The sequence below is a fragment of the Alicyclobacillus sp. ALC3 genome (genome assembly GCF_028751195.1).
Taxonomy (GTDB): Bacteria; Bacillota; Bacilli; order Alicyclobacillales; family Alicyclobacillaceae; genus Alicyclobacillus_L.
On the sequence record NZ_CP066784.1, the window covers coordinates 978,986 to 1,094,328 of the forward strand.

Here is a 115,343-nt window from a genome sequence, read left to right on the forward strand (position 1 = left end):
CACGGCGCTGAACACGCCATTGAGCCCGTAAAAGCGGTCTCGCGCCGCTTTGTCCGTGAACAGCAGGCTTAACCAATTAAACGACAGCCAGTAAAACCCGGCCGCGATGCCCATGACGATGCCAGGAATCAGCGGCAGGCGGGCCAAAGCATTTCCACCCACGAGCACGAGGGCGTAAAACACACCGTGCAGTGCGACACCAAGTCGCAAAGTAAGTACCGGTTGCCTGTGCTTTGCCAGCGCACCCGCGACTATAAACGCAATGGGGATGAGCGTGTACACCGCGACATTGTACCAACCGATGGACGTGTAACTCTTGTCCACTTTCCACAAGTAGATATTCACGAATGTGTTCGAAAGGCCAATCGAAAGCGCGAAACAGCCACTGATGGCGAGCAGCCACCACGCTTCACGAGCGAGCGCTGCCTTCGGTTTACGCACGAAGTCACCTCCAAAACCAGGAATGAGTCTGTCCTACTCGGTTTTTTCAGGACTTGTCAATTTGCTCGAGGTAAGTCTGCAAGATGGGGGCGGCCTGGAAGTGCAGCCTAGTCGTTGCGTCCATCAGAACGCCGTCGGGGTTTGCGTAAAATGTCCGGTCCAGTTGACCTGTTGCACGATAAAACACGAGTTCATAGGGGTACAGCGCTGAAGCCCGAGTCAATCCGGCCTGATTGACACTGTTCGCGATTGCGTTAAAAGGAAGCGCGCCAACGTGATCGTACGGCGAGACCACGGCAATGGGCGGTTGCCACGCTCCGTCCCCGCGCAACACCACGACACTTCCGTCGGTCGTCAGGTCATCGTCCGACACGTCGCGAAATGTCGGGGCATTGGGCGCTGGCGTTCGGTGGTTCGCGTGAACAATGAGCGCCAGCGGTGTCGTCAAACAAAACACCATGCCGACAAGCGCCATACCGATGTGCAGTCGGTCGTTCAGCCGCAACGCTACCCCTCCCCAGTGAAAGCGAGCCGGCTCCTACGGGAGGAGCCGGACATAGTTTTCCGACATGGGGTAGTTTGCCATAGGAAGGCCCATTCCATGCGCTACATGTTGCGCCGATACTGACCCCCGACTTCGTACAGTGCGTGCGTGATTTGCCCAAGGCTTGCCACGCGAACCGTCTCCATCAGTTCCGCAAACAGGTTGCCGCCGCTGCGAGCCACTTCTTTAAGCCGCGCGAGCGCAACCTCAGACTCATCCGCGTGCGCGTTTTGGAAAGCCCGCAGGTTCGCAATCTGCTCCTCTTTCTCTTCCTTCGTCGCACGAGCGAGTTCGAGTTTCGGGGGCTGGTAGTCATCAGCGAGCGTCGCCGGGTTCAGGTACGTGTTCACCCCGATGATGGGGAGGTCACCCGAGTGCTTGAGGTGCTCGTAATACAGCGACTCCTCCTGAATCTTGCTGCGCTGATACTGCGTCTCCATCGCGCCAAGGACGCCGCCGCGATCGTTGATGCGCAGGAACTCTTCGAGCACGGCTTGCTCCACTAGGTCCGTGAGTTCCTCGACAATGAACGCGCCTTGCAGAGGGTTCTCGTTCTTCATCAGACCAAACTCGCGGTTGATAATCATCTGAATGGCCATTGCGCGCCGTACGGAGCCCTCGGTCGGTGTCGTGATTGCCTCATCGAAGGCGTTGGTGTGCAGGGAGTTGCAGTTGTCATAAATGGCAAGCAACGCCTGCAGCGTTGTCCGGATATCGTTGAAGTCGACTTCCTGGGCGTGCAGTGAACGGCCGGAGGTCTGGATGTGGTATTTGAGCTTCTGACTGCGCTCGTTGGCGCCGTACTTGGCCTTCATCGCTGTCGACCAAATACGCCGTGCAACACGGCCGATGACGGTGTACTCGGGGTCCATCCCGTTGCTGAAGAAGAACGACAAGTTTGGCGCGAAGTCATTCACGTCCATGCCACGGCTCAAGTAGTACTCGACGTAGGTGAATGCGTTGGCGAGCGTGAACGCGAGCTGCGAAATGGGGTTCGCCCCTGCCTCGGCGATGTGGTAGCCACTGATGCTGACACTGTAGTAGTTACGCACCTTGTAGTCGATGAAGTACTGCTGGATATCGCCCATCATGCGCAGCGCAAATTCCGTCGAGAAGATACATGTGTTCTGGCCCTGGTCTTCTTTGAGAATGTCTGCCTGCACGGTGCCGCGCACTGTCTGCAGCGTGCGAGTGCGGATGGCGGCAAGTTCATCGCTGTTCGGTGTGCGGTTGTGTTCGCGAGTGAACGCGTCTACCTGTTGGTCGATCGCGGTGTTCATGTACATCGCGAGCAGAATTGGCGCAGGTCCGTTAATCGTCATCGACACGCTCGTGCGCGGGTCGCAGAGGTCAAACCCTGCGTACAGCTTCTTCATGTCGTCGAGCGTGCAAATGCTGACGCCGCTCTCGCCCACTTTGCCGTAGATGTCCGGGCGCTCATCAGGGTCTTCACCGTACAAGGTCACGCTGTCAAACGCGGTCGACAGCCGCTTCGCAGGGTCGTCTTGCGACAGGTAGTGGAAGCGATGGTTGGTACGCGTCGGTGTGCCTTCACCGGCGAACTGGCGCTTTGGCTCTTCCTCCGTGCGCTTGAGCGGGAACACGCCAGCCGTGTACGGGAACTCGCCAGGCACATTCTCAAGCAGCGACCAGTGCAAGATTTCGCCCCAATCTTGATAGCGCGGCAGACAGACCTTCGGGATGGACAGGCCAGACAGCGAGACCGTCCGAAGCGGCGTGCGAATCTCGCGGTCGCGCACGCGCGTCACCAGTTCTTCTGCCGCATAGCGAGCGCGCTTCTCATCCCAGCCGTCGAGAATACGCCGTGCGTCGACGTGCAGTTCATCCCACAGGCGGTCGTACATGGCCTGCAGCGACGCAGCCATGTCAGTCCCTGGCATGGACTGTGTCTCATGTGCCGCTAGGCTTGCCGTGTTCTCGTTCGCGTCGCCTGGCACTGCCTTGAGTTGCTCGATCACGCCCTTCAACTGCCAGCACTTACGCGCCTTCGCGACCTGGTCCTCGGTGAATTTGCGGTAGCCGCGAACGGTGTTCACCACCTCAAGCAGGTAGTGAGTCCGCTCGCCCGGAATAATAGCCGACTTGTGATGGCTGCCGTCGTTTGTTGCCAAGTGGCTCGCCCAGCCGAGCTGAAACTTGTCGTTGATGACGTCGACGAGTGCGCGGTAGAGCACATTGGTGCCAGGGTCGTGAAACTGACTCGCAATGGTGCCGTAAACCGGCATTGCGTCGGGCGATTGCGCAAAATCGCCACGGTTGCGCTGCATCTGCTTCTGGACATAGCGCAGCGCATCCTCAGAGCCGCGGCGGTCATACTTATTGACGGCAACGACGTCGGCATAGTCGAGCATCTCGATCTTCTCAAGTTGCGACGGAGCGCCGTACTCGGCAGTCATGACGTACAGAGACACATCGGCGATGTCGACAATCTGCGCGTCTCCTTGGCCAATTCCGCTCGTCTCGACGATGACGAGGTCAAACCCGGCAGCTTTCGCAATGAGGATGGCCTCGTCGATTGCGCCAGACAGTTCCGACCGCGACTGCCGCGTCGCCAAGCTGCGCATATACACGCGCGAACTGTCAATGGCGTTCATGCGGATGCGGTCGCCGAGCAGCGCTCCGCCCGTGCGCTGTTTCGAAGGGTCAACGGAAAAGATCGCGACGGTTTTGTCGGGAAAGTCGTCTAGGAAGCGGCGCACCAGTTCGTCCGCCAGCGACGACTTGCCTGCCCCGCCGGTCCCCGTGATCCCGAGCACTGGCACCGACGTTGCGCGCTCTTGCAACACAGCGTGGATATCCTGCACGGATGCTGGAGCCTCAGGCACGCGCGCGGTGGCCTCGGCCTGCTCGACAAACGTCACGAGCTTCGCCAGCGCACGCCAGTTGTCCGTGCGCAGCTCTGCAAGTTCCGCCTGCACCGACCGCGCCGACGGAAAGTCGCAGACACGCAACATGTAGTTGATCATCCCCTGCAGCCCGAGCCGCTGCCCATCGTCCGGGGAGAAAACCTTCGTGATGCCGTACTGCTCGAGTTCTGCGATCTCCTCTGGAACAATCACACCGCCGCCGCCGCCGAAGATGCGAATATGCCCGGCAGCGCGCTCTTGCAAGAGGTCGTACATGTATTTGAAGTACTCCATGTGGCCGCCTTGGTAAGAACTGATGGCGATGCCCTGGACGTCTTCTTGGATGGCTGCGTTCACGACTTCTTCAACAGACCGATTGTGCCCAAGGTGAATGACCTCTGCGCCAGACGACTGCAGAATACGCCGCATGATGTTGATCGACGCATCGTGACCGTCAAACAAGCTCGATGCGGTCACAAACCGGACAACGTTCGCTGGCTGGTAGGGATCACGCTCCTGCTGACTTAGCACATCCTGCTCCGTCCGATGGTTCCTTTTCGTTGCGCCCCGTTCGGACTCGACGGGCTCAACCTGCTGCTTCTGCTCGATCTCCATCTGACTCATTCCAATCCCCTCCCGCTTGTGGTGCACGCTGCCTTCATCAGCATCTCAACTTGTGCCTTCGCAAACGTCCCAAATGAAACTTCCTTCAGCGCCCATCGCCGGAATGCCCACATCTGCCCGGAGACGACGATAGTGTGCGCCAGGACAGGCAGATCTGTCGGTACAAGGCCAAAACTGCCATCCTTTACACCCTCTTGCAAAAGGTGTTCGAAGACGGCCGTGATCCGCTGTTCATGTGCAAGGACTTCGTGCAAAAATGGTCCCGGCAGCGACTTGCTCTCTTGGTAGATGAGCAGGACGTCGTCTTGCATGTCGTCCATGACGGACAAGAACCCTTCAATTGCGCTCTGCAGCCGCACAGCAGCCGAGGCGTGCTCGGACAAAGTGTGGCGCAAGGCCGACTCTACCTCTTGGTGGATGTGTTGACACACCAAGTAGAGGACATCCTCTTTGGACTGGACATATTCGTACAACGCGCCAATCGAGAGTCCACTGGCGCGAGCGAGTTCGCGTGTCGTCGTCTTGTGGAACCCTTTCTCCGAAAACAGCGTGACGGCGGCATCGACGATTTGGGCGCGTCTGGCCCGGAGAAGTTCGGGATCTTTCACCTGACTCGGGATATCGACGGGCACAAGACATGCCTCCTCACCTGGCGCGTTTGGGTGGAGCGGGTTTCGCGATCCGACTGAGCGCTCGTTCGCGTGGATGCGAACGCCGAAGGGTTCGCTTCGAACGTTGAAGGACACCAGTGCTGAAGGCTCCGAACGTTGAAGGCTCCCAATGCTGAAGGCTACCAGTCCCCAGCGCTGACTGAGCGCTCGCTCAGAATTGTGATTCTAGTGTATTCCGAGTAAGGCATGGAGTCAACGTACACTTACGTTACGCTGCTGGCTACGGCGGGCGGCGTGATCCTTTTGATCACTTAGGCGCCCGGCGGCACCGTCTATGTGATCCTTTCGATCGCTTAGCTGCCCGGCGCGTGATCCTTTCGATCACTTAGCCGCCCGGCGCGGCCGCCTATGTGATCCTTTCGATCACTTAGCCACCCGGCGCGGCCGCCTATGTGATCCTTTCGATCACTTAGCCGCCAAGCAGCACCGCCTATGCGATCCTTTCGATCACTTAGCCACCCGGCGGCACCGCCTATGTGATCTTTTCGATCACTTAGCCACCCGGCGCGGCCGCCTATGCGATCCTTTCGATCACTTAGCCGCCCGGCGCGGCCGCCTATGTGATCCTTTCGATCACTTAGCCGCCCGGCGCGGCCGCCTATGTGATCCTTTCGATCACTTAGGCGCCCGGCGCGGCCGCCTATGTGATCCTTTCGGTCACTTAGCCGCCCAGCGACACCGCCTATGTGATCCTTTCGATCACTTAGCCGCCCGGCAGCCCCACGCCACCGCCCCACGCCGCCTACGACAACAACACGCGGTCCGTCTTCCAGACGTCCGGGATATCCGTATCGGTCCACTCGCTTGGCGCGAAGTACTCGTGGTGCTCCCGAAAGTAGGCGTCAAACAGCTTGCGCGCAATCGGGACCGCAGTCTCGCCGCTCTCGCCGCCGCCAGGAACCATGACCGCGACGCAGACCTGCGGGTGGTCGGCCGGGGCGTAGCCGATGAACAGGGAGATATCGCGATTGCGCTCAATCTGCGCAGTCCCCGTCTTCCCCGCGGCTTCGTAGGGAGCGCCGCGGAAGGCGCGGTAGGCAGTGCCGCCCGGACGGTTCGTCGTCGCCCACATGCCCTTGCGGACAAGGTTGACGTAGTCCGCACGAAACGGGACTCGCCCGAGTTCCACCCGTTCTACGGTGCGCTTGACGTGGCCGTCAGTCGCGATTACCCGGTGCAACACGTGCGGGCGCAACCGCACACCGCGGTTGGCCAAGGTCAGCGCGTAGTCTGCGAGTTGCATGGGCGTGAACTGCTGATTTTGGCCAATCGCGGCCGCTGCCACGTCGTACAGGGTCCCTTTGTCGTAGTAGTAGCCTTCGCGCTTCAACTCTTCCTTCGCGTGCGCCACGCTGTACTGACGGAGGTTGTCGTACAAGCGGCCACTCACTTCATAAGGCAGGTCGATCCCGGTCAGCGGTCCGAGGCCAAACGCCGCTTCCGCGTCGAACAGCCAGTTGAGGGCGCGGATGCGGTCGTAGACGATCCAGCGCCCCACCGACTCGCCTTTAGGCGGTCCGTCGTGCCAGTGCGCGAGCCACATGCCCATGTCATACATAAACGTGTCGCACGACTGTGCGATCGCGCCGACCGGCCCCACGATGCCGTGCCCGCGCGGCTGCCAGTCCAGCATCTTCGACTCGCCGACCACTTCGTACCCGTGGTCGTGAATGCGCGTGTCCGGCGTGATGACCCCGTGTTGCAGCCCGACCAGGACGTTGACTGGTTTCACCGTCGACCCTGGAGCGCGCGGACTTTCCAGAGCATGGTTAATCATCGGCGTCAACGGACCGTTGAGGTACGTTGCGTGCGCTTCATAGCTCTTGCCCGAGTTGTACCATGATGGGTTGTAGTACGGATAGCTGACCATCGACAGAACTCCGCCAGTCCGGACATCGAGCAGGACAGCCTCGGCATCACGCGGGTTGTAGTGGTATTTCGCTTTCACGTGCTGCAGCTCATCGACGACGATCTCCTGCGCCGTCGCTTGCAGGTGACCATCCAACGTGAGCTCGACGTTGTCGCCAGCGACCGGCGGCGGGTCAAGACCGAGGTCGGACTTCGGCACCCCGAACCCGTTCAGTGTCAATACGCGTTCGCCGAGATGGCCGTGCAGGACAGACTCGTAGCTGCGCTCGACTCCGTCAAGGCCCACCCACTCGTCGAGCAGATAACCCTTGTCCACGTACGTCCTCGCCTCGTTGGCAGGCACAGGATGGACATAGCCGACGACATGCCCAGCCAGACTCCCATAGCGGTAAGCGCGTTTCGGGTCTTCAATGATGCGCAGTCCCGGCAGCGATGACTGGTGTTCCACGATATAAGTGACTTGTTCCGGCGTGGCGTTCTGAAGGATCCGCACTTGCGTCGAGCCGGGGTCTTTGTGTTCCATCAAGTCTTCCAGGTGAGCAGCGGAAGTATGGAACAAGGGGGCGATTTGTCTCGCCATTGCCGCATAGTTTTGACGCTTCGAGTTGAGGCGGGTCAGAACCAGACTAAACGACGGTTGGTCGTACGCGAGTAAGTGATGCTGCGCATCGTAGATGCGCCCACGGGAAGGCAGCACAGCTAGTTTGGCAAAGGTGGTCGTACTGGCATCAGAGTGAAAACTCTCTCCTTTGACAATCTGCAGATACGCCAACCGTAGCACCAGCACCGAGAGCATGAGAAAGATGACGAGGTATAACACCTGGAGCCGCCCTTGTTTTGGCTGATCGTCCATTGGCAAAGATGTCCCCTCCTCCCTCGGTAGCATGTCTCCAGAGAAAACTGGTATGCTGACTTCGAGGAGGGTGCATCCGAATGGCTGATCAAACAAGACCAGAAATTCTCTTGGGCGCTAACGTTTCCATTGCAAAAACCGGGCTCTTGGCGGCAGTCCAGGAGACGATTGAATACGACGCAAACACGTTTATGATTTACACTCGCAGTAACCGCGGCGGTAAAGCGCGGCCAATCGAACAGTTTAACCGCGACGAAGCGCTCGCCCTCATGGCAGAACACGGGATATTTGATCCCGTTGTCCACCTGTCCTACCTTGTCAATTTGGCGAGTCAGAAGCAGGAGACGTGGGAGTACGGAATGGATGTGCTGACTGAGGAGATCGCACGCGTTGAGTACCTCGGTTTTCGCTACATCGTCATGCACCCGGGGAGTCACGTGGGAGAAGGCGAAGAAGCCGGCGTCGCACGCATCATCGAGGCCCTCAACCACATCCTTACAGGCGATGAAAAGCTGTGGCTGTGTCTCGAGACGATGGCGGGCGACGGCTCGAAAGTTGGCAACTCGCTGCAGCAAATTGCGGAAATCATCAGTGGCGTACAGCATGCGGACAAGCTTGCGGTGTGCATCGACACTTGCCACAACTACAGCTTCGGCTACGACGTCGTGAACGACTTCGACGGGTTTCTTGAACAGTTTGACCGCGTGATTGGCCTCGACCGGTTGAAGGTGGCCCACATCAACGATTCTAAAAATCCGTTTGAGTCGCGCAAGGACCGCCACGCCAATATCGGCGAAGGGTCACTGGGCAAAGACGCGATCTACCAGATTGTTCACCACGAGGCACTGCGCGGCATTCCGCAGATTCTCGAGACACCCGCCGGCAAATACCGAGAGGAAATTGACTTGTTGCTCGACCGCGCGCCGCGAGAAGCAGAGTAGACCGCGCGCGCCTGCAGTGCGTCGCAAAGCGTTGGACGAGCGCCTGTCCATGTGCGCTCGTCCACCCGCGGCTGCGCCAGCGCCACCCGCTGGCTGTGACCAGCTGAGACTATCACCACACTGGCGTCACCAGCCCGGCCCGTCGTAGCGGGACATCTCCGCCAGCGCCTCAGCCATGGCGAGCGCTGACCACGTCGCCCCCGCCAAATCTCCTGTATCGAGTTGTTGCTGCACCCGCCCGCGCCGATTCGACCACGGCGCGGGTATGTCCGTGCCGTGCCGCCGCACGAGTTGGTCGAGGTGCTGTTGCAGCATCTCATCGACACTCTGACGCGACGCGACGAGCGCGTCGACAACACGTCCCTCAGCTTCCACCCTTGCCTCCAGGCTGCGTAGCCGCGCGTCGTCTTGGGTAGCGCCCTGACCGCGCAGTGCCAACACGTCCGACTGCCAGCCAGACCACTTTTGGTACTCTTCGTGTGTCGCCAGGTCGGCAGCCGCCAGTTTCTTTAAGGCGTCTGCGACCGCCCGTTCGAGTGCGTCGAGGCGCGCACCCCACTCCGCAAGCGCCCGTTTCGCAGCGGCGGCGCGCAGGTCGAGGGCGCGCTTTTGTTCCTGTCCTTCTGCCAGCGCCTGAAGCAGTGTGTCGGCCTGCGCAATCTCGTCGTTTGCCGCGGTTGACGCTTGCTCCACCGAAGCAAGCAACTCTGACGAGCGCTTCAACCATTGCTGCATCTGTCCGCGGGTAGAGGTGGCACCCACAGCATCCGACAACACAGCGAGATCGAGCGCGGACTGTGTATCCGGAGCCTGCAACGAGTCCCGCAGTGCCCGCAGACGCGCGGCCATCTGCGTCAATCGCTCTCTGCGCGATGCCGGATCAGCGAGAAAGTTCAACAACTGCGTCGCCCGGTTGATCCGTTCCGTCAGTGAACTGCGCAGTCGTTGAACGAGTGGCTCCAGTGCCGAATCCGCTACCTCTGCAGCGGAAAGCGCACTGATGTGCTGCACGTCCGTGGCCGCATCGAGCAAGTCTCGGTACGTACCGGTTGCGGTGCCGTGTTGGTCCGCCAACCTCTGCACGCAAAGCGAGAGAATCTTTTGTCGCTCCTCGCCGTGTTGCTGCCAGTCCTGCCACGTCTGCAGGCGCAGTGCAGCGCTTTCCCAAGCCACAACCGTCCCGTGCACTTGCGCAAGGTCTCCCGCCCGTTTTACATCGTCCAGCTCTGCCGAAATACGGGTAAACAGAGCGTCCACAGCTTGCCACTGTTTGGGCCACGACGCTGGCATCGCGCCTCCAAGCAAGCGTCCTATAGTTTCCTTCACAGCGCTCCACGACTGCTCTACAGCCGACACCTCCGCACTCGCTCGGACAAGCAGGTCAGACAGTTGGCGCACGCTCTGCTGCACGGGTCCCATGCGTTTCTCAATATCCTCATATGTTTCAATCACTTCAGCGACAGCCACCATGTTTGTCAACGACGGGACGAACCGTGCGCTCCCGCCCATCGCGTCGAGACGGCGGTTGGCAGAAGTGAAGTCGGCAGCGAGTTTCTTGACGGTTGCCGCCGTTTGATTCGCCAAGGACGCAGCTTCTCCAGCCCGGAAAGCCTCCGAAAAGTCTGTCTCCGTCTGCAACTGCAGCACGGTTCCACTGAGAGCGCCACGCAGTTCTCTTGCTTTGTGAACGCGTCGAGACAACTCTCCCGCTCGTTGCAGAAAGCTGACGATGCCGAGCAGGATGAGCAACACAACGCCGATGAGCACCACCCAGACCAATCTTGACCACTCCTCTCTCATCTCAACTCTCTCAAAAAGGTTTAAAAGCTAGTAAAGCCGTCCATGCTGTTGACAACGGGGGTAAGCAAAGTCCAACCAGTGGAGAGGAGAAACACTGTTCATGCACAAGAGTCCGTATGTTTGGCTGTCTGTCGTTGTCGCCTTGGTTGCCACACCAATCGTGGCGTTAGCAGGTGTTTTCCAGCCCATGTCTGCGGCGGGCACACCCGTTGCTGTTTCCCATACACAGACTAGGGAATACACGGTACGCCCCGGCGACACGCTGTGGAATCTATCGAATGTGCTGGGCGTTTCAGTTCAGTCGTTGATGGCCGATGTAGGTCTCAAAGACCCGCGGCAGCTTCGCGCCGGTCAGAAAATCTATTACATCGCGAACGGAGCAGCCGCTTCAGGCCCTGGCACGCAACCTTCCAATCAAGGAAAATCACTCGCCGGGTTAGTCGGTGAAGCGTCCTTGACAAGTCGAAGTCAAAGCTCTGCTGGGTTGTCAAACATTCAAGTCCTGCACTGTGAGTTGACAGCATACACGGCAGGCCCCGAATCGACAGGCAAACGGCCCGGCGACCCCGGTTACGACATCACGTCGACGGGCGTGCCTGCAATTCAGGGGATCACGGTGGCCGTCGACCCAAGTGTCATCCCATACGGCACAAAACTGTACATCCCTGGTGTCGGGTACCGCATTGCACAAGACACTGGCGGCGCCATCATTGGCGATCACATCGACGTCTTTTTCAACAGCCTGCAAGTCGCACGAGACTTCGGTGTCAAGCGCAACATGCCGGTGTATATCCTACCGTCGTGGTACCACATACCGGGGGCAGGCTTGTAACACTTCAGCTTTTAGTGTAGCGGAATAGGGGGGAAAAGCAACGCAGCAAAACTTCTAAAACAGTCGTGTCCGACGACTGATGAATGTGAGCCGGTGGTGTGTCCGAACGGGATTAGTACAATTTGATCCAAACTTCGTGACCGCGGATGTCGAGTGGATATGGCTTCACAGGTTCAACGCACGGAAATGCCGTGGCCCGCCCAGACTTCACGTTGAACTTCCCCCCGTGTGCGGGGCACATCACCGTGTGTTGGTTTAAAGACCCGGCCGAAAGCAGTCGCCCCGAGTGCGAACAAAGATCAGACGTCGCATAAAATCCATCTACTGTGTGGTATAGAGCAATCTTTTTGTGTCCGATCACAAATCCTTTGACCTGTCCAACTTCTACTTCACTCGTCGCTGCCAGTCGAACCCAATTCATAGTCTGGTTTCCTCTCGCAAAAACGGTTGTAAATTCTGTTATTGTACTCAGAGCGTGTCAAGACTTCAATCGCTCACGGTCGTGGGTCACACCCTCGAGCTGTTCAAGCCGCACTCATCAGCGTGGAAACTTGCGCCAATGCGACGTGAGGACAGTCCAAATGACCCAGACCGTCCTCTCTGTTTGTACGTTGTTCAGTTAGTGGACCACCCTAAATTTCATTCCTTGTCACGCAAGAGCGAATGAAGGCGAGTGTACTCCTCCTCTGTGACCTCGCCGTTCGCTAATCGCCGCTTCAAAATCGCTTCCGGGTCGGACTCTGGGTTGTACGAAGAGTACCCGTAGCCAGATCGCATTGGCGCGTCGCACCCGGGTTGACCAAACCCGCGACCGCGCCGAAAGAACAGCAGTCTCACAAGGATTGCGCACAGTGCTAAAAAGAGCAGAAATCCGAAAGGAAAGAAGAAGAAGAAGGGGAAGAACCCCATACCCGGGTGAACACCTGACCACATAGACCATTCCTCCTTGTTCGTGTAGCGCCAAGTTTTGGCTGCGAATACAGTGTAGATCCGGGATGTCTCAAACCCGTGGGGTAAACTGTCACGAACTGATCAACAACCCGTCACAGAGAGAGAACACCTCGGTCCGGTGCCGCGTGATACCCACTTGTGCGTGCTACACTTGCCTCATATCTGTAGCGCGGGTGCGCGCACGCAACAAATTGACATACGGGAAATGAGGAATGGGCGTGAACGGGGCAAAGACGGTCCTAGTCGTAGATGACGACCCGACGATCCGGGAACTCTTGCAAGACTTTCTTGAGAACGACGGCTTTCGCGTCGCGACTGCAGGGACGGCGGACGAGGCAAGACACGTTATAGGACGGGCTCCGGTGGACTGCCTAGTTCTCGACGTGATGATGCCGGGACAGTCGGGCTTCGATTTGTGCAAACAGATTCGCGCAGAGAGTGATGTGCCCATCCTGTTTCTAAGCGCGAGGGACGATGATGTCAATAAAATCCGCGGACTTGGGCTCGGCGGTGACGACTACATCGTCAAGTCGGCATCTCCAGCGGAGGTCGTGGCACGCGTCAAAGCAGTGCTGCGCCGGGTGGGACCCCAAGACAGTCCTCACGTAGCCGTGCTGGACTACGGGCGGCTCGTGTTGAACCTTATATCACACGAGGTCCATGTGGCTGGGGAGACCGTGTCCCTGACGCCCAAGGAATACGACCTGCTCGCTTTGTTCGCGCAGCATCCACGCCAGGTCTTTCCGTACGAAGACCTGCTTGTACAGTTTTGGAGCGGTTTCGGCGACAGACACACCGTCCGCGTTCATGTGGCGCGAATTCGCGAGAAGATTGAGCGGGACGCCAACAATCCAGAACTCATCGTCAACGTGTGGGGCGTCGGGTACCGCTTCGAGGGGATGCCGCGATGAGAATTCGACGGTACATGGTCGTGGGTGTGCTCTCCGTCATCTGCCTCCCCTGGTTGGTCTACATCCTCGTGCACGCGGTAGACACACATCCGTGGAGCACACACGCTCACAGACAGACCAACGTCGCCGCGACGATTCAGTCCATCGCTCGAAGTTCGTCCGACTGGAGTGATTTAGCGTGGCAGCAGCAGCTAAATCACAAACTGTCCAACGAGGGTGTGAGTGTCGAAATCGTATCGGCATCGAACCAGGTTATCTTTCATTCAATGAGGCATGGCCCACCGCCTTGGATGCCAGGCAGCCAGCAGGTGATGGTCGTGCGAAACGGAACGTTGGTCGGGACGCTCCACGTGTCGCAGCCGGGGCCTGCCGACCCGGTCGCTGCTCTTGCTGCTCTGCTGACGGCAGTGTCCGCCATCTTGTTGGTGAGCATTCAGATTGGGCGCAACGTCGTGCGGCCCCTGGAAGCAATGAGCAAGGCCGCTCTGCAAATCGCGGACGGCGACCTCGATTTTCAGTTGCAGTCTTCGAAAACTGCTGAGATGCGTCAGGTTCAACAGGCGTTTCAAGTGATGGGAGATGGGCTGCGCAGCGCATTCGCCAAGCAGCAGAAGTTGGAGGAGGAACGGCGGTTTTTCATCGGCGCCATCGCACACGACCTACGCACACCGCTGTTTTCGCTGCGCGGCTACCTGGACGGGATAGAGCAAGGCATCGCTGCGTCCCCGGAAAAATTGGCTCACTACGTTGCCGTGTGCCAAGACAAGGCGGCGCATCTCGAACGCTTGGTCGCCGATCTGTTCGCCTTCACGCGGCTTGAGTATATGGAGGAGACGCTGCAACGCGAGGCTTTTGACTTGGCAGCGCTCACCCGCCAGGCCGTCTCTGGTGTCTTAACGCGGGCGCACGCGAAGCACCTGTCGCTGGTGTCTAACCTCCCAGACGAGGCGGTCGAAGTCTGGGGAGACCCGCACTTGCTGGAACGTGCTCTGACCAACCTGCTCGACAACGCCCTCCACCACACGCCGGACGGTGGAACCATTACTGTGGCACTGCACGTGGATGCGTCGAAGCTCACAGTGACCGTCCGCGACACAGGACCAGGATTCGCGGCGAACGACATGGCGCGGGTATTCGACCCGATGTACCGAGGAGACGCCTCGCGAAACTTGGCGACGGGCGGGGCCGGGCTCGGGCTCACGATTGCCCGGCGGGTGTTTCGCGCACACGGCGGTGACTTGTCAGCCGAAAACGCTCCAGACACAGGAGCGCTGCTCACGGGGTGGCTACCCGTCGAGAAATAGGCGTGTCAAGGGCGGCGGTCCCGTTGTGGACCGCCGCCCTTGACTAGAGGAAACTGCCGTTTGTCTCACACCAAAGGCTTACGCCAAGTACTTCTCAGCCTCAATCACGCGCGCTGCAATGCGGCGTTTGATAGCTTTGCTGTCGACCGGCGTGTAAGCCGTGATTTTGTCTAGGAGATGCAGCTGTTTTTGCAACTTCTCGCCTTCTTCCATGGACGCAAACACGGCGCGCGCGTTCTGGCGGATACGGTCAAACGCCTCCTCGGCGTACACCGTTGTCATGTCGACCTTGTTGTCTGCGGCACCCTTGCCAAGTGCCTTCTTCGTGCGCAGGAGTGCGCTCTCTAGAGCGTAGACCTCGATAATGATGTTGGCGAGGTTTGCCAGGATTTCCTGCTCGTCTTTGAGCGACTGCATGTACTTCTGTACGGCGTTGCCGCCGGCGAACAGGAAGACCTTCTTCGCGAGCGCAAGCAGGTGCGATTCGTGCGCGAGTGGCTCGTCAGAAGCGGACTCCTCGAAGGACCCAGACAAGTCGAGCGACTGCACCGCTGGCAACAGAGCCAGTTCGCCGCGCATCGCCTTCTTCAGCAGCGTGTCCGGGATAATCAGGCGGTTGATCTCGTTTGTACCCTCGAAAATGCGGTTGATGCGCGAGTCGCGATACGCGCGCTCTGCGCCGTATTCCTGAATGAAGCCGTAGCCGCCGTGAATCTGCACGTTCTCGTCAACGACGAAGTCGAGCGCCTCCGAGGCGAATACCTTTTCCACGGAGCACTCCAAGGCGTACTCCTCGATTGCCTTCGCGACTGTTCGGCCGTCGACAGCCCCGCCGAGCGACTCGAGTTGCTTGTCGATGTCGCCGGTCGAGCGGTAGGCCATGCTCTCCGAGACGTACGCCTTCGTGTTCATGTCCGCGATCTTCTGCTGAATCAGCGGGAAGTTCGAAATGGCCGTCTTGAACTGCTTGCGCTGGTTCGCGTATTTGACGCCCATCTCAATCGCCGATTTCATGCCACCGACGCAGCCGACAGCCAGTTTGTAGCGGCCGATGTTAAGGATGTTGAAGGCGATGACGTGGCCGCGCCCCGACTCACCGAGCAAGTTTTCCACCGGCACCTTGACGTCTTCAAGAATCAGCGGCCGCGTCGAAGACGCCTTGATGCCCATCTTCTTTTCTTCCGGACCAGTCGAAACACCCTCATAGCCGCGCTCGACGATGAACGCCGTGAACTTTTCGCCGTCGATCTTTGCGTAGACAATAAACACGTCCGCAAAACCTGCGTTCGTGATGAACTGCTTCGCCCCGTTCAAAATGTAGTATTTGCCGTCGTCCGACAGCTTTGCAGTGGTCTTCGCGCCAAGCGCGTCTGACCCGGAGCCAGGCTCCGTCAGGCAGTACGCAGCAATCCATTCGCCTGTCGCAAGTTTCGGCAGGTACTTTTTCTTCTGCTCTTCGTTGCCAAAATAGACAATCGGCAGCGTACCGATACCGACGTGTGCACCTTGGCTCAGCGCAAAGGAGCCTCCGCGCGTCAAGTACTCCGTAATCAGGGCCGACGAAACTTTGTCAGCGCCAAGGCCGTCGTACTCTTCCGGCACGTCAGCTGCGAGGAGACCGAGTTCGCCTGCCTTCTCAAGTAGCTTGCGCGTAAGTTGCCAGTCCTGGTGCTCGAGTTGCTCTTGATTCGGGATAATCTCGCCTTCCACAAAGGCACGTGTGGTCTCTGCAATCATTAGGTGCTCACGCGTGAAGTCTTCCGGGGTGAAGACCTGGCTCGGGTCCGTCTCTCCGATCAAGAACGCCGCGCCCTTCGTCAGCTGTTTCTCATCCATGGCCATCTTGCTCATCCTCTCCCTTTACGCAACTTCTCTAGGTGTTCGTAGAGACTCGTTCTACAGCCGTTCGAAAACACCCGCAGCGCCCATGCCGCCGCCGACGCACATCGTGACCAGACCATAGCGGCCCTTGCGGCGCGCCAGTTCATTTAAGATGGAGACAGTCAACCGTGAACCAGTACAGCCCATCGGGTGTCCGACTGCGATAGCGCCTCCGTTTACGTTGACTTTCTCTTCGTTCATGCCGAGGTGACGAATCACGTACAGCGCCTGTGATGCAAACGCCTCGTTCAGTTCAACCAGGTCAATGTCGTCCATCGTCAGACCTGCCAACTTCAGCGCCTTTGGCACGGCAGCGATAGGGCCAACACCCATGATGTCCGGGTCGACGCCGCCAACTGCGAACGAGCGAAACACCCCAAGCGGTTTGAGGCCGAGCTGTTCTGCCCGTTCCGCAGACATCACGAGCACAGCCGCCGCGCCGTCACTCGTCTGTGAGGAGTTTCCTGCGGTCACTGTGCCCTTGGCCGCGAACACCGGGCGCAGCTTCGCGAGTGCCTCAAGCGAAGTGTCCTTGCGAACGCCTTCGTCCGTGTCAAACACATGCTCGCGCGTCACGACCTGGTTGTCGTCGGTAATCGTCGTCTCGCGCACTGTCACTGGCACAATCTCGTCCTTGAACAGTCCAGCGTCAATCGCCGCGGCAGCACGCTTGTGACTGCGCAGCGCAAAGGCGTCCTGGTCCTCGCGGCTGACGTGAAAGCGCTGGGCTACCTGTTCTGCGGTCTGACCCATGCCAAGGTACACAGCCGGGAAACGCTCTGCGAGTTCGGGGTTCGGCGAAATGTTGTAGCCACCCATCGGCAGGGCGCTCATCGACTCCACACCACCAGCGATGAGCACGTCCGCCATACCGGTCATCACCTGCTGGGCTGCCATCGAGATGGTTTGTAGGCCAGAAGAGCAGAACCGGTTGACCGTCACGCCCGGTACAGAAGTCGGCAGACCCGCGCGCATCGCAGCGATGCGGGCGACGTTCATGCCCTGTTCCGCTTCCGGTGTCGCACATCCAAACAGCACGTCTTCAATCTCCGCCGGGTCTACTTGCGGCACCCGCCGCAACACATCCTGGATGACGAGGGCTGCCAGGTCATCTGGCCGCGTGTTCCGCAATGTCCCCTTCGGTGCCTTGCCGACGGCCGTTCTGGCGCCGGCGACGATAACTGCTTCTCTCACGGTATCTCCCCCTTCCTAGTTCCGCAGTGGCTTTCCGGTGGTCAACATATACTGCATACGCTCTTGCGTCTTCGGTTCCCCAATCAGGCTCAAGAACGCCTCGCGTTCGAGGTCAAGCAGATACTGTTCCGTCACCATGGTGCCGCGCGCTACATCTCCGCCAGTCAGGACCCGAATCAGTTGGCGTGCGACCACTTCGTCGTGATCGGAGATATATCCACTCATCTTCATCTGATAGACGCCGACCTTCAGCAGCGCAGCGCCGCTCTCGCCGAGCACTGGGATGCGCTTTGACGTCTGCGGCTGATAGCCCGCTCGAGCCAGGCCGAGTACGACCTGTTTGGCGTCGTGGAGTTGATAGTCTTGGTTGACGCTGATTCCGTCCGCGGCCCGCAGGAAGCCCATCGCGCGCGCTTCCTTCGCGCTTGTCGCCACTTTGGCCGTTCCAACCGTCTCGAACACCTTGCGCACAAACGCGTCGAGCCGCTCGCCGACGTCGCCTGGCACGTTTTCCACGGCACGGATGAGCACCTCTTTGTTGCCCCCGCCGCCCGGGATGAGGCCGATGCCGACTTCAACCAGGCCCATGTACGTCTCTGCCGCTGCCTGGATACGGTCAGCCGGGAAGCAGACTTCCGCGCCGCCGCCAAGCGTCATGTTAAACGGCGCCGCCACAACCGGTTTCGTCGAGTACTTCAGGCGCATCATCGCCTGCTGGAACTCGTTGACCGCGAGGTCGAGGTTCTCCCAGTGCTTCTGCTGCGCTTCCATCAGCATCAGCAGGATGTTAGCGCCGACGCAAAAGTACTCGTCCTGATTCCCGATGACGAGACCCTGCCAGTTCGCTTCAACCTCATCCACCGCTTTGTTGACCATCTCGATCACGCCCGGTGTCACCGCTTGTTTCAGGGAGTGAAACTCGAGGCAGAGCACGCCGTCCCCGATGTCGACAAGGCTCGCTTCAATGTTGCGCGCGACCTCCTTGCCTGCCGCCTTCAGGCGCGCAAGGTTAATCTGTTCCTTCGGCTCGTCAACGCCGCGAAACTCGTTTTTGCCGACGAAAAAGCGCGGTGACTCACCCTTCTCGCGCTCGTAAAAGGACTCGTGGCCAGAAGCAAGGAGGTCTTCGACGAACTGTGGGATCGTTTCTCCTTCGGCGCGCATGCGCTCGACCGAGCGGCGCACCCCGATGGCGTCCCACGTCTCGTACGGACCCAGCTTCCAGTTGAAGCCCCACTTCATCGCGTTGTCGACTGCGACGATGTCTCCGGCAATTTCGTCTTGCTTTTCCGCCGTGTAGAGCAACGCTTTTTTCAGCACGTCCCAGGCGAACTGCGCTGCTACATCGTCGCCGTACACGAGCGTCTCCATCTTCTTGCCGACGTTCGCCGCGTTTTTCGCCGCCTTCAGTGCCTTCGAATCGACCTTTTTGCGCGGGCGGTACGCCAGTGTTTCGAGGTCGAGCGCGAGAATCTCTTTTCCGGCAGTGCTCTTCTCTTTCTTGAAGAAGCCCTGGCCCGTCTTGTCGCCAAGCCAGCGGTTTGCCACCATCTGCTCAATGTAGGCCGGGATGGCAAAAGCGTCCTTCTCCCAACCTTCACTTACGCTCGCCTGTACGTTTTTGGCAACATGGACAAAAGTGTCGAGTCCAACGAGGTCCAGCGTGCGGAACGTCGCACTCTTTGGCCGCCCCATCGCCGGGCCCGTGATGGCATCGACTTCATCAACGCCAAGGTCGTGCTGCTTCATCGCCTTAAGCGTCACGAGCAGCCCGTAGGTGCCAATCCGGTTCGCGATAAAGTTCGGGGTATCTTTCGCCATCACGACGCCTTTTCCGAGTACGCGCGCGCCAAACGTCTGCATGAACGAGATGACCTCTGTGTCTGTATCCGGACCCGGGATGAGCTCAAGTAACTTCATGTAGCGCGGCGGGTTGAAGAAGTGGGTGCCAAGGAAACGGCTGCGAAACTCCGGCGAGCGGTCTTTCGCCATGTCCGCGATGGAGATGCCAGACGTGTTCGAACTGACGATAGCGTCCGCTTTGACCACGGCTTCGACCTTTGCGAACAGTTGCTGCTTAATGGCTAGATTTTCGACGACGGCTTCGATCACCCAGTCACAGTCTGCGAGTTTGCCGAGGTCGTCCTCGATATTTCCGACTTGCACCAGTTCAGCGTCAGCCGCTGAGTAAAACGGAGCTGGTTTCGCCTTCTTCGCGCCCTGGAGGCCTCTTGCCGCAAAGCGGTTGCGCACCGCAGGGGACTGAAGTGTCAAGCCCTTCGCCGCTTCATCCGGCAGAAGTTCGTTGGGAACGATGTCCAGGAGCAGGACTGAGATGCCGACGTTGGCGAGGTGTGCTGCAATCGCAGCCCCCATGACGCCTGCACCCAGGACAGCAGCCTTCCGGATCTGACGAGTCACATGCCATCCTCCTCACGTAGTGGTTCTCAGGTCATTCGACAGACGCAGGCCAAACCTCGTTGAGCGTCCAGAGGACAACCGCATCGGTTCAAACCGACCGGTCGGTAGATTCACTCTCATCATAGCAAACCAGAGGAGCGTTGAACAGCCCCGCAAAGCTGGGAATTCTCGCGAAAGATATAGGTGCCATAGGAGCGGTGTTTGCCTCTGCGCGACAACCGATTGAATCCCTAGACCTCGAGCATGGCAAAGCGCGTGACATAGTCGGCGTACGCTTCGCGCAACTTCGCCGTAACGACCCCAGTGCCCTCTGTTTCCCACAGCGTCACGGGATGTGAAACCTCCTGCAGCAGGGTGTCTGGCGCTGTGTCTGGCAACGCTTGAAGCGCAGGCCCTGTACCCTCGTCCACGAACACCTTGTGAATCGGCTGCACTTCGGAAGTGGTACCTGTGATAAACACTTCGTCCACGTCTTTCAGGTCGTCCAACGGCAGTCGCTGTTCGCGCACCGTCAGTCCCAGTTCCTCAGCCAACTGCAGCACAAGGCGGCGCGTCACGCCAGCGAGAATATAGCGGTCTGCCGGCGCTGTCCAAATCACCCCGTCGCGCACAAACCACGCGTTGCTGCTCGACCCTTCGGTGACTTCTCCGTTTCGCACCAACAGCGCTTCGTCAGCGCCGGCGCGGTGCGCAACTTCCTTCGCAATGACGTTTGGCAGAAGATTGATCGTCTTAACCCAAACGTTTCCCCAGCGCTCATCTGGGAGACAGAGGAGTGTTCCGTGCGCAGACGGGGCTTTTTCCGAAACCTTGCGCACTGTCATACTGACTGACGGGCGCACCTGCGGGAAACCGTGACTGCGCGTCGCAAACCCACGCGTCACCTGCAGGTAGACGAGGGCCTGTGCCTCCCCACTTCTGCGAATGGCTTCGTTCATTAACCGAGCCCACTCAGCCCGCGTGTGCGGATTGTCAATCGCGATGGCGCGAAGGCTGCGTTCGAGGCGTTCAAAGTGCCAATCCGACAGAAACGCCCGACCACCGTAGACGCGCAGTACCTCGTAGACGCCGTCGCCAAAGTTGTGTCCGCGCTCATCGATCGGGACAACAGCTGAATCCGGGCTCTGAAACTCGCCGTTTAAGTAGCCAATCGCAGGCATGACTTTCCCCTCCCACTGGGACGTTGTATGATGGACAGCAGAATGTTCAAACACTGTGAACGGAGTGGTACGGTGGAAGACTGCTTGTTTTGCAAAATCGTTCAAGGCGCAATCCCGTCCAAAAAAGTGTTGGAGACTGAAACGGTCTACGCCTTTCACGATATCGACCCGAAAGCGCCCGTGCATATCCTGCTCATCCCGAAGAAGCACATCCGTTCCGCGCAAACCTTGTCACCGGAGGACGCATTGGTGGTCGGTGACATTCACCTCGCCGCACAGGAAGCTGCGAAGGCTGCGGGCGTCGCAGAAGACGGCTACCGCATTGTCACCAACGTAGGTGACCACGGCCATCAAACGGTTCACCACCTGCACTACCACCTGCTTGGTGGCAGGCAGATGTTGTGGCCGCCAGGCTGAATCCGACAGCCAGCCTCGAGCGGTTAATCCTGGACAGGCGGCTCTTCTTTGCCGTTTAGGACCAGACGCGGTACAATGCCAGCGTTCAAAGACGCCGACGCAGAGCAGTATTTTTCTTCGCTCAGGTGAATGGCGCGCCAAGCCTTGGCTGGCTGCACATGTCCTGTCATCTCGTACGTCAAGCGGATCTCGGTGAACGCCTGCGGTTTCTCTTCCCGACGCACACCGTCCGCGTGAATCGTGAGCGACTCCAGAGGTTCACGCATGCGTTCGAGGATGAGCGTGACGTCGATCCCTGTGCAGCCAGTCAGTCCCATCAACAGCAGTTCCATGGGGCGATTGCCTTTGTCTTCCCCACCGTCTTCGACCTTTGCATCCATGTCAACCGGGTGTCCGGAAGGTCCAGTCGAAGTAAAATGCCGTTTCCCCAACCACTTGCTCTCCACATGCATCTCAGGCATTTTGCAACCCTCCAGCGAGACCAATTTTCGATATTGCACCTTCCGATTGTACCTTTTACACACGCCAAAAAGCGAGATGGCGGCCAGTAAAAGACGCGGCCGCAAGCCTCACTCTACGGATTGACCGTCATGGTGCCGCTGATTCCTGGCTCTGGCTTGCCGCCAGTATCGGAGTAATAAGGAAAACGCCCGGTCTTGTCTGGCCGAAAGGAGGCTTGAACGTCTTCACCAGGGTTCAGGTTTTGCGTGAAGATGTAGAAGGCGGGAATCACCAAGTTGTGGGTCCGAGTGCCTTGGTTGACAACGTCGATCTGTACCAATTCCCCTTGTTTTGCACTGAATGCAAGCGGAGCAATTCCCTCATCACGGATTGTGATTTTCAGTGAAACATTCGCATAAGCGACTTTGGCCGGGACGAAACTCCAGAGCGCACAGGTCACACCAACCAGAGCGGACGCAACACGCAAAGCGAAGCCGCAGCGCAGAGCAGACATCGAGTGTGACTCCTTCGTGTCAGATGCACCTACCATGCACTGTCCGGGATGCGTCTATGCATGCACGCTAAAGACGTGAAAGACGACCTGTCGCACAATCAAGGCAACCAATGCGCCGTGCAGGGCGCCTGCCACGACATCCGTGAGGTAGTGCAATCCCCCGTAGATTCTGGCTAGGCAAACGAGGACAGCTAGAACGTACAGTACCTCCCGATATCCTGGCACCAGTCCCATGCCGACGGCGAGGGCGAACGCTCCTGTCGCATGGTTGCTCGGAAACCCATGGCCCGGTTCATGCCAAACCAGCGCCTCAAACGTCTCCTGTTCAAACGGTCGCGGGCGGGCAAAGAAGCGTGAGACAGGCTCGTTGATGAGGCGCGCGAGGACCGCAGCCACGATTGCGGAAACGCCGCCAAGGAGCGCGGTCTGCGTTGCTTCGTTCGTAGCTGGCAAAGCCACGCCGCTGACAGCGAGTAAAATGAGAAAGAGCATGGCGAGCGGCGTCCACTTAGCAATCACGGCGCCGAAGACGTCGAGCCACACGAAGCGATTCCACAGCGCGTGCACACGCTGTGCGATGTTTTCATCTAGTCGGGTTTGCCAGTTGTCCTGTGTGGATACCGCCACATGCTCCCTCCTCACTGAAGTTCAGAAGTTTTCGCGCTGCGAACCAGACCTCGCAGGCGAATCGGTGCCGCGCGCGACTTCTGCCGCCAGGTTGTGCTCTAGTGCTTTGGCAAACAGCGGCACGTTCGTCAGCCGGACGTCGCCCTCGTGGTTGTAAATGTACGCCTGGTGACTGAAATTCGCACTGCCGATGAAAAACACCTTCCCGTGGTCAATGTCGAGAATTTTCGCGTGCATCAGTTCCCCGTCCGCAGGTTGGTAAAAACGAACCGTTGCACCAGCGGCGCGCAGAGCATCTGCGCTCTTTGGGTTCTGGTACTGCGTTGGGTCAAGCAGAACTTCGACCTTGACACCGCGCTTGCTTGCTGCCTCAAGCGCATCCAGAACGCCCCAGTCCGAGAGGTCGAACGCCTCCATCGAAATTTGCTCCGTTGCCCCTTGAATCGCCTGCTCTGCGTCTTGTTCCATCAGCCGGTCACTGATGAGCGGCAGTTGATACGACGGAGCTGTTGCTGGCGCTCCATCGGCGCGTGCCCAATCCCAGCGAAACAACGCAGTAAACGACGGATTGGCTGTTTGCAGATACACCGAAGCGTCGTTGTTGTTCCAACTTCGCGCACCGAAATTCATCCCGCCAATCAGCACCGAGTTGTCGACCACCAACATCTTGATGTGGCTAATTCCTTGCTTCACTCGCAGCGATTCGACAGGCACACCGTCCCTCTGCAGGGTCGGCACTCCGACGTCCTGTGAATGAGACTCTGTTGCGTCCACGACGACGCGGACGTCGACGCCGCGGTGACGGGCGTCAGCGAGTGCTTGGAGAACGTCGGCATCGGACAGTTCATAGATGTCAAAGTAACACGTCTGTTTGGCCGCTGCGATCATCTGCAAAGCTTGCGTTTTAACATCTTTCCCCCAGTCCAGGGTCATCCCGGTCTCCGTCACAGGTGCAGGCAACGGCGGTGTTGAAGCGTCTGCTTGGGCACAGCCGGTAACGAGGGCTCCGGTTACGGATAACAGCAGCCACAATCGACTGCGTCGACCAACAGTGTGGAAGATTTCCAAAAGGCGCGTGAGGTCTCTGTGCGGCATAGACTCCCCATCCACGGGCTGGCCAAGCCCTTCGATTGCGCGCTCACAATCAGTTCAACACCGCGTCTTCCACTCCTGTCTCCCATGCGATCAATTACAAAGTAAGGTCGTTTGCTCCAATCTACTTTACGCGATGAAACTGCCTGTGCAAAAGGAGGCGTACGTCGCGACCAAGAGTAGACCGCAGACGCTGACGGCAACTGCCGCACTCGCGCGCGAGCGCAGTGTCTGCGCCAGGTAGGCAAAGACGGGGATGAGCACAATGACAAACCGCGGTGTGCTCAGCAGGTAATCCCACGCCTGTCCGTGTGCCGCGGGAGCGGCCGGGGCGCTCGACGTGATCCAGAGGATCACGGTAAGGTACAGCACCTGCCCGCTGTGATGAAGTGACGACCTGGCGAAGCGGAAACCAACTGCGACAGCGGTCAAGATGATGAGCCAACTCGCGAGTTCGAATGCGTGATAGGGCACTTGCGACCACGGTTCTGGCGCGAGCAGTTGTACAACCGCGCGCCACAGCGTCTCCCAAAAAGGCATGAAACTGCGGTGCCAAGTTTTTTCGGCGACCGTAAAGGCCAAGGGGAGACCGGTGTGCTGGCGCAGCCAAAGCAAGTACGAAGCAAGCGTAGCAATCGGCAGCAGCAGCCATAAGACCTGCAAGTTGAGGCGACGCCACCACTCTGTGCGCCAGAACTTCGCGCTCATACCACGAGCGGCCAAGTAGTCGCACAAGAGGATGAGGCCAAGGACAATACCCGTATTGCGCGTCAGAGCCGCGAGCGCAACCGCTACAGCTGCAGCGCCGAACTGCCGACGCCGCGAAGCGAGGATGACGACTGCGGAGAGGAGCAGGAACAGCGATTCACTGTACACAGCACGAAAGAAGAAAGCAGTCGGAAACAGCGCGAGCAGCATCATTGTCAAACTAGCCGTCCGAACACCAAACTCACGTGCTGCCCAGACGCCAACGAGGTACAGACCGAAAACAAAGCAGATGAACGACAGTACCAGCCCCGCGACAGGGTCTGGCAGCCGAAACACCGTGTGCAGAGCGCTGATGAGCCATGGGTAGAGTGGGAAAAACGCAGTCTGTGCAACGTTTTGATAGCCGTGACGAGCAATTTCAAGGAACCACCCGCCATCCCACTGCGTCATATTGGTCACAAGCAGCGTGTGCCAGCGTACAGCCTGGTGTTCAAACAGCAAAACAACGGCGCCAACCGCGACAAGCAAGACCTGTTGCAGGACGACAAGCGCCAGGGTGAGCTTCACGAGCCAACGGCGGGAAGTTTTGTCTTCGTTCTCAAACCAGCGTGTGTTGATTGTCATGAAACCCTGTGTTCAACCCAGACGTTTGCGGAAAAAGTCACAATGTGAAGCGTCACAGAGGCACACCTCTTTGTGGCAAAGTTACTGCCATCGTACCTGACCGCTCGGCGGTCGTACAGGTGTAACACCCGTCGTGGCAGGGCTGCAGGCGCAGACGGGTACCCACGTCCCGCCGACAGCCTGACAAGTTAAGGGTCCCAGAACAGCCGAAGCGTGAACCAGCGCCCGTACTGCTTGACTTGGTACCACTGACCCGGGACAAGCTTACTCACAGTGTGTCCACGCAGGTTGCGCATCTGCAGTCCCACGTCCGCAAACGGTGTCCCGTCTGCCGCGCTAGCCAAGATGAAGTCTCCGTTTCGGTCAGGTGTCGCCGTGAACCAGAGCCCGCTTTGTCCACCGAGGCGGTAGGCAGGCTCGGTATGTCCCCACGCAAGGTCGCGTAGACGACGGTAAGTAAAAACGTCGTTGTGCGCACTGGTTGGAGTTTCTGTTGTAGTCGTCGTCTGCCATACTGGGTCGTACTGGAGCGTCTCCTGACCTCTGACGACCAACTCAAAACTGCCGTATTTGGCGTGCTTGTACACGGACATCGCAAAGACAACCGACGCAAACACTAAGCCCACTGCAACCAAACCGGACAGAAAGTATAGATTGGTTCGTGCGACTCGGTCTTGAGGCATGCGCATCCCCGTCGCCTCCAGCAGCACAATTAGCAAATCATTCAGACTACATTCTGTTGACATTGTAGGAGATTAATGAGAGCAAGCGCAATTCGTTTCGCCATTCGAGCGCACTCACGTTTTACTGGTTCGTCAGCGACCAGACCCGCTCGACCATGAGTTGCAGGCGTCCGCCGCCGCGGTGCTGGACGCGCCCCACCACCCCGACGAGTCGCCCATACGGAGTGAACAGCACTGCGCCTGTTTCATGGTAGACGGCTTCAAACATCGTCGCGTCGACCGATCCCGTTTCGTCCTCGACGCTGAAAAACACCGTCGTCTTGCCGCTTTTCGTCGGCGGTCGGTGCGGACGCACCACCAACCCCGCCACAGCGATGACTTCGTCCTCCTCTGCTAGGTAGGCCTCCTCTGCAGTGATGCAGCCCTCTGCTCGCACCAGCGGGCGAAACAACTCCATCCAGTGCCCCGACGTCCCGACCCCAATGAGTCTGTACTCGTCCGCCAGTTTGTCGGACTGTGTGAACTCTGGCACTGCACTCAACCGCTCCTCTTCCACACATCCGCCAGCAGCGTTGAACAGCGTCTGTGACGGCTCGTCGCGAAGCGCCAGCAGCGTCGGCAGTTCCCACAGGAGGTGGCGACGGCTGTTCGGGTGAAGCGGGTCAAAGCCGCCGGCGCGGATCAGGTGTTCTGCCATCAGCCGGTCAATCGCGGTCACTCGCCGCAGGCAGTCCAGCGCATCCACGAATCGACCACGCGTGCTCCGCTCGGCGCAAAGCGCCTCAGCTGCAGACTTCCGAAACCCTTTCAGCAGGCACAGTCCGAGGCGAATCGCAAACTGAGACTCAGGCTGGGTCTCGAGCTGAGCCGCCTCTGTTGGAGCCTCAGGCTGAGGCGCCGCCGTCTGAGGATTGCTCTGCGGCTTGCCCCCCGCCACCACCGTGCAGCCCCACTCGCTCTCGTTGACGTCGATGCCGAGAATTCGGATGCCTCGCCGCTTCGCCTGTGCGACCACGACGTGCACGGGGTAGTAGCCCATCGGGTACTGGTTGAGAATTGCGGCAAAAAACTCCGCCGGGTAGTGCTCGACGAGGTACGCCGTCTTGTACGCTGTCGCTGCGAAGGCAGCGGCGTGCGCCTCGCAGAAGCCGTAACTCGCGTACCCTTGGATGTAGGAGAAAATGGTCGCGGCAACTTCCGGATCAACCCCTGCAGCAGAAGCCTTTTCGAGAAACTGGCGGCCAATCTGCTCCATCTCCGTCGCCGAGCGCGCGTGGCTCATGACGCGGCGCAACTGGTCGGCCTCGCCTGGCGTGAAGTTGGCGATGGCCGTCGCAATTTCGATCACCTGTTCCTGAAACAGCACCACGCCGTACGTCTTGCCAAGAATCGGCTCGAGTTTCGGGTGCAGGTACGAGACGGGTTCGTTGCCGCGGCGGCGCGCGAGGAAGGGATCGACCATGTTGCCTTTGATTGGGCCTGGGCGGATGAGCGCCACACTCGCCACGATGTCCTCGAGTCCGTCCGGCTTCAGGCGCGCCTGTAAAGCTCGCTGGGCGGGGCTCTCGAGCTGGAAGACGCCGATGGTGTCGCCTGTGCCGAGGCGCTCAAAGGTCGCCTGGTCGTCAAACGGCAGGCTGTCGTAGTCAATCGTCTCGCCCGACCGCGCGCGCAGGCGAATGGCGTCGTCGATCGCCGACATCGTCCGCAGCGACAGGAGGTCGAGTTTCACGAGCCCGACGTCCTCAACGGCATCCTTGTCAAACGGCGTCATCCACTCGCCTTTCGCGGACGGCTGCAGCGAAGTGGTCAGAAGCAACGGCTGGCGGCTGACCACGAGCCCACCGACGTGCATGCCAAAGTGGCGTGGAAAACCAGCGATGCGAGCGGACAACTGCCACAGCCACGGCAACTCGTCGCGGTAGGCGGCAAGCCCGCGAAGCTCCGGGACGCGCTCAAACAACCCTTCGAGGCGGTCTGCGTGTGCTCCCCACGGCACGCGCTTTGCCAGCGTGTCAAGGATGCGCTCTGGAATCGCGAGCGCCTTACCCACTTCGCGGATCGCGGAACGACCGCGGAAAGTCTGATACGTTGCGACGCGCGCGACGTGATGGCGCCCGTAGGTCCGGTAGACGTAGTCCATCACCTCGTCGCGCCGGCGGCTGTCGAAGTCGACGTCGATGTCCGGTTTCTCCGCCCGTTCGAGGCTCATGAACCGCTCGAACAAAAGTCCGCGGCCAGCCGCGTCGACATCGGTGATGTAGAGGCAGTAGGCGACGGCCGAGTCGGCTGCAGAACCGCGGCCAGCGCAGCGGATTTCCCGTCTGCGCGCGAAGTTCACAATGTCCCAAACGACAAGGAAGTAGTCGACGTAGCCAAGCGCCGCGATGATGGCAAGCTCGTGGTCGAGTCGCGCCCGCAGCGGTGCATCGACAACCGGATAACGCCTGGCAGCCCCCTCGTACACGAGTTCGCGCAAATACGCTGCGGCGTCGGACTGGCCTTGTGGCAAGGCGAACGTAGGGAACAACGCGCCGTCAAGGCGCAGTACGACCTGACAGCGCTCGGCCACAAGCGCGGTATTGGCGACAGCCTCTGGCCACGCTGCAAATCGCTCTGCCGCCTCTTGTTCCCCGTACAGCCAGCGGGCCTGATTGAGCGGCCGCTCGGCGTGCGGCGTCTGAATGTCGCAGCCGACGCGCATGCAGGTGAGGACGTCGTGAATCGGAAACTGGTCCGGTGTTGCGTAGTGCACGTTGCCGGTAGCGATGAGTGGAATGTCACACGCCTTGGCCAGTTGTGCGAGCTCGCTGTTTAGCCGGTGTGTATCCGGGTAGTCGTCTGACTGAATCTCGATGAAGTAGGCGTTCGGGAACGCGTCGCGGTACGCACAGGCAAGCCGCCGTGCAGCATCCAAGCGGCGGTGGAGAACAAGCTGCGCGAGTCGCCCACGGCGGCAGCCAGAGAACACAATCAGCCCCTCGGCGTGGCGGAACAGCTCGTTCTCGGTGACCTGTGGATCACGCCGCCTCCCCTCTCCTTCATGCGCATGCGTCAAAATGCGGCAGAGGTTTTCGTAACCTTGCGACGTCTGGGCGAGCAGTGTCAGGTGCGTGCGGTCATCGAGCGTGATCTCCGATCCAGAAATCGGTTTGATGCCGTAGCGAGCTGCCCAGCGGTGAAAAGCAGGCAGACCGGCGATGGTGTTGTGGTCAGTGAGCGCGAGCGCTGGCATCTGCTGCAAAACAGCCTGTGCGACTAGCTCCTCGATGGACGCTGCGCCATCGAGAAAAGAAAACGGCGAGTGGCAGTGCAGATGAACAAACACGGGCGCCACCTCCTTTAGTCCCACACCCGGTACAGCCACCACTCTGTTTTGGCGCACTCGACGTCGAACACACCGCCGTCCTCATCGAGCACCCTCTGCACCTGACGCGTTCCTTCGCCACGCCACCAGGCGCCCATCTCGGACCAGCGGCCAATTACGTTGACCACGCGGTGCGTCACTTCCCCGTCGCGAAACCACTGCAGGCTACCGTCTGCATCAACGGTCGCTTGCACTGGCCGCCGGACGATGCGAGTCATATGCCGAGCACCGCCTGCAGCCGAAGTTCGCGAAAGCCTGGGCGCACGCCGATGCGAAGTCCGTTTGGGTACCTGTGGTTGACCTGGCGGACGAGTTGTTCGACATTCTCTCCTGCCGGGCGCGCTGCTTCGAATGCTCCGTTACGCACCTCGAAGGTCAGTTGCGTGCCGGAAAGTGAACGCAGACCTTCCACATACACACAGACAGCTTCCAGCTGCCCTGCGAGTTTCGCGTCTGCGGCTGTCCTTAGTTTGGCGTCTGCGGTTGGCTTTAAGGCTCGCTCCAGTCCAGACCGCAACTGCGCCAAAACCGCGTCTTCACGCCACAACGGCCGTTTCGCCGCGCGCTCAAAGCCACCCTCGCCTGCATCCGTCCGCCACGTCAGCCCAACTGTGAGTGCACCGAGTTCTGCGCGCTGCAACCGCAGTGAGAGCGACGCTGCGAGCGGCTTGACCACTGCCCACAACTGGTCTCGCGACACAGCTTCGCCGACTTCGGCACGCCACGCCTCTTGCCAACGCGGCGGCGGATAATTGACGCGCACGGACTGCCTGGTCTGTAGCTGTGGCTGCAGCCAACTGAGCCAGACGAAGGCATCTTTGCCGAAGTGTCGGGACAAGCGCTCCGGTCCTGCTCGCTGTAAATCCCGCAACCGTCTCATACCGAGTTGCACAAGCGCCTCCCTGGTGCGCTCCGGAATCAGCCACAGAGCAACAACAGGCATGTCTGCGAGCCACTGCCCTGGCGTCCCCGCGGCAACGCCACTGCTAGGGTTCCTGGCACTCACCCCTTGCGCCACTGACATGACTGTGTCGGGTGAAAGGAGTAACTGCTGCCGACCCGCTTTGCGGTACAGCGCTCCCGGCACTTTTTCCCAAAAACTCCACTCGACGAGTGCCTGCGCCAGAAACGGCGTCGCTGCGAACCCAACGCGCAAACGCTGTTCGTCGGTCAGCAGCGCGTCGACTCTCTGCAGCAGGCTGCGCACCTCCCGAAGCGGTGGCGCTTGCCCAGACACCTGCAGCCAAAACGCGTCCGGAGGGCGTGTTTCGAGCCACGGTGAAAACCGCCAGAGAATCGGCCAAATGCTTTCCATGACAAGGGCCGTTGGCGACTGTAATTGCTCTTCCTCACGCACAAGCGCCACATCTGGCACCAACGCTTGCACAGTCGCACGGTTCATCCCGACTCGAACTCCCCGCTTGCGCGCAGACACTGACGCGTCTGTGACAACTTCTCGTGTTGTGCTCGCCCACAAGGACTGAGCGCAGGACACTCGAACGCCTTCCCCTCGGCCGAACAGCGAAAAACGCATGGCCAATCACCTCGCGAGATAAAAATGGACCGGCCGAAACTTCGACCACCCCACAGTAAGAACATATGTTCTGATGCCGAATATTATACTCGGTTGGACCCAAAATACAAACGTATGTTCTCATTTCGCGGAGTGAAAATTATGGTTTATGCCCCTGCAAATGCCCCTTGCAAGGTGAAACATTTTCTTCTGGGCAGACGTCTATATGTAGTGAGAGCAACGTTCTCTGAGGCACTTTTACAACGGACTGAAAATAATAGGCATTTACGAATTCTCTGTAGAAAATACAGATGGGGAGGTGTGACACATGGGCGTTGGATTTATTTTCATCGTCGTCTTGTTGGCCGTTCTTATCGGTTTATTCGCTAGACAAGCCCTGGCTAACGTAGGCACGGCGAGCGAACTGAAAGTGGAATCTGAGCAGGAACATCATGACACGGACGACCAGCCCCACGCTATGTGACCTCGCCACGGTTTCCTCGCCACCGCGGCGCGATGACGTGGTGAACGTCAGCCGCACCTTCGGCTTGTGTCAACGCAATCTCTTCTTCCGGCCACATTTCAAGTCCACACCTAAGTTCTCGAGTTGATGTTGCGAGTTCGCTCGCTGAAGTTTCGCCCGCTTCATCCTGTTCCTTCTGTCGCGCCTGCACCAAAAGTGCTGTCTGCTCGCTGACCGCATCGAGCAGCTTGTCTGGCGAGACGCCAACATAAGCGAACACCCGCAGCGGGTACAGTTCCACATCGAGTACGACCTGTGCCACTGTGGCAATGACATGCAAGCAGGGCTGCTCAAGGTCAGGACACGTGCACAAACTATGCGCTACCATGTCCGCTGACTGTTCCTGAGTCGGGAACAAGTGGACTTCGTGCTCATCCAAAAAGGCAATAAATTCGCTGTCCCACTGACCCGCCAATAGTGCAGCCAGCCAGTCCGGGCGGCGCGCCAGCCAAAGGGCAATCGACGACAAGTGAGGTGCCCACCAGCCGACAGCCGGGATGGTCACCTTGTACGAATCCCCAGGTCCACCCGCCCGGACAGAAGCCGTGATTTCCCCATCCTGGCAACTCACGCGCTTAACCGCCCCTGACTTTGCGAGGGCGCGGCCGCGACGCAAGCGGCTCTTTTCAGCACGGTCAGTAAATGGCCGCCAGCGCATCTCTACGAAACTCACTGCAGTCGCTTTACTGCTCCCTTTGCGACCTGCCACGACAGCACCTCCCTCATTCATCGGCAAAAGCAGACACACTGTGTTACAAGAGTTCTTCTTCCAGCGCCGCATCCGCGGACAACGCGAACAACTCGCGCAGAGCTTCGTCGTCGAGTTCCGTGATCCACCCCTCTGCATGGTCTCCGACGACCGCTGCAGACAACTGCCGCTTAGATGTGATCAACTGGTCTATCCGCTCTTCGAGCGTTCCAGCGCAAATGAGTTTGTGCACCTGAACGTTTTTTGTCTGACCGATGCGAAACACGCGGTCTGTCGCTTGGTCCTCCACGGCAGGATTCCACCAGCGGTCGTAGTGGAAAACGTAGTTGGCGCGCGTCAGGTTGAGCCCCACACCGCCCGCTTTGAGCGACAGCACCAAGACCGGAGACGGGTCGCGTCCAGATTGGAAGTCCTCGACAAGTTTGCCGCGCGCCGCAGCACTGAGCCCACCGTGCAAGAACTTTGGCCGCCACGGGTACCGTTCAGCCATGCTGTCGCAGAGCAGTTCCCCCATGTCGCGAAACTGTGTAAACACTAACGCTGCAGCCCCTTCGTCCACAACATCCTCCAACAACTCAAGCAACAACCCGAGCTTACCCGAGCGGCGCACATCGCCACGGCCTCCTTCCACAAGACATGGATGGTCGCAGATCTGCTTGAGTCGGACGAGTGCCGCCAAGATGCGTCCCCGGCGCGAGAGGTCTGTGCGGGACAGATCGATGTCTGTGAACAGCCGGTTAACAATCGTCTGGTAGAGCGCCGCCTGCTCCGACGTGAGAGATGCGTACTCCTGCACTTCCCACTTCTCCGGCAGTTCGACCTGAATCGCTGGGTCTGACTTGCTGCGCCGAAGCAGGAGCGGGCGGATGAGCCGCTGCAACTGCCGACTTGGCAGTGAATCTGGCCGCGCATCGACCGGACCCGCAAACTTCTTGCGAAACCACGTGACCCCTCCGAGGTAGCCCGGGTTGGTGAAGTGGAAAATCGACCACAGCTCTTCGAGGCGGTTTTCAACCGGCGTGCCAGTCAGCGCGATGCGGTGTCTAGCACGCAGGCTTTGCACCGCTTGAGCCTGCTTTGTATCCGCATTCTTGATGTTCTGCGCTTCATCGGCGATGACCGTATCCCACGCCACTGCCTGCAAGATGTCTGCATCTCGAACGGCGATGGCGTACGTAGTCATGACAAGGTCAAAGTTGCGCACGGCATCTGCCAGGCGGTCACCACCATCTGGCAACGGGTCATTGCGCACGGCCCCGTGGTGCACGTGCACCGTCAAGTCTGGGCTAAACCGAGCAATTTCAGCTCGCCAGTTCTGCAGCAGCGATGTCGGACAGATGAGCAGATGTGGTCCTTGCTGCTCCCTGTTCTCTTTCAAGTTGAGCAGGTACGCCAGGACTTGAATCGTCTTCCCGAGTCCCATGTCGTCCGCAAGGCAAGCCCCGCAACTGAGTTTGCGCAAGTGCAGCAACCACTCGTACCCGGTCTGCTGGTAGTGGCGCAGTACGCCTTGGAAACCAAGCGGTGGCAGCACAGGCGCCGGCTTCTCAGCATCGAGGAAGAACCGCACAACGCGCGAGACGTCCATGGCGTCCTCAGCAAAGTCGACTTCAAGTTCAACCGACGCGTCCTCTTCGCTCTCCTGACCGATCAGCACCGCCCTAGAGAACTCTGCTGCCGCGGCGCTCTTCGCTGTCAAGCCAATGTCGTTCAACTGCGACAAGATGGCCTCGATGGGCACAAGCTTCCACGACCCGCCAAGTCGGACATACGGCGTGCGCTGGTCAACTAAACGTTCAAACTCCTCACTCGTGATGACCTCGTCGTCAACCGCGAGCGTCCAGTCAAAATCAATCAACTGATCGGCGTCGAACCAGCCCTGACCTCTGTGCGAACCCTGCTTTCTTGTCTGCGCGCGCTCGCGACCGCGGCGCACCTGCACGCGAATGCGCACGTTCGACAAGCGCGTCGCATCGAAGTCTGCCGTGCGAACAATAAACCCTGCTGCGCGCAGCTTTGGTAAACCGTGCATAGCAAAGTCTGCAACATCCTCCGGAGCAATCCTGCACCCGCCAGGTCCCGGTTCCCGGAGGCCCTGCAAAATCGGCTCGTAGTACTCACCCGCTTCAAGTAAAAGTGGCAAGATCCACTCGTCCGGGTGCGTCAATACCTGACGCCCGACACGCAGCCTGCGAGACTGGTTCGACCACAAGCGCGAGAGCGGGACGCGCTCTGGCCAGATGTTGTGCGCAACAATGTACTGCAACTGCCAATCCCCGGTTGGACGGTCCTCAGGCGGCGGCACGACCTCGAACTCGAGGTGACAGTCCGCGCGCCCACTGGTGTCCTCAAGCCACTCTTCGCGCCATCCTGTATCGACAAATCCCCGGCTCAGCAACCTGCGCAGGAGCCAACCATCCGCCGCAAACAGCCGGTCTTTTTCATCCGTCGCCCAGAGCCCGTTCTGCCAGCGCGCCATCAGCTCTGCCTCACCGCGGTACAGAACTCGGTACGGCGAGTGGCCCTCGCCTTCAGATTGCGGACTCGCCACAGGCGACAGGGACGCGCGAACAGCGTGATCGACACACTGCCAGAGCCACTTGTCCAAGATGCGCACGCCGTGTTGACGTCGCCGCCAGCCGAATTCATGCCGCCAACCCTCTCGCCACACCTGCTCTGCCTCATCCGCCAGCATCCGGCGCAACCCGCGTAGTGCAGCATTCGTCCACGCTGGCAGCCAAATTGCCGCGTACGCGCTGTCATGCGACAACCAGCGCGTCCACCCATCCTCTGCTCCCTCTGCCAAACGAAAACACATCTCTATCACTTCGTCTGTCTTCAGGTCAGACGGGGCCGCAAACGCGATCACGTCCTCACACTGCACAAGTCTCTGCGCCAACCTCGCGCCGCGCACGAACAGCGCAAACGCGCCCGTCACTTGCCAGCCGACAGGCAACTCCAAGTGCGCGCAGGCATCACTCGAACCCGCATCGGCGCTCGCAAGGACATTCGCTGCGCGCACAAAGTCATTCATCGTGTAGACGGCAGCGCCGCCTTCGGTTTCGCGGACAGGCTGAATCCCCCCTGCTGTCTCCGCTAACCAGCGCACAACAGCGAGGAGTTCTTCAGAGCACTGCGAGCGACCATCTGCCTGGTCTGACACCCACACCTGTATCTCTCCAGGGTCAGACCATGCTTCCCCGGAAAGCGCCTCTGCAGTCAGCCACAGCGTCGGCTGTTCGCTGCCTGCGAGCGTTCCCCTTGACCCGCGTCGATAACTCGTTTCATTCGATTCTGTCCATGAGCCGCTACGCGTTGTCATCACACCCTGCGTGGGCTTCTCTGACGATGCCTGCTGCCCCATGTTTGTTTTTTCCTCCACCTGAAGCCTATTCACTCATCATATCATATTTGCCGCCCGCGTCCCGTATCTTGAGGTGGGAGGGTATGTCCGATGTCTACAAACTCACTGTTTTTCCACAACATCGTGGTCGACTTTTGTGTCGCGCTGGGCATGGTTGTAGGCGGCGCGGTACTCGGTGGCATCGCCGCCGTATTTACACATGCAGCTCCAATGACCACCATGGTGCGACTCGCCGGGCAACTAAAAATCTGGGCGCTCGTCAGCACCTTAGGAGGCACCATGGATACCCTGCGTGCCATTGAATCTGGGGTCCTTGAACGCCAACTCGTCCCGATGGGGAAACAGTTCGCGTACCTTGTCGCGGCGTTCCTCGGATGCCAGCTTGGCTACATCGTGATCCGCTGGATGGCCGGCAATGACCTGCCATGAACGTACGCCAAGCCGCCGGATTCCTCTCCTTTGGCATTCTCATTGGGGGCGCGGCCATGAACATCATTCACGGTCACCAGTTCGAAAACCTCAACCTGCAGATCTCCAGCCTGAAAATGCACTACGACGAAGTGGAGCGTGAGAACGCCCAACTCTCCGCGCAACTGCATGAGCCAAACCCAGAACCGCTGGTGCAGAGAATCCAGGTTGACGCCAAGGCGCCGGACGGTCCAGCACAGCTTCAGGTGATCCAGTTTGTCCAGCAACAGCTGCAGTTCCTCGAGGGCCGGCACACTCAGATCCTGATCGACAGCCCAGAACTGCCTACTCACCTGCTGGAGGGCCGCACCGTACTCGTCGACAACCAGGAGTTGACGATTCACGTGACGAGTACGATGATTGTCGGGGAAACGCTGTACGTCCACGTCAGCGCCTCCTCTCGTTCCCGGTGAGGCGTACAGAGCCTGCGGATGAACGCGGACAATGCGGACTAACCCGCACCGCGGATGAACCGCACAAGGTGAGGTATGGAATGGAATGGCTGCAGGAGACATGAAATTCAGCGAGATGACGAGCGAACAGTTGCAGCTGGAAATGGACAAGCTGCAGTCAGACGGACAGCGTGCCCACGATGAAGGGCGTTGGAGCGAATACAACGTTCTGATGACGAAGTGGTACCTTGCCAAGTCGTACTTGAACCGCGGAACCATCAAGGTAGAAATTGGCCGGATGTACGACTTGGCCGAGGAGTACGACCGTCTGACTGTGACCAAATTAGTCGGCGTAATGGCCTGGGGCATTCGAGAGTCGACAGCGGCAGAGGACGCGGTTCCGATGGCAATGCTCGTGCGGCGGTAACGCGAGTTGTGGCAACTCGGTGCTGGCGCAACTCGTGCTGGGGCCAAGTCGCTACTGGCGCGATTCGTGCTGGGGGCAAGTCGGTACTGGCGCGATTCGTGCTGGCGCGATTCCTGCTGGGGGCAAGTCGCTATGAGGACACCTCACTCACCATGCGCAACTGCTGCGAGTGTGCGCCTCCCCGCGCGCATTCTCGCCTCCCCGCGCCATGCTGAGTGCCCGTAAGGCGTGGTAGTGCGTTCGCAAATGAATCGGGAACGCACAATAGCAATTTTATGGATAAAGAGGGTATACTAATGTCCCATATCGGAAACGATAGGGTCTACCTGGATGATGTTGCATTAGTCTGTGCTGTTCTGGATGATGAGACTACAAAAATCTAATGCAGTGCAAGAGTGACCAACACATGCCTAAAGGCGGGGCTCCTCAGAACACGCATGACGCAACCGCCTACATTACGTTCTGAAAACTCAGTCGAATAAAAGTTGAAACGCTAGTTGGTGGAACGGATTACGCATTTGAAAAGACCGTTGACAAGTTGGAGTTCGGTGGAGTCCAAATGACACGTAAACAATTAGACTTCGGGCAGATTGATTGGAATATTAGTGAAGTGTCAAAATGACACCTAGAGCGCGGCGTCCTCACAGGTAAATGTCAAAATGACACCTAATGCGCGGCGTCCTTGCAGGTAAGTGTCAAAATGACACCTAATGCGCGGCGTCCTCGCAGGTAAGTGTCAAAATGACACCTAGAGCGCGGCGTTCTCGCGGGTAAGTGTCAAAATGACACCTAGAGCGCGGCGTCCTCGCGGGTAAGTGTCAAAATGACACCTAGAGCGCGGCGTCCTCACAGGTAAGTGTCAAAATGACACCTAGAGCGCGGCGTCCTCGCAGGTAGGTGTCAAATTGACACCTAGAGGGCGGCGTCCTCACAGGTAAGTGTCAAAATGACACCTAAAGCGCGGCGGCCTCACAGGTAAGTGTCAAAATGACACCTAGAGCACGGTGTCCTCACAGGTAAGTGTCAAAATGACACCTAGAGCGCGGCGGCCTCACAGGTAAGTGTCAAAATGACACCTAGAGCGCGGCGTCCTCACAGGTAAGTGTCAAAATGACACCTAGAGCGCGGCGTCCTCACAGGTAAGTGTCAAAATGACACCTAGAGCGCGGCGCCCTCACAGGTAAGTGTCAAAATGACACCTAGAGGGCGGCGTCCTCACAGGTAAGTGTCAAAATGACACCTAGAGCGCAGCGTACTCGCAGGTAAGTGTCAAAATGACACCTAGAGCGCAGCGTACTCGCAGGTAAGTGTCAAAATGACACCTAGAGGGCGGCGTCCTCACAGGTAAGTGTCAAAATGACACCTAGAGCGCAGCGTACTCGCAGGTAAGTGTCAAAATGACACCTAGAGCGCGGCGGCCTCACAGGTAAGTGTCAAATTGACACCTAAAGCGCGGCGTTCTCGCGGGTAAGTGTCAAAATGACACCTAAAGCGCGGCGTTCTCGCGGGTAAGTGTCAAAATGACACCTAGAGCGCGGCGGCCTCACAGGTAAGTGTCAAATTGACACCTAGAGCGCGGCGTCTTCGGTTTGGCGGTCATTAGCGACATTTTCGACACTCAGCGCGACCTGGTGCGCTTGAATTTGGTCGCTTAGCGACGCCTGCGTCGCTAACCTTTCATCTTTCGCCTTGCCGACGCCACGACAACGGTAAAAATGTCGCTATCCGGGGGCTACGGGGCAAATTAGCGACAAAATCGACATGTTCGCGGTCGAGATCACGCTGTCAGGCTGGTGATAGCTACACAGGTGTCGCTGCAGCCTAGCTGGCGGCCGACCTACAGCCGACCCACTGCCGACCCACTGCCGGGGCACGACGTGATCACGCTCGGGACCTCACAGCGTGTTCGTGCCGAGCACCTTCGGCCCCACCGGCTCGGTGGTCTCAGCGTTCGGTTCCAACGTGATCCCAATAGCGTCAAACTGTGCATGCTGGCCGTTCAGAGACACCTGGAGTACACCTGTGCCGCCGGAGCTGGTCGTAATAATACCGGCGCTGTGGCGAGTTCCGTGGTTTAAGAGCCACACGTGATAAACCTCTGAACCCCGAGTCGGTGTCACATGGGAAATGTACACAATCAGTTGAATGCCGCTGCCTGTTTTGATCACGACGGCTTTCCCGCTGGCGTTCTGCAAGATGTGCGTCGGTTGCAGGGCCACGGCCGTCGTCGCGTGGGCAAGTTGCGCTTGCAATCCGTTCACTTGCTGACGGTCGTGGACGACTTGTTGTGTAAGCACAAGGCTAACCAGAAACAGTGCCGCAGAGAGCGACCACGGGAGCATCCGGCGAGCAAAGCTTGTGCGCTTTCGGCGCCCATTGGACGACGCCCCATCGGCGTTCTCCGATGCGTCAGTACTGGCGTAAGCGTTGCTACTGACGTATGTGGTTCCAACTGGAGAGCGCTGCCTGAGCACTTCCTCTGGAGAGCGCTGCCTGAGCACTTCCTGTGGTGAGCGTTGCTTAAACGCCTCCGCCATCACGATCGCCTTCAGGTCCACCGGTGGATCGACTGGGGCCAGTGCGCTCGGCAAGAGAGTCTGTGCCTGCTCCAACTGCGCTACATCTCGCTGGCAAGTCAAGCACGTCGCCACATGACGTGAGACAACTTCACGTTCTACACCCGTGAGTCGCTCCTGCAAATACGCCAAAAGGTCGATATCCTCGCACGTGTACTCGCTCACCCTTCTAGCCCCCCTTTCCACTCCGGCATCGCCTCGCGCAGAACCTTCAACGCTCTATGTAAGCGGGTCTTCACCGTGCCAAGCGGCCGATTCAACTCCTTTGCGATCTCGCTGAGCGTCATCTGCCGGAAATAGGCCAATTCCACAACAGTTCGCTCCTCTATCTGCAGAGACTGCAACGCTGCCTCCACATCTTCGCGAAACCACTGTGCAAAGGAGACGCGCTGTGTCTCGACGTGAGGCAGCAATTGCGGGTCTTCAACGACATTGCCGTGGATCCCGACCACGACCCCCTGCCGTTCCCGCCGACGCAGCTTGTCGTACAGAATCCGCCTAGTGATCGTCAGCAGCCAAGTTCGAAACTGACTGCGCTCTGCCTGATAGCGAGCTTCCGTGGTCCACAGCCGAACGAAGACGTCCTGCGTCACTTCGCTAGCTAAGTCTGAGTCGTTGCACGACCGTAGCGCAAAGCTGTAGACGACCCTGCTGTACCTGTCGTACAGTGCCTCAAAAGCTCCTGCGTCACCCTGCTGAATTTTTTCAAACAAGGTGGCATCGTCGAGCGAGTTCATTGACGAGTCACTCCTTATCCATCCACAAGGCGGACAGGTTGCCTCTACTATACGGCAACCTGTCCGCCTTGTGACTACTGATTTGCTGCGGAGGAAGGAGTGAGGTGACTCGCGACAAGCACAGCCCTGACCACGTAGCGTTGGTTAACCAACTGAAGAGCGTCGAGCGGATAGCAGGTTTCCAGAACCAGTGACGGATACGGAGTGTTCGGTACATTTGTCCCCACCGAAATGACTTGGTGGCTCACTACCTTGTACGTAAACACGCCTTGTGAAGTCTGTACCGTCAAGGTATCCCCTGCCGCCAACTCATCGATGTGGTGAAAGTACGTCACGTCGTGAGCGGCCAGTACTGTAGTCCCCACCTCGCCTGGGAGCACACTCGACGACAGGTGACCGACCGAGACAGCGAGAATCGAAAGAGCCGTGCCCTGTGTCACCGGAGCCGATATACCAAGCTTCGAAATCACCAGGCGGCCCATCAAGGACGCGGTTGCCGGTTGTTGCCCGGTTGCCGCAGCGGGCGGATACAGCGCATTTACCGAGTAGGAGACAACCCTGGCTGGCGGCGGCGCGACAATTTGAACCTTCACCAAGGGCTTGGACACCGTGGTCTGCTCTGCTCTGGCAACCCTGAAGTAGGCGAGCGGGATGCGCCCGATTTCCAGCGCGCCTGCAATCATCAGCGCCCCCCCGCCGACCAACAGCAACGCGCGCAGGAACTGTTTACGAGACCTTCCGGCGAACCGCAAGTAACACGCCTCCACCCAGAATCAGCGCCGCGCCAACAATCAGCCAATCGGCAAACGGAAGACCCGTCACTGGCGATGTGGTCTGTGCAACACTCGTCGCAGGTGAGGTCACCACCCACCCGACGGGTGCTCCGGCAATCGCGTGTTGCAAAGTATCACTCGAAATTGTAGCTTTGACCGGATTGAGCGTATACGTCCCGGTCGGAGCAATGTTGTAGTACATGCTGTTTGTGTTCACGTCAGTGTTCGTCAAACTGAACATGACAGGCTTTTGAAACTTCATGACAATCGCGCCCGTTTTTTGGTCGACCACTTTGAACGCAAAATCAAAGACAGGCGTCTGACCCGAGGGCGCATTGGCAGCGAAGCTCGACAGCGGCCCTTCAAGCAACTCAAATTTCACCGGATCGCTGAACGTCCCTGTCGGAATCGTGACGGTCGCGTCGCCCGCTTTGATGGTCGCTCCCTGACCGGCAGGAATTGCAGCCTGCGCCGCCACTGTCGGGAACCCGTGCGTCTGAAAGTCCACGCTTGTGGTCGTCGTCGCTGCAAACGCGGTCGCGACACCTACACCTGCTGTTACTGCCAGGGCGGCAGTGAGCCCTGATACCGTTCGAAACACCTTGCGCATGAATGGCCCTCCCCATCGATTGGTCTTTGCAGAGACTTATACGATGAAGTGGGCCATTCGGTTTTAGGCGTTTCAGTATTTTATGTCCTCACTGCGATTCCTCGCCTCATAGGCGCATCCAGGCGTAAGCGATGTAGCCCAAACCACGGTACATCTAGGCATCAGGCGCATCCAGGCGAGGACGTGTGACCCCGTCACGAGAGAGTCTAAAAGGTCTAGCCGCGCACGATGACCGCCGCGAGTTCTTTCGGAGCGGCGTTCAGCGAACGCGCGCCGCCCTCTTCAATCACGACCAAGTCCTCAATCCGCACGCCAAACTTGCCTGGCAGGTAAATCCCCGGTTCCACACTCATCACCATCCCAGGCTCTAACACCTGGTCGTTGCCGCCGACGACAAACGGCGCCTCGTGAATCTCCAGCCCGACACCGTGCCCGGTCCGGTGCGTGAAGTACTCGCCGTACCCAGCGTCCTCAATCACCTTGCGCACCGCCGCGTCGACAGCGCCGAGTGCCACGCCTGGCTTCGCCGCCGCGATGCCCGCCTTTTGCGCCGCGAGCACACACTCGTACACTTTTGCCACTTCTTCAGTCGGTTCGCCAATCACAAACGTGCGCGTGATGTCGCTGCAGTAGTGGTTGTAAATTCCGCCAGTGTCCACAATCACGGTACTGCCCGCGACCACCTGGTTCTCGTCCGGTTCGTGGTGCGGCGCTGCACCTGCGGTTCCTGCGGCGACAATCGGCGGAAACGACATCCCCGCTGCGCCGACCTCTTCCCACAGCTGTGACAAGTGTTTCGCCGCGTCCGCCTCCGTGACACCGGGCGTCAGCACCGCGCGAATGCGGTCGACAACTTCATCAGCGAGCGCAGATGCGCGCTCGAGGTCGACCATTTCTGCTCCGTCCTTGCGCTCACGGAGCATACCGAGCACGCCATCCGCCAGCACAGGTGCCGCTGCGTTTGGGCGCTCGGCCATGAACGGCAACAGGTGGCGCGCTTCCCAGTGCCCGTCCACCGCAACGGCAGCGTCACTGCCAACGAGCTCTGCGATCAGCGGATACGGGTTCTCGCCGTCTTTCCAGAACCGTTTTTGCACATCCGCCTCATTTGCCTCGTGGCGGAACATCTCATGGACCACCCAAACTGCGTCCTGGTTCGCAAACACGACGAGTGCGCTGGCGCGCTCACCAGTCTCAAGCCAAACGCCAGTCAAGTAGTAGCCGGCGGCCGGCGACGTCACCACTGCGGCCGCCAGATTTGCATCGCGAAGCGCCTGTTGTAGCCGCGCGCGTCGTGCAGTCGTCATATCAGTCATCATCATCGCTCCTCGTTGCTGAAGGTTAAGTCCGGATACTACCGGCCGGTTGTTCATTGCTTTGCTACTTCAGCCACTCCTCCGGCTTTGAACGCGCCATCTGAAAGCGGTCGGTGACGCGGGCGTAGTCGTTTCCCGCCATACGGGCAATCGGGCGGAGAAGGTCGGGATCGACGTGCCCATTTTGGTACACATCCTCGCGCAGGTGCATACGGACGACTTCGCCGAGCACAATGCTGCCAGCACCGGCCTCTGCGGGGCCAAAGTCGATCACCTGCACAAGCTTGCACTCCATCTGCACCGGACTCTCGGCCACGCGCGACGGTGTCACGAGTGTGCTGGGTTCGGGCGTGAGCCCAGAGACGACCCACTCGTCGACGTCGGGATCAAACTCTGGAGTCGGTGAAGTCGAGTTCATCGGTTTCGCCATCTCTTCGCTGACGACGTTAATCACGAACTCCCCCGTCTCCTCGATGTTGCGCACGGTGTCCTTCTTACCGCCGTCCATGCGCCGCATCGGCGCGAACGAAACGATGAACGGCTTCGGGCAGACCCCGTTGAAAAAGCTGAACGCTGCGAGGTTCCGTACACCCTCTGCGCTCACCGTCGACACGAACGCGATCGGCCGCGGCACAATGGTGCCGACGAGCAGTTTGTAGTTGTCGGTCCAGCTCTGTGTCTGTGTATTGAGATCGATCACGCTTGTGTTCCCTCCTACTTTGACGCCTAAGCTGTTCATCCTTATTAACACCTCACGCGCTCATTTCGTGAGGCCTGACGCGCTCATCGCTGCTACTTGAATGTACAGGTCTCTGCGCGCAAACGCCAGGTGCGAAACCATGAAGCCGCACAACAACTCCGGTCATCCGATTTCTTTGCTCGACGGCAAATCCGGCTGTGCGCCTGCCTCGACATCCGGCAACGGGAACAAGTCACTCATCCGCACCGCGCGGCCGTACTCATTCTTGTAGACGACGTGCTCGCGTGTCAGTTTACGCGGGCTGTCGACTCCGCACGCAGCAGCTAGCGCAAACAGTCCGGAACGTACGGTTACGATGTAGTTCATAACGCGCCACATCTTCTCTTCCGGCACCAAGGCGGCCATGTACTTCGGGTTGGTCGTCGTCACCCCCGTCGGACACTTGCCAGTGTGACACTGCATCGCCATGATGCAGCCGTTGGCCATCATGAAGCCGCGCGCCGAGTTCACGCAATCGGCGCCAAGCGCGAGGGCAATCGCAATTTTGTCAGCGGAGATGAGCTTGCCAGACGCGAAGATCCGGATTTTGTCCCGCACCCCGAAACGCACGGCTGCATCGACGACCGCGATGAGCGCCGAGTAGAGCGGTAACCCCATGCCGTCTGCCATCGAGCGAAATGTCGCGCCGGACCCACCCTCGCCACCGTCCACCGTGATGAAGTCCGGGTAGATGCCGAGCCTCTGCATGGTCCCGAACAGCGCGTCCGCACTGCCCGAGTGACCGACCACAATTTTGATCCCGACCGGCTTCCCGCCCTCTTCCTGCAACTTCCCAACAAACCGCAGCCCGTCCTCTTCGTTATGGAGAAACGGGAACCGGTTCGGTGAGTTGACGGTCTTGCCGACCGGCACCTTGCGGATGCCTGCAACCTTGGCGTTCACCTTTGCGCCCTCAAGGTGGCCACCGCGGATCTTTGCGCCTTGCGCAAACTTCAGCTCAAACGCCTTGATGTTTTCTTCGGCAGCTTTGCTGCGAAACTCATCCCAGGAAAAATCGCCGTGATCGTCCCGATAGCCAAACAGACCGGGCCCAATCTGCGCGACTACGTCCGCCCCGGACTCGAGGTGTTCTGGGGCGACGCCGCCCTCCCCAGTGTTGATCCAGGACCCGCCCGCCATCTTCGCCCCGCGGCCGGTCGACAAGATGTAGTGCTCACCGACGGCGCCGTACGACGTGGCCGACGCTCCGAACATCCCGCGCACCCGCCACGGATGCGTTCGCTCGGGACCAACCACCACCGCATCCTCGTCACGGTACAGCCAGCGCGTCGTCTTGTTGTCAGCAAACTTTTCTTCGCGATCGAACAAGCCCTCATGGACGATCTCGTATTTTTTCGCCGCCACCAGTTCCGCGTTGTCAACTTTCAGTTCCTCGACGAGGAGCGGGAACATCCCGTTTGCCACGTAGTAACCGGGGGCTTCAAAGTCGCGCTTGGAACCAAAGCTGACGAGGTCAGTCTGATACTTGGCAGAAAACACGAGCCCAATGAACTCGTCTCGCGAGAACGGTTTGCCCTGCCGATCGCCGTCAAACCAGTACTGGCGAAACTCAGGGCCCATCTTCTCCAACAAGTAGCGAACCCAGCCAAGGTATGGATGCGCCCGAATGACCGAGTGCTGCGGCTGTTTAGCCAACCAGCGCATGTACAGAAAGAGCCCGACTGGCGGCACGATCACGATGACCAGAATCACGATTAGAATGGCTGTCTGCAATGTACACTCCCCCGTTCGCCAGGGCCGGCCCTACGGCTACGGCTACGCCCTGTATGGCTTAAGCCTATCACTTTTCGGGTGGAATTTGGGTGTGACTAGAGGGCTGAGGTCTGAGGCGGCGGTGGGAGTTGGACGCCGTAGCGCCATTGTGGCCGCAAACCAGCGGGATCACGACGAGGATTGCGCCATTGCGGCGTAATTGACCCCTTAACGCCAAAACCCCTCATGCTCCTGCGGAGCACAATTTATAATGAAAATAGCCGCAAACGGCTATTTTCCCCATCAATGTCCACACGAAGCCGCCAAACCGGCTCATACATCGCATCGCCAACCTGCTAGTGCAATTGTGGTCGTGCCGTAGGTGTCAATTTGACACTTACCCGCGGGGATGTCGTGCCGTAGGTGTCAATTTGACACTTACATGCGAAGACGCCGCGCCATAGGTGTCAATTTGACACTTACATGCGAAGACGCCGCGCCATAGGTGTCAATTTGACACTTACATGTGAAGACGCCGTGCCATAGGTGTCAATTTGACACTTACATGCGAAGACGCCGCGCCATAGGTGTCAATTTGACACTTACATGCGAGATCCCGATAGAACGCCATCATGCCACGTTGAGCTTAGCGTGGTGGTGATTCGCAGACACGCGTACGGCGCACGCCCACTCTGCTCCACGCCCACTCTGCTCCACGCCCACTCTGCTCCACGCCCACTCTGCTCCACGCCCACTCTGCTCCACGCCCACTCTGCTCCACGCCCACTCTGCTCCACGCCCACTCTGCGCCCGCCAAGCCTGCGCGCAGGGACATCACCTCATCATGCCACGCAGCACGAAGCCGACGTTCGCCGGGCGCTCGGCCAGCCGGCGCATGAAATAGCCGTACCAGTCATTTCCATACGGCACGTAGATACGCAGCGGATAGCCCTCTTGGACGAGGCGGTGTTGTAAATCCGTGCGGATCCCGTAGAGCATCTGAAACTCGTACTTGTCTGACGAGAGCTGGTGCTTGCCGATAAACAACTTGCAGTGTTCGATAATCTGCTCGTCGTGCGTGGCCACCGCCACGAAGCCCGACCCGAGCAGGAGCGATTCGACCATCTTCACGTAGTTCGCATCTACTTCCGCCTTGTCCGGGTACGCCACACTCGGCGGCTCTTTGTATGCACCTTTGACGACGCGAATGTGGGCGCCTTCTCTAGAAAGGCGCACCGCGTCGTCAAAGCTCCGGTACAAGTAGGCCTGCAACACTGTGTCGACGTTGTCGTAGTCTTTCCGCAACTGGTCAAACATGTTAAGCGTGACCTGGCAACGCGAGAAGTCTTCCATGTCGATGTTGACGCGCAGGCCGAAATCTTTGGCCGTACTCAGGATGCGGCGCATGTTGTGCGTGCACAGATCGCGGCGGATGTCGAGCCCCATCTGCGTCATCTTGACTGACAGCGTAGCCCGAACGCCCGCTGCTGCAATCGCGTCAAGTGTGCGCACGCAGAAATCCGTCGATTCCGCGGCCTCCCGTTCATCGCTGACAAACTCGCCAAGGTGGTCGAGCGTGGCCGTGATCCCGTCCGAATTCAACTGCCGGACCGTAGCAATTGCACTGTCAATCGTCTCGCCCGCGACAAACCGCTGTGCCCCAAGGTGTAATCCGTACCGTTTTGCCAGACGATTCGCGGACTTGTTTTTGGCGAGCGACAACAACACAGAGCGCATCATCTGCTCCATGACAAGCCTCCGTTCCCGGATCGGACTCAGAACAGGATGTGAGTCACGTGGATGCCACTAATGCCTACGTGGTAGCCAAGGGAAAATCCAAGCAGGATCAGGAACGCGATCCAAAAACCCACCGCAAGTGTTGTAAACAGCCAGCGCACAGCGCGCCGTCTCAAGATGGTGCAGGCCACTGCAACGACCAGCAGGACCAAGAGCATCAACATTTGAGCGCCCGTCAAACTTTCATCTCCTCAACCATGTCGTCCAACAACGCAGCCCCATCGCGGGTTGCGCCTCGAGCAGCCACGCAACTCGCCTGGCCGATGGTGCCTGGCCGGTGCCCCAATCGCAAGCTCCACTCAAAACCAGCCAGAGCCTCTACGCGAGTCAGTGGCGCGCAGTCGGCAGCAAGCGGTCCGGGTCCGCAGTGCGAACCGGCTCCCACGTGCTCTTGTCGTGCTCATCGTACCGTGAGAGGTACTGCACGACTTCATTCGTGATCGCGGTCGGTGTCGACGCGCCAGACGTCACCGCGACGCGGTTGACGCCTTTGAGCCAGGCCCGGTCGATCTCGGTCACGTCCGCAACGCGGTGCGCCGGCGTACCCGCCACTTCCTGTGACACTTGGGCGAGCCGGTTCGAGTTGTTGCTGCGCGGATCGCCGACGACGAGACACAAGTCTGCGTCCTTCGCCTGATCGGCCACTGCCTGTTGCCGTGTCTGCGTCGCCATACAGATTTCGTTGTGGATTTCTGCCTGCGGGTACTTGCGCTTCACCGCCTGCATCAAGTCGGCCGTGTCCCACTGGCTCATCGTCGTCTGGTTCGTAACGGCAATCTTCTCGCTTTGAATGGCGAGTCCGTCGACGTCCTTCATGTTCTCCACCAAATGCACGTGACCCGGCGCCACGCCGCTCGCGCCCTCCGGCTCCGGATGGCCCTTGCGGCCGATGTAGATAATCTCGTAGCCAAGCGCAACGCGATCGCGAATCAAATCGTGCGTCTTCGTCACATCTGGGCACGTGGCGTCGATCACACGCAAGCCACGCTCTGCCGCGCGGCGCTTCACTTCTGGTGACACGCCGTGCGCGGTGAAGACGACTGTACCTTCCGTCACCTGCTCAAGCAGCGCTAGACGGTCTGCGCCGTCAAGCGTGATGACGCCTTCGCGTTCAAAAGCGTCGACTACATGTTGATTGTGCACAATCATGCCAAGTATATAGATCGGGCGTGGCAGCGTCTTGTCCTCTGCTGCCTGTTTCGCCATGACCATTGCATCCACTACGCCGTAGCAGTAGCCTCTCGGTGTAATCTTGACGACGTCCATCGGCATCGCCTCCACCCTGCATTATACTAGAATCGACAGAACAGCGTGTGACGCCGGATATCCGCTAGGCCCTCACACTCTGCTCAGGTCGACGGCACCCCTGCGGGACGCTGTGCGAGCAACAAATCGTGCTTTAAATTCCACAACCGCTGCGACAAGTCAACGTGGTAACCGTGCGGATTGACCGGGCGCAACACTTCGGATGAAAACAGTTTGAGTTGGTCCTCAACGCGGGACTGGATGTCCGTTAAAGTCGGCAACTCATACACGAGCTCGCCGCTCTGATAAACAGGCGTCAACAGCGGTTCGACCGTGAAGTTGCGAATAGTCTTGCGTTTGTAGGTGTGGACCGGATCAAACAGTTCAATCGGCTGGGTAGGATCGATGACCTCGTCGTCGAGCGCGATTAGGTCTGCTGAAGCGTGCCCTTCCACGATGAACCGCAGTACCTGCTTCTTGCCGGGGTTGGTCACTTTGCTCGCGTTTTCCGACACCTTGATGCAAGGCTCGAGCTCGCCTTCCCGCTCTCGCGCCGCGAGCTTATACACGCCCCCGAGGGCTGGGCAGCCCTGACTGGTGATGAGATGTGTGCCGACACCCCAAGACGTAATTTTCGCGCCTTGAATCAGCAAGTCGCGAATGGTGAACTCGTCGAGGTCGGACGACGCGATGATGCCGATGTCTGGATAACCAGCCGCATCAAGCATCTGCCGCGCGCGTTTCGAGAAATACGCGAGGTCGCCGCTGTCGATGCGGATGGAGTGCACCTTTCGCCCCTGCGCCTCCAACTCGCGCGCCAACGCAATCGCGTTCGGGACGCCGCTGCGCAACACGTCGTACGTGTCGACGAGAAGCACCACGTTGTCCGGAAAAGTCTGTGCGTAGGCGCGGAACGCTTCCAATTCAGAGTCGAAGTTCTGAATCCAGCTGTGTGCCTGCGTTCCGAGCACAGCCATGCCAAAACTCTGCCCCGCGAGTACGTTGCTGGTGCCGACGCAACCGCCAATCATCGCGGCGCGCGCCCCGAATACAGACGCATCCATGTTCTGTGCCCGGCGCAGTCCCATTTCGATCACGGGCGCGTTCGGGTGCGCCGTGTTTGCGCGCGCTGCATCCACAATTCGCCGGGCTTTGGTCGCAATTAGACTCTGGTGGTTTACGAAAGAGAGGACGGCAGACTCGACGAGCTGCAATTCAAAAACGCGCCCTTCAAATCGCAGCAACGGCTCGTTCGGGAACACAACAGTGCCTTCAGGCACAGCGTACAGATGTCCGGTGAAGCGGAAGTTGCGCAGCTCTTCGAGGAAGTCGTCCGAGAATGCGCCAAGGGAGCGCAAATAAGCGATGTCCTCGTCGTCAAAGCGCAGGTTGTGAAGATACCACACCACCTGCTCAAGTCCAGCGGCGATGACGTACCCGTTGCCGCAAGGGTTGGTGCGGTAGAACAGGTCAAATACCACGCGCTGGTCCTGTCCGTCAGCCTGATGATAACCGTACATCATCGTCAGCTGGTAAAAGTCAGTCAGCAACGCAGCTTTTCGATCCCGGTAAATTGGCAACGCCGAGACCTCTTCAACTCGTTCAAACGCTCGCGTGCGGATGGTCATGCTGGCGTCTCCCCTGCTTGTGCAATGTGCGACTGAATGGCTGTCGCGAGGGCTTGCTCTCCACTGGCAATGACGTCACGAGTGTTCAAGTCAAACGGCTGTCCGGTGACCGTTTGAATGGTTCCTCCCGCTGCCTGGACGAGGCATGCGCCAGCTGCCAAATCCCATGCGTTCAGGTCGTATTCCCAAAATCCGTCGATACGCCCCGCGGCGACATACGCGAGGTGCAGCGCCGCAGCGCCAAGAGCGCGCAGGTTCTTGACCTTGCGTGCCAACTGAAGACCCGCCGCGGTTAACTGCTCGCGAGCTTCGCTGCGATACGGAAAACCTGTCGCGACGATACTCTCCTGCAGTTCAGTATGTGTGGAACTCCGTAGGGTCTGCCCAGGCAGTGGAGCAGTGGGGTCGTCTGCTGCGACGAACGCTCGCGCCTCTTCACCGCTACAGACGGAAGCGCCGGAGCCGTCTCTGGCCACAAACAGTTCGTCCCGGTACGGGTCGTAGATGACGCCGACTTTCACATTCCCATGCTCTGCGAAGCCGATAGACACCACCGACAACGGGATGCCCGCCACAAAGTTGGTCGTGCCATCGAGCGGGTCAATCACCCACAGCGCAGCCGCGTCTGAGACCTGTGCAGTCGCTGTGGCGGCCGCGTCAGACCCGGGCGCCGTCGTCTCCTCCCCAAGCACCTTGTGGTCTGGAAACCGAGTTGCAATGTGTCCGCGAATCATGCGTTCACAAGCGGGATCAACATCCGTCACCACGTCTGCCAGCGATGTCTTGACTGTCACCTGCTTCGCCTCATGCACGCGTGAGCGAATGTACGCGCCTGCTTCTAAAGCCGCCGTAATCGCGACTGACAGAACCTCGTGCAGACTTCCTCTTGCCATCCACCTTGCTCCCTTCGTTAGTCGTCCGCTTCCGCGGAATCGATACACTTGCTAGCCTGCACGCTGGCAGACACTCTTCAGCCTGTGCTGCGAACAGACGCTTCGTCTTCACCCTTCGAGCCCAAACACTGTATGTATGCGTAGCGGCGAACGCCGCCGGATACGCCAGTTCATGTCGTTGACAGCATACCACAGACCCCGCCATGCTTACGCATAGCCGACTGTGCTCGCGCTGATGCGCACGGCTCGCCACCGCCCACGTTTACGCGTACAGCTCCGTCGCCGCCACCAAGCTGTACCCGGCCTCTTCAACTGCCGCCCGCAACATGCCGAGGGACAGAGCACCCGCCGCCTCAACCACGACGTTTCCCGTCTCGTAATCCGCATCCGCGCTCTGCACGCTTGGGAGGCTGTAAAGGGTTGATTCCACTGCTGCTTTACAGTGAGCACAGGACATGCCTTTGACCTTCAGCTGCCAGGTTGACATCGCAATCACTCCCCTACGCCTTTGTTATGTCTACCATACACAACCAGCTTCTGCCCCCACAATGGGTCAACCGGACTAGAAAGTTTGGTGATTTGTTATACTGACAGCAGGAAACATGTACCAATAGGAGGGACGCGGATGACAGAACCGACGCAGGCAACCCGTACCGCACACGACTCCTTGGGCGACTTGTCCATCCCTGCCGAGGCCTACTATGGTGCGCAGACGGCCCGCGCGATAGAAAACTTCCCAATCAGCGGTTTGCGGTTGCCGCACGCATTTGTGCGAGCACAAGCCATCATTAAATGGGCAGCGGCGAATGCGCACCGCGACCTCGGCGCAATCGATCCCGCCAAAGCCAGCGCCATCTGCGCCGCCGCGGAAGAAGTCATCGCAGGCAAACACAACGAGTGGTTCCTCGTCGACGTCTACCAGGCAGGCGCAGGGACTTCGCAGAACATGAACGTAAACGAAGTCATCGCTTCCCGAGCAGCAGAGTTGCTTGGCGGTGAGCGCGGCGACACAAAACTCGTTCACCCGAACGACGACGTCAACCAGTCGCAGTCCACCAACGATACGATTCACGTGGCGATGCAGATTGCGGGTGTGGAGCAGTTGGCTCATCAGCTTAATCCCGCTCTCGCCAAACTCGAATCTGCCCTCCACGCCAAAGCCGAGGAGTTTGCGCACATTGTCAAGTCCGGCCGCACGCACCTGCAAGACGCGGTGCCGCTTCGCCTCGGCGACGAGTTCGGCGCGTGGGCTGAGAATATCCGCCGACATCGGCGCTGGCTCGAGCAGGCAGCAGCCAACCTGCTCGACATCGGCCTCGGCGGAAACGCGGTCGGCACCGGGATCAACACGCCGCCAGGTTTCGCACAGACTGCCGTGCGCTACGTCGCGGAGTTTACCGGCCTGAGCTTCCGCATCGCCGACAATCCATTCACCTTCAACCAGAACCCAGACGAAGTGGTACTCGTGAGCGGCGTCCTGCGCAACCTCGCGCTCGCACTGCAGCGCATCGCAAACGACCTGCGCCTTCTCTCCTCCGGGCCGCGCACAGGGTTGGCGGAGGTCGAGTTGCCGGCGGTGCAACCCGGCTCATCCATCATGCCAGGCAAAGTCAACCCGGTCATGGCGGAGATGCTGAACATGGTGGCGTATCAGGTCCAAGGCTGCGACACCACCGTCGCGCAGGCAGGCGGCGGCGGACAACTTGAGCTTAACGTCATGATGCCCGTGATGGCGGCAAACTTCCTGCATTCGATCGCGATCCTCGTGAACGCCTGCGACGTCTTCGCCGACAAGTGCGTCCGCGGCATCACGGCCAACGAGGCGCGCTGCCACCAGTACGCGGAGCACACGCTGTCGCTCGCGACAGCGCTGAACGTCGAACTCGGCTACGAGGCTGCGGCGAGCATCGTCAAACACGCCCTCGCGCATGACCTGAGCCTGCGCGAAGCCGGCCGCGCGCTCGGCATCGACGAAGCCGCGATGGCGAGCGCGCTCGACACGGACGTCATCTCGCAGGTGGTTCCGCGCACACAGGCACAGGCCGCGGGGGCGGCGGGAGCTCGGCAGGCGGCTGGGGCCGCTGGGGCCGCTGGAGCCGCTGGGGCCGTGCAGGCAAGCGAGACGGCGCCTGCCGCGAACAACTCGCTTCCATCGCGAGGAGCAGCAACCGCCCGCACATATGGGCAGCGCCCCCAGGGGTCTAGCGACTGACTGGAGCAGCAGCGGATGCGCTCGGTGGGCGCGGCCATTCTGGCTCTATCTAGGACCAGACTGTGCTGATAGCGCCAATTTGGCGTAATCGGACGGCAGCGCGATGGGAATAGCGCCAAACTGGCGCTATCTCCGACCGGACTGTGCTGATAGCGCCAATTTGGCGTAATCGGACGGCAGCGCAATGGGAATAGCGCCATTCTGGCGCTATCTCCGACCAGACTGTGCTCATAGCGCCAATTTGGCGTAGTTGGACGGCAGCGCAATGGGAATAGCGCCATTCTGGCGCTATCTCCGACCTGACTGTGCTGATAGCGCCAATTTGGCGTAATCGGGTGGAATCACAATGGGAATAGCGCCATTCTGGCGCTATCTCCGACCCGACTGCGCTGATAGCGCCAATTTGGCGTAATCGGGTGGAATCACAATGGGAATAGCGCCATTCTGGCGCTATCTCCGACCCGACCGTGCTGATAGCGCCAATTTGGCGTAATCGGACGGCAGCGCAATGGGAATAGCGCCAATTTGGCGCTATCTCCGACCAGACTGTGCTGATAGCGCCAATTTGGCGTAGTTGGACGGCAGCGCAATAGGAATAGCGCCATTCTGGCGCTATCTCCGACCGGACTGTGCTGATAGCGCCAATTTGGCGTAATCGGGTGGAATCACAATGGGAATAGCGCCATTCTGGCGCTATCTCCGACCGGACTGCGCTGATAGCGCCAATTTGGCGTAATCGGACGGCAGCGCGATGGGAATAGCGCCATTCTGGCGCTATCTCCGACCAGACTGTGCTCATAGCGCCAATTTGGCGTAATCGGACGGCAGCGCGATGGGAATAGCGCCATTCTGGCGCTACCGACAGTCGGTCTGCGCTCATAGCGCCATTCTGGCGCTACCGCGACACCAATAGCGCCCTCCCGGCCAGCGGTGTCGGCAGCGCCCTCCAGGCGTCGGCGGTCCGTAGCGGCAGCGGCGCCCTCCCGGCAGCGGCCGTCCCTGTTCTTTCCCAAACGGCCGCGCTACCCTTTCAGCTCGCGGCGAAACAACTCGAGGTTCTGCTCATGCTCGTCCTTCATACCCGTAGCAAACGGGTAGCGCCGAAGGATTCCCGCGAGCGCAGCGGCGGCCCCTTCATCTTCTCGCACATAGGCCCGCGCGGCGGCGATGTACTCGTATGCCGCCGCGACACGCCGACGCATCTCTGCAACGTCAGTCGTGTACTGACCGTGACCCGGCACCAACACGCGCACCGCGAGCTCAGACAGCATGTCAGCCGCTTTGCAGAGCGTCGCCTCGTACGGCTGGCTACCAAAGTAGATGAACGGCATTTCGACATCCGACAGATAGTCGCCAACGAGCAGGACGCCATGCGGTTCGACAAAACTGAGCAGTCCACAGGGGGTGTGCCCAGGCGCTAGGTGGAACGTGATCGCAGCCCCACCGTCAGGGTCGCCGAGAGCGAGGCGTTGCCCATCGTGATCGATCACCACATCCAACTTCGGGTACTCAATTGGGTAGCTGCGGCGCAGGTAGTGCTTGGCGTCGAACTCGCTTATCGTGTCAAGCGCCTCCTGCCAGTCCGGGCGCTCCACGAGCGCAAGACTGCCGATGCGCACCGCGTCCGGAAACGCGGCGCTAGCAATGATATGGTCCCAGTCCGAATGCGTAAACAGCAGGTACAGCTTTCGATCTTGCTGCACCTCCGTCACATAGTTTCGGATTGTCTCGACCTCTTCCGGCAGCCACGTGGGGTCGACCACCAAGACAAACGACTCGCCTTCCAGCACTGTCGACGTCGTCTGATAGAGTGCACTTTGAAAGACGGTCACACCGTTTGCGCAGTATTGGATCACGCTCGTCTCTCCCCCTTGCCTCAACTTCGAGTCAACACACCTTACGCCACCAGCCGCTTCGCCCACTGTCGCCATTTTTGCGCCGCTCTGGTCGCGACGTCACCCGCTTACGGCAACTCCACGCTACTCTGCAGCGCATCGGCGAGCGCAGCAATGGCGTCGCTGACTGAGGCGTCGGTGTTGAGGGGCGGCGCGAAGCTGCGCACGAATTCGAGTGTGCGCCGACTGGCCTCTGACAGGTCGTTCTCGGCCTTGTCCAGATACAGTGCCTGTGACGCGCAAATGAGTTCAATGGCAATCACGCGCAGCGCGTTGTGCACCACCTGCCGCGCTTGCCGCGCCGCAATCGTGCCCATGCTGACGTGGTCCTCCTGGTTGGCGGACGACGGGATGGAATCGACGCTCGCCGGATGGGCTAGCACCTTGTTCTCGGAGACGAGGGCGGCGGCGACGTACTGCGTAATCATGAGCCCCGACTCCAGGCCTGCGTTCGTCGCCAGAAATGGCGGAAGACCGCTCAGTTGCGGGTTGACGAGCCGCTCGATGCGCCGCTCCGAGATATTCGCCCACTCTGCGGCTGCGACCTTAAGTAGGTCCATCGCGATGGCGATGGGTTGCCCGTGGAACTGCCCGCCCGAGAGGATGCGGCCGTCCTCGAGCACAATCGGGTTGTCTGTTGCGGAGTTGACTTCTACTGCCAAGCGGTCGTCTGCGTACTTCCACGCCTGCCACGATGCCCCGTGAACTTGCGGTACGCAGCGCAGCGAGTATGCGTCTTGAACGCGCAGGTCACCTTGGTGTGTCACGCGCTGACTGCCCTGCAGTCGACTCCGGACACGCGCAGCCACTTCTTCTTGCTCCCGGTGGGGACGGGTGGCGAGGAGGGCGGGATCGAATGCACTGATGATGCCGCGTAGCGCCTCCATCGTGAGACACGCCGCTGCATCAGCCCACAGCCCGAGCCGCTCGGCCTCCGTCACAGTGGCGACAGCGACGCCTGACATGGCCTGGGTGCCGTTGATGAGCGCGAGTCCCTCTTTTGCGCGCAGGCGAACGGGCTGCAGCCCTGCGGCTCTGAGCGCCTCGCCGCCTCCGATCACGTGCCCTTGATACTCAGCGCGGCCTTCCCCCATCAGGACCAGCGCCATGTGCGCGAGCGGGGCTAAATCGCCGCTTGCGCCAAGCGAACCCTGCGAAGGAATGACCGGGTGCACACCATGGTTGACCATGTCGACGAGAAGTTGCAGAGTCTCCGGGCGGATGCCGCTGTAGCCTTTAGCCAGCGCATTGGCACGCAGCACCAGCATGGCGCGGACGACGTCGGTCGGGAATGGGTCGCCAGTGCCGACTGCATGCGACCGGATGAGGTTCACTTGCAGCTGCTCGACATCGTCACCGGCGATGTTGACGTCGCTCAGTTTGCCGAACCCGGTCGTCACACCGTACACCACGTCGCCGGCGGTGACATGCACTTCGACTCGGTCGCGGCTCGCGCGCACGCGCTCCCACGACGCGTCGGGGATGTAACAGGCACGCAGGCCCTTCGCAATGGCGAACACGTTCGCCCGAGAGAGCGTTTCGCCGTCGAGCGCAACCGCGTCACCGTCGTCGCGTCCCCCTTGCAGTTCTTGTCCAGCCTGGTCCGCTGCCAGAGAGTGAATTGCGGAATGAGTGCGGTGGTCAGAGAGAGAAGATGACATATAAGTTCCACCTTTCTGGTTTTGAGCGTGGCCTCTTACGCTAATGCTTTACCATAACAAAGGGTGACCGGAATCCGGTCACCCTAACAATCACAGTGAACATGAAGTTGTCTGACTTGGCGGACCGCAGGCCGCCCTCGCCTAGTGGCTGACTGCCCCAACTGCCATATTCGCGCGCGACGCACCCGCTTCACCCCCCGCCTCACGATGTCCTTGCCTGTGTTGCTTCTATTCTACGCATCCCCGGAATTTTCGCAACTCGAGTTGGGAACATTCCCTAGGTTCGACGCCGGAGCGTTCGCACTCCCCTGTTACATGCACTCCGTGAGTTTTACGACACCTCAGTCTTTGAATGTACGCCAGTCCAGTTTGGACTTTTTCAGGAGTTCTTCAAACGACGCATCATCCGGTTCTGCCGGGTCAAACAGTTCTGCGAAAGACGCTTCTCGCTCGGACTCTTCGGTCTGCGTCGCAGCTGCAAACTTGCTGCGGTTTTTCACCACAGAATTTGGGGTTCGGCCGGAGTCCACTTTGTGGGCCACTTTCTCACCCGCAACCTTAGCAGCTTTAGCCGCCTCTTCCTTCGCAGCAACTGCTGCCATCTCAGCCTTGAGCTTAGCCAGTGCCGCGAGCGCAGACTGTCCAAGGTGATCCTGCATGAGCGTCTGCCCGTTCTCCTCTACCTTCTTGTCGGCTGCGGGTTTCTTCGGCTTCTCTTCCCGAAACCAGTCAGCCGCGTATTCAGGCTTGTCCCCTCCGCTGAAGTCTTGACTGAGTGCCCCTGGCCGCTTGCGTTGTTTCCCCATATGAGTCGCTCCTTAAGCGAAGATTCGCTTCCCCGTTACGACTTCGCCAAGTGTTCCTGCAAGTACTCTTTCTCACGATCGACTAAGTCCGGGTGATCTCGCAACTGCCTGCGCAGGATGCGCTCCTCCCACACTTCGCTGCCGGGACCGGCTTCTGCATCGCTAGACTGAATTGCAGGCTCTAGGTCGCCCTGCTCCAAGTCTGCAATTTTGCGGTCGTAGAGGATCTCCCACTGTTCGACGCCTTCCTGTCGGTCACGCTGAGACACTTGCATATAGATGCCGGGCACATCCTCATCCGGCCCAACGACGTACATAAACATTTCGAAATCATCCCACTGGTGCGTCCAGTCCATCTGATCCATCGCGATACCCCTTGTGGCACAGCCGCCTTGAATTCCCGGTACGACTGGCAGACCAGTCAAATCCAGTGTACCCGCGGCCCTCTTGACGTGCAACCGTCACTGTCATTTGCTACAATAATCGTTGACGTCAACTTGGGCATCCGGCGCCCCCATGAGGAGGCCGAGCATGAGACGGTTATTCTTAATCCTGTTTGTCATTTCGCTTGTGATTGTCGGTATCGAGACGTTCCGACCACAAGCCCCGTTTCCGAACGTTTTTGGCGGTTCGGCCGGGACCGTGACAAACACATCGACTGGTGCTGGACAGAACTCGTTCTAAGATTCAAACGTGTTGAATATTTAAAGTGGACATTTCGTTCTCTCGCTGCCACGAAAGCGCAAAACGGCGTTTGCTCCTCGCTTTGAGAGCAACCGCCGTTTGCCTTGTGAGCAACGATATTCTAGGAACGATATTCTGAAGGATGACCCGGCTGCGCAGGTTAGACGGTTGCCAGGACTTTCTTGAATTCCTCCGTCAACATCGGCACGACTTCGAACAGGTCCCCCACAATCCCATAATCCGCCACCTGGAAAATAGGCGCCTCTGGGTCTTTGTTGACGGCGACGATGACTTTTGAGTTTGACATTCCGGCCAAGTGCTGAATGGCGCCCGAGATCCCGCAGGCGATGTACAGGTCCGGCGTCACAACTTTACCGGTCTGGCCAATCTGCATCGAGTAATCGCAGTACCCTGCGTCGCACGCCCCACGCGAAGCACCCACTGCTGCGCCAAGCACGGCCGCGAGTTCCTGCAGCGGCTTGAAGCCGTCTGCGCTTTTCACACCGCGCCCGCCGGAGACGATGATTTTCGCCTCGGTCAAGTCTACGCCCGCCGAAGCCTTCTGAATGACTTCCTTGACAATAGTCGAGAGGTCAGCCTGTTCGAACGAGACGGACAGCGTGTTCACCGTACCCGCCTTGCTGAACCCATCTTCTTGCACCGGCAGGTTGTTCGGGCGAACTGTCGCGAGGGTGACGCCATCTTTCACCTTCACTTTGGTAAACGCCTTACCGGCGTAAATCGGGCGCGTGAACACCAGTGTGTCCCCGTCCTTGTCGTAGCCGACGATGTCAGACACCTGACCGGCGCCGAGGCGCATCGCAACGACCGGCCCCAGGTCCTTGCCGATCGCGGAGTGCGCGAACAGCACAATGTCCGGAGTGCTCGCGCGGTATGCCTCCATGAACGCCTTACGGTACGCCGACGGAGTGTACTTTTCGAGTTCTGGTGCATCCACGACGTACACTGTGTCAGCGCCAGCTGCGCCAAGACCCTCTGCCAGCCCAGCCACACCGCTTCCAAGCAGAACCGCAGCGACGTGACCGCCGTCCGCCATATCGTTCGCAGCGGACAGCATTTCCACTGTCACGTTGCGCAGTTTTCCGTTTCGAACATCCGCCAGTACGAGGATGTTTTTCGCCATACCCTATCCCTCCCGGAATTGTGAGTCCAGAGTCCCATGTGCGGTCGTGACGTACTCAGTCCAGCTCTGCTCAAGTCCAGCTCTGCTCAGTCCAGCTCTGCTCAGCCGAGTTTCGTGTCTACTCAGCCGACGACCTTGTCGACACTGCGCAAGGACGAGACGAGTTCCTTGACCTGGTCTGACAGTTCACCTTGCAGCACTTTGCCTGCCTCTTTCGGCTTTGGCAAGTAGGTCTCAAGGATTTCCGTACGCGGCGCAACGTCCGCCTCCGTCAGACCAAGTTCCGCCAAGCCGAGGTGCTCAAGCGGCTTTTTGCCCGCCTTGCGGATCCCAATCAGTGAGGGATAGCGCGGATCGTTCAACCCCTGCTGTGCCGTCACAAGGACCGGCAGGGTTGCAGTGACAACCTCTTCGTCGCCCTCTGCATCACGGTGGCCTGTTACTTGATTGCCGTCCACAACCAGTTTCGTGACTGTCGAAATATGCGGAATGTCGAGTTCCTCTGCGAGTCTGACTGCTACTTGGCCAGATCCGTCGTCAACCGCCTGATTGCCTCCGATGATGAGGTCATACGACTTACGCGCGGCGACTTTCGCGAGTACCTGTGCAGCTGTGTAGCTGTCGCCAAAGGCGGCGGGATCATCTACGAGGACTGCATCATCCGCTCCCATTGCAAGCGCCGTGCGCAGCGCCTCTTCGGCCCGCTCAGGACCAATTGTCGCCACAGTGACTTCGCCACCCAGTTCCTCTTTGAGGCGGATAGCCTCCTCCACTGCGTACTCGTCGTACGGGTTGATCACGAACTTAACCCCGTCCTCTTTCACCACACCGTTCTCGACGGAAATGCGCTCCTCTGTATCAAACGTCTGCTTCAGGCAAACCAAGATATTCACGCTTCCACGCTCCTCTCCACATGTTCCACTCTGGTCTTCGTGCGGTTTGCTTGGGTTGCTTGGCCGGCCTCGGTGGGTCCGATGACCGCGGTTGCTTCGACGACCTCGGTTGCATGGCCGGCCTCGGTCGCTTGGCAGGACTCGGTGGGTTCGACGACCTCGGTTGCCGCCGAGCGCATCAGACCGTGCAACAGGACGTCGACTACGTCGTCGGTTAAGTCCACCAAGCGATACTTGCCGCCGGTCAGCACCCACGCGGTGACCGTCTCATCAATCGTACCAAAGATCATCCGCCTGGCAATTCGGCGGTTAACCGTGGGACGCATCACGCCTTGCTCGATGCCCGTCGTGACGATGTCATCCAGAGCATTGTAGAACGGTTTCATGATGTCGCCAATTTCTCGCCGGATATTTGCGTCTACCTGCCTGAGGTGAACCTGAGTCACCATAGCGAGTTGCGGGTTCGCCCCCAGTTGGCCAAAGTAGAGAGCGACGACTTCGCGCAGTTTCTCCTCGGCGCCCGTTGCATTCTCCAGGCGTGCATGCCCGAGTGCAACAATTTCACCGATCGTGCGGCGCAACAGCGAGATCAGGATGTCCTCCTTGTTTTTGAAATACAAGTAGACTGTCCCATCTGCGACACCAGCTGCGCGCGCAATGCGCGATATCTGCGCATGGTGGTAGCCAGATTCGGCCATAACTTCAATGGCCGCCTGCAAAATCGCCTCGTACTTTGCTTCGTCCCGTTTGGTTGCGATGTCCCTCCCCTCCCTTTGAATGAACACTCATTCATTCCTATCCAAGACGTATTTTACGAGCGTTGCGACCGTGTGTCAATCGAGTGTGGGCCATATGCGCGAGAGTTGTCATAGCGTTGGGGCTACTCCGCTACTCCGCTACTCCGCTACTCCGCGGCCAAAATGGCGCTATGCCACCAATTGCGCCAGTTTGGCCGCACCCGACCAGTCACTGTGCTCTATTTGCGCCAGTTTGGCGCTATTCCCACCAATTGCGCCAGTTTGGCGCTGTCCCCTGCCTCCTCACCACCGCATACCGCCATTTTGGCGCTATTCCTACCAATTGCGCCATTTTGGCGCTATCCCCTGCCTCCTCACCATCATTTACCGCCACTTTGGCGCTATTCCCACGAATTGCGCCAAACTGGCGCTATCCCCTGCCTCCTCACCATCATTTACCGCCACTTTGGCGCTATTCCCACCAATTGTGCCATTTTGGCGCTATCCCCTGGCTCCTCACCACCACTTACCGCCAATTTGGCGCTATTCCCACCAATTGCGCCATTTTGGCGCTATCCCCTGTCTCCTCACCACCACTTACCGCCACTTTGGCGCTATTCCCACCAATTGCGCCATTTTGGCGCTATCCCCTGTCTCCTCACCACCACTTACCGCCACTTTGGCGCTATCCCCAACATTTGCGCCAAACTGGCGCTATCCCCTGCCTCCTCACCACCACTTACCGCCACTTTGGCGCTATTCCCACCAATTGCGCCATTTTGGCGCTATCCCCTGCCTCCTCACCACCACTTACCGCCACTTTGGCGCTATCCCCACCATTTGCGCCATTTTGGCGCTATCCCCTGCCTCCTCAACACCGCATACCGCCAATTTGGCGCTATTCCTACCAATTGCGCCATTTTGGCGCTATCCCCTGCCTCCTCAACACCGCATACCGCCACTTTGGCGCTATTCCTACCAATTGCGCCATTTTGGCGCTATCCCCTGGCTCCTCACCACCACTTACCGCCACTTTGGCGCTATTCCCACCAATTGCGCCATTTTGGCGCTATCCCCTGTCTCCTCACCACCACTTACCGCCACTTTGGCGCTATCCCCTGGCTCCTCACCACCACTTACCGCCACTTTGGTTTGGCCGCACCGGACCTGCCTCCTCACCACCACTTGCCGCCAATTTGGCGCTATCATCGACGAGATCCCGCTCCCCCCCGCCACCTTGCCGCTCTGCCCGCCCGATCCCGCGCCACACCGCCACACCGCCACACCGCCACACCGCCACCCCGCCGCTCCAACCCGCCACCCCGCCGCTCTGCCCGCCGGATCCCGCGCCACACCGGTCACTGTGCGCCGTTGTACTGGCACAGAGTGGTCCCCATAACGCGCGTCAGCGGCGTGACTTCACTCGGTACACCCGGCCCCGCTCCGTGCCCGAAACCCGTTCCACCCAGCCCAGCTCCTCCAAGTGTTTGAGGTGCCGACTCAACGTTCGCGCGGGCACATTCATCTGTGCTCGCAGAGCCTCCGCCGTAACCGTTCCGCCCTGTATGCGCGCGTTCCGGAGCACCACGCGGTCAATGAGGGGTAGACCAACCATCCCATCCTCCACTTCACTTGAGAGGTGGGCGATGAGTTGAGTCAGGGTCTTTTGGCAAGATCGCGGTTGTTGACGCACCTGTTCGTACGCGAACCGGATCACCCGCCAGTCGTCAATCACGAGGTCGTTTTGCCGCTGTAAGTGGTCAATAAACTCCTGTTGAGTCACATCTCGCACGTGCGTTTCCATACCGTCGATCTCGACCGCAACTCGAAACGTCGGACGGATGTACGCAAAATCGATAAAGCGGTGCGTGTCTTTAAAGTCGTACACTTCGTACTCGGCGTGCAGGTCGCGGAAGTGACCAAACACCGGCCACCACACGTGTTCCACGAACATCATCTCAGCGTGACCGAGTCCATCCATCAACCGCCCCGCGCCTAATCCTGTTCGATCCCGTTGCTCGTCCCGCAGCCACACCAAATACTCCTCTCGAAACCCCACAGTCGAACTCACTCCTTTCACGTCCGCACAGCGTCCCGCCTTAGCATCTCTTCCACTCTAATGCTGATCCCGCCACCCATCCATGACGCACAGGAGATTCACGCAGTGATCACAATCAGTGGTGACAATCAGTGGTGACAATCAGTGGTCACAATCCACGCCCGGTGCGAGAGATTTTCGAAAATTCGAAACAAACCGCCGCCTCCAGCGGAGCTTTCTCTGCCTTCTCTGACGGCCCACCCATCCCGCTGGTGGCGGTTCTCGGCCGAGTCGGTTATAATTTTGATAGAACGGTGCCCTTGGACTCCGGTGAGAAGGGATGGCCAATCGATGACAATCATTCGCTCAGACGAGTGGAGTGACGCACACTTCGCAGTTCACAACCTGCTAAACCAGTTGATGAACTTGTTGCGTGACAAAGGATATAATCCCAGTTACCACATTTCGTACGATCGCGCTGAACAACACCTCCTGCTTGAGCAAGACATCCTCGATAAACACCCAGACATCGCACAGACGTATGAACAGTATCTGGCGGCTTGCTCTGTGCGAGACGAGGCGTTGGAGCACATCCAGGAGCAGCCGAAGCTGGACATCGGTTTCTAAAGCACAGCGTGTTCTCAAACCGCCTCAGACGCCGCAATGCAGCAATGGGACAACAAAAAGGAAATGACAAAAAATGCGCTATGACGTAGGAAGTCGGGCTGTTTCCGCCCCCCCTTACGACATGGCGCATTTCCTTGGCAAGCTTGTTTCTGTGTTATGCTTTCGAGATGCCGACTGCCTTCCGAACTTCCAGCGCGTCGACAGCCTCAGGAACCCCGACCCCGACCTCAACCTCGACCTCGTCGCGCATCACGTCGGCGAGTGAAATTGCGTCGAGCGTCTGCGTGATGGCGTCCATGACCCGCAGCCAAACCGGTCGCGTGTGGCACGCCCCTGCCTTGCCGCAAAACTCCGTTGGCGAATTGTTGACTTCGCTGACGCAGCCAAAAGGCGACAAAGAACCTTCCAATGCGCGCACAAGCGCGCCAATGGAGATGTCTTCCGGCGCCCGAGTCAGCATGTAGCCCCCGTTCACCCCGCGCACACTCTTGACGAATCCAGCGCGGCGCAGCTTTGCGACGATTTGATCAAGGAACTGTTCTGGGATGCCTTCAGACCGCGCCACTGACGACAAGGGTACCGGTTGGTCCAATTCCGACAGCGCCAACGCCACCATCGCCCGCACACCGTACTCCGTCTTCTGTGATACCTTCAAGGCCTATCCCTCCTCGCACAGGGGCCACCATGACACGGCCACTCCAAACCGAGTCGACCCCTCACTCAAATTCGATGTAAATGTCGGCGCCGCGGATGTCAATCGGGTACGTCTCTACCGCCATCACGCACGGCATCGCAACGGCTTCGCCACTTCGTACATCAAACTTTCCGCCGTGCTTGGGGCACGCTACAATACAATCCGTCAGCTTCCCTAACGTCAGCGACTGGCTCGCGTGTGTGCAGATGTCTGATGTAGCATAGAACCCTTCAGGCGTATGGTACACGGCGATTGGCTCATCTTCGACCATCACCTGTACCATCTGCCCCTCCGGGATGTCGTTTGTACTCGCTACTTTGTACCAACTCATATCAGCCGACTGAGCCCTCCATCTCGAACTTGATGAGACGGTTCATCTCGACAGCGTACTCCATCGGCAACTCGCGTGTGAATGGCTCGATGAAGCCCATGACGATCATCCGTGTCGCTTCCTCTTCCGAGAGTCCGCGGCTCATCAGGTAGAATAACTGCTCCTCGCTCACTTTGGAGACAGACGCTTCGTGTTCGAGCGTGACGTCGTCGTTCATGATCTCGTTGTACGGCAGCGTATCCGACGTCGAGTCCTCGTCGATAATCAGCGTGTCGCACTTGACGTTGGACTTCGAGTTGACCGCGTTCGGCGCAAAGCTGGTCAGTCCACGATAGGTCGTCTTACCACTGTGTTTGCTGATCGACTTCGAGACAATCGTCGACGTTGTGTTCGGGGCCAAATGGACCATTTTCGCGCCAGTATCCTGGTGTTGGCCGCGACCGCCAACCGCGATCGACAGGACTTCGCCCTTCGCGCCTTCACCCTTCAGGTACACGCTTGGGTACTTCATGGTCAGCTTCGAGCCAATGTTGCCGTCAACCCACTCCATCGTCGCGTTCTTGTAGGCGACAGCCCGCTTGGTGACGAGGTTGTAGATGTTCGGCGCCCAGTTCTGAATCGTGCTGTAGCGGCAGCGCGCGCCGTCTTTCACGATGATCTCGACAACGGCGCTGTGCAGCGAGTTGGTGCTGTAAATCGGCGCCGTACAGCCTTCCACGTAGTGCACGAAGCTGTCGTCGTCGCAGATGATGAGCGTGCGCTCGAACTGCCCCATGTTCTCCGAGTTGATCCGGAAGTACGCCTGCAGCGGCACTTCGCAGCGCGCGCCTTTCGGCACGTAGATAAAGCTGCCGCCGCTCCAGACTGCGCTGTTCAGGGCGGCAAATTTGTTGTCTTCAGGGGGAATCACGCTGCCGAAGTACTCTTTGAAAATCTCCGGGTGGTCGCGCAGCGCCGTGTCGGTGTCGCAGAAGATAATTCCCTGTTCCTCGAGGTCCTTGCGCATCGAGTGGTACACGACCTCGGACTCATACTGCGCTGAGACACCGGCGAGGAACTTCTGTTCCGCCTCCGGAATACCTAGGCGGTCAAAGGTGTTCTTGATTTCCTCCGGCACTTCTTCCCATGTCTTACCCTGTTGCTCCGTCGGCTTGACATAGTAGGTGATCTCGTCAAAGTTGAGGTCGGACAAATCACCGCCCCAGTTTGGCATGCCCTTTTCGTAGAACAGTTCAAGTGAGCGCAACCGGAAATCGGTCATCCAACCGGGCTCGTTCTTCATCATGGAGATCTGTTCAACAACTTTGCGCGACAAGCCTTTGTCAAACTTGACGACCGAAATATCCTTGTCGTGAAAACCGAATTGATACTCTTCGAGATCGGGCGCTGTCTTGGCCAATGGAAAGACCTCCTTTACTCTTCTTCGTGACGGACCGCTTTTTCGAGCGCTTGCCACGCGAGCGTCGCACACTTGATTCGAGCCGGAAACTTGGATACGCCGTGCAGCGCCTCAAGTTCCCCAATATCAACGTCTTCAGGCGACTCCCCACGAACCATGCCGCGAAACTCCTTGGCAATTTCGAGCGCCTTGTCGACGGGTTGACCTTTAATCGCTTCCGTCATCATCGATGCGGAGGCCATCGAGATGGAGCAACCGGAACCTTGGAAGACAACGTCTTCGACGATTCCGTCTTCGCTCACGCGAAGTTGCAGCGTAATTTCGTCACCACAACTCGGGTTGCGCAGATCGACAGACACCGCATCTCCGTCCAGTTTGCCCTGATTGCGCGGGTGCTGGTAGTGGTCCATGATGACTTCACGGTACAAATCATCCAATTGCATGTTGGAAAAACTCCTTTGCGGACGAGAGTCCATGCACAAGCGCGTCGACGTCCGCTTCCGTATTGTACAGGTAGAAGCTCGCGCGGACTGTTGAGATCACGCCGAGCATCCGCATCAAAGGCTGTGCGCAGTGGTGACCTGCTCTGACAGCGATGCCCTCTGCATCAAGAACGGTCGACACGTCATGCGCGTGCACCTGGCCTAAGTTAAACGTGACCAGACCAGCGCGCGTCTTGCCGGGCTTTGGACCATACACCGTCAGGTCTGACGACAACTCGCCCAACCGCTCCATTGCGTATGCGGCAAGATGCACGTCATGATTATGAATGTTCTCCATACCGACCTTCGTCAAGTAATCGACTGCAGCGCCAAGGCCAATGGCACCTGCAATGATCGGCGTCCCGCCTTCAAACTTCCACGGGATGTCCTTCCACGTGGAGTCGTACAGCTCGACGATGTCGATCATCTCGCCGCCAAAATACGTCGGCTCCATCGCATCCAGCCATTTGCGTTTGCCATACAACACACCAACGCCTGTCGGACCGCACATCTTGTGGCCAGAGAAGGCGAGGAAATCGACATCTAAATCTCGAACATCAACCGGCATGTGTGGAACACTCTGAGCGCCGTCGACGACCATCAGCGCGCCAGCCGCGTGGGCGATGGCCGTGATCTCCTTAATCGGGTGAATCGTCCCGAGCACGTTCGAGACATGTGCCAACGCAACAATTTTCGTCGCGGGTGTCACAGTCTGGCGAACGTCGTCCAGCGTCAGCGTGCCATCCGCCTGGAGCGGCAAGTACTTCAGGCTTGCGCCAGTGACTTTCGCAACCTGCTGCCACGGGATGAGGTTGCTGTGGTGTTCGGACGGCGACAGCACAATCTCGTCGCCGGCTTTCAACTGTATGCGGGCGTACCCGTAGGCAATCATGTTCAGCGACTCGGTCGTCCCGCGTGTGAAAATGACTTGTTCTGGCGACGGCGCGTTGATAAACCGCGCCACCTTTTCACGCGCCAACTCGTACGCCTCTGTGGCACGCGACCCGAGCGTATGCACGCCGCGGTGGACGTTCGAGTTATCAGCCTCGTAGTAGCGCTTCAGAACTTCAATCACTTCGCGCGGCTTCTGCGACGTCGCCGCGCTGTCGAGGTAAACCAGTGGATGCCCGTTGACTTCCTGGTTCAAGATCGGAAAGTCTTGACGAACTTCGACGCTGTTCATGACGTCAGCTTCCTCTCGACAAGTCCCGTCAGCCAAGTTTGAATCTGTGGCACCGCAATCGCCTCGACAATCGGCTGCAGGTACCCCCAAATAATCATCCGCATCGCTGCATCCTTCGTGATGCCGCGCGACATTAGATAGTAAATTTGATCCGGATCGAGTTTACCGACACTGGCCGCGTGTCCACAGCGCTGGACGTCGTTTTCGTCAATCAACAGCATCGGAATGGCATCTGCCCGCGCTGTGGTATCGAGCATCAGCATCCGGTCGTGCTGTTCACTGCCAGCGCCTACTGCACCTCGCTCAATGTGCGTGCTGCTGCGGTAGATCGAGTTCGCGCGGCCGCGGAGCACGCCTTGCAGCCGAATATCACTTTCCGAGTACCGGCCCTGGTGCACCATGCTGGCCGTGAGATCCATGTGCTGACGGCCAAAGCCAATACCTAGTCCCTGGGTCAGCGACCGTGATCCGGCGCCTGCAAGCACGCTCTCGACGAGTGCGACAGTAAAGCCGTCGCCGACGTCGCCAAATGTCCAGTTTACGACCGCGTCCTTGCCGACCTTTGCACGCTGCGTCAGGTAGTTTGTCGGGCCTTTGCGCAGTTGGTTGACGGACATCACCTGAATGTTCGCCCCCGCATCCGCGACAACTTCCGACACGCTGCTGTGCGGGTAGGACGGTGAATTCTCCCCCGCCACATGCACCTGTGCCAACGAGAACGCGCTGTTTTCGCCGCCGACAATGAGTACACGCGGGAACGAGCCTTGACTCGCCTCCGTCAACACACTCACATAGGTAAGCGTGGTCTCCACCACGACGTTGCGTGGCACATACAGAAAGACCCCGCCGTGCCAAAGTGCCGCGTTAGCCGCCGTCCACTTGGACTCATTTGCAGGCACGACCGAAAACAGGTGTTTTTTAATGATGTCCCCGTGCTCTGCAAGGAGCGCATGGATGTCCCCAAACACGACGCCCTGCTGTGCGAGGTCTGTCGGCACCTCCGCTTGAACGACAGCGCCATCGACGACGACGACGCGAGGTCCTTCGAGGCTTTCGACCAGTGCCTTTGCATCCTCCGGCAGGCTACCCGGTGTTGCCGGGAGCGTGCCGATGTCCCAGGACCGTTTGGTCAAATCTGACTTTTCGACCCGGGTGCTCGGCATCGCGTCAAACGCCTGCCAAGCTTCTGCTCGTGCAGCCGCCAGCCATGCAGGCTCGGAGAACCGGGTCGAGATCGCGCTGACGAGCTCAGGCACGGCAGCCGTTGTAGTTTGTTCCGCCACAGCTGTCCCCTCCTTAAGCTTCGACCCCGACGGTCTCGTCGACGATTCCGAGTTCTTCCTTGAGCCAGTCGTAGCCCTTGGCTTCAAGTTGCTCTGCGAGTTCTTTTCCGCCTGAGCGCACAATCCGACCTTGCATCATGACGTGGACGTAGTCCGGCTCAATGTACTCCAGCAACCGCTGATAGTGCGTGATAATGAGGAAGCCAATATCGGATGAACGCAAGCTGTTCACGCTTTGCGCCACAATTTTCAACGCGTCGATGTCAAGTCCTGAGTCGATTTCATCCAAAATCGCAATGCGCGGCTCAAGCAGGCTCATCTGCAGAATTTCGTTGCGTTTCTTTTCGCCGCCTGAGAAGCCTTCGTTCAGGTAGCGGTCTGCAAATACAGGATCGATATTCAACTGCTTCATCTTTTCCTGCAGCAAACGGTGAAACTTGATTACCGGCAGTTCGTTTCCTTCGCCTCTGCGGGCATTCAGCGCTTGCCGCATGAAGTTTGCGTTCGAAACGCCTGCCACTTCGGCAGGGTACTGCATAGCGAGGAACATGCCAGCGCGCGCACGCTCGTCGACCGACATGTCGAGGACATTTTGCCCGTCAAGCGTCACACTACCGCTTGTGACATCGTAAGCGTGGTGGCCCATCAGTGATGACGCCAGCGTGCTTTTACCCGTGCCATTCGGTCCCATGATGGCGTGGACCTCGCCACCGTTGATGGTCAAATTCAGTCCGCGGACAATCTCCTTGCCTTCCACGGCAACATGTAGGTCTTGAACTTGAAAATGTGGTACGGATGCCATGCTGCTCCACCCTTCCTTTGCAACGCAGGCGGACCATCTCCACACAGCCTGTGGGTTGGCCCGACGCGTAATGTTGACCCAATTAGTCATGATTCAATAAAAGCGTACCACACCTCGCTAAAAATGCAAGGTGTGGTACGGCTCAGGTCGTCCTTTGTGGGTTCTGTTTAGAACAAGTATTTAAACACCAATTTTGCTTCTTCGGACATCATCTCTTTATCCCATGGTGGATCAAAAGTCAGTTCGACCTCGCACGTCTCAACGCCAGGCAAACTGGTCACTTTTTCGATGATGTCGTCTCTCAGCATGTCGTACGCTGGGCAGCCCATGGCCGTTAGCGTCATCGTTACTATCACGTGCTTCTGGTCTTCCGAGATATCCACACCGTACACCATGCCAAGGTTAATTATGTCAATCTGAATCTCGGGGTCGATGACGTCGGTCAACATTCCCCGGATCAGTTCCTCGTTTATGGTCGTAGCCATATCGCAGACCCTCCTCTCCACAGAAACATTCACAGAACCACTCTTAGCGTAACGGACGGCGACGCGCCTGTCGAGAGCCTCGGGATTAGGCGAGCGAGATTGAGTGAGTCCTGAATAGGCGGAGGTCATCCGACAATCCAGCAAACGGATAGCGACACTGGCGTCGCTAGTCGCCATTTTTGACCTGGTGCTAGCGCTACCGACTGCCGATTTTGTCGCTATTTCGCCGCTCCCGAGCCGTTAGCGACATTTTCTACCTTGTCGCGGCGTCGGCAAGGCGAAAAATGAAAGGTTAGCGACGCAGGCGTCGCTAAGCGACCAACTTCAAGCGCACCAGGTCGCGGTGAGTGTCGAAAATGTCGCTAATGACCGCCAAACTGAGGACGCCGCGCTCTAGGTGTCAATTTGACACTTACCCGCGAGGACGCCGCGCTCTAGGTGTCATTTTGACACTTACCTGCGAGGACGCCGCGCTCTAGGTGTCAATTTGACACTTACCTGTGAGGACGCCGCGCTCTAGGTGTCATTTTGACACTTACCTGCGAGGACGTCGCGCTCTAGGTGTCAATTTGACACTTACCTGTGGCAAGGCTCGAACCGCCTACTTCACCGTGATGTGCGTGGACATGTTGTAGTGACCGGAGCCACACGGCACGTCGCAGCGAATGGTGTACTGGCCAGGTTTCGGCGGGGTCCACACCAAGTTCACCGGTGGTTGCCCCTGCACCACATCGTGGCGTATCTTCGTACCGTCAATCGAGAAACCATGCGCATTCTCCGTCGCCCGCACTTCAAAATCAATCGGGCGATTCGCAGCAAAGGTCTTCCGACTCAGGGTCCATTTGAAGTTTGACGCAGTGACCACGACTTTCTGCGCATCAGACGGTATCACTTGGCTTGCGGGGGTGGCAGGGGTGCCACAACCCGCGATCGCTACAGCTACAAAAACCAGCGTCCCAACAACAAGCCGAGCAGGTCGCCCGCGATGACGCCGTTGCCTCCGTTGCCTCGACATACCGCTTGATGCCTCGTTGCCTTGCTTGTCCAACATAGGACTCCAGCCCTCCAGCTTGATGCCGCGTAGTGTGATACAGCCCTCCACCTACAGAGCACTACAGCACTTCAGAGACCGGGGTGTAGGCCAGGTTGAGTGACTGTGCTACCGCTTCGTACGTGACATGACCTTTCATCACGTTGACACCTTTGGCCAAAGCGCGGTTTTGACGAACGGCTTCAACACCGTGCCCTGCAAGTTGCAAGGCGTAGGGAATGGTCACGTTCGTAAGCGCGTATGTCGACGTACGAGGCACTGCTCCCGGCATATTCGCTACCGCGTAGTGCAGAACACCGTATCGCTCGTAGACAGGGTCAGAGTGTGTCGTAATGTGGTCAATGGTTTCAACCGACCCGCCTTGGTCAATCGCCACATCGACGATGACGCCGCCCGGGTTCATCCCTTTTACCATCTCCGCCGTCACGATTTTTGGAGCGCGCGCGCCCGGGATGAGGACAGAACCGACAAGCAGGTCACACCCTTCAATCTGCTGTTTGAGATGGTACGCGTTAGACATGACCGTTTTCAGCCGGCCCCCGAACACTTCATCCAGGTACCGCATGCGTGCTGCACTCGCGTCCAACACCGTGACATCCGCGCCAAGACCCATGGCCATCCGGGCAGCGTTCGTACCGACGACACCACCACCCACAATTACCACACGAGCAGGGCGTACCCCAGGGACGCCGCCAAGCAACTCCCCGCGACCACCATGGGCCTTCTCAAGGAAGTGTGCTCCAATTTGGACCGACATGCGACCAGCGACTTCGCTCATCGGGGTCAACAGAGGCAGGCTGCGGTCATCCAGTTGAACAGTCTCATACGCGATGGCCGTGATGCCACTGTCGACGAGTGCCTTTGTCAACTCAGGCTCCGGAGCTAAGTGAAGGTACGTAAACAAAATGAGGTCAGACCGGAAATATCCATATTCTGATGGAAGCGGTTCCTTCACCTTCATAATCATCTCGGCCGTGTCCCACACTTCAGCAGCTGAGGAGGCTACCTTTGCACCTGCTTCTATGTAGGATTTATCCTCAAACCCGCTGCCAACGCCGCCGCCAGACTCAATCAGTACGTGGTGTCCGGCATTCACCAAAGTGTGTACACCCGCTGGCGTCATAGCAACCCGATTTTCGTTGTTCTTAATCTCTTTTGGCACACCAATCCTCACCCTAAGACGCTCCCTTCCCGCTTCGCGCCCCCCTCAAGCGTGGCGAAGCTGTGCGGTCGACCGCCGCGTGTGGTTTGACGTAATGCCCGTTTTGTTCGTATACGCCCATTCTGCCCGTATCAGTGTAGATCAGTCGTCTTTGGCTCGACAACTTTCCTGCGCACCTTCCGAACAGGTCTCTCTTCCACCAGCCGGCCAGCTTGAACCTCACCTTCAATCCACGCTTGAATCCGCTTGGTGTCACTTGGCGCAATACGCCAGTTGCGTTCTCCGTACAAAAACGACTCGGCCGTCAACTCCCCCTCCTGCGAGAGAGCGTCGACGGCCGCGCGGACGTATTCAACAGGAACTTGCAACATCGTCGCGAGTTCCGACAAGCTAAACCGTGTCGTCACCCCATAACCTCCCCTGACTGCATCTCACGCCTGTCACCATGTGTGGCGAATGACAAGTACGTTCGCATTCCATTGTAGGAAATTTGGCGTGTATGATCCAATCAAGGGGGGGAGCACGACTTCTGTGGACTGCCCTGGCGCAACGTGTGTAACACTGGGATCTACAGCCAGCACTTGGTCAAAGAACCGTTCCACGGACGAGTTTGTCCACGAAGCGCCTACCTGTGGCGAAAACCACACCAACGACAGCAACTGATTGAGGACTATCGGTTTATTTCCCGTGTTGACCAATCTGGCGCGAACCTCAAACGAGCGGCCTGTACTCGACACGGACCGCGGCACCACATGAACGTTTTGCAACTGTACGCCCGGGGCACTGGTCAAAATTCTGTCGGCCTTCGCAGCAGTCACCAACTTCGTACTGAAGAAGGCCAATTTCGGCTGTCCAATGATGTGCCCTTGGCTGTTTACATTGACGCCAATCGGATTAAATGACCAAGTGGCGGTCTGGCTTGGCGCGAGTGGAGTCGAAGGACCGTTCACAAAGTCTATCCAGTTGCTTGTCGAAAGGAGGTCCTGCCCAGGCCCCGGATGTTGCGTAAACCCGAGAACGCCGACAACGTCTTGCGGTGTCACCACGGTGGTTCCAAGGTTGGTGACGGTTGCCTCAAGAATGGGACCACCAGGCGCATTGGCCGGACGAACCACCTTAATTCCGGTGGCAACCAGCTGTGATTTCTGAAGGCCGAAACTCGTCCCTTGCAAGAGTTGATTCGACTGCCCTGTCGTCGCCGCTGTCGGCGGCGTCGGAGCAACGGGGAGTGAGCGGTCCGTCCAGACAACTCCAGCGACAACAGCGGCCGCACAGACACCGGCTAAACCTGCGAACCACGATTTCCAGGCGCCTGTTCGCCGCGGCTGTCGTCGAAGCATGGCTTCACGTTCTCGCTGGCTCGCCTCCTCAAGGATGCGCCGGCGCAGCGATTCGGAAACTTCGGCCTGCATCATTTCTTGAAAGCGAAGGCGCCACTCATCCTGTGGTTCTGTCATGAACGCTCACCTCCTTCCATCAACTCACGCATCAGTGCGCGACCTCGGTGCAGTCTCGTACGAACTGTTGCTTCCGAAATGTCAAGCGTTTGGGCGACCTCCGCGCTCGACATCTCGCGTTGGTAAAACAGCACGATGACTTCGCGGTACTTTACGGGCAGGCGATTCACTGCCCGCCAAAGCGAGTCTCGTTCAAGGCGAACAATCGCCGCTTGTTCCGTGTCGTCACCGAACTGGTGAGCAGCCTCAGTCTGAAGCGTCAGGTCATTGGTCTCGTGGCGAACTACCCATGACCTCAAGTAGTCTTTGCAGCGATTTGCCGTGATCGATAACAACCACGTCTTCACGCCGCTATCTCCCCGAAACGTCTGCATTTTTGTAAAGGCGCGCAGAAACACATCTTGCGTTATATCCTGCGCAACGTGATAGTTCTTCACATACGAATAGGCGAGGTTCAATACGTCTGACCCATACTCGGTGACCCACGTGTTGAGCTGGTCTAACCGATCGGACGAGCCAGCTTCCATCTCAAATTCGTCCACGAATGTCCTTTCACCCCCGCCACACCTCCAGTCATTAGACGGAGCGCTCTAACGGTATGTGACAAGTTTAGCGGAAGAAAACGCAGGTCACAAATCTGCCAATTGTTTCATTTTTCACAACTCGAGTTGCTTCGCCGTGCAAAATGAAGTAATCTGTGAATTACGAGTATGGTGAAAGTTGTTGTTTTGCCAATCTCCCGTGATCTACTTTGCACCACCTAGCAGTTCCAACTTTCCCCATGCTATACCTGAAGAGAGGAGGCTCAGTTAACGAAACAGATGTCATTGGTAGTCGGCTTCTTTTCAATTCCTTCTTAAATTGGTAGTCCTGCGAGAGCAACTGCTCTTCCACCACTGACGGTATGAATGTCCTTCACTGTTGTTGGTTCTTGTCTTTTCAATAGAGAAAGGAGACTGTGCATGGCACAAGGAAAACTCCGTAAGTCCTTGAACTTGCTTGACTTAACATTTCTGGGGTTGGGAGCAATTATCGGCTCCGGGTGGCTGTTCGCCGCACAGGCGGGCGCGGTCATGGCTGGTCCTGGGGCGTGGATTGCATGGGTGTTCGGCGCTGTCGCCTGTATGCTCATCGGTTTGGTCTACGCTGAACTGAGTTCTGCGTGGCCACGAGCCGGCGGTATCATTCGCTATCCTCAGTATTCTCATGGATCGATGGTCGGTTTCTTCATGGGGTTTGCGTCGCTATTGGCCTATTCTAGCGTCGCCGGCATCGAAGCGCAGGCAGTGCGTCAATACGCGTCGCACTACATTCCCGCTTTGACCGTCGCCAACAGTACTACACAGAATTACACAGGCCTTGGCCTCGTGTTTGAGATTGCGTTCCTAGTCATTTTCTTCTTGCTGAACTACTTCAGCGTCACGGTTTTCGGCAAAGTGAACACGGTGGTCACCGCGTTGAAGTTCATCATGCCGTTTCTCACCCTGGTCATCTTGTTGTTCAACATGCATCCGAGCAATTTTTCCGTCGGCGGTGCCAGCCCTGGCGGTGCACACGGTATCTTCTCGGCTATTTCGACTGCCGGTATCGTCTTTGCTTTCCTTGGTTTCCGCCAAGCTGTAGACTTCGCAGGCGAGGCCAAAAACCCGCAGCGTACAGTTCCTTGGGCCATCATTCTCTCGATCTCGCTGGGAGCCTTGGTCTACGTCCTGTTACAGGTCGCGTTCGTCGGTGCAATGCCCGTCAAGGACTTGGCTCACGGCTGGGCGTCAATCAACTTCAACGCGCCGTTTGCGCAGTTGGCGATTGCGATTGGCATGCAGTGGCTGGCTCTCCTGCTGTTCGCTGACGCTGTCCTCTCACCGGCAGGTACGGGTAATATCTACACTGGCTCCACCTCGCGCGTTCTGTTCGCTTGGACACGCAACGGCTACTTCTACTCGCTGTTTGGCAAAATTAACGCTCGCACAGGCTTACCTCGGCCAGCTATCGTGCTCAGCTTCTTCCTCGCCGTGATGTGGATTCTCCCTTCGAACTTCCACTCTTGGCAAGGTCTCGTTGGCGCAGTTACATCTGCGACAGTAATGACCTACGTGTACGGCCCAGTTTCAGCACTCGCGATGCGCAAGTCTGCCCCGGACCACCCGCGTGTCTTCCGCCTCGGCGGCATGGGCATCATTGCCCCGCTGGCGTTTATCGCAGGTACATGGATTGTGTACTGGACCGGCTGGACAATCGACTCCGAGCTCATCGCGATGATTCTCGGCTCCCTTGTCCTCTACTTCGCGTTCATGGACAAAGGCCCGGATAGTATCGCCCGGATGAAACGCGACTGGAAGTCTGGTATTTGGGTCATCTGCTACTACCTGTTCATCGGCGTGATGACGCGCATCGGTTCGTTCGGACCGATGAAGCATCCGGTGATTCCGGGTCCATGGGTTGACTCCTTGGTAGTCGCCCTCGGCGCCATCGTGTTCTTCTACTGGGGCGTCGCCAGCCGCCTGAAGGTGCCGGATTTCGCGACGGATGACGAGAGTGACTTGTCCAACCACTCAGTCGCTGTCTCCGAAGCGTAAACACAGAAATCAGCGTTCGAGCAGCTTTCATGAGGGCTGTCCCAAAAGGCAGAACATGCCTGGCGGACAGCCCTCGTTTGCTGTACGCACACGTATAGCCGCTGCCCACGTTGCGTCGGTGAGCGCAAAGTTTTTTCGTGGTACACTGTCCGGAGTTGATGAATACAAACACTTGGCACGGAAGAGGGAAGTCGCCGATGTACCCGCTGGTCCGCAAGCTCTTATTTGGCCTGAACGCAGAAACCGCACACGAGCTGACCCTGAACGCGCTCAGACGGATGCCTGGCGCAGCGCGCCTGCTCAGTGGTCCGCCACATCCTCCTGTGAACCTGCGCCAAACTGTATGCGGGCGCACGTTTGTTCACCCAATCGGCCTTGCCGCAGGGCTCGACAAAAACGCTATTGCACTCCCTGCCTGGTTCGCCGTCGGGTTCGCGTTCGCCGAAGTAGGGACGGTCACCCCACTGGCGCAACCAGGAAACCCGCGTCCGCGGCTGTTCCGTTTGCGGGATGACGAAGCACTGATCAACCGCATGGGCTTTAACAACGAAGGAGCAGCGGCGATGAGGCGGCAACTGGAATCTTGGCAAAGACGCCGCCATGCCGGGGTAGTCGGTGTCAACTTGGGTAAAAACAAAGCGACACCGAACGACGAAGCTGTGTCTGACTACCTCAAGCTCACAGAAGAACTAGGCCACTTCGCAGATTACCTGGTTGTGAATGTCAGTTCTCCCAACACGCCGGGACTTCGCGATTTGCAGACGGAGAACTCCTTAGTACCGTTGGTGCGGGCAGTACTGACGGCTCGAGACAAGCTGCAGAACCACCCACCTGTATTTGTGAAGCTCGCCCCCGACCTTGCGGATGATGCCCTCACAGAACTGGCGCAGCAACTGGCCGATGTTGGTGTCGACGGGCTGATTGGCACCAACACAACCATCCGCCGCGACAGCCTGACGTCGATGCACAGCGACGAGACGGGGGGACTAAGCGGAAGACCGCTAGAGCAGCGGTCGACGACCGTGATCAAGTTGTTGTACCAGGCAACCGACGGAAAACTGCCGATCATCGGTTCTGGCGGCGTGTTCAGCGCCGCAGACGCGTACAGAAAAATACGAGCCGGCGCCACCCTGGTTCAGGTGTACACCGGCTTCATTTACAAAGGGCCTGCCATTGTTCGAGAAATCGTCGAGGGACTGCCCAGCCTGCTCGAACGCGACGGATTTTCACACGTCAGTGAAGCCGTGGGGGTCGACGCTTAGCATGATTGACGATGGACACTCGGCTTCAAACCAAGCCGCCGCGAATTACAGTCGTCTCGATTCAGACAAGAGTCACACACCGAGAACGTGGAAGCCTTCGTCGACGTGGATGGTCTCACCCGTGACGCCGCGACTGAGGTCGCTGAACAAGAAAGCCGCCACGTCCCCAACCTCTTCGGGCGTAGTCGACCGTCTCAGCGGCGTACGCTCTTCCATCTCGTGGACCGCTTTGTTGAAGTCGTGAATCGCCTTGGCGGACAGTGTCCGAATCGGGCCTGCCGAAATCGAGTTGACGCGAATGTTCTCCGGTCCAAGGTCTGCCGCCAAGTAGCGAACGCTATGTTCGAGCGCTGCTTTGGCGACGCCCATCACATTGTAGTTCTCGACCACTCGTTCCCCGCCGATATAGGTCATTGCCAGCACGGAACCACCTTCGCTCAAAAGCGGCCGGGCGTGGTGCATAACAGCGACCAGCGAGAACGCGCTGACGTTCTGTGCGAGCAGGTAACCCTCACGGGACGTGTTCACGTACTGTCCCTGGAGCTCGTCCGTTTTGGCAAAGGCGATGCAGTGAGCAACTCCGTGTAGCACGCCTACTTTCGAACCGATTTCTGAGAAGGCTTGGACAAGTCCGTCATCGTCCGTGACATCGCAAGCCACCAGGGGAAAGTCCGCGCCCTCCATGTGTTCCGCCACCAACTCTTGCAGGTTGTCGCGCTGACGGTCGCCCTGGTATGTAAATACCAGCTGTGCACCTTCCCTGTAGCAGGATTTCGCGATTCCCCACGCAATACTGCGCTTGTTTGCAACCCCCATCACCAACACGGTCTTGCCAGTCAACAATCCCATATCTTCACCATCCAGGTTAAAATGCGTTGTACGCCTGCACAACTCAATTCATGTATATCATCAAACAGAACTATCATCAAATTTCAGTATTTTACTCGCCACCGCTTCATCGTCCCCAATGCAAGGGGTCTCACACTTCGGAGTGACCTGCCCGTTTGTCTGGAAAAGGCGTACGGATTGCGCTAAGATGAAAAGGAACGAGATATCTGAACTTACATAGGAGGGATTCTCATGGCATATGAATTGCCGCCGCTTCCGTACGCAAACGACGCGCTGGAACCACACATCGACGCGATGACGATGGAGATTCACCACGACCGCCACCACGGTACCTACGTGAAAAATGTCAATGCAGCACTCGAAGGTCACCCTGACCTTGCAGCGAAGAGCGTGGAAGACCTCCTTCGCTCAATCGACTCCGTGCCGGAATCCATTCGCACCGCAGTCCGCAACAACGGCGGCGGCCATGCGAACCACAGCATGTTCTGGGAGATTTTGAGCCCGAACGGCGGTGGACAGCCAACAGGGGCAGTCGCCGACGCCATCAACGCGACATTCGGCAGCTTTGACAAGTTCAAAGAGGACTTCGGAAAAGCAGCGACAGGTCGTTTTGGCAGCGGCTGGGCTTGGCTAGTGGTCGACAACGGTCAACTCGCCATCACGAGCACGCCGAACCAGGACAGCCCGTACATGGAAGGCAAGACTCCGATTCTCGGCCTTGACGTTTGGGAGCATGCATACTACCTGAAGTACCAGAACAAGCGTCCGGATTACATTTCAGCATTCTGGGACGTTGTGAACTGGGCTGAGGTCAACAAGCGCTACGAAGCAGCGAAGTAAAGACAGCAGCGAACAAAGCCGGCCAACCCCCAACAGTTGGCCGGCTTTGTGTGTATGTAGTACCAGAGTACCTTTTACTGAAACTTGCCGGTGTCATCGGATTGCCCCCCAGCACCCTCCAAGCCTGAGGTTTTCACCTCTGCGTCCGCATCAGGAGATTTTTCCTCTGAGTCGTCCGCTGGACTCCCTGATCCGTCTGTATCTCCTTGATTTACCTCAAGGTTAGCCTCTGCTTCGCGCAGCGCATGTTGCAACTCAGCAATTTGACGACGCAACTCGTTGCGCTGCCCACGCAGTTGCCATGCGCGGAGTGACCAGAAGATCGCCATTAAGATCATCCCAAACAACAGAGACAACAAAATCACCAAAACCAAGCTAACCTGCGTCTTGGCAAACAGAAAGTCCACAGTCACCTTCGTCGTATTGGTTAGTGTAAAAACTGCGACGATGACAGCAAACACAACGAGCCCCAGCACCTTCCAGCGCATTTCCAAACCTCCTGCGGACAATAGCTTTAGCTTCAGTATATCACGCGAAAACAATTTCCAATTGGCAGGAAATATCCGTTATAATAGACTCTGTACTAGAGGTCATGGAATCGTTCGATGGTCAAAGGGGGTACTGACTTGCCGCGTAGGCTTCTTTCTCACAACCTGTCATGGCGGCGCGTCGTCCGCACTGCGGGCCCTCCCGTTGGCACACTTCTGCTGTCCCTTGCTATTCTCTCCACGGCTCTGTGGATAAGGAATCGTGAACAGGCCGTGAATATCAACGTGTCTTCGGTCGCACCCATTGGACTGTCTGGAAAGCAAGTCACCCGCGGCAGAAACAAGACCACAACTGCTCCCGAGCACGTCCAAACCAGTTCAGGCACTACTACAGGAGGTCAACATCCACTGAGTAGCAACGCGGCCCTGAAGAATCACGGGAGCTCGTCGACAGGACAAGGACATGCTGTCGGCACAAGTGCTAAGCCAGGGTCTTCCGCACACCAGAGCGCCGACGTCGGCTTCACGCCGGTCAGCGGCGGTGTGGTCACAACCCTGACGAACGCAGCGCCGCCATCTCCGACAGATGTGTCTGCAGTTGTTAGCCAGTTGGGCATACACCCAACGACGACGTGGACGACAAGCACGGTCACGGGCCCTGGAGGGTCAACTCTCACCATCCCTTCGAACCTGTCGCCGACTTCGTTACTCGTGCTGCCGCTAGCCAAAGGTGTCCTCTGGTTGCAAGTTCAGCCGACTCAGATTGGACCCACTGGCACACTCGGGCCAGCAACATCCGACACCACGCTCTGGTATACACCCTACCCCATCTCCGGGTCACAGATGCTCACCGCAGGCGCGCAGCAACTCGGCGTGGTTCCAGCCGCTTCAACAAATCCTGCGGCACTGCAAAGTGTGGCTCCGAGCAGCGACATGCTTTCAGTCGCAGCCCCGCCGTCTTTCTGGTACACGCCAGTCGGCGCAAGTAGTCCCTCTGCAACTACCCGCACAAAGACGGCAGGAAATTCAGCAGGGAACTCGGCGAGTACATCGGCAGCAACACAAGCAACCAACTCAACGGGATCAACATCAGGTGCGAAAGGAGTGACGCAAGGCACTGCCTCGGCGTCTACAACGAACTCCGCGTCCAGTTCCACTGCACTGGTGTACTTTTACCCAGCTGGTTTATACCAGACCTCGCAGGGCGCAGTCATCGCCCTTGAAGCTGTGTCGAGCACCGCGCCAAATATGACTTCCACCTGGCTGTACACGTGGAACGAGGCAACAACCCAGTTGACACCCGTCACCTCTTTGTGGAACGGCAACGGAACGTATTCCTGGTATGCAGTCGGCACCAACGTACTGTATTTTGGCATGCGCTCCGTCATCCCCCCGTCAGCCACACGTTACAGCGGGCACCAGTACCTGTACGACACCACGAAACTAACGCTCACCCCGATTCGCATCGGGACCTGGACAAGTGACGCCTACGCCAACGGAAATCAGTTGGTGTTTGAGGAACGAAACTCTACCACATGGGCATCTTTTACTCCGAGTGGGCAACCCTAGTCTGGGTGAACCCCTATGAAACGGAGGAGACTTGTTGCCAGCACTCACTTTGATCCGACACGCTAATCTGTTCGCGCCAAAACCCCTCGGTGTCAAAGACATCCTCATCGGGGCCGGGTCAATCCTCGCGATCGAGGATAGCATTGATTTACATGGAGCCATCCCAGACATCGAAGTAATGGATGCACAAGGGTTATACTGCTTCCCCGGTTTGATCGACCAGCACGTCCATATGGCTGGCGGCGGCGGTGAAGGCGGCTTTCACTACCGAACGCCAGAAATTTCGCTTAGCCACATCACAACCGCAGGTGTCACAACCTTGGTCGGCGTGCTTGGCACCGATGGGGTTACGCGCTCAACCAGCGAGCTCTTGGCGAAGGCCCGCGGTTTAGACTTCGAAGGGGTTACTACGTATATCTACTGTGGGGCCTATCAGGTGCCCACCCGAACGCTCACTGGCACACCGAGATCAGACCTAATTCACATCGACAAAGTGATTGGCGTCGGTGAAATCGCCATCTCGGACACGCGGTCAAGTCACCCGAGCGAAAAGGAACTGGCAGAACTCGCTAGCGAAGCTCGCGTCGGTGGACTGTTAGGGGGCAAAGCCGGAGTGTTGCACTTGCACGTCGGTGATGACGACAGCAAACTCGACCCGCTGTTTCAGGTGTTGAAGAAGACGGAGTTGCCAAAATCCGTTTTTACGCCAACGCACGTGAACCGCAACCCGGACTTGCTCGAAGATGCCCTGCGCTATGGCCTCGAAGGCGGATTCGTCGACGTGACCTCCGGAATTCGGCCCGACAAGCACGACCACGTCTCGGTCAAACCCTCGAAGGCCATCCGCAAACTGCTTGATGCCGGCGTCCACCCATCCCGCATTACGATGAGCTCGGACAGCAATGGAAGTTCGCCAATTTTTGATGACAAAGGGAAACTCGTGGCAATGGGCATCGGATCAATCGCGACGCTGTGGGAGGAAACACGCGACGCAATCGTTGAGGAGGACATTCCGGTCGAGGTTGCCGTCGGGATTGTCACACGAAACGTTGCGCGAGTTCTCAAACTTGGACACAAAGGACACATCCATGCGGGACTCGACGCGGACCTGCTGTTCACAGATGAGCAGTATCGAATTACCCACGTCTTCGCCAAAGGTCGGCAGCTCGTACAAGCTGCCAAACCGATCGTCTTTGGCACGTTTGAAAACGCAGACCGGGTGCCTGGCGCCCCAGACAGCAAGGAGTCGTCCGGGATGCCCGACACCAAACGCGGACGTCCAATGATTTCGCCTGATGAGGATGACCCGGACGATTTCCCCGATCCCGATGAACGGCAGCGCAAGAGTCGGCGTCCGTGTTGCTAAGCATCAGACGACTCGATACCTGGGTGAACGCCCGAGCAACGCCTCAGTCAGGTTGTCTGCCGCCTGCCGGGCCATCGCCATGCGTGTGTCGACCGTGGCACTCCCAATGTGCGGCAGCGCGACCACGTTTGGCAGAGACAAAAGTGGGTTATCGGCACTGACAGGCTCACGTTCAAACACGTCGAGACCCGCACCCCAAATTGCCCGGTCCCGTAACGCCTGATAGAGTGCCTGTTCGTCAACAACCGACCCCCGGGCCGTGTTCACCAGGACTGCGCTCGGTTTCATCCATTGCAGTTCCCGTTCGCCAATCAGGTGGTGCGTTTGTGGCGTGTAGGGGGTCAGGATACAGACGAAGTCGGATTCCGCGAGCAACTCGGGCAGGGTGGTATACACGGCTGACAGTGTCGCCTCCGCCTCTTCATGCCGCTGCCTACTCGTATAGAGGATTCGCATGCCGAACCCCTGCGCGCGCCGGGCGACTGCGCTGCCGATGCGGCCAAGACCAACAAGGCCAAGTGTCTTGTGATGTACGTCTTGCCCGGCCAGCAGAAACGGAGCCCAACTGTGCCAGGCGCCCTGTCTGATAAAGTCCGCGGATTCGACGACTTTGCGAGCGGCTGCCAACAGGAGAGCAAAGGTTAAATCTGCGGTTGTCTCTGTCAGAACATCCGGCGTGTTGCAGACGATGACGCCGCGTGCCCGAGCAGCTTGAAGGTCGATGTTGTCGTAGCCGACAGCCATGTTCGAGACCACCTTGAGCGACGGCGCGCTTGCAAGCAGTTGTGCATCAATGACTTCAGTTAACATCGACAGCACACCATCTGCGGTAGCGACCTCTTCGAGCAGGCGCTCGCGCGGAACCGGCCGATCGGCTTCAGGGTAGAGCCGACAGTCAAATAGTTCACGCAACGGTAAAAGCACCTCATCCGGCAATTTGCGGGTCACAAACACTCGCTGTTTCGTCAATTGGTTCCACCCCGTTTGCAGCTGATGGTCAAGGAGGTAGCACATGGATCTGTGGTTCTTGGGTACAGGAGCAGGTCAGCCAAGCAGAGACAGAAATGTGGCCTCCATCGCGTTAACCTGGTTTCAGGAGCGTGGCGCGTTCTGGCTGTTTGACTGCGGCGAAGCCACCCAGCATCAAATCCAGCGCAGCCCACTTTCCCTCGCTAAGCTTGAAAAAATTTTTCTCACCCATTTACACGGGGACCACCTGTTTGGTCTGCCTGGCATCCTTGGCAGCCGGTCTTTCAGTGGGACTACCCTGCCACTGCAGGTGTTCGGGCCAAAGGGACTGATGGCATACATCGACGCTACGCTCGGCGCGAGCCTAACGCACTTGACCTACCCGCTCGAGGTCGTGGAGATTGCACCAGGTCGAGTGTTCAAAGACGCAATGTGCACTGTGACGTGTCAAAAACTTGACCACACAATTGAATCTTTCGGGTATCGCATCGTCGAAGCAGCCACGCCAGGGGCCCTCGACGCGGACGCGCTCCGTCAAGCAGGATTACCGCCCGGACCGCTCTACGGGCAATTGAAGCGCGGGGAGTCTGTGCGACTTGCTGACGGCACCGTAGTGCAACCTGCCAATTTCATCGGTCCGGCGCAGCGGGGGCGCATTGTCGCGATTCTCGGCGACACGCGGCCTACGCCGGCTGCCATCCCGCTCGCGCAAAACGCTGACGTCCTTGTCCACGAAGCGACCTTTGCGGCAGAGGAGGCCGAGCTTGCTCCCAGCTACGGTCACTCGACTGCCAGCGATGCTGCGAGAGTCGCACAGACGGCAAACGCCCACCTGCTCGTGTTGACCCATATCAGCGCACGTTACTCAGGACAGGCGTCTGGCCAATTACTCGCAGAAGCGCAGGACATCTTTCCAGCAACTCGACTCGCATATGACCTCCTGCAGGTGAATGTCCCCAAGCGACCCGCCGGGGACGAACCACGGCGCGTTTGATAAACGGGATCACTATCTATTCGCGCCCCTGCCTGGCCTGCTCAATCTTGGCTGCGATGTCGGGGCGTGGCACCCAGCAGGTAAACCGGTAACTACTCTTCGTTGTATAGCCGAGCCTGCTGCACATCAAGGTATGCCCTGCGTTCCCGCGAACCACCCGAAAGTGCTGACACGTTGCACAGCAGTGATAGTTTTTCGACATACGCCCACCTCGCCTTAGCCATTCACCCGTAGTGTAGCACACCGCAACTTGGTCATCGGGCGTAAAAAAGCGGCAGCTCGCAGGTCTGCGAGTTGCCGCTTGCGTCCATCTCAGCCACGGCCGTTCAGGGACTGCAGTCGACGCCGCTGTCCCGGAACTGAACCGTGTTATACTTTGCCCCCCAGCCGGTCACCGTTTGTACGTCCGTGGTTGCTGGGCAGGACGCGTAGTAGGCGTCGTAGCCTTCAATGTTCCCACCTGTCACCTGCGGTGTATTGCCCTGGATTGGAGAAACCGCAATGAACGCCGGGAGGTTGATGGCCTTCAGGTCGTACGTCGCGTACTGACTTTGGTTCGCGTAAAAACCAGGTTGCAGGTTCGAGTTGACCTGCCTCAGACCGTCTGCCCAACCCGTAATCCAGTCCGACCACTCTTTCGCGGTGGACGCAGGTGTGTTGTATCCCTCAGGGTCGACAATCACGGCGTTTGGCAACACCTTTCCACCGTAGCCCATCAACGTCTTGCCCGCGTACTGCCCGGCTTTGTACCCTCCCTCGTAAAACGAGTCGCTTCCAGTCGGCCAACTGACAGTCCAGAACGAGAGCCAAAATACGTTGTAGCTCCCTGGACTAAGCACCCCCGAGATGAGTTTATCGATTTGCGAAGACAGTTCTTGCGTGTAGGGCGCCGCAGGAGTTCCGAGTGCACCGGTCGCTGCAACGCCCTTCCACCCCATTTGGATCGCGTTTCTCACCTCATTGCTCGAAGAAAAGGAAGCATAGACACCGACGCCCCCCTGTGATTGCGGAGCGCTGCGTGAAGGCGTGCCACTTGAAGTCGGCACCGGGATCACGTTGGCCGCTGCGCCACCGCTCACGGAAAGGTCGGAACTCGCATTTGACACGCACACTTTCCGCGGTGTCTCTTGTTTTGGCAAAGTGGTCCACTGGGCCGGGAACACCCCGTGCACCGCGTAATAGGCCATCATAACTGCGAGCTTCAAGCTGTCGATTGCAGTGGTCCCCGCTGCGTTGACAAAGTAATCAGCTTGCAGCGTATCAATTCCACGGCCGCTCGGGTGTACGGCAAAGGGTGTCGAGCCTGCCGCCTGACCACTCGGGTTCGACCAACCACACTCGTTGTAGTACAGCGCATAGAGCGCTGCGCCGCCAACAGCGATCACGAGGTCATTTCCACCCTGAACTCTCGTCCAGGCCTCAGAAAACGACCCAAGAACGTTAGACTGTGGCACGCCTGCTGCGTTCGCCGCCGCTACGCATTTGACGTAGTCGAGGGGCACTGCAGCGTATAGATACACATTGGACGACGTCACTGGCATGTTTGTTCACCTCTTTCGTTGTTGCAGGCTATGCGAACCGCGTCGCATCTTTGCCGGACAAACACAGAATTGGGCCCACCGTCGCTGTGAAAGAGGGACACTCCCCTACCCACTCTGGCGGCGCTGTGCATTCACTACAGGTGTGTCTAATCGGCTGGCATACACAGACTCCAAAGTTCAAGCGTCTGCACGTATAGATGCGGGCGTAACGCAAACGAGGTGACGACAATGCTGTACACGGCACTCGGCGATTCCATTACAGCGGGCGAACTGGCCACGTCGCCTGCGCGTGCATATCCAAGTCTAGTCACACAAAATCTCCAGCAACATCGCCGTGGCTGGTTTGGAGAGGTACTGGCGGAACCTGGCTGGACAAGTCAAACACTGAATGCCGCGGTTTGGGAAAACGGCCCCTTACCGCTACGAAAGTCTAATGTCATCACCATTTGGGTCGGAGGCGACAACTTAGCTGACGCAGCACTCGCCATGCTGAATGGAGCGCGGCCGGCGATTCTGAAACGTTCGCTTGCAGGGTATACCCGAAGTTTACGGGCTCTGATAGTGGGCATTCGACGAGTGAGCCGTGCGGGGGTCGTAGTCTGCACACAGTACAATCCATTTCCAAACACGCCCCTCGCCGCTCAGGGTATTGCCGCATTGAACGAGGCCACACGCGCCGTAGCAGCTTCAACCAACGCTGCAGTTGCTCCGGTTGACGTGTGGTTTGCGGGGCAACAAGCGAGACTGATCGCTGGCTACCGAACAGGCAGAGTGCAGGACGTATTTCGGGCAGTGCCCGTGCCGATTCACCCAAACAACCGCGGGCACCGAGTCATCGCAGACGGACTTACGCCTATCGTGGCAAATGCATACACACCTTGAGCCCAACTCTCATACAGTACGACATCCCGCATTCTGCACGGAGGTGAACCGCTTGCTGTCTTTGGCGCTCGCCGTGACATCTTTGGTGCGCAACTTTACCCTGGTGACAGGGTATGTAAACCAGTCGTTTCCTCAGCCGCTCAACAAGGAACAGGAACGAGAGTGTTTCGAACGTTGGCAGAACGGCGACCGCGAAGCATACCACACGCTAATCGAACACAACCTCCGCCTGGTTGCGCACGTAGCCAAAAAGTTTGATTCGAGCGGGATCGACCACGACGACTTGATCTCCATCGGCAGTGTCGGTCTCATTAAGGCCGTGGAAACCTATCAGCCCACAAAGGGCACCAAATTCGCTACCTACGCAGCCCGTTGCATTCAGAACGAGATCCTACTGTCAAAGGGAACTGAGAAATATCCATCTTTTATGATTCATCCACAATTCCATCGCATTGCCTACGAGTCGGGAGTACCGAATCCCCCATCAATGGAACGGACGCTGGTCGGCAGCCCCGTCCTCCACGTTGGATACATCGGCTGCCAACCAAGTTCCCTTCTAGCCTTTTCATTTGACGCTCCCCGTTCCCACGGCTCATGTTCCGTTTGAGCAACAGGCAACGGGGCACCTAACGCGTGAGCATATACAGGCAACCAGTCCATTCCGGACGCTGGTTCATCATCCACAATGTTCACAGTACAAGTTGGCCAGTCCAAGGCAAGGAATGCCGCGTTCGCGGCGTCTTCAACATGTATAAACGAAGTGACGCCTGCGGTCGCGGCAACCCTCTGCTGACGAACCTGTGCAGCCATGAAACCATCCCCGGCATACCAGGTCCCGGGTCCATAGAACAATCCATAACGCAGGATAACATGCTGAGGGACCTTTGACACAGCCTGTTCCAAAGCGACAATTCCCTCCAAAAGACTCCTCCGAGGGGCAGGCGCGACGATGTCCAGTGGCACTTCTTCGGACGCAGGACCAGCCCCTGCTTCATACGCCCAAGCGACGCTTTGCCCAATCATTCTGTCAACACCACTTTGAAGGGACGCATCAACCAAATTCCGTGTGCCGTTCACTCTTATCCTAGTGTTTTGAACAAAGTCACGGTCCGCGAGTGAAGTGAGTTGGTGAATGACCACCTCCGGTTTGATATCTTCCAGGAGTGACCTGATGCCCTCTCGATCAAGAGCATCACCTGTGACTGCATGAGCGCCTAAACCTTCAATGATTGCTTTTCGTTCTGCCGTCCGTGTCATTCCAGTGACTTCGTGATTGGCATGGACCAGTTTGGGGATCAACAAGCGCCCGACCACACCCGTTGCACCTGCGACAAAAATCCTCATTTGTGTTCCTCCTACGTGCGCATTCACATTCTGGGTCTCGTCACCGCCACTGGGAAAAGCCAGTTTGGGCATAAAGGCCGAGCAACATCCTACAAAAAATGACCGTTCAATTCTTGATATGACATTTCGGATAGCAAGGAGTGATCATAGGTTCCAGCGGTGAACAACTCAGTTGCAACCTTTTTCACCGCCCCCATCGCAACCTTGAGTGCAGCGGGACCCATGCTGATTCTGGAAACGCCGATTGCTTGCAATTGTTGCACAGAAGGCATTCCACTTCCGGCCATAAAATTCACCGGGCCATGGATTTCGCGCACCAGTTTGTGCATGATATCAACATCTTTCACGCCAAACACAAAAATACAGTCAGCACCTGCCTGTCGGTACAGAGCCGCTCGATGAAGCGTGTCCTCAAGCAATTCATCGGTCACTTTCTCGCTATGCTTGAAGGTATCGATTCTGGCATTGATGAACAGGGCAAGATTGCGCGCTTCGCTCACTTCGCGTATTGCAGCAATCCTCTGCACCTGAAACTCCTCTGGGAACAGGGCCTCATCTGCCAGTCCAACCGAATCTTCAATATTGATTCCAACAATGCCGGTGTCTACCAGTCTGTCAACGTAATCCGCCGCTCTCTCCGGTGTCAGTCCGTAACCCGACTCGATGTCTGCAGACACGGGGACATGAACACTTTTGACGATTCTTCCAAGCGCCGAGACGAGCATATCAAAAGGCAAGTAGCCACCATCCGGATATCCAAGTGCCATTGCCATGCCCGCACTCGTTGTTCCGATGGCCGGAAATCCAGCACTTTCAAAAATGCGCGCCGTGATGGCATCCCATGCATTCGGCAATACCAGGGGCTTCGAAAAATAGTGTAAATCTCGAAATGACCGTGCCTTCGACGCTTGTTCATTCACGGGTGTGACCCCCATTCCCTCACGGATGTGTTCAAGCACCTTGACGAAATCATAAATCCACACTGACTATGAAAAAAGGTTCAGATTACGCTAAAATTATAAGGTCAGGAGGGATTTCTTTGTTTGATCTCGCTTTTCATGTCAACAACGAAACAAAACTCCCGTATTACCGACAACTTTATTGGTTTATCCGCACGGAGATTGAAGCGGGACGCATTGCAGTTGGTACCAAGCTTCCTTCGGTTCGAGAACTCGCAACTTCCCTGCAAATAAGTAAAACTACCGTGGAATCTGCATATCAACAACTTGTAGCAGAAGGGTATATAACGAGCACGTCGCGGACCGGTTTCTTTTCGTTGCCTCCTGAAGAGACATTTGTGAGACCTTCACGAACACAGACACTTACGGCGCACTCAGGAGCAGATGAAACCGCTACTTGCGAGATCGACTTTCATCCGGCCCACACGGATACCTCTCAGTTTCCAAAGACTACATGGAGGAAGCTATTTAATGAAGTTTTAAACAACATGGACGATGAGACACTGCAGTTCGGGAACCCCCTTGGAGAATGGGGGTTGCGCCAACAGATCGCACAGTATCTGCAGCAGTCTCGAGGCGTCCGGTGTACGTCCGACCAAATTGTGATTGGTAATGGTTTACACTCCTCCATTCAACTGCTCTGGCAGCTGCTGAATAATGACAGGACAATGCTGGCGATGGAAGACCCGGGGTACACAAAAGTGAGGTCATGGTTTCATCGACTCTCAGTGCCTGTTATACCGATTGAAGTCGAAGATGATGGACTCAGTGTGAAGGGGTTGCAAGAGTCACAGGCGAATTTGGCCTATGTGACCCCTTCTCACCAATTTCCCAACGGAATGGTCATGTCATATACGAAACGCAAACAACTACTGCAGTGGGCCTCTGTTCGGAATCGCTTTATCCTCGAGGATGATTACGACGGTGAATTTCGTTATACAGAAAAGCCAATCCCTTCCTTGCAGGGACTGGACATGAATGACACAGTTGTATACATTGGGACATTTTCAAAATCGTTGTCATCGGCATTACGTATGAACTACATGGTGTTGCCGATACAACTGCTAAACCGTTTGATGGACTTGCGCCTTCCGCTCGAACCCGCTGTATCGCGCATCCTACAAGCGGTCATGGAACGCTTCATGGAGTCGGGTCATTGGGAAACGCACCTACGCCGCATGCGGAGAGTGTATCGAAAAAAGCATGAGGTGCTGATTGAGTCGCTTCGGGCTGAGTTCGGGAGTTCAATCGTTCTCAAAGGTTATGGGGCTGGCCTACATGTATCAGTGACCCTCGTGGACCATCCACGGAAGGAGGTCGAACTCATTGAGAGTGCAGAGTCTGTCGGCGTTGGAGTATACAATTTCCCACAATCAAGAGAGCACACCGATTCATATTCACCCACTCTGTACCTTGGATTTGGCGGGCTAACTCCCGAGCAAATTCGCGATGGCGTACACCGATTAAGGAGAGTTTGGTTGTAAGATTGAAATGATGTCAGTCAGCGGTACAATCCAACTGGATGAGACTCAATTCGATGTTGAGCTCATGTAAGATTGTCATTGCATGCTTGTTCCCTCATCTCTAGAGGGGCAATTGTCGTCTACGAAAACCTGCGATTGCAATCCCAAATAGGACCACACTAGCAGCAGCAAGTGAAACAGAATCAGCAACGAAGTGCCCCTGTCCACGGATGAGATTTTGCGGATCGAAGACGTTGAAGAGAGTTAAATGGTTCATCCAGTCAAACTTGGTAGTCAGGTCACCCACCGTGTGCAAACCATAAAAAACAATGGTCAACAGAGCCGATAGACCCAGTGCGGTGCGTTCATCGCGAACTAGGCATGAGAACAGAAAGCAGTAGCCGGATACAACGGCAAACAGTAGTACTCCAACGATGTTCATCTGCACGAAATGCGTGTCATTCATTCCCGAATGATGGACCAACCAATGAACGCCGAGCAGGGCTCCTACTGTGCTAACCACCCCAATGGCAAGGACTCCACTGGTCAGCACAGCCGCCTGGGTGGTCGCAATTTTTGTGCGGGATACAGGAGAAGCCAATAAATACGCCATCGACCCCGTGTCGACCAAATGCGCAACCAGTTTCGTTGCAACAAAAACAGTATAAACGCTCATAATAATCAAATAGAGGAGACTGTAGAATTCGCCCCCGAGAAAGTCGCCGATATGTGTAACGCCAACTGTATAGCCGAGCACCTTCATCAATCCCTGGGGCATTTGTCGTAAAAGGTTGTTGAGCGCTTGTGACCCGGCGAACGATGGATAGATCCAAATGAATAACCACAGATAAAATAGCATGCCGAACGCATAGCTTGAAATCGTCTTCGCATTCGATTTTAACTCATTGAAATATAAGGCCCAATTCATCTCAAAGCGCCTCCCCTGTTCCATAAAAGTGCATGAAGACTTCTTCCAAGTTGAGTTGGTGAATGTCTAATGTGCGAATATTACACTGGGCCAACACTTGAATGAGTTCGTTATAATTACCTGTCACTTCAATATCGACTTCGTTCTGTCGTCGCTCTATGATTTGTAGCCCGGCATTAACCAGTGTTGCCTCGTCATTTGCGTCCCCAATGCCGACGGTGAGGACTTTGCGTTGCACTTGACGCAAAGTCTTGACGTCTTCCACGGCAATTAGTTTTCCGTCTTTGAGAATGCCAACTCGGTCGCACACGCGTTCTACCTCTGGAAACATGTGCGACGACATGAGAATAGTGACACCCCGCCCCTTTTCCTCTTTGATGAGTTCCAAAAAGCGCTGTTGCATCAGGGGGTCCAGACCGGATGTCGGCTCGTCTAAGACGAGCACGTGCGGTCTATGCATGAATGCTGCGACAATCCCTACCTTCTGTTTCATTCCTTTGGACATCTTACGGATGGGTGTCTTGACGTCCAAGTCGAAACGGTCGACCAGTTCATTTCGCCTTCGTGAATCATGCAGCTTTCTCATGCCAGCAAGCAAGTTGAGGAACTCAAGTCCGCTCATATTATCGAGAAAAGCAATCTCACCAGGAAGGTAGCCAAGCTGCTCCTGCACGCTCGCTGCCTGGGTCCAGCAATCCATATCGTTAATGCGCGCAGTACCCGAATCCGGACGCAAAAAACCCATCAGATGCCTTATAGTCGTTGACTTCCCGGCTCCGTTAGGACCCAGGTAGCCAAAAACTTCGCCGCCTGACACGGTTAGAGAGAGGTCAAAGATACCGCGTCCATTCGAGAACTCTTTCGTTAAGTTCTGAAGCACAATCATGATTCTGACGCCCCCTTATACATCCCAAACCTTAAGATATCTAGGTACACGTTTAATTCATCAATCATTGGCTGGAACGAGTGCTCTAGACGTTCATCAACCACATCCGGAATAGACGCCATGTATTTCTCCTGCAACCCGAAGCCAACCCACGTAATAAAATTCATCACGTGCTCCCACGTGAGCCCCGGACGGAGTTGGACTTGATGCAACACCTTCTTCAAGTCATCCGCAAATTGTTGCACAAGTGAGAACTGACTTGCCACGACCTTGGCGTATACAGGATGCTTTGGTTCCTTCAAAACCCGCACCAATAGTTGATACGTCAGCGGATGGTGATGTATAAATTGCATCTTGTGGAGCGTTGTTCTCCGTATAAAATCAAACAGACTATCCGCCGATACCCGTGGAATGCTCTCAAAATAATCCCCCATGCACACATCGCAAACGTAAATGAACAGCGCTTCTTTATCGCTGAAATATTTGAACAATACCCCTTTGGAAATGTCAGCCCGCTCTACAATGCGGTTGGTGGAAGCTAAATCGAAACCGTACTCGGCAAACTCGGACAGGCTGGCTTGAATGATTTGCTCCTGCTTCTCCTTTGATAAATTCCAAAACTGTGATGCTGGCATGTAGTCACCCCGATTCATGCACTTCGTTGCAGACCAATACTCCGAGCAGTAATCACATTCAAAACATCCGTGACCACGTGGTCACGACATGATAATAGTTCACAGCGGATCACGTGTCAAGGATACCTAGATAGTTTACATTCCTTCTCCGACATGCGCCGCCCTAACCTAAGAGCTTTCACAAAAATGGATTGTTTAACTCACGATACTCCCCGCCAACCGGTCGTGGAGACCCTAGGATGGCTTGCCGTGGGGACAACGGTTTCCCCCAGTAAGCTCGGACAGGTCGTACCTCCCGCCATGCATGCCGATATCAAACCAGAACCTGCTTCATCCATTCCACGATGCTTCCTCCAAAGGTTTCGCGGATGTGATCCGTATAGTCCATTGCACTCACCTCACCATGATTGAGCAGAACAGCCATATCCAATAGTGGTTCGACTTCGTCCACCTCGTGAGTCGACAAGACTACAGTTTGATTCTCTAGGTCGATGAACGAAATAAGTCCCTTCAAGATGGACTGTCGTACCAATGGGTCGAGTCCCGATAGCGGTTCGTCCATGACAATCAGCGGCACTTGACGGGATACAGCCAGGACAATTTTCAGACGACCGAGGTTCCCCTTGGAGAGGGTTCTAACGCGTTGATTGCCATCCAGTTGCATAAATGTAAGCATCTCTGTTGCCTTGGCAACGTTAAAGTCTGCATAGATACCAGCATAATAGTTAACCATCTGACGAACGGTATAAAAGCCGTATACTGCACCCGTGTCCGAAAGGTAGGATACCTGTCTCGCCATCATCCGATTGATCCGTTTGTTCTGAAACAGGACTTGACCGTCATTCGGATGTAGGAGTCCTGTCATCAGTTTGAGTGTTGTGGTTTTCCCACTGCCATTCGGACCAATGAGTCCAATGACCATTCCTGTGGGCAAATCAAAGGACAGGTGCCGCACAGCCTCCTTCAGTTGATATCGTTTCGAGACGTTTTGGAAGGAAACAATCGTGTTTTCCATGGCAACCTCCAGTGGAGAGTTATTGTTCGAACAAGTCCAAGGTTTGACGGTCTTGCAGGACACGTAAAACTTCTTCCAACGTAAATCCCATCTCCCGGATATTGCTGAGAAATGCGGTCACATGACTCGCCATCAGTTCGTCTCGAAGCTCTCGAAGACGACCTTCGTCACTAGTCACAAAGGTCCCCTGCCCTCTCCGTGTCTCAGCTACAGTAATTCTCTCCAATTCGGTGTATACCCGCTGAATTGTATTGGGATTAACACCCACCTTAACCGCCATGTCACGCATAGACGGCAACTTTTCTCCAGGAGAGAGCTCACCGCGTACAATTTGCCTGCAGAGTCTCTGGACCAACTGGAGGTAGATGGGCTGTGACGAGGTGAATTCCCCCACCATTATTACACCTCCATATAGCGTTCGATTAGGAGTCCAGCGATGAAGAACAGGAGGACAACCAAGATGGCATTGAACACGAAATAGCCGGATACAATCGCTGCCGACGTGTGCCCCGGAAAGAGCGCACGAACATCGGATGGAAACAGGTTCAAGACAGGAAAACTTCCCCATCCAAACAGTTGTTTATAGAGAGTCGTGTTCTTCAGCGCACCAAGTCCCCAGATAGCACCCAGCACGACTCCAAATCCAACTATCCAGCTGAACTTCTTTAGTTGATTTCGAACGGCGTACACTGACATATATATCAATGTGACCCACACAGATACATACAATCCGTAACACAGAAGCAACAACATTACATAAAATTCAATCCGTGGGAGCTGAGCCACCAAAATCGAGATATGTCGCGGGGACAGGTTCACCAGAGTTATTCCATTCTGCGTATTCAACGTGACTCCGTTACCGCTTCCATGAGTCTGACTCTGATTGTGCAACGGTGGCAAGGCATGAGCAATGTTAACGGAGTGGAACAGTGCGAGCGCCAGCGAGTAACAAACTACAAAATACATGAGTGCGCCTATGAGACTGCTGATGAGTTTAGAACCAAGCATTGCCCAGCCCGACGTAGGGGTATGCAACCACAGAGGCGCGGTTCCTTTGATTTCTTTGTTTATCCCACGAGCCATTTGTGCCGGGAGCGCCACAAGAGGCGTGAACATCAGGATAACCCCCACTGTGAGCGGAGCCCATGCATGTAAGATGCCCAAGGAACTACCTGTGAGAACTCCTGCAGTTGCAATCACGGCGACTCCCAGGAAACCAAACCACTGGTTCTTCAAAATCCAAATATCCTTCTTAAGAACGGTAACCCATACCGACATGCGACTTCACCCCTTGTATTAGTGCACTAATCGAATAGTGCACTAATACACAATGAGGTGTCAAGCGATGAATTTTCAACAAGAACGGTATCATCTCGTATCCTACAAAGTCACTATTTCAATCGTCTCCCCTTGTTCGAAAACCCTGACTTCCTTGATGACCGTCCGCAGTAAGTCCCGTCCCGCTTCCGCACCTAAGTCTTGCACTTCTACACTCGACAGCGAGTCCCAAATTGTCGTCAACCTAGAACGCCGGTACTCAGCTTCTTCGCGCACATCTTTTCCAGTTATTTGTCAAGCCGCCGCGTTAGGTCTAGCTTCCTTTGATTCAAACCTCGTCTTTCGTTCTGCTCACCCTTTAGTTTTTCGCATATGTCCTGTTCATCAATGTCGGGGTCACTGAGGAAGTTCAATAAACGGCGACCCACGACTTCTAGACGCTCAGCTCTGTCAGACATACCTGGTAAATACGCGCCTTTTCATACCTAACGTGGCCGCCTAGATACCACATCACCGCTCAAAACCAATCTTTCGACTACTGATACTGCATAGTAACAACACCTGAATAGTGGGACAAACTTGATTGGTTAATGTCTAAGATGCTCACTTCTGTCGTTGTTCGTTGACCCGTCGCTTCAATGAAACTATCTACTTTATCGAATAGTAACATCCCAGGAAGCGACAGTGCCTTCGTCCGGTAATGCATGGGAATCGTAACAGAAGGTTTTAGTTGTTGAACCACTTTGGCGCCGTCCTGTCCGTTTAAGGTCATTCTGCCTCCGACCGGGATCATGAGAATGTCAACGTTGTCGATGTCGTGTACCTGCTCCGCCGTTAATAAATGACCTAAATCTCCACAATGGCAGATTGTCAAACCATCCACGGCAAAGCGAAAGACAATGTTCTCTCCCCTCTTCTTCCCGTGTACATTGTCGTGGTAGGTCTTGAACCCCTTAACGGATACACCGTCCCGCTGATACTCTTTTGGTTCATTAACCAGCAGATAGTCTCCCGTAGCCACCCGAATTTTATTGTGATCGCCGTGATCATGCGTTACTGCCACGATCTCCGTTTGGATTGGCTTCGGCATCCGATATCGGATCATTCGATCAAATGGGTCAATTAGAATGCGCACCCCTGCTTCTGAAGTCAATAAAAATGAAGATTGACCAAACCACTTGATTTGCATGTCATCACCCTATCCATGTTTTCGGTGGCGTTTGGTGCGCAGTTCACGACGCGGCAGTTGCTGATTCTTTCCTAACTGTCTTAAGGCGACGGTCAGCAATGGTCATGATTAGCGCGATGGCACTTATCGTGGTCATAACGATAGCAATATGATGGAGACCGCCATCCGACACTCTTGTGTGAAAGACAATGCCAATTAGTGCAGAGGAAGCAATCGAACCAATGTACCCGAAGGTACGGAGTAACCCTGAAGCTGTCCCGATCTGGTCCGAAGTAACCTGTAGGTACAAAGCGGTCTGATTGGCACTGGCCATCGTACCCATTGTGACCCCGAACACTGCGGTAATGAGCAAGATCCAGATAATTGAGGTGCTCGTGGTGAGAAAAAGCACCCCAAATGAGGCAATGATGGACGAGCCAGCGCAAACAATGAGTGGTCCGCGCACTAAGTTTCTCTTCGAAACTGGAGCTACAATTAAAGCCGAAATCATGCTCATGGGCAGAATCAGAAGACCGGCTTCAAGTGATGAGGTTCCACGTGCAGCACCGATCCATTCGGTGACGCCATACAGCACGGTGTAGATGCACAACGTAATTAGTGAAAATCGAGTGTAGGTACGGGCTAACGCTAAGTTAGCGGCAAGCATACGTACATCGATGAAAGGATGGTCTGTTCGCAGTTCCCACCAAATGAGTAGAGCGCCGAGTACAACAGCAAGACCAATGGCAACCCAGTCAGGATGGGGAAATGAGAACAGGAATACCATCAGTGCGTTGATGGTTGCAGCGAATCCCACGATGCCCGTGATATCAATGCGAGATAAAATCCCACGAACTGTCCGGGAACCCGTGATAGCCCCGTCTCTGGGAATCCAAAGAGTAGCCATGACAAAGGCGACGATGGCAAAGGGGATATTCACCAGAAATATGGTTCGCCATCCCCATGCATCCACGAGCACGCCGCCAATAGGGAGTCCCACTGCTGCCGTGATGACCCCAGCAATCTGAAGTGCACCAAGCACGTTTCCTGGCGGTTTCGACATTCCGACCGATTCCGCACGTCTACGAATGAGAAGCATGGCAGATGGATAGGCGGTGGAAGTCCCAATGCCAATTAGAATTCGTGATACGATCAACATAGTCAAGTCACGTCCGAAACCGCCGAGAAGCCCCCCTAAAAACACCATGACAATACCTGTTAGAAAAACCCTACGAGGACCAAACTCCGTGGAAAGCTTTCCGGCAGTGGGTTGAGCGATTGAACTTGCTAGATAGAGAGCGGTTACTAGTATTGTGGTTTGAGCAACTGAAACACGCATAAATGCCGAGATTGGCACTAATGCGGTGGCTAGCATTGAGCTATTGATTGGGTTCAGCGTTGACCCCATATACATGGGTGCGACGAATCGCCATGAGAATGGGTTCTCACTCGCCATGCTTTACTTCACTCCTGTTGTCTGCAACTGATGTGGGGACTACTCATCACCTACCCAATCCCCGACATCAAGACATGGTCTTCTTCAAGATGCAATACGGCACGGTTTGCCTATCGATTGACTGGGAATGCGGATGAACTCAGGTTGTTGTACCTACCTCAATACTCGGCTATATTAAATGGAGATATCTCCTTTTAATATAAGTGGAGATTTCTCCGTTTGTCAAGCGTGAACGATTTCGCGCAAGGTGCGGAAAGGACAATACAAATGAACGAAAGGGATAGAAGCCATACCCGTATAGAACGTCGTGATGCAATTGAGAATCGACAGCGTATATTGCACGCGGCACTTCGATTATTCGATCAACATGGTGTGGAAAAAGTGAGCATGAATCAAATCGCCGCAGAAGCTCAGGTCGGTCCCGGAACCCTGTATCGGCGGTACGGCGACAAAAGTGAGCTATGTTTGGACTTAATCAAGGACAACGTTGATTTGCTTTTTGAGGACATTGCGTCGTACTTGAAACGAAACAATGATGAACCCCCTAGTCGACGATTGGAGGAGGTTATCCGCTTTTTTATTCGTTTCCGTGAGAGTAAGGCACAGTTGCTCGCGGGTGTCGAAGATTCCGCCATGCCATTAACAAAGCGGCATAGCTTGCGGACGCAAAGTCCGATATATAACGAATTGCATCAACTGTTCGTACAATTGTTTAGTGAAATGTCCGTCGCCGACCCGAACCACCCAGACAGTGTCTTTAGAGCCGATATGTTGCTAACGGCTTTAAACCGGGAATCCTATACATTTCTGCGAGAAGTGCGAGGTTTTACCCCAGAAGCTGTACTAGAGCAAATCTGTTTAACGTTTATTAAGTCCGCCGAACCCTTTGATTGATCCAAGCGAATGATTACTCCTCGCTCTCAACAGTCATAAATCAAAACGGCACGATTGTGCGTCAGCCTAGCGTGTCAACCTGACTCAGACTGAGCGTTCAGAACGTAACGCAGGAGTTGGGTCATGCATGTTCTAAGAAGCCCTGGTGTCTCTAACAGTCGATGTAACAAAACGCCACAGAACAACGTCTGATATGTGTCAGGCGGGACTTCCTATGAATTTAGTCATTAGCCCCCCTAAAAGGCGTAGTTTACCTTATCGCGATCATGTAAACTATGCTGGCATTTATAAATAAAAAACCCATGATATCCTTTTGGTGTTAATATGTTAGAGTTCGGACCAATTTTTGTTCACATGCACTAAAGGGTTCTGACGCGCCAGCTTACAAACTCAATACGCGCTGAACTGCAGGCATCCACAACAATAATGGAGTTGAATTACTGAGCATGATCGGGCGTCTGCTTCGAACCGTAGTTTACAAGCTAGGAACATCTGGGCTGTCTTTTTTCATCGGCATCCTTACCGCACATTTACTCACCGTCGGAGAGCGGGGATTTTATAGTAGCGTGGGAATCACATTGCTACTCGGGAATACATTTATCGAAGGATACGCAAGTTTTTTTAATTTCGGACTCAATCGACTTAAACTCAACCGTCAACATGTCGTAAGTACCGCCGTTCGACATGTGATTTTGATTTCCTCAGTGAGTTTGCTTGTACTCATCATTGCAACTCCACTTGCATGGAAACATCCATTGGGACTTCAAATCTTGTTCGTCCTCGGTGCTTTACCGTTTATAGTGACTTTCTCTTACTGCTCCCGTCTTCTTCAGGCACTGAATGAAATTGACTTGCTTAATCGACTGAATCTTATTCAGCCGGCCACTTTGATAGTCGGGCTAATTTTTTTGTCCGGTGAGATACGCAGGGAGCGCAGATTTCCGCATGCCGCGCTCACCATCACACTTTCGATGTATCTTTTATCCTACCTGTTCGCAGCTCTCATTGCCCTTATAGCAACTAGGCGCAAAGCCTCGGTGTCCCTTCGCCCGAAACGATACGAGAAGATTAGTAGCCTCATGATGCCCTACGGTCACCGAGTAGCCACGCAAAACCTTCTCACTCAACTCAATTACCGTGGCGATTTCTACATGGTGGAGTGGCTCGCGGGATGGAAATCAGCTGGCTGGTACGGAGTCGCCGTTTCTCTCTCCGAACTGCTGTGGCAAGTTTCTCAAAGTTTATCCCTGATCGTGTATACAGGCATCGCAAGTGCGGATCACAGGGATTCGATGGCGCTTACCGAACGAACCTTTCGATATTCATTCTGGTTTCTCATCGTAGGTGGCGGACTCATGTATCTGGCGGCTCCTGTTGTCCCTGTGTTGTATGGTCACAAATTCGCTCGCTCAGTTCCTCTATTTGAAATTCTGCTTATCGGAACAGTCGCATATGGAGCAACCGGGGTGCTTACACAGTTTTTCACCGACCAACTAGGCAAGGTTAAATACCCGGTATACCTGCAAGGCTGGTGCGTGGTCGTAAACCTTGTAACGTGCTGGTTTCTCATCCCTCGGTTGGGCATGCGGGGCGGCGCCATTGCCTCCTCCGCCGCGTATATGATGGCTCTCATTTTAACGATTGCGTATTACAGACTGCAGACGAAACGTCCACTGCTTAACTTGTTCATCTTTGATGCCGCAGATATCATGCTGTTGCGTAGAATTTTTCAAGGTCCAGCGACGCGGTAGGGATGTAGCTTGTAACTAGGCAGATGCTTTTGAGAAGTATCTCCCGCCCATCTCTACAACAGTCCAGCGCCATACCCTCGGGAGTCCCTGAGATACATAGCAATTTGCCTTCGCAATCCAAACTCCCCTCGAACATCACCATACTCCAGCATCTGTAAACCGTCGTCTTGCTGACTTTAAGAGCGTCGGACAAACCATGAACCGATGGCAACCGCGTCCCTGTGACAATCCTGCCGGACTCGATCTCTTGACGTACAGACTGATAAAGCTGATGATAATATGGAATTTTGCTCTCGGGTTCAAAGGTAAAAATAAATTCCAGTGTGCGTCACCTCTGACGATTTTGGTCATGTTAACAGATGTCTTCAACATACCATCATGCTGCTTAGCGGGGTGCGTACAGTGGCAGTCAATCACAGCCACCTCATTGAATTAGGTCTCAAGTTTCCCGGGGCGAGTATGAAATTCCCTTTTCGATTCGATTTGCCCGTACTTTACGTTCGTGGGAAAATGTTTGCCCTGCTCGGGAAACAGGGGAGCGACCAAAGTGTAAACCTAAAGACATCTCCCGACGAAGCGGGGTGGCAGCGTCAAACATACCCTGGCTCCGTGATTCCTGGCTATCACATGAATAAGGAACACTGGAATACCGTGATCCTAAATGGGAATGTCCCGGACGATGTCGTGTTGCAAATGCTGCACGAATCTTATCAACGGGTCGTCAGCAAATTGCCCCACAAGGATAGAATTGGGCTTGAATAGGGACGGTGTTGCCACTGGGGACGGTATGCGAACGTCCTTCACATTTTGGCCATTTTCACTCCAACCTCTGCATCCACCTTGTCTTGAGGGTGTGTCTTGGGAATATCTGTTTTCCGGCTGCTTTCCTTAAACTTCTTACTTTTGGTCTTGCGCTGCTCGTACATATCACGAACCCATTCCTCAACCGGAGATTTCCACAGTTGTTGCTGGTTTGGGATATTTTTTATTAAACTCAAGGGATTTAACCCCATTTCTTTAGCCATTTTCACTGCTTCATTACTTAACTTGCATCGCACTTTAGCTTCTTTCCACCGCTCAGCCTTCTTGTCAGGATTAAAAATGGAAATTCCTCCGTCCATCTATGAAAATCAATAGAGGTTCTCTTGTCGAAAGTAGTTTGGCTTCACAACTGTGTCGTCATAATAGCGATGAAATATGTGTGTGGTTGCCGGAGAAACTGGGGGAATCAGCCATGTCCAGTCTCCCGTGAGTTCACGTCCCTCGTCCATTTCAATCTGCTCAAACCGTTCAAACTGCTTGGCAGCAGTATGATGATCAACGATAGTTACGCCACGTTCCTTAAACGACTGCAAGACTGCAATATTTAACTCGATGAGAGCCCTGTCCTTCCATAGTGACGCGTCCGATTTAATGTCGAGCCCTAGTAAAGACGCTACCTTCGGCAGCATGTTGTAGCGATTCAAATCTGCAAAGTTACGAGCACCGATTTCCGTCTCCATATACCAACCATTGAAAGGAGCTGCTGCGAATCGAAGTCCCCCGATTTCCAACGCCATATCGGAAATCATGGGTACCGTGTACCACTTAAGCCCTAGCCCTTCAAATTGCGGATAATCAGGATGATGGATATCGACTTCCAAAACCAAATCGTCGGGAATCGAAAACCAAACGGGTTGCTCGCCCTCGATTTGCACGACTAGGGGCAGAACATCAAAGGGCGTCCGCTTGCCTCTCCACCCCAATTCTTCACAGAGACGCGTAATCGCAATCGAATGCGGGTCTCCAATAACACCACGTTCGGTTTCGTAACCCGCGTAGCGGAGGAGTTGGTGGTTCAAAATGCGCACCTTCGGATTCAATACGGTAATCGTAGGACGTATCTTTCCTTCGTTCGTGGCAAATTCAATATGACGATACAGAGCATTTACTACCTTTTCCGGCGTGCTCAGAGATCTCTCATCAAAAACGTTCAGTGACTTCCAAAACAACCGCCCGATACAACGATTGCTATTTCTCCACGCCATTCGCGCTCCATGTTCCAGTTCTTCGTATGTAAGCTCGTACGTTGCTCTTCGCATCAAACTTTCTTGAATTGCGGTTAATCTATCTTGAGCATCTTCGGCACTTTTTCCAAGTTCATGGTAGCACTTCGCGATAAACTCTCGTGCTTCATCGTACATTCGCATGACAAATTACTCCTTCGTTTAACTCGGTGCATGGCATTCCGTTCAATTAGTGTACTCTATTTACATTGAACCAACCTAGATTGCCAATTCCAGAAGGAGGTTCATAGCTTGCCGAAGGATGTGATAATTTTACTTCCATACCATCCTACTAAAGCTGGCCACTCGCTGGCTTCAAATGCCTGCGCCGAATATAAAACACCATCAGTTTGACAGTGGGCTCAATGATAAGATACAACCAACTTAGGGGCACCAAAAGGGTTATCACAATCCAGTCCCAGACTTGTTGATTCGGGATGAGTTGAAAAATTACCAGGACTATCACCGCGTATCCCAAGACGAACCACTTCTCGCTTGACTTGTTGAGCTGCAGAAGCCGTCGCGACAACTCCGATATTCCCCATAAGTGATTCGCATAGAAGACCGCTTGAAACAGCGTTGCCACGAATATTAGGGAAACACCAAAGCGCTGGATAATAAATCCTTGCACCTGAACCAGTTGCAACACGAAGTCAACCGGGTGAGCCAAGACGCGTACCCCCTCATACCCTACGACTCTCAGGATGACAACGAACACACCCGCTGCGTAGAGGCAACCAAAACCCGCAGCTACCAAAGGTAGCCAAATTGCGTTTTGCTTTCTGTGATCAAAATACGGATTTACCATCAGATACAGGTTTATCCCCAAGAACAGCGGCAAAAGCAATCCAGCCACTGAAAATGACCGTGAAACACTGACCGGATGCAGCGTAACCCCCGTCCATGTCCCCCGAAAGTACGCTAAAGCAAAGGACGTTCCAAGAACCAACATGACGACTGGGAACGTGATCGAGGCAACGCGTGCAATCGTTTCTAGGCCGTAGAGCGCTCCAACAACGGATACGAGTGCAAGTGCCACACCTGTCGCCAAGTGAGGCGTATTGGGAAGTATTGCTTTTACAGTTATCGCAAATGAATATAGGCTCACAGCTATAAATAGCAGATAACCCGGAATAAACGACGTGCCGACAATCCTGCCAATAAATTTTCCAAACACTAAAGTGAGCATCTCCACACCAGTCTGCGTGCGGAGATTCGTCGTGAGTAAACCGTGAACCAAAGCACTGAACAAAGCGAAAAAACAGACGCCAAAGACTGCCCACTGTCCATCAATTCCACCGTAAAAAGCTGCATAACGTGGGTAAACCCAAAAGAGCAGAGGCAGAATACCGGTAGATACGACGCAGATAACTTGATACATGGACAGTTTGTACACTAAATCAGCCCCCCCTTGCTCCTGATTGCGACCTTCACTTGAATGTCGAGCTTGGCATGTCCGAACATCTGGCTCCACTGTTGCTTTAATCGCGCTTCTTCTTCTGGATGCGCCTGCAGATAATTTCTCCCGAACCCAACCACATCGGTCTGCTGCTGTTGCAGTTTTACAACCATGTCCGTTAACTGTTGTGTCAGATAAATCGATGCCTGCAACTGCAGTTCATTGATGTTCGTTGGCGGTAATGGCTTGGGTGAAGGGTCCACATGCTTCGCTAAGGTGCCAGCGACCGTGACGTCATCGGCCAGTACAACCTCACTCTTCTTCTTGATACAGCGAACGTGACTTTTTGCCCGCATGTCGGTTAATGTCATGACCCCCTGCCCAATTGGGATATCGAACGACATGTCGCGAACTTTACCCATCAAGAGATTCACGTACAACGTTTCATTACGGCTTAACGCAAGTGCCGGTTTGTTGTTGAGATACACTTCTTCACCTGTCATGGCTAGTGTCTTCTTACCTTTGTCATCTATCTCTTCGGTCGTTAAAATGGGTATCATCGGGACAACACCAAGTTGCGTCGTATCGCGCCAGTACTCCCACAATTGGCGTCGAACGACGTACCCATGCTGCTTCACTTTTACTGATTTTTCGACAAAATTCATCGGAGCTGACTCCGATACTTCTGTAGCCATCACTTTTTCAGCACTACCCGGTGTCATGAAGATATAAGCGAGCCGGTTAATCTTCGTCAAGCGCATCAGTTGCCCTAACACGCTATCCATGGTTTCTCCTGACAGTTGACTGCTCAAAACGATGACGCGCAGTTGGGCCACATCAGCTTGACGATCCATTTTCGTTTGGATAGTCCTGATTGCCTCCATCAACGAGTAAGATTCCCCAGATAGGTCTTGAAACTTGGATGTTTCAGCAGAACCTTCCCCCTGTGATTGCCCATTATGGAGAATAGGCACCTGGATCGTCACTCTGATTTTCTCAGGGTCATCATGCGCAGGATCAATGCCAAGTCCAATCATTGCGGCGCGCTTATTAATCGCTTCATAATCCCAACATCCAGGTAAAAAAATGAGCGCCGCACAGGTCAACACGATGGCAAGCGACCGCTGCATTATCGATTTCATGTCTTACTCCGTTTGCGCGGAAATTTCGGCCCCCGAGGTACTTCTAACATCGGATGCTGCACCGGATCTGTATAGTCCGCGGCACGCGTATCCTCTTGGTTGTGATAATGGGCTGCGCGCTTGTCCAGCATCGGGATGGGGGCACGAAAAATACCGTCCAGAAAAAAGTCTCGCCAGTGCTCCCCTGATAGCGGATCAAGGTATGAGATTCCAAACGACTTCAGGGATGCAACATGAAATAAAATCAGCGTGACAACCAACATGACACCGTAGAAGCCAAACACGGACGCTCCAATGATGTTGGTCCACATGAGAAGCCGCAGTGTTGTCGAAAATTCATAACTGGGAAGAACAAACACAGATACGGCAGTGAGCGCAATAATCACAATCAAAATGTTACTGAAGAGCCCTGCTTCTACAGCGGCCTGTCCCAGGACCAATCCACCCACAATGCCGATTGTCTGCCCCATCACCTTGGGCATTCGTAAGGCCGCCTCCCGAATAATCTCCATGACAATTTGCATGATGACGACTTCGGTGGCGGCGTTAAACGGCACGCCCTCACGGGACTTTGCGATTGCCAGCGCGAGCGTTTGCGGCATCAATTCGGGGTTAAAATCAACGAAGGCAATGTATAGCGCGGGAAGATAAAATGAAAGAGTAAACGCGATCATACGTAGCCACCGTATAATCGTTGCCTCAACCCAACTGTGTTGGTCGTCTTCCATAGTCTGAAAAAAATCGATAACTGTCCCTGGCACCAGCAGGCCTGCCGGGTCCCCATCGACGAGAATCAACACTTTCCCTTGCCCAACTTCCTTCACACAGTTGTCCACTCGTTGTGTTGCCCGTACCAAAGGGAAGACGGTCCAGTGATTGTCCACTATGCGCTGTTCCAGTGTTGCGCTTCCAGTGAGTTTATCGACGTGCACCGCCTGAATTCGCTTGATCACGGTATCCACCAAATTCGGGTTAGCGACATCATGTTCGTATAGCACTGCCACCCGGTTGCGGCTCCGGTAGCCGACCTGCAATTCCTTCACAGTGAGTGCGTCACTAGTCAGCGCCCAGCGCATGATGCCGATATTTACGTCGACGTTTTCGATGAACGCGACTTGAGGACCGCGCGTACTCGATTCCAAGAGCGGTGGTTCCACCGCACGGTGTGGCAGCTTTCTTTCGCCCATTGTGAGAGCAACATTCAAGCCGTCAATAAGCAAGACCAGCACGCCACGAGATAGCGCCTCGCGAATTTCCCACAAGTTGTTCATGAAGATGGCGTTGCCAATCGGAACCACCCTTCTCATCAAGTAGAAGGGCAGTTCCCTGACGGACAGGCGAGGATAATGATGGTCCTGTAACGATTGCATCAGCGTTTCCACCTGGGTCTGGTCGGCAAGCGTTTGGTAATACACAATGACGGCTTCCTGCTCTTTGACAACCGTTCTGCGCACCACAAAGTCATCACTGGTGCCTGCAGTTTCCCGGATATATTTCAACGTATGACGCAAGTCACCCGTGATCTTGGGAGCGTCCCGATAATCTGGCACCTTCGGCTTGGGTCTTTCCATGCTTCGGTGCTTGTAGTTTCTTCGTTTTAAGGGATTAAACAAGTTTAACAAAAGGTCCGCTCCCCGCTTCACGAATGTCCTGGAGAGAGCGTTTCCTTGGTTGCCACGATTTATGTATGCAACCCTTTAAATGGAACACACTGTAAAATATCCGTTCGCTGCTTAACCAATGTACCGCAACGAGCGTTTCCTTGAGTGCCAACGACTCAGGACAGATGAGGGCAGGAGTGTACAATGATTGAGCAAGATGAGGTCATCAAAGTCTACCTTGAAGTATTAAATGGGATACGTGCGAGATTCCCCAATCATTTCTTTATCAGTGTGGACGGCCGACAACGGCTCATCATCATTACGCGTTTTCTGATTGAGGACTACTTGCAGATTCCTGTAGTCGAAATACCGGACCAGGTCTATGCAGATTTGCTATGGAAGCATCGGCTGCGTCCCCCAGCCAATATACAGGGATGGAATTTCAGTCAACTGATGGAGCACTGTTACCCGGAAGAAATCAAGGCATGGCATTTTCGTCAGGTATCCAATGGGTACTGGCAAAAGGAAAAAGGACACAAGCGCCTCATTGAAGCTGTCAAGTATGTCATCGAAGAAGAGTGTCAAATCCCCATCTCCGACATTCCAAGCCGCATCACCTATGAGTTCTTCAAGCAACATAATTTATACGGCGCTTTTAACCAATTTGGACAATCGACATACCAAATCATTAACGCGGCTTACCCTGGTCTGTTTCATCCCTGGCAATTTCACACCGTCCCGATGAACTACTGGAGAGACCCGCAGAACGTTGAAAAAGCGATGAATTGGTTACTATTTGACATTTTAAAGGTAAACTCGTACGCCGAGTCACTGGCCATCATCAAAATAAAGCACTTTGTAGAGAATCAACTTCAAGGGTTACTCCTAAGAGCATTTCATCATCGACTCTATAACGCTGTCGAGTGGATCTCGACGCGTTCGGAGTGATGAAACTTGTTCAGCATCAAGGTTTAGCTAAATCCAGCGACATGCCCCCCACATAGGCCGTTCATTCAACCTACGGAATAAGACTCTTTCCCAAGATACGGACAAGTGCGCGGCAGCCAACCGGAATATGGACACACTCATCGAGAATAGAGTAAATTGCGACAGATTCAAGAGGGAAGTGAGGTAATAAATTGCCAGCATTCATCATGATAGCCGGACCGGTATCTGTCAGTACGCCTCAGCAAAGCGCGCTAGGTGTATCCATTGGCATCAACAGTGCAGGCAACTGGGATGCAAATATGAAGTTCAACACTGCCGAAGGCGGTAATTTTGGTGTGATGAGTTCCATCATGAGCGGGTTCAACATAATGCTAGATAATTTTGAGGTGATCGACGGCGTAATCAACACCAATGACGTCAAAGTCGCGTCTACGGTGGAGTTCTAGCGTGAGTGACCAGCCATGCTTCGAGGCTAGCCAAGGTATACTTCGGTCTACAGGGACATGCAAAAGGCGCACGGTTGTGCGCCTTTTGCATGTCCGCTTGATTCCACCTCTGTCATGTCGCTTCGACACACAGCGCCGCGAGCGGAGCATTCACCGTTCACGCTCTAGTGAAAGTGTCCAGTTCCCAACTGCTCCTCCGCAATTTGGACCAACCGCCGGGTGATGTGCCCCCCAATGGTTCCTGTATCGCGGGTCGTCATCGTACCCCAATATCCGCTTTCAGGTACAGAGATCCCCAGTTCCCGAGCTACCTCGTACTTCATTTGATCCAAAGCGTGCATCGCTTGCGGAACCACTGGAGTATTTCGTTGCTGTCCAAGTGCCATGCATCATTCTCCTTTCGAGATTGGTGCATGTATTATGTATTACTCTTCCGTAAGTATGCATCTAGGGCAACTTCAGTCGCCCCTTTCGACACGGTGAGATGGCTCCTTCGTCCATTGCACCCGTGTATTGAGTTGTTGCCTGGCATCATGAACCTGTGGACAAAGGCGGACAAGGGTCACGACAAGTACTGTCTGAAGACAGAAGACATCACCTGCCTTCACCGTCTTGTTGTGTTACAAAGTCACTATCTCAATCCTTTGCCCTTGTTCGAAAACCCTGATTTCCTTGATTACCGTCCGCAGTAAGTCACGTCCAGCTTGCGCACTTATGTCGTGGAACTCTGTACTCGCAAGCGAGCCCCAAATTGCCATCAACATAGACCGCCGGTGCTCCGCTTCCGTCCTCACATCTTTGCTACTCAATTCATCAAGTCGACGTGTTAAGTCTAGCTTCTTTTGATTCAAACCCCGTCTTTCGTTCTGAACATCCTTTAGTTTTTCGCGTATGTCCTGTTCATCAATATCGGGGTCACTGAGGAAATTCATTAGGCGTCGATGCACAACCTCTAGGCGCTCAAGCTCCGCCTGAATGTTTTCCAATTGGCATTGTTCACTCGACAACTGCGGATTGCGTTCCAATTCCGCAATGAGCTCTTCGTCAGGCGCTCGTATCCAGCTAAGAGTCGTATCCCACACTTGAAGTTCAAGCTCATCACACTTAATATGTGTTCCACACCCCGGGTTTTTTGCTCCCACCGTTGCTTTGCGGTCACTGTAGTAATACTGTTCTCTCCCCCAAGCCTTCCCCTTCCGACCTGTCATAGTGTTACCGCAGTCCCCACACCGCAGCAGTCCACTCAACATATAGGTGCGTTTGCCCGCCCCAGCCCATCTTCGTCTCGACTCTGCCAGCAGTGACTGGGCGTAATAAAACTGGTCGGACTCAATAATGGCCGGAATCGGCAACCTAATCCATTCTTCTTTTGGTCGCGGTTTTTGCACAATTCTCTCCTCGGGTGGGCGGTAGCGATTCCCGAGCATCCCTTCCGTGTTCCACTTGTTTTGATAGAACTCGCCGATGTACGACCGGTTCATCAGCATCTGACGCACAACCTGCCGATGAAAGACGCCGACACCTCTCTTTGTGGGCACGCCTAGTTCCGTTAAGTATTTGGCGATTCCATTAATCCCCTGAACTCTGCCATTGGAATTGGTGAACAAGTCGAAGATGAGCTTTACGATGGTCGCCTCGCGAGCATTGACGACGAACTGTTCTTTCTCGGAATCGAAGTCATAGCCGTAGATGTGAAAATCCCGTAATACCCTCCCTTGCCGTGCCTTCTCGCGCCTCCCCCGTGACATGCGTTCGTTGATTTTAGCTTTTTCGAACTGGCTAATTGCGCCGCGCATCTGATAGAACAGCTGTCCTTCCGGTGTCCTAGCGTACTCACCGTTCACGAACATTAGCTCGGCACGTGATTCGATTTCATCGGAGATGATGAGTTGATTCATGAGTTTGCGTGAGAGACGGTCGGGATCAAGACACACGACCTTGTGGACAAGCCCACTGCGAATATCTTCACGCAGCTTGGAGAGTTGCGGTCGATCGAGAAACTCACCAGATATCCCCTCATCTACGTACTTTAGGACATCATCTGTCCCTGCCTTCTTCTTGCATTCCCGGAGCTGGTCCGCCAAGCTGAATCCGTGCTTCGCCTGCTCCTCGGTCGACACCCGCGCGTAGACTGCTATCATGAGGAGGTATCACCCCCTGGCGATATAATTCAAGTAGCGTCCTAAAGAAGTTTCGACGGGACCTGTCCGCAAATTCACCTTCCACGATACGAATCTGCACCGCGTGTCGCCCCCTTAGGGAACTCTACGCAGTAAAGGAATTGTCCTAGTCGAGGCTACGGCAATTTTTCACGCATCCCGTTAGACGCTAGGATAGAGATTCTGATGCAACTGCGCGCGCAAAAGAAGACACGCAAGGACGTGTCGTTGTACAGCCCGATTGGCACAGATAAGGAAGGCAACGAGATTACATTGAGTAATATGACGTCGTGACAAAGCCCTCGCATCAGCGAGGGCCATCTCCATCTAGTTTTGTATCAATTAAGCGATGTTTCTGAGCAGCGCCGTCGCTTCGTCGAATAAATTATCGCCGCGGATTATCGACGAGAAGCGATTCTCCGTGAATGTATCGGTATTCCGAGTGGGTTCAGCGTGACCGACGAAGTCAGCCACTGCATTCAGGAAGCCCCAGCCGGTCCCACGGAACTGTTTGATGTCCTCCGCCTTGTAAGCTTGCAGAATCCCCTGCTGTTTCAACTTCGCTGTGCTCTTCGCACGCTCTGTTGCCTTCTCATCAATTGGAATCAAATTGTTGACGAGTTCGCGCACCTTGAATTCGGTCAGTTTCACGTCTGCCATCAGATTGGCATTTTCGTTCAGCGCATCGAGATATTCATCGGCGAGCAATAATGTTCGCTGTGCCTCGACCAATTTGCGTGACACATCGCCCACATGGAAGGTCGACCACTGGCGCTTTGCGGAGTCGAGCGCCATGTTCAACGTGTTGTTGCAAACCACGCGAACCGGGGTCATCAGGACACGCACGGCGCCGCTGCCATCGTGCGTGTTGGTAAAGCAGATGTATGGGTCGACTTTATCACCCATGATGTCATATTCGCGGTTCATTCTGGCGAGCATCCAAACTTTACGGCCGCCTTTCAAACTTCCTGCCGTTTCGTACCGAACATCACCGTTACCGACGAGTGCATCCGTGAACGCGAATGCTTCCGCGTTTTGCACGATGGTGTACCGACTGGACACAACACCAAGAACCGAACAATCGTTGTTTCTGACGTTGGCGAAATGCCCCTCAATCGCATTCGTGCTGTCGCCCAGGTAAATCGGTTCTTGAACCACATCCCAATCAAGCCCTGCTTCTTGAATTGCAACTAATGAGTTCGGCGCATTCTCAATTACCTTTCCGAGTCCATGCCAAGGCGTTTCCCGTACTGAAAACATTGTTTCGACCATGTGTGCCATTCCCATTCGCCCTTTCAGTAGATAAGTGTCCTTGGAACCATTACTTGAGGCCGCCGATGATTTGAAACGCTGCGCCGTACCCGATGTCCACAATCCGCATGCGACGTCTGAATGACATTACTATCACTTCCTTTGTTTACTGTTTATGTATATATATTAAGATCACCGCTATGTACCGTCAACTAGATATTGGTATTTATCCGAAATGGAAAACCCCCGCATCAGCGAGGGCGGATCCGGCGTCAACGTCACCTTTTCGCAGAATGACTGAACTGACGACGCAGAAACGCAATCATCCACAGAACGAGTGGTATTCCAAAAATCAACACCGGGAGTACAAACGACTCAACAAATTTCTTCGGGTACTCGATGGTTGATTCCGTGATATCCTTCGGAATCATGGCGATGATGACCGTTATCCCACCAATCCAGAGCAGAGGCGAGTGCCATCTTTTCAAATTTAACAATGCCGCGGTTCCAGAGACAGCTAAGAACATGAACAGTGCAACTCGTACAAACGCTGTAAGAAACCAGATTACCATGACGAAGGCATCGATGTTCTGGATGATCTCGGAAACTGATATATACTGGACCATGTCAAAGACAGGATTCCACATCTTCGCACCGAGGTCCGCCCCAAACGTGGCAATCGAGAACATGCCACTGATGACGACAAACAGACTGGCGAATGCAGTCCCAAAAACAGCCTGCCTCACATTTTGACGCTGATTCTTAACAAATCGAAAAACCATCGTGAGGAATGAGGTTTGTGCCAGAAAGGACACCGATGGAATTGCGCCATATAGGAGTCCGTACGGGCCTGAGTTGACGTAGACCGGAAGGAGTCGACTCCAAGTTACGTTCGGGAGGTCTAACAGGAATACTCCTAATGCGACGAAGATGACCGCCGGACCAATGACCTCTGTAAATCTACCCAATGACTGTAGACCGTTTTTATACAGCAGATACACCGAGACCAAGGCCATGGAGACAATGAAGACCCAACTTGGGGTGCGATGAAATTGCGCAGTGATGAAAATGTCCGTGATTTGCCGCATTGCCATGGCTGTGACAACGACCCAGTTAATTACATACACCGTGCCGATAGCTTTCCCTATAATAGTCCCCGTGAGGTCGCAAATGTACTCTATAAAAACCTTGTCTGGATAATAGCGACTTAACCGAATTCCAATCCAAGTGGCAAACACGCTGAGAATTCCGCTCACAAGCAGAGAGAGCCATGCATCGTTCCTGACTCGTTCAATTGTTGGGGAGATCGTAAGAAACGCCGCCATGCCAAGGTCAAACATGCTTGAAATCCAGAATAATTGCCCTCCTGAGATCACCATTGTCCCTGGCTTCATGCCTCACCAACTTCCATAGCCTTGTGACAACTTACTAGAAACGGGGTTCTTCGACGTCAGGCCCACCGTTTGGATTTTCAGTCGTGTGGCGACATTGAAGGGTGCTTCAGGAAACAGTTCATTCCAGTGAAGTTTCATCATCTTCCACTGCTTAGGTTGTTGTCTGGCCAAAGCCTGATCAAATCCAAAGATATCGGCCTTGTACTGCTTCTGAACCTTGGCAATCAGTTGCGTGACTTCATCGTTGACCTCATGTTGCATCGCGTCGTTCAGTTGCTTCAACTGCTTAGGGTCTTTGACATTAAGGTTTGTCTGATTTTCTCTAAGTAAACCTTGTCCGGTCAGTTCGACTTCAAAGTGCGGGTGGCCATGTTGAACAACAACGTGGACACGTCCACGGAATTGAGACAAATCCACTGTTGCATACCCTAGATGTCCAGGAATATGAAAGGTGACCTGTCGTTTGCCCAAAGCATTGACCACCCAAAGGCGATAGTTTGCATCAGAAAAATCTAAATATCCAATTAGTTTTAACTGTTTGTTGAAAATTGCTCGACCTGCGAACTCAAATGTACTACGGCTTGACTCATCTGACTCTCTAGTAATTTCTACAACCGGTAAAGTCGGGTAACTTGTTTGGCTTGCCGCCGCAATTAAGAAGGCCCTCAAGGAATCCCCGACCGTTCCTCCCACGAATCTACGACTCTTGATAATTGTCAAACCCGGATATTGTTCCAGTGGCGCTTTTATCTCCAATGCGTCTAGGGCCTTAGCTCCACGAACGACGAAAATATCACTCCTAAGACGTACATCTGGGTTGCGTGTGTATTCGTCCATGATGCCTGTCAAACCGTGTTTTGCCGCCTCTTCCCCGATAAAAATCACACGTCGGTGACCAAGGAAGTACTGTCGGGACAGTTTTGTTTGAAGGAGTTGCCCAGCATCCACTATGTCTTTTCCTGTCGCTGAAAGGGTTAGAAAACTTTGTCGGGTAATGCTCTCTTGTTTCGACAAGTTGACAGGAATGATGACTTGGTCGGTGAGCATCCATCGCCCATTCGCGTCAAGGTCAAGACCCGATGCCATGACCAAAGCGCGATCATTCAATTCCGTACGGTCCCAACATCCGCTCACCAGGGTACAGATTAAAATCGCACTCGCGACCACTCCTGCGAACTGTTTACGTTGTCTCATGAGCGATACAACCGTGACGAATGCTGACGAGCGGAACTGGGCTGATCCATATGGGATTGCGGTCGGTCCGACAGGTACTTGCGAGGCACCCGTGTGAAAATTGTCACGTAATTGTTTGAGGTTTCTCGGAGCAACGGGGGACATATGCGGCACACCAAACGACTCCAGATTCACTTGGTGAATCAGTATCACTATGAAACTAATGGTCAGGCCATAGAGCCCAACGATTGCCGATAGCAGCAAAACAAAAAATCGCAAGAGACGGTACGAAAACCTAAAATTGTACCGAGGAATGGTGAACGACGTGCGACCCCGTTCAACTCCAAACCGTCGGAAACACACATCAGACGAGTTCTGCAACTCAGCACGAAGTTTATGCTCAAGCACCTGAGTATCTTCGTCTATATCACCATGAACAAGACCTTCGTTTGAGACACTTGACCGATGAAGTTCGTTCCGTTTGGG

At 56.2% G+C, this 115,343-nt stretch carries 108 protein-coding genes and 3 pseudogenes (2 of these 111 running past the window's edge); 27 read left to right on the top strand and 84 right to left on the bottom strand.

What is annotated here, in order from left to right; translation table 11 throughout:
- From JC200_RS04710 to JC200_RS04730, 5 genes are all read right to left on the bottom strand, one after another.
- Nucleotides 1-441: the 5' end (the start) of an MFS transporter gene (locus tag JC200_RS04710; RefSeq protein WP_274435013.1), read on the bottom strand. It extends 834 nt beyond the left edge of the window; the window shows 441 of its 1,275 coding nt (coding positions 1-441); its start codon is at nt 439-441; its stop codon lies beyond the left edge, outside the window.
- Between the two features lie 46 nt (nt 442-487).
- Nucleotides 488-946 carry a hypothetical protein gene (locus tag JC200_RS04715; RefSeq protein ID WP_274435014.1) on the bottom strand — a complete coding sequence of 153 codons (459 nt, stop codon included), beginning with the start codon at nt 944-946 and terminating at the stop codon, nt 488-490.
- A gap of 101 nt (nt 947-1,047) precedes the next feature.
- Nucleotides 1,048-4,476 carry a fused isobutyryl-CoA mutase/GTPase IcmF gene (gene icmF, locus JC200_RS04720; protein ID WP_274435015.1) on the bottom strand — a complete coding sequence of 1,143 codons (3,429 nt, stop codon included), beginning with the start codon at nt 4,474-4,476 and terminating at the stop codon, nt 1,048-1,050.
- The gene (locus tag JC200_RS04725) at nt 4,473-5,108 is read right to left on the bottom strand and encodes a TetR/AcrR family transcriptional regulator (protein ID WP_274435016.1); all 636 of its coding nucleotides are present in this window, start codon (nt 5,106-5,108) and stop codon (nt 4,473-4,475) included. Before JC200_RS04725 ends, icmF begins: the two co-directional genes overlap by 4 nt.
- Before the next feature lie 781 nt (nt 5,109-5,889).
- On the bottom strand, nt 5,890-7,869 hold the full coding sequence (locus tag JC200_RS04730) for a peptidoglycan D,D-transpeptidase FtsI family protein (protein WP_274436468.1): 1,980 nt from the start codon (nt 7,867-7,869) through the stop codon (nt 5,890-5,892).
- Between the two features lie 80 nt (nt 7,870-7,949).
- Here JC200_RS04730 and JC200_RS04735 point away from each other — a divergent pair, with 80 nt between their 5' ends.
- A complete protein-coding gene (locus JC200_RS04735) occupies nt 7,950-8,810 on the top strand; it encodes a deoxyribonuclease IV (RefSeq protein ID WP_274435017.1) in 861 nt (286 codons plus the stop codon).
- 126 nt (nt 8,811-8,936) lie between these two features.
- Here the strand turns inward: JC200_RS04735 and JC200_RS04740 are convergent, their stop codons facing one another.
- On the bottom strand, nt 8,937-10,589 hold the full coding sequence (locus JC200_RS04740; RefSeq protein WP_274435018.1) for a coiled-coil domain-containing protein: 1,653 nt from the start codon (nt 10,587-10,589) through the stop codon (nt 8,937-8,939).
- Nucleotides 10,590-10,710: 121 nt separating this feature from the next.
- Here JC200_RS04740 and JC200_RS04745 point away from each other — a divergent pair, with 121 nt between their 5' ends.
- Nucleotides 10,711-11,442 carry a 3D domain-containing protein gene (locus tag JC200_RS04745; protein WP_274435019.1) on the top strand — a complete coding sequence of 244 codons (732 nt, stop codon included), beginning with the start codon at nt 10,711-10,713 and terminating at the stop codon, nt 11,440-11,442.
- Nucleotides 11,443-11,554: 112 nt separating this feature from the next.
- Here JC200_RS04745 and JC200_RS04750 read toward each other — a convergent pair whose 3' ends face one another.
- Entirely contained in the window at nt 11,555-11,863 is a 309-nt protein-coding gene (locus JC200_RS04750) for a non-heme iron oxygenase ferredoxin subunit (protein WP_274435020.1), read from the bottom strand.
- 218 nt (nt 11,864-12,081) lie between these two features.
- A complete protein-coding gene (locus tag JC200_RS04755; RefSeq protein WP_274435021.1) occupies nt 12,082-12,375 on the bottom strand; it encodes an SHOCT domain-containing protein in 294 nt (97 codons plus the stop codon).
- A gap of 230 nt (nt 12,376-12,605) precedes the next feature.
- Here JC200_RS04755 and JC200_RS04760 point away from each other — a divergent pair, with 230 nt between their 5' ends.
- Together JC200_RS04760 and JC200_RS04765 are read left to right on the top strand one after the other, a co-directional pair.
- The gene (locus JC200_RS04760) at nt 12,606-13,304 is read left to right on the top strand and encodes a response regulator transcription factor (RefSeq protein ID WP_443111870.1); all 699 of its coding nucleotides are present in this window, start codon (nt 12,606-12,608) and stop codon (nt 13,302-13,304) included.
- Complete coding sequence (locus JC200_RS04765; protein WP_274435023.1) at nt 13,301-14,608, top strand: sensor histidine kinase; 1,308 nt, start codon at nt 13,301-13,303, stop codon at nt 14,606-14,608. The genes JC200_RS04760 and JC200_RS04765 overlap by 4 nt, the downstream gene beginning before the upstream one ends.
- 78 nt (nt 14,609-14,686) lie before the next feature.
- On the opposite strand, the gene JC200_RS04770 is transcribed toward JC200_RS04765, so the two are convergent.
- The 4 genes from JC200_RS04770 to JC200_RS04785 all read right to left on the bottom strand — a co-directional run bounded on the left by JC200_RS04770 (nt 14,687) and on the right by JC200_RS04785 (nt 21,264).
- Nucleotides 14,687-16,444 carry an acyl-CoA dehydrogenase family protein gene (locus tag JC200_RS04770; RefSeq protein WP_274435024.1) on the bottom strand — a complete coding sequence of 586 codons (1,758 nt, stop codon included), beginning with the start codon at nt 16,442-16,444 and terminating at the stop codon, nt 14,687-14,689.
- A gap of 60 nt (nt 16,445-16,504) precedes the next feature.
- Entirely contained in the window at nt 16,505-17,683 is a 1,179-nt protein-coding gene (locus JC200_RS04775; RefSeq protein ID WP_274435025.1) for an acetyl-CoA C-acyltransferase, read from the bottom strand.
- Nucleotides 17,684-17,698: 15 nt separating this feature from the next.
- Nucleotides 17,699-20,104: a 3-hydroxyacyl-CoA dehydrogenase/enoyl-CoA hydratase family protein gene (locus tag JC200_RS04780; RefSeq protein ID WP_274435026.1), complete on the bottom strand. Its 2,406-nt coding sequence runs from the start codon at nt 20,102-20,104 to the stop codon at nt 17,699-17,701.
- Nucleotides 20,105-20,334: 230 nt separating this feature from the next.
- Complete coding sequence (locus JC200_RS04785) at nt 20,335-21,264, bottom strand: aminotransferase class IV (protein WP_274435027.1); 930 nt, start codon at nt 21,262-21,264, stop codon at nt 20,335-20,337.
- A gap of 30 nt (nt 21,265-21,294) precedes the next feature.
- Between JC200_RS04785 and JC200_RS04790 the strand changes: the two genes are divergently transcribed.
- Nucleotides 21,295-21,681 carry a histidine triad nucleotide-binding protein gene (locus JC200_RS04790; protein ID WP_274435028.1) on the top strand — a complete coding sequence of 129 codons (387 nt, stop codon included), beginning with the start codon at nt 21,295-21,297 and terminating at the stop codon, nt 21,679-21,681.
- Nucleotides 21,682-21,704: 23 nt separating this feature from the next.
- Here JC200_RS04790 and JC200_RS04795 read toward each other — a convergent pair whose 3' ends face one another.
- The 9 genes from JC200_RS04795 to JC200_RS04835 all read right to left on the bottom strand — a co-directional run bounded on the left by JC200_RS04795 (nt 21,705) and on the right by JC200_RS04835 (nt 31,271).
- Complete coding sequence (locus JC200_RS04795; protein ID WP_443111871.1) at nt 21,705-22,142, bottom strand: OsmC family protein; 438 nt, start codon at nt 22,140-22,142, stop codon at nt 21,705-21,707.
- 113 nt (nt 22,143-22,255) lie between these two features.
- The gene (locus JC200_RS04800; RefSeq protein ID WP_274435029.1) at nt 22,256-22,636 is read right to left on the bottom strand and encodes a cupredoxin domain-containing protein; all 381 of its coding nucleotides are present in this window, start codon (nt 22,634-22,636) and stop codon (nt 22,256-22,258) included.
- A 54-nt stretch (nt 22,637-22,690) separates the two neighbouring features.
- On the bottom strand, nt 22,691-23,263 hold the full coding sequence (locus tag JC200_RS04805) for a phosphatase PAP2 family protein (RefSeq protein ID WP_274435030.1): 573 nt from the start codon (nt 23,261-23,263) through the stop codon (nt 22,691-22,693).
- A gap of 21 nt (nt 23,264-23,284) precedes the next feature.
- On the bottom strand, nt 23,285-24,358 hold the full coding sequence (locus JC200_RS04810; RefSeq protein ID WP_274435031.1) for a phospholipase D-like domain-containing protein: 1,074 nt from the start codon (nt 24,356-24,358) through the stop codon (nt 23,285-23,287).
- 126 nt (nt 24,359-24,484) lie between these two features.
- A complete protein-coding gene (locus tag JC200_RS04815) occupies nt 24,485-25,687 on the bottom strand; it encodes a mannosyltransferase family protein (protein ID WP_274435032.1) in 1,203 nt (400 codons plus the stop codon).
- 188 nt (nt 25,688-25,875) lie between these two features.
- Entirely contained in the window at nt 25,876-26,376 is a 501-nt protein-coding gene (locus JC200_RS04820; protein ID WP_274435033.1) for a hypothetical protein, read from the bottom strand.
- A 115-nt stretch (nt 26,377-26,491) separates the two neighbouring features.
- Nucleotides 26,492-29,698 (bottom strand): DNA polymerase III subunit alpha, encoded by a 3,207-nt coding sequence (locus JC200_RS04825; RefSeq protein WP_274435034.1) that lies wholly within the window; start codon nt 29,696-29,698, stop codon nt 26,492-26,494.
- 14 nt (nt 29,699-29,712) lie between these two features.
- Entirely contained in the window at nt 29,713-29,955 is a 243-nt protein-coding gene (locus tag JC200_RS04830) for a hypothetical protein (RefSeq protein WP_274435035.1), read from the bottom strand.
- The gene (locus JC200_RS04835; RefSeq protein ID WP_274435036.1) at nt 29,952-31,271 is read right to left on the bottom strand and encodes a Y-family DNA polymerase; all 1,320 of its coding nucleotides are present in this window, start codon (nt 31,269-31,271) and stop codon (nt 29,952-29,954) included. The genes JC200_RS04830 and JC200_RS04835 overlap by 4 nt, the downstream gene beginning before the upstream one ends.
- A 307-nt stretch (nt 31,272-31,578) precedes the next feature.
- Here JC200_RS04835 and JC200_RS04840 point away from each other — a divergent pair, with 307 nt between their 5' ends.
- Nucleotides 31,579-31,734: a hypothetical protein gene (locus JC200_RS04840; protein WP_274435037.1), complete on the top strand. Its 156-nt coding sequence runs from the start codon at nt 31,579-31,581 to the stop codon at nt 31,732-31,734.
- Here JC200_RS04840 and JC200_RS04845 read toward each other — a convergent pair.
- Entirely contained in the window at nt 31,727-32,482 is a 756-nt protein-coding gene (locus JC200_RS04845; RefSeq protein ID WP_274435038.1) for a hypothetical protein, read from the bottom strand. The two genes, JC200_RS04840 and JC200_RS04845, sit on opposite strands and share 8 nt — an antisense overlap.
- Nucleotides 32,483-32,525: 43 nt before the next feature.
- Nucleotides 32,526-35,846 (bottom strand): DEAD/DEAH box helicase, encoded by a 3,321-nt coding sequence (locus JC200_RS04850; protein WP_274435039.1) that lies wholly within the window; start codon nt 35,844-35,846, stop codon nt 32,526-32,528.
- A gap of 90 nt (nt 35,847-35,936) precedes the next feature.
- Between JC200_RS04850 and JC200_RS04855 the strand changes: the two genes are divergently transcribed.
- The 3 genes from JC200_RS04855 (at nt 35,937) to JC200_RS04865 (ending at nt 37,133) form a co-directional block, all read left to right on the top strand.
- Nucleotides 35,937-36,275: a YtrH family sporulation protein gene (locus JC200_RS04855; protein ID WP_274435040.1), complete on the top strand. Its 339-nt coding sequence runs from the start codon at nt 35,937-35,939 to the stop codon at nt 36,273-36,275.
- 56 nt (nt 36,276-36,331) lie between these two features.
- Complete coding sequence (locus JC200_RS04860; RefSeq protein ID WP_274435041.1) at nt 36,332-36,727, top strand: hypothetical protein; 396 nt, start codon at nt 36,332-36,334, stop codon at nt 36,725-36,727.
- Nucleotides 36,728-36,812: 85 nt separating this feature from the next.
- Nucleotides 36,813-37,133, top strand: a complete 321-nt coding sequence (locus JC200_RS04865; RefSeq protein WP_274435042.1) for a DUF1811 family protein — start codon at nt 36,813-36,815, stop codon at nt 37,131-37,133.
- Between the two features lie 1,895 nt (nt 37,134-39,028).
- Here JC200_RS04865 and JC200_RS04870 read toward each other — a convergent pair.
- The 13 genes from JC200_RS04870 to JC200_RS04930 all read right to left on the bottom strand — a co-directional run bounded on the left by JC200_RS04870 (nt 39,029) and on the right by JC200_RS04930 (nt 51,647).
- The gene (locus JC200_RS04870) at nt 39,029-39,874 is read right to left on the bottom strand and encodes an anti-sigma factor (RefSeq protein WP_274435043.1); all 846 of its coding nucleotides are present in this window, start codon (nt 39,872-39,874) and stop codon (nt 39,029-39,031) included.
- Complete coding sequence (locus tag JC200_RS04875) at nt 39,871-40,446, bottom strand: RNA polymerase sigma factor (protein ID WP_274435044.1); 576 nt, start codon at nt 40,444-40,446, stop codon at nt 39,871-39,873. Before JC200_RS04875 ends, JC200_RS04870 begins: the two co-directional genes overlap by 4 nt.
- 74 nt (nt 40,447-40,520) lie before the next feature.
- Complete coding sequence (locus tag JC200_RS04880) at nt 40,521-41,198, bottom strand: class D sortase (protein WP_274435045.1); 678 nt, start codon at nt 41,196-41,198, stop codon at nt 40,521-40,523.
- Nucleotides 41,173-41,829 (bottom strand): hypothetical protein, encoded by a 657-nt coding sequence (locus JC200_RS04885; RefSeq protein WP_274435046.1) that lies wholly within the window; start codon nt 41,827-41,829, stop codon nt 41,173-41,175. Before JC200_RS04885 ends, JC200_RS04880 begins: the two co-directional genes overlap by 26 nt.
- Nucleotides 41,830-42,044: 215 nt before the next feature.
- Complete coding sequence (locus JC200_RS04890; protein ID WP_274435047.1) at nt 42,045-43,145, bottom strand: M24 family metallopeptidase; 1,101 nt, start codon at nt 43,143-43,145, stop codon at nt 42,045-42,047.
- Nucleotides 43,146-43,209: 64 nt separating this feature from the next.
- The gene (locus JC200_RS04895; protein WP_338000198.1) at nt 43,210-43,845 is read right to left on the bottom strand and encodes a flavin reductase family protein; all 636 of its coding nucleotides are present in this window, start codon (nt 43,843-43,845) and stop codon (nt 43,210-43,212) included.
- A 162-nt stretch (nt 43,846-44,007) separates the two neighbouring features.
- A complete protein-coding gene (locus tag JC200_RS04900; RefSeq protein ID WP_274435049.1) occupies nt 44,008-45,618 on the bottom strand; it encodes an FMN-binding glutamate synthase family protein in 1,611 nt (536 codons plus the stop codon).
- A gap of 813 nt (nt 45,619-46,431) precedes the next feature.
- Nucleotides 46,432-47,346 carry a proline dehydrogenase gene (locus tag JC200_RS04905; protein WP_274435050.1) on the bottom strand — a complete coding sequence of 305 codons (915 nt, stop codon included), beginning with the start codon at nt 47,344-47,346 and terminating at the stop codon, nt 46,432-46,434.
- A gap of 26 nt (nt 47,347-47,372) precedes the next feature.
- Nucleotides 47,373-47,573: a hypothetical protein gene (locus JC200_RS04910; protein WP_274435051.1), complete on the bottom strand. Its 201-nt coding sequence runs from the start codon at nt 47,571-47,573 to the stop codon at nt 47,373-47,375.
- A 148-nt stretch (nt 47,574-47,721) separates the two neighbouring features.
- Complete coding sequence (locus JC200_RS04915) at nt 47,722-48,660, bottom strand: 4-hydroxy-3-methylbut-2-enyl diphosphate reductase (RefSeq protein WP_274435052.1); 939 nt, start codon at nt 48,658-48,660, stop codon at nt 47,722-47,724.
- An 83-nt stretch (nt 48,661-48,743) separates the two neighbouring features.
- Entirely contained in the window at nt 48,744-50,267 is a 1,524-nt protein-coding gene (locus tag JC200_RS04920; protein ID WP_274435053.1) for a nicotinate phosphoribosyltransferase, read from the bottom strand.
- Nucleotides 50,264-51,160, bottom strand: coding sequence for an inositol monophosphatase family protein (locus tag JC200_RS04925; protein WP_274435054.1), 897 nt, complete (start codon nt 51,158-51,160; stop codon nt 50,264-50,266). Before JC200_RS04925 ends, JC200_RS04920 begins: the two co-directional genes overlap by 4 nt.
- A 262-nt stretch (nt 51,161-51,422) precedes the next feature.
- Entirely contained in the window at nt 51,423-51,647 is a 225-nt protein-coding gene (locus tag JC200_RS04930; protein ID WP_274435055.1) for a heavy-metal-associated domain-containing protein, read from the bottom strand.
- A 138-nt stretch (nt 51,648-51,785) separates the two neighbouring features.
- On the opposite strand from JC200_RS04930, the gene JC200_RS04935 reads away from it, so the two are divergent.
- Nucleotides 51,786-53,372: a class II fumarate hydratase gene (locus tag JC200_RS04935; RefSeq protein ID WP_274435056.1), complete on the top strand. Its 1,587-nt coding sequence runs from the start codon at nt 51,786-51,788 to the stop codon at nt 53,370-53,372.
- 1,022 nt (nt 53,373-54,394) lie between these two features.
- Here JC200_RS04935 and JC200_RS04940 read toward each other — a convergent pair.
- From JC200_RS04940 to JC200_RS04955, 4 genes are all read right to left on the bottom strand, one after another.
- Nucleotides 54,395-55,228, bottom strand: a complete 834-nt coding sequence (locus JC200_RS04940; protein ID WP_274435057.1) for an MBL fold metallo-hydrolase — start codon at nt 55,226-55,228, stop codon at nt 54,395-54,397.
- 107 nt (nt 55,229-55,335) lie between these two features.
- Nucleotides 55,336-56,928 (bottom strand): histidine ammonia-lyase, encoded by a 1,593-nt coding sequence (gene hutH, locus JC200_RS04945; protein WP_274435059.1) that lies wholly within the window; start codon nt 56,926-56,928, stop codon nt 55,336-55,338.
- A gap of 341 nt (nt 56,929-57,269) precedes the next feature.
- Complete coding sequence (locus tag JC200_RS04950) at nt 57,270-57,734, bottom strand: hypothetical protein (RefSeq protein ID WP_274435060.1); 465 nt, start codon at nt 57,732-57,734, stop codon at nt 57,270-57,272.
- Nucleotides 57,735-57,769: 35 nt separating this feature from the next.
- Complete coding sequence (locus JC200_RS04955) at nt 57,770-58,099, bottom strand: hypothetical protein (RefSeq protein WP_274435061.1); 330 nt, start codon at nt 58,097-58,099, stop codon at nt 57,770-57,772.
- A 166-nt stretch (nt 58,100-58,265) separates the two neighbouring features.
- On the opposite strand from JC200_RS04955, the gene JC200_RS04960 reads away from it, so the two are divergent.
- On the top strand, nt 58,266-58,418 hold the full coding sequence (locus tag JC200_RS04960; protein WP_274435062.1) for a hypothetical protein: 153 nt from the start codon (nt 58,266-58,268) through the stop codon (nt 58,416-58,418).
- 160 nt (nt 58,419-58,578) lie between these two features.
- On the opposite strand, the gene JC200_RS04965 is transcribed toward JC200_RS04960, so the two are convergent.
- The 5 genes from JC200_RS04965 to JC200_RS04985 form a co-directional block, all read right to left on the bottom strand.
- Nucleotides 58,579-59,562 carry an electron transfer flavoprotein subunit alpha/FixB family protein gene (locus JC200_RS04965; RefSeq protein ID WP_274435063.1) on the bottom strand — a complete coding sequence of 328 codons (984 nt, stop codon included), beginning with the start codon at nt 59,560-59,562 and terminating at the stop codon, nt 58,579-58,581.
- A gap of 122 nt (nt 59,563-59,684) precedes the next feature.
- Entirely contained in the window at nt 59,685-60,455 is a 771-nt protein-coding gene (locus JC200_RS04970) for an electron transfer flavoprotein subunit beta/FixA family protein (RefSeq protein ID WP_274435064.1), read from the bottom strand.
- Entirely contained in the window at nt 60,452-61,240 is a 789-nt protein-coding gene (locus JC200_RS04975; RefSeq protein WP_274435065.1) for a fatty acid metabolism transcriptional regulator FadR, read from the bottom strand. The genes JC200_RS04970 and JC200_RS04975 overlap by 4 nt, the downstream gene beginning before the upstream one ends.
- Before the next feature lie 975 nt (nt 61,241-62,215).
- Nucleotides 62,216-62,575: a hypothetical protein gene (locus tag JC200_RS04980; protein ID WP_274435066.1), complete on the bottom strand. Its 360-nt coding sequence runs from the start codon at nt 62,573-62,575 to the stop codon at nt 62,216-62,218.
- 22 nt (nt 62,576-62,597) lie between these two features.
- The gene (locus JC200_RS04985) at nt 62,598-63,251 is read right to left on the bottom strand and encodes a helix-turn-helix domain-containing protein (protein ID WP_274435067.1); all 654 of its coding nucleotides are present in this window, start codon (nt 63,249-63,251) and stop codon (nt 62,598-62,600) included.
- Nucleotides 63,252-63,581: 330 nt separating this feature from the next.
- On the opposite strand from JC200_RS04985, the gene JC200_RS04990 reads away from it, so the two are divergent.
- A complete protein-coding gene (locus JC200_RS04990; protein ID WP_274435068.1) occupies nt 63,582-63,857 on the top strand; it encodes a hypothetical protein in 276 nt (91 codons plus the stop codon).
- 154 nt (nt 63,858-64,011) lie between these two features.
- On the opposite strand, the gene JC200_RS04995 is transcribed toward JC200_RS04990, so the two are convergent.
- The 13 genes from JC200_RS04995 to JC200_RS05055 all read right to left on the bottom strand — a co-directional run bounded on the left by JC200_RS04995 (nt 64,012) and on the right by JC200_RS05055 (nt 74,728).
- Nucleotides 64,012-64,512: an RrF2 family transcriptional regulator gene (locus JC200_RS04995; protein ID WP_274435069.1), complete on the bottom strand. Its 501-nt coding sequence runs from the start codon at nt 64,510-64,512 to the stop codon at nt 64,012-64,014.
- 61 nt (nt 64,513-64,573) lie between these two features.
- Nucleotides 64,574-64,882 (bottom strand): Rieske (2Fe-2S) protein, encoded by a 309-nt coding sequence (locus tag JC200_RS05000; RefSeq protein ID WP_274435070.1) that lies wholly within the window; start codon nt 64,880-64,882, stop codon nt 64,574-64,576.
- 1 nt (nt 64,883) lies between these two features.
- On the bottom strand, nt 64,884-66,281 hold the full coding sequence (sufB, locus tag JC200_RS05005) for a Fe-S cluster assembly protein SufB (protein WP_274435071.1): 1,398 nt from the start codon (nt 66,279-66,281) through the stop codon (nt 64,884-64,886).
- A 14-nt stretch (nt 66,282-66,295) separates the two neighbouring features.
- Nucleotides 66,296-66,724 (bottom strand): Fe-S cluster assembly sulfur transfer protein SufU, encoded by a 429-nt coding sequence (gene sufU / locus JC200_RS05010; protein WP_274435072.1) that lies wholly within the window; start codon nt 66,722-66,724, stop codon nt 66,296-66,298.
- Nucleotides 66,711-67,946 carry a cysteine desulfurase gene (locus JC200_RS05015; RefSeq protein WP_274435073.1) on the bottom strand — a complete coding sequence of 412 codons (1,236 nt, stop codon included), beginning with the start codon at nt 67,944-67,946 and terminating at the stop codon, nt 66,711-66,713. Before JC200_RS05015 ends, sufU begins: the two co-directional genes overlap by 14 nt.
- The gene (locus JC200_RS05020; RefSeq protein ID WP_274435074.1) at nt 67,943-69,229 is read right to left on the bottom strand and encodes a SufB/SufD family protein; all 1,287 of its coding nucleotides are present in this window, start codon (nt 69,227-69,229) and stop codon (nt 67,943-67,945) included. The genes JC200_RS05015 and JC200_RS05020 overlap by 4 nt, the downstream gene beginning before the upstream one ends.
- Before the next feature lie 13 nt (nt 69,230-69,242).
- Complete coding sequence (gene sufC / locus JC200_RS05025) at nt 69,243-70,031, bottom strand: Fe-S cluster assembly ATPase SufC (RefSeq protein WP_274435075.1); 789 nt, start codon at nt 70,029-70,031, stop codon at nt 69,243-69,245.
- Nucleotides 70,032-70,198: 167 nt separating this feature from the next.
- Nucleotides 70,199-70,516, bottom strand: a complete 318-nt coding sequence (locus JC200_RS05030) for a metal-sulfur cluster assembly factor (protein WP_274435076.1) — start codon at nt 70,514-70,516, stop codon at nt 70,199-70,201.
- A gap of 601 nt (nt 70,517-71,117) precedes the next feature.
- Nucleotides 71,118-71,567: a cupredoxin domain-containing protein gene (locus JC200_RS05035; RefSeq protein WP_274435077.1), complete on the bottom strand. Its 450-nt coding sequence runs from the start codon at nt 71,565-71,567 to the stop codon at nt 71,118-71,120.
- Between the two features lie 61 nt (nt 71,568-71,628).
- Complete coding sequence (gene ald, locus JC200_RS05040) at nt 71,629-72,741, bottom strand: alanine dehydrogenase (RefSeq protein WP_274435078.1); 1,113 nt, start codon at nt 72,739-72,741, stop codon at nt 71,629-71,631.
- 119 nt (nt 72,742-72,860) lie between these two features.
- A complete protein-coding gene (locus JC200_RS05045; protein WP_274435079.1) occupies nt 72,861-73,136 on the bottom strand; it encodes a hypothetical protein in 276 nt (91 codons plus the stop codon).
- Nucleotides 73,137-73,169: 33 nt separating this feature from the next.
- Nucleotides 73,170-74,186: a hypothetical protein gene (locus JC200_RS05050; RefSeq protein WP_274435080.1), complete on the bottom strand. Its 1,017-nt coding sequence runs from the start codon at nt 74,184-74,186 to the stop codon at nt 73,170-73,172.
- Complete coding sequence (locus tag JC200_RS05055) at nt 74,183-74,728, bottom strand: sigma-70 family RNA polymerase sigma factor (RefSeq protein ID WP_274435081.1); 546 nt, start codon at nt 74,726-74,728, stop codon at nt 74,183-74,185. Before JC200_RS05055 ends, JC200_RS05050 begins: the two co-directional genes overlap by 4 nt.
- Nucleotides 74,729-75,148: 420 nt before the next feature.
- Between JC200_RS05055 and JC200_RS05060 the strand changes: the two genes are divergently transcribed.
- Together JC200_RS05060 and JC200_RS05065 are read left to right on the top strand one after the other, a co-directional pair.
- Nucleotides 75,149-76,762 carry an APC family permease gene (locus JC200_RS05060; RefSeq protein WP_274435082.1) on the top strand — a complete coding sequence of 538 codons (1,614 nt, stop codon included), beginning with the start codon at nt 75,149-75,151 and terminating at the stop codon, nt 76,760-76,762.
- Nucleotides 76,763-76,920: 158 nt separating this feature from the next.
- Entirely contained in the window at nt 76,921-78,024 is a 1,104-nt protein-coding gene (locus tag JC200_RS05065; protein ID WP_274435083.1) for a quinone-dependent dihydroorotate dehydrogenase, read from the top strand.
- Nucleotides 78,025-78,096: 72 nt separating this feature from the next.
- On the opposite strand, the gene fabI is transcribed toward JC200_RS05065, so the two are convergent.
- Nucleotides 78,097-78,873, bottom strand: coding sequence for an enoyl-ACP reductase FabI (fabI, locus tag JC200_RS05070; protein ID WP_274435084.1), 777 nt, complete (start codon nt 78,871-78,873; stop codon nt 78,097-78,099).
- Between the two features lie 231 nt (nt 78,874-79,104).
- Between fabI and JC200_RS05075 the strand changes: the two genes are divergently transcribed.
- Nucleotides 79,105-79,713 carry a superoxide dismutase gene (locus tag JC200_RS05075; protein WP_274435085.1) on the top strand — a complete coding sequence of 203 codons (609 nt, stop codon included), beginning with the start codon at nt 79,105-79,107 and terminating at the stop codon, nt 79,711-79,713.
- 74 nt (nt 79,714-79,787) lie between these two features.
- On the opposite strand, the gene JC200_RS05080 is transcribed toward JC200_RS05075, so the two are convergent.
- The gene (locus JC200_RS05080; RefSeq protein WP_274435086.1) at nt 79,788-80,201 is read right to left on the bottom strand and encodes a LapA family protein; all 414 of its coding nucleotides are present in this window, start codon (nt 80,199-80,201) and stop codon (nt 79,788-79,790) included.
- Between the two features lie 138 nt (nt 80,202-80,339).
- Here JC200_RS05080 and JC200_RS05085 point away from each other — a divergent pair, with 138 nt between their 5' ends.
- On the top strand, nt 80,340-81,770 hold the full coding sequence (locus tag JC200_RS05085) for a hypothetical protein (protein WP_274435087.1): 1,431 nt from the start codon (nt 80,340-80,342) through the stop codon (nt 81,768-81,770).
- A gap of 34 nt (nt 81,771-81,804) precedes the next feature.
- Nucleotides 81,805-83,136 (top strand): beta-aspartyl-peptidase, encoded by a 1,332-nt coding sequence (iadA, locus tag JC200_RS05090; RefSeq protein ID WP_274435088.1) that lies wholly within the window; start codon nt 81,805-81,807, stop codon nt 83,134-83,136.
- Between the two features lie 3 nt (nt 83,137-83,139).
- Here the strand turns inward: iadA and JC200_RS05095 are convergent, their stop codons facing one another.
- A complete protein-coding gene (locus JC200_RS05095; RefSeq protein ID WP_274435089.1) occupies nt 83,140-84,105 on the bottom strand; it encodes a 2-hydroxyacid dehydrogenase in 966 nt (321 codons plus the stop codon).
- A gap of 43 nt (nt 84,106-84,148) precedes the next feature.
- Here JC200_RS05095 and rnz point away from each other — a divergent pair, with 43 nt between their 5' ends.
- The gene (rnz, locus tag JC200_RS05100) at nt 84,149-85,099 is read left to right on the top strand and encodes a ribonuclease Z (RefSeq protein ID WP_274435091.1); all 951 of its coding nucleotides are present in this window, start codon (nt 84,149-84,151) and stop codon (nt 85,097-85,099) included.
- A 326-nt stretch (nt 85,100-85,425) separates the two neighbouring features.
- Here rnz and JC200_RS05110 read toward each other — a convergent pair whose 3' ends face one another.
- Nucleotides 85,426-86,640 carry a hypothetical protein gene (locus JC200_RS05110; RefSeq protein WP_274435094.1) on the bottom strand — a complete coding sequence of 405 codons (1,215 nt, stop codon included), beginning with the start codon at nt 86,638-86,640 and terminating at the stop codon, nt 85,426-85,428.
- A 228-nt stretch (nt 86,641-86,868) separates the two neighbouring features.
- Here JC200_RS05110 and JC200_RS05115 point away from each other — a divergent pair, with 228 nt between their 5' ends.
- Nucleotides 86,869-87,522: an SGNH/GDSL hydrolase family protein gene (locus tag JC200_RS05115; RefSeq protein ID WP_274435095.1), complete on the top strand. Its 654-nt coding sequence runs from the start codon at nt 86,869-86,871 to the stop codon at nt 87,520-87,522.
- Nucleotides 87,506-87,904 (top strand): annotated as a pseudogene (locus JC200_RS05120) (sigma-70 family RNA polymerase sigma factor); the annotation flags it as partial. The gene JC200_RS05115 and the pseudogene JC200_RS05120, both read left to right, overlap by 17 nt.
- A 74-nt stretch (nt 87,905-87,978) precedes the next feature.
- Here JC200_RS05120 and JC200_RS05125 read toward each other — a convergent pair.
- Together JC200_RS05125 and JC200_RS05130 are read right to left on the bottom strand one after the other, a co-directional pair.
- On the bottom strand, nt 87,979-88,866 hold the full coding sequence (locus tag JC200_RS05125) for an NAD-dependent epimerase/dehydratase family protein (protein WP_274435096.1): 888 nt from the start codon (nt 88,864-88,866) through the stop codon (nt 87,979-87,981).
- Between the two features lie 89 nt (nt 88,867-88,955).
- Complete coding sequence (locus JC200_RS05130; protein ID WP_274435097.1) at nt 88,956-89,786, bottom strand: isocitrate lyase/PEP mutase family protein; 831 nt, start codon at nt 89,784-89,786, stop codon at nt 88,956-88,958.
- 119 nt (nt 89,787-89,905) lie between these two features.
- Between JC200_RS05130 and pdxR the strand changes: the two genes are divergently transcribed.
- Entirely contained in the window at nt 89,906-91,309 is a 1,404-nt protein-coding gene (gene pdxR / locus JC200_RS05135; protein WP_274435098.1) for a MocR-like pyridoxine biosynthesis transcription factor PdxR, read from the top strand.
- Nucleotides 91,310-91,409: 100 nt separating this feature from the next.
- Here pdxR and JC200_RS05140 read toward each other — a convergent pair whose 3' ends face one another.
- The 8 genes from JC200_RS05140 to JC200_RS05175 form a co-directional block, all read right to left on the bottom strand.
- Nucleotides 91,410-92,216: an ABC-2 transporter permease gene (locus tag JC200_RS05140; protein ID WP_274435099.1), complete on the bottom strand. Its 807-nt coding sequence runs from the start codon at nt 92,214-92,216 to the stop codon at nt 91,410-91,412.
- A 1-nt stretch (nt 92,217) separates the two neighbouring features.
- A complete protein-coding gene (locus JC200_RS05145; RefSeq protein WP_274435100.1) occupies nt 92,218-93,102 on the bottom strand; it encodes an ABC transporter ATP-binding protein in 885 nt (294 codons plus the stop codon).
- A complete protein-coding gene (locus JC200_RS05150; protein WP_274435101.1) occupies nt 93,099-93,737 on the bottom strand; it encodes a TetR/AcrR family transcriptional regulator in 639 nt (212 codons plus the stop codon). The genes JC200_RS05145 and JC200_RS05150 overlap by 4 nt, the downstream gene beginning before the upstream one ends.
- 313 nt (nt 93,738-94,050) lie before the next feature.
- Entirely contained in the window at nt 94,051-94,752 is a 702-nt protein-coding gene (locus tag JC200_RS05155) for an ABC transporter ATP-binding protein (protein ID WP_274435102.1), read from the bottom strand.
- A gap of 19 nt (nt 94,753-94,771) precedes the next feature.
- Nucleotides 94,772-95,149: a GntR family transcriptional regulator gene (locus tag JC200_RS05160; RefSeq protein ID WP_274435103.1), complete on the bottom strand. Its 378-nt coding sequence runs from the start codon at nt 95,147-95,149 to the stop codon at nt 94,772-94,774.
- Nucleotides 95,150-95,151: 2 nt separating this feature from the next.
- Nucleotides 95,152-96,030, bottom strand: coding sequence for a hypothetical protein (locus JC200_RS05165; protein WP_274435105.1), 879 nt, complete (start codon nt 96,028-96,030; stop codon nt 95,152-95,154).
- Between the two features lie 535 nt (nt 96,031-96,565).
- Complete coding sequence (locus JC200_RS05170; protein WP_274435106.1) at nt 96,566-97,219, bottom strand: MBL fold metallo-hydrolase; 654 nt, start codon at nt 97,217-97,219, stop codon at nt 96,566-96,568.
- 43 nt (nt 97,220-97,262) lie between these two features.
- A complete protein-coding gene (locus JC200_RS05175; protein WP_274435107.1) occupies nt 97,263-98,654 on the bottom strand; it encodes an MFS transporter in 1,392 nt (463 codons plus the stop codon).
- 228 nt (nt 98,655-98,882) lie between these two features.
- Here JC200_RS05175 and JC200_RS05180 point away from each other — a divergent pair, with 228 nt between their 5' ends.
- A complete protein-coding gene (locus JC200_RS05180; RefSeq protein WP_274436471.1) occupies nt 98,883-99,548 on the top strand; it encodes a TetR/AcrR family transcriptional regulator in 666 nt (221 codons plus the stop codon).
- A 566-nt stretch (nt 99,549-100,114) separates the two neighbouring features.
- Complete coding sequence (locus JC200_RS05185) at nt 100,115-101,299, top strand: oligosaccharide flippase family protein (protein WP_274435109.1); 1,185 nt, start codon at nt 100,115-100,117, stop codon at nt 101,297-101,299.
- On the opposite strand, the gene JC200_RS24345 is transcribed toward JC200_RS05185, so the two are convergent.
- Nucleotides 101,256-101,621 (bottom strand): GntR family transcriptional regulator, encoded by a 366-nt coding sequence (locus JC200_RS24345; RefSeq protein ID WP_443111898.1) that lies wholly within the window; start codon nt 101,619-101,621, stop codon nt 101,256-101,258. The genes JC200_RS05185 and JC200_RS24345 overlap by 44 nt on opposite strands.
- An 80-nt stretch (nt 101,622-101,701) precedes the next feature.
- Here JC200_RS24345 and JC200_RS05190 point away from each other — a divergent pair, with 80 nt between their 5' ends.
- Nucleotides 101,702-102,061, top strand: coding sequence for an MmcQ/YjbR family DNA-binding protein (locus tag JC200_RS05190; RefSeq protein ID WP_274435111.1), 360 nt, complete (start codon nt 101,702-101,704; stop codon nt 102,059-102,061).
- Between the two features lie 38 nt (nt 102,062-102,099).
- Here the strand turns inward: JC200_RS05190 and JC200_RS05195 are convergent, their stop codons facing one another.
- The 5 genes from JC200_RS05195 to JC200_RS05215 form a co-directional block, all read right to left on the bottom strand.
- Nucleotides 102,100-102,420 carry a hypothetical protein gene (locus JC200_RS05195; protein WP_274435112.1) on the bottom strand — a complete coding sequence of 107 codons (321 nt, stop codon included), beginning with the start codon at nt 102,418-102,420 and terminating at the stop codon, nt 102,100-102,102.
- Between the two features lie 9 nt (nt 102,421-102,429).
- Nucleotides 102,430-103,488, bottom strand: a complete 1,059-nt coding sequence (locus tag JC200_RS05200; protein WP_274435113.1) for a nitric oxide synthase oxygenase — start codon at nt 103,486-103,488, stop codon at nt 102,430-102,432.
- A gap of 148 nt (nt 103,489-103,636) precedes the next feature.
- A complete protein-coding gene (locus JC200_RS05205; RefSeq protein WP_274435114.1) occupies nt 103,637-104,740 on the bottom strand; it encodes a GerAB/ArcD/ProY family transporter in 1,104 nt (367 codons plus the stop codon).
- Nucleotides 104,740-105,885: a Ger(x)C family spore germination protein gene (locus JC200_RS05210; RefSeq protein WP_274435115.1), complete on the bottom strand. Its 1,146-nt coding sequence runs from the start codon at nt 105,883-105,885 to the stop codon at nt 104,740-104,742. Before JC200_RS05210 ends, JC200_RS05205 begins: the two co-directional genes overlap by 1 nt.
- The gene (locus JC200_RS05215) at nt 105,882-107,507 is read right to left on the bottom strand and encodes a spore germination protein (RefSeq protein ID WP_274435116.1); all 1,626 of its coding nucleotides are present in this window, start codon (nt 107,505-107,507) and stop codon (nt 105,882-105,884) included. Before JC200_RS05215 ends, JC200_RS05210 begins: the two co-directional genes overlap by 4 nt.
- 183 nt (nt 107,508-107,690) lie before the next feature.
- Here JC200_RS05215 and JC200_RS05220 point away from each other — a divergent pair, with 183 nt between their 5' ends.
- Nucleotides 107,691-108,434 carry a DUF4046 domain-containing protein gene (locus tag JC200_RS05220; RefSeq protein ID WP_274435117.1) on the top strand — a complete coding sequence of 248 codons (744 nt, stop codon included), beginning with the start codon at nt 107,691-107,693 and terminating at the stop codon, nt 108,432-108,434.
- Between the two features lie 191 nt (nt 108,435-108,625).
- Nucleotides 108,626-108,880 carry a hypothetical protein gene (locus JC200_RS05225; protein WP_274435118.1) on the top strand — a complete coding sequence of 85 codons (255 nt, stop codon included), beginning with the start codon at nt 108,626-108,628 and terminating at the stop codon, nt 108,878-108,880.
- 164 nt (nt 108,881-109,044) lie between these two features.
- On the opposite strand, the gene JC200_RS05230 is transcribed toward JC200_RS05225, so the two are convergent.
- Both JC200_RS05230 and JC200_RS05235 read right to left on the bottom strand, forming a co-directional pair.
- On the bottom strand, nt 109,045-109,266 hold the full coding sequence (locus JC200_RS05230; protein WP_274435119.1) for an alpha/beta-type small acid-soluble spore protein: 222 nt from the start codon (nt 109,264-109,266) through the stop codon (nt 109,045-109,047).
- A gap of 234 nt (nt 109,267-109,500) precedes the next feature.
- Nucleotides 109,501-111,021, bottom strand: coding sequence for a recombinase family protein (locus tag JC200_RS05235; RefSeq protein ID WP_274435120.1), 1,521 nt, complete (start codon nt 111,019-111,021; stop codon nt 109,501-109,503).
- A gap of 195 nt (nt 111,022-111,216) precedes the next feature.
- Between JC200_RS05235 and JC200_RS05240 the strand changes: the two are divergent.
- Nucleotides 111,217-111,315 (top strand): annotated as a pseudogene (locus tag JC200_RS05240) (flagellar biosynthesis protein FliA); the annotation flags it as partial.
- Between the two features lie 66 nt (nt 111,316-111,381).
- On the opposite strand, the gene JC200_RS05245 reads toward JC200_RS05240, so the two are convergent.
- The 4 genes and pseudogenes from JC200_RS05245 to JC200_RS24350 all read right to left on the bottom strand — a co-directional run.
- Nucleotides 111,382-112,320, bottom strand: a complete 939-nt coding sequence (locus tag JC200_RS05245) for a DUF932 domain-containing protein (protein WP_274435121.1) — start codon at nt 112,318-112,320, stop codon at nt 111,382-111,384.
- Nucleotides 112,321-112,568: 248 nt separating this feature from the next.
- Nucleotides 112,569-113,684, bottom strand: coding sequence for a GerAB/ArcD/ProY family transporter (locus tag JC200_RS05250; protein WP_274435123.1), 1,116 nt, complete (start codon nt 113,682-113,684; stop codon nt 112,569-112,571).
- Between the two features lie 3 nt (nt 113,685-113,687).
- Nucleotides 113,688-114,878: a Ger(x)C family spore germination protein gene (locus JC200_RS05255; RefSeq protein WP_274435124.1), complete on the bottom strand. Its 1,191-nt coding sequence runs from the start codon at nt 114,876-114,878 to the stop codon at nt 113,688-113,690.
- 108 nt (nt 114,879-114,986) lie between these two features.
- Nucleotides 114,987-115,343: pseudogene (locus tag JC200_RS24350) on the bottom strand (spore germination protein); its annotated part runs 252 nt beyond the window's last position; the annotation flags it as partial.

What these genes read in the sequence shown, in the direction of transcription:
- icmF (WP_274435015.1), bottom strand. Translation starts at nt 4,476, where the DNA reads ATGAGTCAGATGGAGATCGAGCAGAAGCAGCAGGTTGAGCCCGTCGAG.
- JC200_RS04730 (WP_274436468.1), bottom strand. Translation starts at nt 7,869, where the DNA reads ATGGACGATCAGCCAAAACAAGGGCGGCTCCAGGTGTTATACCTCGTC.
- JC200_RS04735 (WP_274435017.1), top strand. Translation starts at nt 7,950, where the DNA reads ATGGCTGATCAAACAAGACCAGAAATTCTCTTGGGCGCTAACGTTTCC.
- JC200_RS04745 (WP_274435019.1), top strand. Translation starts at nt 10,711, where the DNA reads ATGCACAAGAGTCCGTATGTTTGGCTGTCTGTCGTTGTCGCCTTGGTT.
- JC200_RS04750 (WP_274435020.1), bottom strand. Translation starts at nt 11,863, where the DNA reads ATGAATTGGGTTCGACTGGCAGCGACGAGTGAAGTAGAAGTTGGACAG.
- JC200_RS04755 (WP_274435021.1), bottom strand. Translation starts at nt 12,375, where the DNA reads ATGTGGTCAGGTGTTCACCCGGGTATGGGGTTCTTCCCCTTCTTCTTC.
- JC200_RS04760 (WP_443111870.1), top strand. Translation starts at nt 12,606, where the DNA reads ATGGGCGTGAACGGGGCAAAGACGGTCCTAGTCGTAGATGACGACCCG.
- JC200_RS04765 (WP_274435023.1), top strand. Translation starts at nt 13,301, where the DNA reads ATGAGAATTCGACGGTACATGGTCGTGGGTGTGCTCTCCGTCATCTGC.
- JC200_RS04770 (WP_274435024.1), bottom strand. Translation starts at nt 16,444, where the DNA reads ATGGATGAGAAACAGCTGACGAAGGGCGCGGCGTTCTTGATCGGAGAG.
- JC200_RS04785 (WP_274435027.1), bottom strand. Translation starts at nt 21,264, where the DNA reads ATGCCTGCGATTGGCTACTTAAACGGCGAGTTTCAGAGCCCGGATTCA.
- JC200_RS04790 (WP_274435028.1), top strand. Translation starts at nt 21,295, where the DNA reads ATGGACAGCAGAATGTTCAAACACTGTGAACGGAGTGGTACGGTGGAA.
- JC200_RS04795 (WP_443111871.1), bottom strand. Translation starts at nt 22,142, where the DNA reads ATGCCTGAGATGCATGTGGAGAGCAAGTGGTTGGGGAAACGGCATTTT.
- JC200_RS04800 (WP_274435029.1), bottom strand. Translation starts at nt 22,636, where the DNA reads ATGTCTGCTCTGCGCTGCGGCTTCGCTTTGCGTGTTGCGTCCGCTCTG.
- JC200_RS04810 (WP_274435031.1), bottom strand. Translation starts at nt 24,358, where the DNA reads ATGCCGCACAGAGACCTCACGCGCCTTTTGGAAATCTTCCACACTGTT.
- JC200_RS04815 (WP_274435032.1), bottom strand. Translation starts at nt 25,687, where the DNA reads ATGACAATCAACACACGCTGGTTTGAGAACGAAGACAAAACTTCCCGC.
- JC200_RS04820 (WP_274435033.1), bottom strand. Translation starts at nt 26,376, where the DNA reads ATGCGCATGCCTCAAGACCGAGTCGCACGAACCAATCTATACTTTCTG.
- JC200_RS04830 (WP_274435035.1), bottom strand. Translation starts at nt 29,955, where the DNA reads ATGACTCGCATCGTCCGGCGGCCAGTGCAAGCGACCGTTGATGCAGAC.
- JC200_RS04835 (WP_274435036.1), bottom strand. Translation starts at nt 31,271, where the DNA reads ATGCGTTTTTCGCTGTTCGGCCGAGGGGAAGGCGTTCGAGTGTCCTGC.
- JC200_RS04840 (WP_274435037.1), top strand. Translation starts at nt 31,579, where the DNA reads ATGGGCGTTGGATTTATTTTCATCGTCGTCTTGTTGGCCGTTCTTATC.
- JC200_RS04850 (WP_274435039.1), bottom strand. Translation starts at nt 35,846, where the DNA reads ATGGGGCAGCAGGCATCGTCAGAGAAGCCCACGCAGGGTGTGATGACA.
- JC200_RS04855 (WP_274435040.1), top strand. Translation starts at nt 35,937, where the DNA reads ATGTCTACAAACTCACTGTTTTTCCACAACATCGTGGTCGACTTTTGT.
- JC200_RS04860 (WP_274435041.1), top strand. Translation starts at nt 36,332, where the DNA reads ATGAACATCATTCACGGTCACCAGTTCGAAAACCTCAACCTGCAGATC.
- JC200_RS04865 (WP_274435042.1), top strand. Translation starts at nt 36,813, where the DNA reads ATGGCTGCAGGAGACATGAAATTCAGCGAGATGACGAGCGAACAGTTG.
- JC200_RS04875 (WP_274435044.1), bottom strand. Translation starts at nt 40,446, where the DNA reads ATGAACTCGCTCGACGATGCCACCTTGTTTGAAAAAATTCAGCAGGGT.
- JC200_RS04885 (WP_274435046.1), bottom strand. Translation starts at nt 41,829, where the DNA reads ATGCGCAAGGTGTTTCGAACGGTATCAGGGCTCACTGCCGCCCTGGCA.
- JC200_RS04890 (WP_274435047.1), bottom strand. Translation starts at nt 43,145, where the DNA reads ATGACTGATATGACGACTGCACGACGCGCGCGGCTACAACAGGCGCTT.
- JC200_RS04905 (WP_274435050.1), bottom strand. Translation starts at nt 47,346, where the DNA reads ATGGAGCAGATGATGCGCTCTGTGTTGTTGTCGCTCGCCAAAAACAAG.
- JC200_RS04915 (WP_274435052.1), bottom strand. Translation starts at nt 48,660, where the DNA reads ATGGACGTCGTCAAGATTACACCGAGAGGCTACTGCTACGGCGTAGTG.
- JC200_RS04920 (WP_274435053.1), bottom strand. Translation starts at nt 50,267, where the DNA reads ATGACCATCCGCACGCGAGCGTTTGAACGAGTTGAAGAGGTCTCGGCG.
- JC200_RS04925 (WP_274435054.1), bottom strand. Translation starts at nt 51,160, where the DNA reads ATGGCAAGAGGAAGTCTGCACGAGGTTCTGTCAGTCGCGATTACGGCG.
- JC200_RS04930 (WP_274435055.1), bottom strand. Translation starts at nt 51,647, where the DNA reads ATGTCAACCTGGCAGCTGAAGGTCAAAGGCATGTCCTGTGCTCACTGT.
- JC200_RS04935 (WP_274435056.1), top strand. Translation starts at nt 51,786, where the DNA reads ATGACAGAACCGACGCAGGCAACCCGTACCGCACACGACTCCTTGGGC.
- hutH (WP_274435059.1), bottom strand. Translation starts at nt 56,928, where the DNA reads ATGTCATCTTCTCTCTCTGACCACCGCACTCATTCCGCAATTCACTCT.
- JC200_RS04950 (WP_274435060.1), bottom strand. Translation starts at nt 57,734, where the DNA reads ATGGGGAAACAACGCAAGCGGCCAGGGGCACTCAGTCAAGACTTCAGC.
- JC200_RS04955 (WP_274435061.1), bottom strand. Translation starts at nt 58,099, where the DNA reads ATGGATCAGATGGACTGGACGCACCAGTGGGATGATTTCGAAATGTTT.
- JC200_RS04960 (WP_274435062.1), top strand. Translation starts at nt 58,266, where the DNA reads ATGAGACGGTTATTCTTAATCCTGTTTGTCATTTCGCTTGTGATTGTC.
- JC200_RS04965 (WP_274435063.1), bottom strand. Translation starts at nt 59,562, where the DNA reads ATGGCGAAAAACATCCTCGTACTGGCGGATGTTCGAAACGGAAAACTG.
- JC200_RS04990 (WP_274435068.1), top strand. Translation starts at nt 63,582, where the DNA reads ATGACAATCATTCGCTCAGACGAGTGGAGTGACGCACACTTCGCAGTT.
- JC200_RS05000 (WP_274435070.1), bottom strand. Translation starts at nt 64,882, where the DNA reads ATGAGTTGGTACAAAGTAGCGAGTACAAACGACATCCCGGAGGGGCAG.
- sufU (WP_274435072.1), bottom strand. Translation starts at nt 66,724, where the DNA reads ATGCAATTGGATGATTTGTACCGTGAAGTCATCATGGACCACTACCAG.
- JC200_RS05015 (WP_274435073.1), bottom strand. Translation starts at nt 67,946, where the DNA reads ATGAACAGCGTCGAAGTTCGTCAAGACTTTCCGATCTTGAACCAGGAA.
- sufC (WP_274435075.1), bottom strand. Translation starts at nt 70,031, where the DNA reads ATGGCATCCGTACCACATTTTCAAGTTCAAGACCTACATGTTGCCGTG.
- JC200_RS05030 (WP_274435076.1), bottom strand. Translation starts at nt 70,516, where the DNA reads ATGGCTACGACCATAAACGAGGAACTGATCCGGGGAATGTTGACCGAC.
- JC200_RS05035 (WP_274435077.1), bottom strand. Translation starts at nt 71,567, where the DNA reads ATGTTGGACAAGCAAGGCAACGAGGCATCAAGCGGTATGTCGAGGCAA.
- JC200_RS05050 (WP_274435080.1), bottom strand. Translation starts at nt 74,186, where the DNA reads ATGACAGAACCACAGGATGAGTGGCGCCTTCGCTTTCAAGAAATGATG.
- JC200_RS05060 (WP_274435082.1), top strand. Translation starts at nt 75,149, where the DNA reads ATGGCACAAGGAAAACTCCGTAAGTCCTTGAACTTGCTTGACTTAACA.
- JC200_RS05065 (WP_274435083.1), top strand. Translation starts at nt 76,921, where the DNA reads ATGAATACAAACACTTGGCACGGAAGAGGGAAGTCGCCGATGTACCCG.
- fabI (WP_274435084.1), bottom strand. Translation starts at nt 78,873, where the DNA reads ATGGGATTGTTGACTGGCAAGACCGTGTTGGTGATGGGGGTTGCAAAC.
- JC200_RS05075 (WP_274435085.1), top strand. Translation starts at nt 79,105, where the DNA reads ATGGCATATGAATTGCCGCCGCTTCCGTACGCAAACGACGCGCTGGAA.
- JC200_RS05080 (WP_274435086.1), bottom strand. Translation starts at nt 80,201, where the DNA reads ATGCGCTGGAAGGTGCTGGGGCTCGTTGTGTTTGCTGTCATCGTCGCA.
- rnz (WP_274435091.1), top strand. Translation starts at nt 84,149, where the DNA reads ATGGATCTGTGGTTCTTGGGTACAGGAGCAGGTCAGCCAAGCAGAGAC.
- JC200_RS05110 (WP_274435094.1), bottom strand. Translation starts at nt 86,640, where the DNA reads ATGCCAGTGACGTCGTCCAATGTGTATCTATACGCTGCAGTGCCCCTC.
- JC200_RS05115 (WP_274435095.1), top strand. Translation starts at nt 86,869, where the DNA reads ATGCTGTACACGGCACTCGGCGATTCCATTACAGCGGGCGAACTGGCC.
- JC200_RS05125 (WP_274435096.1), bottom strand. Translation starts at nt 88,866, where the DNA reads ATGAGGATTTTTGTCGCAGGTGCAACGGGTGTGGTCGGGCGCTTGTTG.
- JC200_RS05140 (WP_274435099.1), bottom strand. Translation starts at nt 92,216, where the DNA reads ATGAATTGGGCCTTATATTTCAATGAGTTAAAATCGAATGCGAAGACG.
- JC200_RS05145 (WP_274435100.1), bottom strand. Translation starts at nt 93,102, where the DNA reads ATGATTGTGCTTCAGAACTTAACGAAAGAGTTCTCGAATGGACGCGGT.
- JC200_RS05150 (WP_274435101.1), bottom strand. Translation starts at nt 93,737, where the DNA reads ATGCCAGCATCACAGTTTTGGAATTTATCAAAGGAGAAGCAGGAGCAA.
- JC200_RS05155 (WP_274435102.1), bottom strand. Translation starts at nt 94,752, where the DNA reads ATGGAAAACACGATTGTTTCCTTCCAAAACGTCTCGAAACGATATCAA.
- JC200_RS05160 (WP_274435103.1), bottom strand. Translation starts at nt 95,149, where the DNA reads ATGGTGGGGGAATTCACCTCGTCACAGCCCATCTACCTCCAGTTGGTC.
- JC200_RS05165 (WP_274435105.1), bottom strand. Translation starts at nt 96,030, where the DNA reads ATGTCGGTATGGGTTACCGTTCTTAAGAAGGATATTTGGATTTTGAAG.
- JC200_RS05170 (WP_274435106.1), bottom strand. Translation starts at nt 97,219, where the DNA reads ATGCAAATCAAGTGGTTTGGTCAATCTTCATTTTTATTGACTTCAGAA.
- JC200_RS05175 (WP_274435107.1), bottom strand. Translation starts at nt 98,654, where the DNA reads ATGGCGAGTGAGAACCCATTCTCATGGCGATTCGTCGCACCCATGTAT.
- JC200_RS05195 (WP_274435112.1), bottom strand. Translation starts at nt 102,420, where the DNA reads ATGGACGGAGGAATTTCCATTTTTAATCCTGACAAGAAGGCTGAGCGG.
- JC200_RS05200 (WP_274435113.1), bottom strand. Translation starts at nt 103,488, where the DNA reads ATGCGAATGTACGATGAAGCACGAGAGTTTATCGCGAAGTGCTACCAT.
- JC200_RS05210 (WP_274435115.1), bottom strand. Translation starts at nt 105,885, where the DNA reads ATGAAATCGATAATGCAGCGGTCGCTTGCCATCGTGTTGACCTGTGCG.
- JC200_RS05220 (WP_274435117.1), top strand. Translation starts at nt 107,691, where the DNA reads ATGATTGAGCAAGATGAGGTCATCAAAGTCTACCTTGAAGTATTAAAT.
- JC200_RS05230 (WP_274435119.1), bottom strand. Translation starts at nt 109,266, where the DNA reads ATGGCACTTGGACAGCAACGAAATACTCCAGTGGTTCCGCAAGCGATG.
- JC200_RS05235 (WP_274435120.1), bottom strand. Translation starts at nt 111,021, where the DNA reads ATGATAGCAGTCTACGCGCGGGTGTCGACCGAGGAGCAGGCGAAGCAC.
- JC200_RS05245 (WP_274435121.1), bottom strand. Translation starts at nt 112,320, where the DNA reads ATGGCACACATGGTCGAAACAATGTTTTCAGTACGGGAAACGCCTTGG.
- JC200_RS05250 (WP_274435123.1), bottom strand. Translation starts at nt 113,684, where the DNA reads ATGAAGCCAGGGACAATGGTGATCTCAGGAGGGCAATTATTCTGGATT.
- JC200_RS05255 (WP_274435124.1), bottom strand. Translation starts at nt 114,878, where the DNA reads ATGAGACAACGTAAACAGTTCGCAGGAGTGGTCGCGAGTGCGATTTTA.